Annotated in this window: 105 protein-coding genes and 1 tRNA gene (2 of these 106 running past the window's edge); 16 read left to right on the top strand and 90 right to left on the bottom strand. The window is 36.5% G+C overall.

Annotated features, from left to right (window positions below; genetic code table 11):
* The 6 genes from fabF to AB3I12_RS06550 all read right to left on the bottom strand — a co-directional run.
* On the bottom strand, positions 1–212 hold the 5' end (the start) of the coding sequence (fabF, locus tag AB3I12_RS06575) for a beta-ketoacyl-ACP synthase II (protein ID WP_010719674.1). 1,024 nt of this gene lie to the left of the window's left edge; only the first 212 of its 1,236 coding nucleotides appear in the window; it begins with the start codon at positions 210–212; its stop codon lies off the left edge, out of view.
* A 17-nt stretch (positions 213–229) separates the two neighbouring features.
* On the bottom strand, positions 230–967 hold the full coding sequence (gene fabG, locus AB3I12_RS06570; protein WP_010719675.1) for a 3-oxoacyl-[acyl-carrier-protein] reductase: 738 nt from the start codon (positions 965–967) through the stop codon (positions 230–232).
* The gene (gene fabD / locus AB3I12_RS06565) at positions 958–1,893 is read right to left on the bottom strand and encodes an ACP S-malonyltransferase (protein ID WP_063626828.1); all 936 of its coding nucleotides are present in this window, start codon (positions 1,891–1,893) and stop codon (positions 958–960) included. Before fabD ends, fabG begins: the two co-directional genes overlap by 10 nt.
* Positions 1,894–2,003: 110 nt before the next feature.
* Positions 2,004–2,228 (bottom strand): acyl carrier protein, encoded by a 225-nt coding sequence (locus AB3I12_RS06560; protein WP_005876288.1) that lies wholly within the window; start codon positions 2,226–2,228, stop codon positions 2,004–2,006.
* 46 nt (positions 2,229–2,274) lie between these two features.
* Complete coding sequence (locus AB3I12_RS06555; RefSeq protein WP_063626826.1) at positions 2,275–3,237, bottom strand: beta-ketoacyl-ACP synthase III; 963 nt, start codon at positions 3,235–3,237, stop codon at positions 2,275–2,277.
* Positions 3,238–3,246: 9 nt separating this feature from the next.
* Positions 3,247–3,687: a MarR family winged helix-turn-helix transcriptional regulator gene (locus tag AB3I12_RS06550; RefSeq protein ID WP_010719678.1), complete on the bottom strand. Its 441-nt coding sequence runs from the start codon at positions 3,685–3,687 to the stop codon at positions 3,247–3,249.
* A gap of 345 nt (positions 3,688–4,032) precedes the next feature.
* Between AB3I12_RS06550 and AB3I12_RS06545 the strand changes: the two genes are divergently transcribed.
* Positions 4,033–4,905, top strand: coding sequence for a GIY-YIG nuclease family protein (locus tag AB3I12_RS06545; RefSeq protein ID WP_088766128.1), 873 nt, complete (start codon positions 4,033–4,035; stop codon positions 4,903–4,905).
* A gap of 343 nt (positions 4,906–5,248) precedes the next feature.
* Here the strand turns inward: AB3I12_RS06545 and AB3I12_RS06540 are convergent, their stop codons facing one another.
* The 6 genes from AB3I12_RS06540 to AB3I12_RS06515 form a co-directional block, all read right to left on the bottom strand.
* On the bottom strand, positions 5,249–5,479 hold the full coding sequence (locus AB3I12_RS06540; RefSeq protein ID WP_010719680.1) for a YkuJ family protein: 231 nt from the start codon (positions 5,477–5,479) through the stop codon (positions 5,249–5,251).
* A gap of 86 nt (positions 5,480–5,565) precedes the next feature.
* Entirely contained in the window at positions 5,566–6,453 is an 888-nt protein-coding gene (locus AB3I12_RS06535; RefSeq protein WP_063626824.1) for an NAD(P)-dependent oxidoreductase, read from the bottom strand.
* A gap of 89 nt (positions 6,454–6,542) precedes the next feature.
* Positions 6,543–7,766, bottom strand: a complete 1,224-nt coding sequence (locus tag AB3I12_RS06530; RefSeq protein WP_010719682.1) for a glycosyltransferase family 4 protein — start codon at positions 7,764–7,766, stop codon at positions 6,543–6,545.
* A 17-nt stretch (positions 7,767–7,783) separates the two neighbouring features.
* A complete protein-coding gene (locus tag AB3I12_RS06525; RefSeq protein ID WP_063626823.1) occupies positions 7,784–8,827 on the bottom strand; it encodes a glycosyltransferase in 1,044 nt (347 codons plus the stop codon).
* A gap of 173 nt (positions 8,828–9,000) precedes the next feature.
* The gene (gene ptsP, locus AB3I12_RS06520; RefSeq protein WP_010719684.1) at positions 9,001–10,728 is read right to left on the bottom strand and encodes a phosphoenolpyruvate--protein phosphotransferase; all 1,728 of its coding nucleotides are present in this window, start codon (positions 10,726–10,728) and stop codon (positions 9,001–9,003) included.
* The gene (locus AB3I12_RS06515; protein ID WP_010719685.1) at positions 10,728–10,994 is read right to left on the bottom strand and encodes a phosphocarrier protein HPr; all 267 of its coding nucleotides are present in this window, start codon (positions 10,992–10,994) and stop codon (positions 10,728–10,730) included. The genes ptsP and AB3I12_RS06515 overlap by 1 nt, the downstream gene beginning before the upstream one ends.
* Before the next feature lie 553 nt (positions 10,995–11,547).
* Between AB3I12_RS06515 and AB3I12_RS06510 the strand changes: the two genes are divergently transcribed.
* Together AB3I12_RS06510 and AB3I12_RS06505 are read left to right on the top strand one after the other, a co-directional pair.
* The gene (locus tag AB3I12_RS06510; protein ID WP_063626821.1) at positions 11,548–13,785 is read left to right on the top strand and encodes an ATP-dependent Clp protease ATP-binding subunit; all 2,238 of its coding nucleotides are present in this window, start codon (positions 11,548–11,550) and stop codon (positions 13,783–13,785) included.
* 203 nt (positions 13,786–13,988) lie between these two features.
* A complete protein-coding gene (locus AB3I12_RS06505; RefSeq protein WP_010719687.1) occupies positions 13,989–14,309 on the top strand; it encodes a DUF1827 family protein in 321 nt (106 codons plus the stop codon).
* Between the two features lie 99 nt (positions 14,310–14,408).
* On the opposite strand, the gene AB3I12_RS06500 is transcribed toward AB3I12_RS06505, so the two are convergent.
* From AB3I12_RS06500 to AB3I12_RS06475, 6 genes are all read right to left on the bottom strand, one after another.
* A complete protein-coding gene (locus tag AB3I12_RS06500) occupies positions 14,409–14,582 on the bottom strand; it encodes a hypothetical protein (protein ID WP_010719688.1) in 174 nt (57 codons plus the stop codon).
* A 147-nt stretch (positions 14,583–14,729) separates the two neighbouring features.
* A complete protein-coding gene (wecB, locus tag AB3I12_RS06495; RefSeq protein ID WP_063626819.1) occupies positions 14,730–15,830 on the bottom strand; it encodes a non-hydrolyzing UDP-N-acetylglucosamine 2-epimerase in 1,101 nt (366 codons plus the stop codon).
* A gap of 80 nt (positions 15,831–15,910) precedes the next feature.
* Complete coding sequence (locus AB3I12_RS06490; protein ID WP_010738143.1) at positions 15,911–17,491, bottom strand: peptide chain release factor 3; 1,581 nt, start codon at positions 17,489–17,491, stop codon at positions 15,911–15,913.
* A 331-nt stretch (positions 17,492–17,822) separates the two neighbouring features.
* The gene (locus AB3I12_RS06485; protein WP_063626817.1) at positions 17,823–21,959 is read right to left on the bottom strand and encodes a polysaccharide lyase family 8 super-sandwich domain-containing protein; all 4,137 of its coding nucleotides are present in this window, start codon (positions 21,957–21,959) and stop codon (positions 17,823–17,825) included.
* A 634-nt stretch (positions 21,960–22,593) separates the two neighbouring features.
* Complete coding sequence (locus tag AB3I12_RS06480; RefSeq protein ID WP_063626815.1) at positions 22,594–23,970, bottom strand: hemolysin family protein; 1,377 nt, start codon at positions 23,968–23,970, stop codon at positions 22,594–22,596.
* Between the two features lie 151 nt (positions 23,971–24,121).
* The gene (locus AB3I12_RS06475) at positions 24,122–25,213 is read right to left on the bottom strand and encodes an AI-2E family transporter (RefSeq protein WP_231105545.1); all 1,092 of its coding nucleotides are present in this window, start codon (positions 25,211–25,213) and stop codon (positions 24,122–24,124) included.
* Between the two features lie 172 nt (positions 25,214–25,385).
* Between AB3I12_RS06475 and AB3I12_RS06470 the strand changes: the two genes are divergently transcribed.
* On the top strand, positions 25,386–25,820 hold the full coding sequence (locus AB3I12_RS06470) for a GNAT family N-acetyltransferase (RefSeq protein WP_010719695.1): 435 nt from the start codon (positions 25,386–25,388) through the stop codon (positions 25,818–25,820).
* Positions 25,821–25,948: 128 nt separating this feature from the next.
* On the opposite strand, the gene AB3I12_RS06465 is transcribed toward AB3I12_RS06470, so the two are convergent.
* From AB3I12_RS06465 to recX, 3 genes are all read right to left on the bottom strand, one after another.
* Entirely contained in the window at positions 25,949–26,482 is a 534-nt protein-coding gene (locus AB3I12_RS06465) for a DUF402 domain-containing protein (protein WP_010719696.1), read from the bottom strand.
* A 93-nt stretch (positions 26,483–26,575) separates the two neighbouring features.
* Positions 26,576–27,757, bottom strand: coding sequence for an A/G-specific adenine glycosylase (mutY, locus tag AB3I12_RS06460; protein ID WP_063626812.1), 1,182 nt, complete (start codon positions 27,755–27,757; stop codon positions 26,576–26,578).
* The gene (recX, locus tag AB3I12_RS06455; protein WP_010738148.1) at positions 27,750–28,547 is read right to left on the bottom strand and encodes a recombination regulator RecX; all 798 of its coding nucleotides are present in this window, start codon (positions 28,545–28,547) and stop codon (positions 27,750–27,752) included. Before recX ends, mutY begins: the two co-directional genes overlap by 8 nt.
* 107 nt (positions 28,548–28,654) lie before the next feature.
* Between recX and rlmD the strand changes: the two genes are divergently transcribed.
* Positions 28,655–30,052 (top strand): 23S rRNA (uracil(1939)-C(5))-methyltransferase RlmD, encoded by a 1,398-nt coding sequence (gene rlmD, locus AB3I12_RS06450; protein WP_010719699.1) that lies wholly within the window; start codon positions 28,655–28,657, stop codon positions 30,050–30,052.
* A 163-nt stretch (positions 30,053–30,215) separates the two neighbouring features.
* Here the strand turns inward: rlmD and AB3I12_RS06445 are convergent, their stop codons facing one another.
* The 3 genes from AB3I12_RS06445 to AB3I12_RS06435 form a co-directional block, all read right to left on the bottom strand.
* Positions 30,216–30,896 carry a YcjF family protein gene (locus tag AB3I12_RS06445; RefSeq protein ID WP_034698910.1) on the bottom strand — a complete coding sequence of 227 codons (681 nt, stop codon included), beginning with the start codon at positions 30,894–30,896 and terminating at the stop codon, positions 30,216–30,218.
* A 386-nt stretch (positions 30,897–31,282) separates the two neighbouring features.
* The gene (locus AB3I12_RS06440; protein ID WP_010719701.1) at positions 31,283–31,861 is read right to left on the bottom strand and encodes a lytic polysaccharide monooxygenase; all 579 of its coding nucleotides are present in this window, start codon (positions 31,859–31,861) and stop codon (positions 31,283–31,285) included.
* A gap of 77 nt (positions 31,862–31,938) precedes the next feature.
* Positions 31,939–33,492: a carbohydrate-binding protein gene (locus AB3I12_RS06435; RefSeq protein WP_063626810.1), complete on the bottom strand. Its 1,554-nt coding sequence runs from the start codon at positions 33,490–33,492 to the stop codon at positions 31,939–31,941.
* Between the two features lie 329 nt (positions 33,493–33,821).
* Here AB3I12_RS06435 and AB3I12_RS06430 point away from each other — a divergent pair, with 329 nt between their 5' ends.
* Positions 33,822–34,292, top strand: a complete 471-nt coding sequence (locus AB3I12_RS06430; protein WP_053765637.1) for a TspO/MBR family protein — start codon at positions 33,822–33,824, stop codon at positions 34,290–34,292.
* A gap of 51 nt (positions 34,293–34,343) precedes the next feature.
* Here AB3I12_RS06430 and AB3I12_RS06425 read toward each other — a convergent pair whose 3' ends face one another.
* The 5 genes from AB3I12_RS06425 to AB3I12_RS06405 form a co-directional block, all read right to left on the bottom strand.
* The gene (locus AB3I12_RS06425; RefSeq protein WP_010719704.1) at positions 34,344–35,567 is read right to left on the bottom strand and encodes an LCP family protein; all 1,224 of its coding nucleotides are present in this window, start codon (positions 35,565–35,567) and stop codon (positions 34,344–34,346) included.
* A 324-nt stretch (positions 35,568–35,891) separates the two neighbouring features.
* Complete coding sequence (locus tag AB3I12_RS06420; RefSeq protein ID WP_063626808.1) at positions 35,892–37,397, bottom strand: Mur ligase family protein; 1,506 nt, start codon at positions 37,395–37,397, stop codon at positions 35,892–35,894.
* A gap of 31 nt (positions 37,398–37,428) precedes the next feature.
* Complete coding sequence (locus AB3I12_RS06415) at positions 37,429–37,668, bottom strand: hypothetical protein (RefSeq protein WP_034698894.1); 240 nt, start codon at positions 37,666–37,668, stop codon at positions 37,429–37,431.
* A 22-nt stretch (positions 37,669–37,690) separates the two neighbouring features.
* Positions 37,691–39,355: a hypothetical protein gene (locus AB3I12_RS06410; protein WP_063626806.1), complete on the bottom strand. Its 1,665-nt coding sequence runs from the start codon at positions 39,353–39,355 to the stop codon at positions 37,691–37,693.
* A gap of 91 nt (positions 39,356–39,446) precedes the next feature.
* Entirely contained in the window at positions 39,447–42,125 is a 2,679-nt protein-coding gene (locus AB3I12_RS06405; RefSeq protein ID WP_063626804.1) for an adhesive domain-containing protein, read from the bottom strand.
* 510 nt (positions 42,126–42,635) lie between these two features.
* On the opposite strand from AB3I12_RS06405, the gene AB3I12_RS06400 reads away from it, so the two are divergent.
* Complete coding sequence (locus AB3I12_RS06400; protein WP_063626802.1) at positions 42,636–44,084, top strand: helix-turn-helix domain-containing protein; 1,449 nt, start codon at positions 42,636–42,638, stop codon at positions 44,082–44,084.
* A gap of 98 nt (positions 44,085–44,182) precedes the next feature.
* Here the strand turns inward: AB3I12_RS06400 and AB3I12_RS06395 are convergent, their stop codons facing one another.
* The 3 genes from AB3I12_RS06395 to AB3I12_RS06385 form a co-directional block, all read right to left on the bottom strand.
* Complete coding sequence (locus AB3I12_RS06395; protein ID WP_010719711.1) at positions 44,183–44,383, bottom strand: cold-shock protein; 201 nt, start codon at positions 44,381–44,383, stop codon at positions 44,183–44,185.
* A 123-nt stretch (positions 44,384–44,506) separates the two neighbouring features.
* Complete coding sequence (locus AB3I12_RS06390) at positions 44,507–45,115, bottom strand: superoxide dismutase (protein WP_034867853.1); 609 nt, start codon at positions 45,113–45,115, stop codon at positions 44,507–44,509.
* Positions 45,116–45,212: 97 nt separating this feature from the next.
* Complete coding sequence (locus AB3I12_RS06385; protein WP_010719713.1) at positions 45,213–45,677, bottom strand: GtrA family protein; 465 nt, start codon at positions 45,675–45,677, stop codon at positions 45,213–45,215.
* A 240-nt stretch (positions 45,678–45,917) separates the two neighbouring features.
* Between AB3I12_RS06385 and AB3I12_RS06380 the strand changes: the two genes are divergently transcribed.
* On the top strand, positions 45,918–46,715 hold the full coding sequence (locus tag AB3I12_RS06380) for a DUF1189 domain-containing protein (RefSeq protein WP_025480226.1): 798 nt from the start codon (positions 45,918–45,920) through the stop codon (positions 46,713–46,715).
* A 100-nt stretch (positions 46,716–46,815) separates the two neighbouring features.
* Here the strand turns inward: AB3I12_RS06380 and AB3I12_RS06375 are convergent, their stop codons facing one another.
* The 8 genes from AB3I12_RS06375 to mltG form a co-directional block, all read right to left on the bottom strand.
* Complete coding sequence (locus AB3I12_RS06375; protein ID WP_053766087.1) at positions 46,816–47,763, bottom strand: phosphoglycerate dehydrogenase; 948 nt, start codon at positions 47,761–47,763, stop codon at positions 46,816–46,818.
* 128 nt (positions 47,764–47,891) lie between these two features.
* Positions 47,892–48,185: a HesB/YadR/YfhF family protein gene (locus AB3I12_RS06370; RefSeq protein ID WP_010719716.1), complete on the bottom strand. Its 294-nt coding sequence runs from the start codon at positions 48,183–48,185 to the stop codon at positions 47,892–47,894.
* A gap of 12 nt (positions 48,186–48,197) precedes the next feature.
* The gene (locus AB3I12_RS06365) at positions 48,198–48,863 is read right to left on the bottom strand and encodes a TrkA family potassium uptake protein (protein ID WP_010719717.1); all 666 of its coding nucleotides are present in this window, start codon (positions 48,861–48,863) and stop codon (positions 48,198–48,200) included.
* Positions 48,864–48,948: 85 nt separating this feature from the next.
* Entirely contained in the window at positions 48,949–49,581 is a 633-nt protein-coding gene (locus AB3I12_RS06360; RefSeq protein ID WP_010719718.1) for a response regulator transcription factor, read from the bottom strand.
* Positions 49,582–49,587: 6 nt separating this feature from the next.
* Positions 49,588–50,655, bottom strand: coding sequence for a two-component system sensor histidine kinase LiaS (liaS, locus tag AB3I12_RS06355; protein WP_010719719.1), 1,068 nt, complete (start codon positions 50,653–50,655; stop codon positions 49,588–49,590).
* Positions 50,652–51,383, bottom strand: coding sequence for a cell wall-active antibiotics response protein LiaF (gene liaF / locus AB3I12_RS06350; RefSeq protein WP_010719720.1), 732 nt, complete (start codon positions 51,381–51,383; stop codon positions 50,652–50,654). The genes liaS and liaF overlap by 4 nt, the downstream gene beginning before the upstream one ends.
* 230 nt (positions 51,384–51,613) lie before the next feature.
* Positions 51,614–52,093, bottom strand: coding sequence for a transcription elongation factor GreA (greA, locus tag AB3I12_RS06345; protein WP_010719721.1), 480 nt, complete (start codon positions 52,091–52,093; stop codon positions 51,614–51,616).
* Positions 52,094–52,235: 142 nt separating this feature from the next.
* The gene (gene mltG / locus AB3I12_RS06340; RefSeq protein ID WP_010719722.1) at positions 52,236–53,414 is read right to left on the bottom strand and encodes an endolytic transglycosylase MltG; all 1,179 of its coding nucleotides are present in this window, start codon (positions 53,412–53,414) and stop codon (positions 52,236–52,238) included.
* Positions 53,415–53,607: 193 nt separating this feature from the next.
* On the opposite strand from mltG, the gene AB3I12_RS06335 reads away from it, so the two are divergent.
* Entirely contained in the window at positions 53,608–54,780 is a 1,173-nt protein-coding gene (locus tag AB3I12_RS06335; RefSeq protein ID WP_196763505.1) for a serine hydrolase, read from the top strand.
* Positions 54,781–55,000: 220 nt separating this feature from the next.
* On the opposite strand, the gene AB3I12_RS06330 is transcribed toward AB3I12_RS06335, so the two are convergent.
* From AB3I12_RS06330 to map, 28 genes are all read right to left on the bottom strand, one after another.
* Positions 55,001–55,945 carry an NAD-dependent epimerase/dehydratase family protein gene (locus tag AB3I12_RS06330; RefSeq protein WP_010719724.1) on the bottom strand — a complete coding sequence of 315 codons (945 nt, stop codon included), beginning with the start codon at positions 55,943–55,945 and terminating at the stop codon, positions 55,001–55,003.
* Positions 55,946–56,268: 323 nt separating this feature from the next.
* A complete protein-coding gene (locus AB3I12_RS06325; RefSeq protein ID WP_010738167.1) occupies positions 56,269–57,693 on the bottom strand; it encodes a lipopolysaccharide biosynthesis protein in 1,425 nt (474 codons plus the stop codon).
* A 9-nt stretch (positions 57,694–57,702) separates the two neighbouring features.
* A complete protein-coding gene (locus AB3I12_RS06320) occupies positions 57,703–58,674 on the bottom strand; it encodes a glycosyltransferase (protein ID WP_010719726.1) in 972 nt (323 codons plus the stop codon).
* 80 nt (positions 58,675–58,754) lie between these two features.
* Positions 58,755–59,579 carry a phosphorylcholine transferase LicD gene (locus AB3I12_RS06315; protein WP_034698873.1) on the bottom strand — a complete coding sequence of 275 codons (825 nt, stop codon included), beginning with the start codon at positions 59,577–59,579 and terminating at the stop codon, positions 58,755–58,757.
* 138 nt (positions 59,580–59,717) lie between these two features.
* Positions 59,718–61,154 (bottom strand): O-antigen ligase, encoded by a 1,437-nt coding sequence (locus AB3I12_RS06310; RefSeq protein ID WP_010738170.1) that lies wholly within the window; start codon positions 61,152–61,154, stop codon positions 59,718–59,720.
* A gap of 40 nt (positions 61,155–61,194) precedes the next feature.
* Positions 61,195–62,169: a glycosyltransferase family 2 protein gene (locus AB3I12_RS06305; RefSeq protein WP_010719729.1), complete on the bottom strand. Its 975-nt coding sequence runs from the start codon at positions 62,167–62,169 to the stop codon at positions 61,195–61,197.
* On the bottom strand, positions 62,162–63,223 hold the full coding sequence (locus AB3I12_RS06300; protein WP_010719730.1) for an NAD-dependent epimerase/dehydratase family protein: 1,062 nt from the start codon (positions 63,221–63,223) through the stop codon (positions 62,162–62,164). Before AB3I12_RS06300 ends, AB3I12_RS06305 begins: the two co-directional genes overlap by 8 nt.
* A gap of 9 nt (positions 63,224–63,232) precedes the next feature.
* Positions 63,233–63,934, bottom strand: coding sequence for a 2-C-methyl-D-erythritol 4-phosphate cytidylyltransferase (locus AB3I12_RS06295; RefSeq protein ID WP_063626797.1), 702 nt, complete (start codon positions 63,932–63,934; stop codon positions 63,233–63,235).
* 234 nt (positions 63,935–64,168) lie between these two features.
* Positions 64,169–66,886: a DUF5776 domain-containing protein gene (locus AB3I12_RS06290; protein ID WP_063626794.1), complete on the bottom strand. Its 2,718-nt coding sequence runs from the start codon at positions 66,884–66,886 to the stop codon at positions 64,169–64,171.
* Between the two features lie 12 nt (positions 66,887–66,898).
* Positions 66,899–67,744, bottom strand: a complete 846-nt coding sequence (locus AB3I12_RS06285) for a phosphorylcholine transferase LicD (protein WP_010719733.1) — start codon at positions 67,742–67,744, stop codon at positions 66,899–66,901.
* 252 nt (positions 67,745–67,996) lie between these two features.
* Positions 67,997–69,037 (bottom strand): glycosyltransferase family 2 protein, encoded by a 1,041-nt coding sequence (locus AB3I12_RS06280; RefSeq protein ID WP_063626792.1) that lies wholly within the window; start codon positions 69,035–69,037, stop codon positions 67,997–67,999.
* Between the two features lie 17 nt (positions 69,038–69,054).
* Positions 69,055–70,446 (bottom strand): sugar transferase, encoded by a 1,392-nt coding sequence (locus tag AB3I12_RS06275; RefSeq protein WP_010738174.1) that lies wholly within the window; start codon positions 70,444–70,446, stop codon positions 69,055–69,057.
* Positions 70,447–70,651: 205 nt separating this feature from the next.
* Positions 70,652–72,790: a glycosyltransferase family 2 protein gene (locus AB3I12_RS06270; RefSeq protein ID WP_063626791.1), complete on the bottom strand. Its 2,139-nt coding sequence runs from the start codon at positions 72,788–72,790 to the stop codon at positions 70,652–70,654.
* 37 nt (positions 72,791–72,827) lie between these two features.
* Complete coding sequence (locus tag AB3I12_RS06265) at positions 72,828–74,414, bottom strand: bifunctional 2-polyprenyl-6-hydroxyphenol methylase/3-demethylubiquinol 3-O-methyltransferase UbiG (RefSeq protein WP_063626789.1); 1,587 nt, start codon at positions 74,412–74,414, stop codon at positions 72,828–72,830.
* On the bottom strand, positions 74,404–75,624 hold the full coding sequence (locus AB3I12_RS06260; protein WP_010719738.1) for an ABC transporter ATP-binding protein: 1,221 nt from the start codon (positions 75,622–75,624) through the stop codon (positions 74,404–74,406). The genes AB3I12_RS06265 and AB3I12_RS06260 overlap by 11 nt, the downstream gene beginning before the upstream one ends.
* Before the next feature lie 11 nt (positions 75,625–75,635).
* Positions 75,636–76,442 carry an ABC transporter permease gene (locus tag AB3I12_RS06255; protein ID WP_063626787.1) on the bottom strand — a complete coding sequence of 269 codons (807 nt, stop codon included), beginning with the start codon at positions 76,440–76,442 and terminating at the stop codon, positions 75,636–75,638.
* 213 nt (positions 76,443–76,655) lie between these two features.
* Complete coding sequence (locus AB3I12_RS06250) at positions 76,656–77,909, bottom strand: EpaQ family protein (RefSeq protein ID WP_063626785.1); 1,254 nt, start codon at positions 77,907–77,909, stop codon at positions 76,656–76,658.
* 222 nt (positions 77,910–78,131) lie between these two features.
* Positions 78,132–80,183, bottom strand: coding sequence for a hypothetical protein (locus AB3I12_RS06245; protein WP_063626782.1), 2,052 nt, complete (start codon positions 80,181–80,183; stop codon positions 78,132–78,134).
* Between the two features lie 50 nt (positions 80,184–80,233).
* A complete protein-coding gene (rfbD, locus tag AB3I12_RS06240; RefSeq protein ID WP_053766096.1) occupies positions 80,234–81,082 on the bottom strand; it encodes a dTDP-4-dehydrorhamnose reductase in 849 nt (282 codons plus the stop codon).
* 181 nt (positions 81,083–81,263) lie between these two features.
* Positions 81,264–82,292 (bottom strand): dTDP-glucose 4,6-dehydratase, encoded by a 1,029-nt coding sequence (gene rfbB, locus AB3I12_RS06235; protein ID WP_010719743.1) that lies wholly within the window; start codon positions 82,290–82,292, stop codon positions 81,264–81,266.
* A gap of 21 nt (positions 82,293–82,313) precedes the next feature.
* Positions 82,314–82,886: a dTDP-4-dehydrorhamnose 3,5-epimerase gene (gene rfbC / locus AB3I12_RS06230; RefSeq protein ID WP_063626780.1), complete on the bottom strand. Its 573-nt coding sequence runs from the start codon at positions 82,884–82,886 to the stop codon at positions 82,314–82,316.
* A 14-nt stretch (positions 82,887–82,900) separates the two neighbouring features.
* Positions 82,901–83,767, bottom strand: coding sequence for a glucose-1-phosphate thymidylyltransferase RfbA (gene rfbA, locus AB3I12_RS06225; RefSeq protein WP_053766099.1), 867 nt, complete (start codon positions 83,765–83,767; stop codon positions 82,901–82,903).
* Positions 83,768–83,855: 88 nt separating this feature from the next.
* Entirely contained in the window at positions 83,856–84,572 is a 717-nt protein-coding gene (locus AB3I12_RS06220) for a glycosyltransferase family 2 protein (RefSeq protein WP_010719746.1), read from the bottom strand.
* 13 nt (positions 84,573–84,585) lie between these two features.
* Positions 84,586–85,410, bottom strand: coding sequence for a glycosyltransferase (locus AB3I12_RS06215; RefSeq protein WP_034698849.1), 825 nt, complete (start codon positions 85,408–85,410; stop codon positions 84,586–84,588).
* A complete protein-coding gene (locus tag AB3I12_RS06210; protein WP_010719748.1) occupies positions 85,407–86,207 on the bottom strand; it encodes a glycosyltransferase in 801 nt (266 codons plus the stop codon). The genes AB3I12_RS06215 and AB3I12_RS06210 overlap by 4 nt, the downstream gene beginning before the upstream one ends.
* Positions 86,207–87,337 carry a glycosyltransferase family 4 protein gene (locus AB3I12_RS06205; protein ID WP_010719749.1) on the bottom strand — a complete coding sequence of 377 codons (1,131 nt, stop codon included), beginning with the start codon at positions 87,335–87,337 and terminating at the stop codon, positions 86,207–86,209. Before AB3I12_RS06205 ends, AB3I12_RS06210 begins: the two co-directional genes overlap by 1 nt.
* Before the next feature lie 68 nt (positions 87,338–87,405).
* Positions 87,406–88,329, bottom strand: a complete 924-nt coding sequence (locus tag AB3I12_RS06200) for a YihY/virulence factor BrkB family protein (RefSeq protein WP_010719750.1) — start codon at positions 88,327–88,329, stop codon at positions 87,406–87,408.
* Between the two features lie 26 nt (positions 88,330–88,355).
* Positions 88,356–89,120 (bottom strand): type I methionyl aminopeptidase, encoded by a 765-nt coding sequence (map, locus tag AB3I12_RS06195; protein ID WP_010719751.1) that lies wholly within the window; start codon positions 89,118–89,120, stop codon positions 88,356–88,358.
* 158 nt (positions 89,121–89,278) lie between these two features.
* Between map and AB3I12_RS06190 the strand changes: the two genes are divergently transcribed.
* Positions 89,279–89,719, top strand: a complete 441-nt coding sequence (locus AB3I12_RS06190; RefSeq protein ID WP_063626779.1) for a flavodoxin — start codon at positions 89,279–89,281, stop codon at positions 89,717–89,719.
* A gap of 189 nt (positions 89,720–89,908) precedes the next feature.
* On the opposite strand, the gene AB3I12_RS06185 is transcribed toward AB3I12_RS06190, so the two are convergent.
* On the bottom strand, positions 89,909–90,478 hold the full coding sequence (locus tag AB3I12_RS06185; protein WP_010738183.1) for a TetR/AcrR family transcriptional regulator: 570 nt from the start codon (positions 90,476–90,478) through the stop codon (positions 89,909–89,911).
* Positions 90,479–90,736: 258 nt separating this feature from the next.
* Between AB3I12_RS06185 and AB3I12_RS06180 the strand changes: the two genes are divergently transcribed.
* Positions 90,737–91,969 (top strand): aminopeptidase, encoded by a 1,233-nt coding sequence (locus tag AB3I12_RS06180; protein ID WP_063626777.1) that lies wholly within the window; start codon positions 90,737–90,739, stop codon positions 91,967–91,969.
* Positions 91,970–92,286: 317 nt separating this feature from the next.
* Positions 92,287–92,682 carry a hypothetical protein gene (locus tag AB3I12_RS06175; RefSeq protein WP_034867835.1) on the top strand — a complete coding sequence of 132 codons (396 nt, stop codon included), beginning with the start codon at positions 92,287–92,289 and terminating at the stop codon, positions 92,680–92,682.
* A gap of 61 nt (positions 92,683–92,743) precedes the next feature.
* On the opposite strand, the gene AB3I12_RS06170 is transcribed toward AB3I12_RS06175, so the two are convergent.
* A tRNA-Arg gene (locus AB3I12_RS06170) sits at positions 92,744–92,817 on the bottom strand.
* A 152-nt stretch (positions 92,818–92,969) separates the two neighbouring features.
* Here AB3I12_RS06170 and AB3I12_RS06165 point away from each other — a divergent pair.
* A complete protein-coding gene (locus AB3I12_RS06165) occupies positions 92,970–93,134 on the top strand; it encodes a hypothetical protein (RefSeq protein ID WP_010719756.1) in 165 nt (54 codons plus the stop codon).
* 156 nt (positions 93,135–93,290) lie between these two features.
* Here the strand turns inward: AB3I12_RS06165 and AB3I12_RS06160 are convergent, their stop codons facing one another.
* The 11 genes from AB3I12_RS06160 to sfsA all read right to left on the bottom strand — a co-directional run bounded on the left by AB3I12_RS06160 (position 93,291) and on the right by sfsA (position 103,742).
* Positions 93,291–94,472, bottom strand: coding sequence for an enhanced intracellular survival protein Eis (locus tag AB3I12_RS06160; protein WP_063626776.1), 1,182 nt, complete (start codon positions 94,470–94,472; stop codon positions 93,291–93,293).
* Positions 94,473–94,617: 145 nt separating this feature from the next.
* Positions 94,618–95,031 (bottom strand): DUF3284 domain-containing protein, encoded by a 414-nt coding sequence (locus tag AB3I12_RS06155; protein WP_010719758.1) that lies wholly within the window; start codon positions 95,029–95,031, stop codon positions 94,618–94,620.
* Positions 95,031–95,213, bottom strand: a complete 183-nt coding sequence (locus tag AB3I12_RS06150) for a DUF3188 domain-containing protein (RefSeq protein ID WP_010719759.1) — start codon at positions 95,211–95,213, stop codon at positions 95,031–95,033. Before AB3I12_RS06150 ends, AB3I12_RS06155 begins: the two co-directional genes overlap by 1 nt.
* A gap of 27 nt (positions 95,214–95,240) precedes the next feature.
* Entirely contained in the window at positions 95,241–95,462 is a 222-nt protein-coding gene (locus AB3I12_RS06145) for a hypothetical protein (RefSeq protein ID WP_010719760.1), read from the bottom strand.
* A gap of 63 nt (positions 95,463–95,525) precedes the next feature.
* Complete coding sequence (locus tag AB3I12_RS06140; protein ID WP_034698839.1) at positions 95,526–96,983, bottom strand: PTS sugar transporter subunit IIC; 1,458 nt, start codon at positions 96,981–96,983, stop codon at positions 95,526–95,528.
* Positions 96,984–97,107: 124 nt separating this feature from the next.
* Positions 97,108–97,428, bottom strand: a complete 321-nt coding sequence (locus tag AB3I12_RS06135; protein WP_010719762.1) for a PTS lactose/cellobiose transporter subunit IIA — start codon at positions 97,426–97,428, stop codon at positions 97,108–97,110.
* A gap of 25 nt (positions 97,429–97,453) precedes the next feature.
* Positions 97,454–97,771, bottom strand: coding sequence for a PTS sugar transporter subunit IIB (locus tag AB3I12_RS06130; RefSeq protein ID WP_010719763.1), 318 nt, complete (start codon positions 97,769–97,771; stop codon positions 97,454–97,456).
* A gap of 154 nt (positions 97,772–97,925) precedes the next feature.
* Complete coding sequence (locus AB3I12_RS06125; RefSeq protein ID WP_063626774.1) at positions 97,926–100,628, bottom strand: sigma 54-interacting transcriptional regulator; 2,703 nt, start codon at positions 100,626–100,628, stop codon at positions 97,926–97,928.
* 64 nt (positions 100,629–100,692) lie between these two features.
* A complete protein-coding gene (locus AB3I12_RS06120; RefSeq protein WP_063626772.1) occupies positions 100,693–101,982 on the bottom strand; it encodes a DEAD/DEAH box helicase in 1,290 nt (429 codons plus the stop codon).
* A 1-nt stretch (position 101,983) separates the two neighbouring features.
* Positions 101,984–102,997, bottom strand: coding sequence for a Gfo/Idh/MocA family protein (locus AB3I12_RS06115; RefSeq protein WP_063626770.1), 1,014 nt, complete (start codon positions 102,995–102,997; stop codon positions 101,984–101,986).
* A 16-nt stretch (positions 102,998–103,013) separates the two neighbouring features.
* A complete protein-coding gene (sfsA, locus tag AB3I12_RS06110) occupies positions 103,014–103,742 on the bottom strand; it encodes a DNA/RNA nuclease SfsA (protein ID WP_063626768.1) in 729 nt (242 codons plus the stop codon).
* A 161-nt stretch (positions 103,743–103,903) separates the two neighbouring features.
* Here sfsA and AB3I12_RS06105 point away from each other — a divergent pair, with 161 nt between their 5' ends.
* The 3 genes from AB3I12_RS06105 to zwf all read left to right on the top strand — a co-directional run bounded on the left by AB3I12_RS06105 (position 103,904) and on the right by zwf (position 106,735).
* On the top strand, positions 103,904–104,296 hold the full coding sequence (locus AB3I12_RS06105) for a DUF4828 domain-containing protein (RefSeq protein WP_010738194.1): 393 nt from the start codon (positions 103,904–103,906) through the stop codon (positions 104,294–104,296).
* 247 nt (positions 104,297–104,543) lie between these two features.
* Positions 104,544–105,191 (top strand): metal-dependent transcriptional regulator, encoded by a 648-nt coding sequence (locus AB3I12_RS06100; protein ID WP_010719768.1) that lies wholly within the window; start codon positions 104,544–104,546, stop codon positions 105,189–105,191.
* Positions 105,192–105,205: 14 nt separating this feature from the next.
* Positions 105,206–106,735: a glucose-6-phosphate dehydrogenase gene (gene zwf / locus AB3I12_RS06095; RefSeq protein WP_063626766.1), complete on the top strand. Its 1,530-nt coding sequence runs from the start codon at positions 105,206–105,208 to the stop codon at positions 106,733–106,735.
* 548 nt (positions 106,736–107,283) lie between these two features.
* Here the strand turns inward: zwf and AB3I12_RS06090 are convergent.
* The 9 genes from AB3I12_RS06090 to ftsZ form a co-directional block, all read right to left on the bottom strand.
* Positions 107,284–107,808 carry a hypothetical protein gene (locus AB3I12_RS06090; protein WP_063626764.1) on the bottom strand — a complete coding sequence of 175 codons (525 nt, stop codon included), beginning with the start codon at positions 107,806–107,808 and terminating at the stop codon, positions 107,284–107,286.
* 360 nt (positions 107,809–108,168) lie between these two features.
* Positions 108,169–108,564, bottom strand: a complete 396-nt coding sequence (locus tag AB3I12_RS06085; protein ID WP_053766110.1) for a hypothetical protein — start codon at positions 108,562–108,564, stop codon at positions 108,169–108,171.
* A gap of 245 nt (positions 108,565–108,809) precedes the next feature.
* Entirely contained in the window at positions 108,810–111,602 is a 2,793-nt protein-coding gene (ileS, locus tag AB3I12_RS06080; RefSeq protein ID WP_063626760.1) for an isoleucine--tRNA ligase, read from the bottom strand.
* A gap of 258 nt (positions 111,603–111,860) precedes the next feature.
* A complete protein-coding gene (locus AB3I12_RS06075; protein ID WP_010719771.1) occupies positions 111,861–112,565 on the bottom strand; it encodes a DivIVA domain-containing protein in 705 nt (234 codons plus the stop codon).
* A 20-nt stretch (positions 112,566–112,585) separates the two neighbouring features.
* Positions 112,586–113,368, bottom strand: coding sequence for an RNA-binding protein (locus AB3I12_RS06070; RefSeq protein ID WP_010738197.1), 783 nt, complete (start codon positions 113,366–113,368; stop codon positions 112,586–112,588).
* A gap of 35 nt (positions 113,369–113,403) precedes the next feature.
* Positions 113,404–113,673 carry a YggT family protein gene (locus tag AB3I12_RS06065; protein ID WP_034686156.1) on the bottom strand — a complete coding sequence of 90 codons (270 nt, stop codon included), beginning with the start codon at positions 113,671–113,673 and terminating at the stop codon, positions 113,404–113,406.
* 29 nt (positions 113,674–113,702) lie between these two features.
* Positions 113,703–114,299: a cell division protein SepF gene (locus tag AB3I12_RS06060; protein WP_063626758.1), complete on the bottom strand. Its 597-nt coding sequence runs from the start codon at positions 114,297–114,299 to the stop codon at positions 113,703–113,705.
* On the bottom strand, positions 114,299–114,985 hold the full coding sequence (locus AB3I12_RS06055) for a YggS family pyridoxal phosphate-dependent enzyme (protein WP_010719774.1): 687 nt from the start codon (positions 114,983–114,985) through the stop codon (positions 114,299–114,301). The genes AB3I12_RS06060 and AB3I12_RS06055 overlap by 1 nt, the downstream gene beginning before the upstream one ends.
* Positions 114,986–114,999: 14 nt before the next feature.
* Positions 115,000–115,343 carry the final stretch of a cell division protein FtsZ gene (gene ftsZ / locus AB3I12_RS06050; RefSeq protein WP_010719775.1) on the bottom strand. The gene runs 901 nt beyond the window's last position, so the window shows 344 of its 1,245 coding nt (coding positions 902–1,245); the start codon falls outside the window, past its right edge — the gene reads right to left on this strand; the stop codon is at positions 115,000–115,002.

Raw genomic sequence — 115,343 nt, 5'->3', positions numbered from 1 at the left:
ATGTCCATCCGTTTGCTGTCTTTTTTTACAAAATATTTATCGTATGGGAAATCTTTGACTTCACCTGCTAGTGTGATTCCAGTTTCTGTGGCGTCAAATTTAGTAATGGGAGCAATCCCATTCGTTCCTTTTTGCAAACTATCTAAAAAGCTTTCAGCATCATTACCGATTGGTGAAGTGACACCATAGCCTGTAATTACTACTCGATTCATTATTGTTTTCCTCCTTTTTATCCGTGCATCACGAGACCGCCATCAACATTGATGACCTGTCCTGTGATATAAGGACTCTCTGCTAAGAAAATCGCAGCATTCGCAACATCTTCCACGCTGCCAAAACGTTGCATTGGAATTTGTTTTACTACTTGCTCTTTGACTTTATCAGATAACACTTCGGTCATATCCGTAGCGATAAAACCAGGAGCAATGGCATTACATGTAACACCGCGTGCAGCCGCCTCACGAGCAACAGATTTTGTAAAACCAACGACACCTGCTTTGCTTGCTGCGTAATTTGCTTGTCCGACATTACCAATCAAGCCTGAAACACTTGACAAGTTGATAATTGCACCTTCACGTTTTTTCATCATTTTCTTTAAAACGTGTTGTGTCATATTGAATGTTCCTGTTAGGTTGATATCTAAACAAGCTTTAAAATCTTCTGCTGACATGCGCATCAATAATTTATCGTTCGTAATCCCTGCATTATTGATTAGAATATCGATTGATCCTAATTGTTTTTCTGCTTCTTCTACCATCAAACCAGCTTTTTCATAATCTGAGATATCGCCAGAAACACCGATGCAGTTCACACCTTGAGCTTTGATCTCATTGATTTTTTCTTCTGGAATTGCTTTTCGTCCATTTAAAACGATGTTTGCGCCTGCTTTTGCAAAAGCTAGCGCCACAGCAGCACCAATTCCTCTTGTGCTACCTGTTATAAATACGTTTTTTCCTGTTAGCTCCATAACATGCCTCCGATACTTGTCATTGTTTCTTCTAAAGTTTGTTGATTTTCTACTCTTAAAACCGGAATCGTTTTATCGATTTTCTTCATAAAGCCACTTAATACTTTACCTGGTCCAACTTCGATCACACGTTCCACACCAAGTTCTTTTAATTGATGGATGCTTTCATAAAAATGTACCGGCTTCATCACTTGTTGTTCAAGCAGAGTCGGTATCCGATCTTTGTTCATGATTTCAGTTGTCGTATTACTGATGACAGGAATTGTTGGCTCATTAAAAGTGATCGTTTTTAGCTCAACGGCTAATTTTTTTGCTGCTGGCGCTAAGATTACTGTATGAAACGGACCACTCACATTAAGTGGAATCATTCGTTTGATGCCTTTTTCTTGCATGATTCTTACTGCTTCATCCACTGCTTGTTCTTCACCGCCAATTACGATTTGTTGGGGTGTATTATAATTTGCAGGCGAAACAATTCCTAATCGTTGAGCTTCCAAACAGCTTTCTTCAATCACTTCTACAGGTGCATTCATAACAGCTACCATTTTCCCACTACCAAGTGGTGCAGCCTCAGTCATAAAAGCCCCTCGTTTTGCCACTAAAGCGACTGCTTCACTAAACGACAAAGCTCCACTAGCTACTAAAGCGGAATATTCGCCTAAACTTAATCCTAGAGCAGCTTGAGGTGTAATCCCTCTTTCTTTCAACAAACGATAAAAAGCAATGCTGACCGTTAAGATTGCTGGTTGCGTATAAGCGGTTTGATTGAGTCGTTCATTTTCTGAAAAACACAATTCCGCCATATCATAGCCTAGAATATCACTTGCTTCATTAAACGTTTCTTTGACGATAGTTTCTTGATAGAGATCTTGTCCCATGCCTGGATACTGAGCGCCTTGTCCGCTAAATAAAAATGCTGTCTTCATGTATTTTCTCCAATATTTTTAGGATATATGCTCATGTCTTGATTTATTAAAAAGGACCAAGACACTCCTATTTAAGGAAAATGTCCCAGCCCCCAACCTAATCTTAATGATTATGCAGTTTGTTTTTCAACATAAGTTACTAAATCTTGAACTGTTTTGATGCCGTCTTCTGTTTCGATTTTCACGTCAAATTCGTCTTCGATTTCATTAATGATTTGGAATAAATCCAAGCTATCAGCTTCTAAGTCTTCTTGGATGTTTGTTGTTAATTTGATTTCTTCTGTTTCTTTTCCTAACTCTTCTGCAATAATTTCTTGAATTTTTTCGAATACCATACTATATATTCCTCCGATATTGTTTACAATTTTATGTTTTATCAGCTTACAGTTCCATGAGGATACTTCCCCATGTTAAACCTCCACCGTAACCTGTAAATACTACTTTTTGTTTTTTTCCTAAAGTGATTTGCCCACTAGCTACCGCTTCATCTAATAGGATTGGAATACTTGCAGCAGAGGTATTTCCGTATTTATCCATATTGGTTAAGAATTTTTCTTGCGGTATTTTTACCTTGCGTGCAATTTTCTCAATGATTCTAAGATTTGCTTGATGTAAAAGCAGATAATCAACTGACACATTTTGAGTGATGTCTTTAATGTTTTTTGCAACGTCTCTTACAGCAAAATCAAAGATATCTCTTCCTATCATTGATAAATAAAAAGAGCCTCTTGCATCCTTTACATACACCGGTGATCCGTTCGAATGATAGCCAGCTGTGAGTGACGATCCTCGAGTGCCATCTGCTTCCAGATGTTCTGCAATTATTTTCTGCTCTGTACCAGCTTCAAGTAACACACCACCAGCACCATCACCAAACAGGACAGCCGTTGAACGATCAGACCAATCGATTAATTTGGATAATGTCTCGCCACCAATCACTAATCCTTTATTTGAACCGCACCGAATCATTTTCTCTGCCATGCTTAAAGCATAAACAAAGCCTGAACATGCTGCACTAAGATCAAATGCAATTGCATTTGTTGCACCAAGTTTACCTTGAACCTGGACAGCCACAGAGGGTGTCGTAAAATCAGGAGACATGGTTGCTACAAGAATGAAGTCAAGTTCTGTCGGATCGATGTTCTTTTTTTTGATGAGCTTTTCTGCTACTAAATAGCAAAGATCAGAAGTTTCTTGATCTGTGACGCAACGCCTTTGTTTGATACCTGTTCGCGATGAAATCCATTCATCTGAAGTGTCCATCATTTTGGAAAGATCATCATTGGTAATGATTTTTTCGGGAAGGACACTAGCTGTTGCTGTGATCGTTCCAAATTGTTCCATTAAAAATCCTCACTTGTAATCTCGCAAAAAATCATGCAAGTTTTTCAATGCAGCCAGTAAAGCTTGCTGTTCGTCGGTAGCCATGCCATCCAAGATATTTTTGACCATTTCACGATGAAAGTGCTGATGGACACGATATAAAAGTTTGCCTTTTTTTGTCAGTCCTAATTTCACCACTCGTCGATCATCTTCACTTCGAATGCGTTCAACATAGTCTTTCTTTACTAACTTATTGATAGCAGTGGTCAAGGTCCCAACAGTAATCGACAGTTCTTTGGCTACTTCTGAAGTCGTTTTTTTCTTGTACATACCGATTGCCTCGATCGTATGCATCTCTGTAATTGACAAATCTTTGAACTGAGATTTTTTTAATTCAGATTCTTCGATTGTCAAAATATCATTGAAGACACTAACAAGATAATCATTTACTGTTTTCAAATCTGGTTCCATGTTCCACCATCCACTAATTAGTTTGATTATCAAATCATTTGATGTTCAAACTATATCTTAACTTTTTTCAAAATGCAACCTAAAAAGCTCATTTTTTTCGATTATGAACTTTTTCTAAGAAAAAATTCATTTTAAAATCCTATTAAATCAACAATCACCCATTTAAACATTAAAAATATTTCTCAAATAAATATTTTGATTATCAAACTATTTTTACTTAAGACTCAGCAAACGAAAAGGTTGTTCCTTTGCCGTAAATTTGATATAGTATTTTTTGATAAAAAAGGAGAAAGAACGTTGAAAGAAAAAGTAAAAAAACTCCCCTTGCTTCCTGGGGTATACTTGATGAAAGATCATACCGGAACTGTGATTTACGTTGGAAAAGCGAAACAATTAAAAAATCGTGTAAGTAGTTATTTTCGTCATAGTAAACAACATTCAAAAAAAGTTCGCCGATTGATTCATCATATCGCTGACTTTGATTTTGTCGTCGTGGATACTGAATTAGATGCACTATTGTTAGAATGTCAATTAATCCAGTACTACCGCCCTTTTTACAACCGTCAAATGAACTATTTTAGTAACTATAATTATTTACATATTACAAATAATGGTTTTTCCCTTTCGGATATGCCACTTGCCCGTACTTACGGTCCCTTTCGACTTTACAAAAAAATGCCGGCTATTTTACGCATCATTGAAGAAACCTATCAGATGCCGTGGCTGTCTGAAATCAGCCTTTTAGCTTTAAATACACAATTACCGGAAATGAATCAGTTGTCATTTGAACAAAAGAAAAAAGAGATTCAAAACCTGCTGCAAGGGCGCAATAAAAAACTAATCACTTACTTAAAGAAAAGGCAAAATCATTTTATCGAACAATTGAATTTTGAAAAAGCTGCCCAAATCCAACAAGATATTGAGTTATCCACAGCTTTCATTAAAAGAATACAGGCGCAAAAACTATTTCTAAGGACGCCTAAAATCACTTTCCATTTACCTCTGGCAGCGGACGAAACGAAACAAAAACATTATTTGATTTGTTACGGTCAACTGGCTGAAACGGCCATTACGTCTAATGATGAATCTCCTTATTTTTATTATGAAAATGCAAAAGCTGGTTTGTCCTTGAAGCGACAGTTGCAAAAAGAAGAAATTGACCCCGTCCTTATACTAATGAGTTACCATAAGAAAATTCTCGCCCAAAATGAATTGTAAAATAAAAAGAAACCTTGAACTACCAAACATTGGTCTACAGTTCACGGTTTCTTTTCGTTGTTTTATCCATTTAACCAATTATTCCCCCTAATCTTCTCACTAGCCGAAAAAAATCTAAGGAAAAATAGGCGTCACACTTTTTCTTCTGTTCATCGGAGCAATCTCTTGCTGATACGAACGCTTGTGGATAGAACACGCCCATCCTGGTCACTTCAAGAAGACTTCTTACGAACGAAGCCTGATCCATTAAGCCATAAAAAAAGCAGCTCTAAAGCACCAAGAGAAAATTTTCTAAAAAATCCTCTCTTGGTTGCTCAGAGCTGAACGCTTCTTTCATGATCTTTTATTGGATCAAGTCATAAATTTCCATTGCAACGATATCGATATTGTCAAATTCATATTGTTGATGTGAATCTGTTTCAGTTAATTCAAATGTTTCAGTTGCTTTGTCATAAGTAACTGTACATTTTTCAACGCCCTCTTTTTCAAAACGACGGACTTGCAGTTCATTATCTGCTGATTCGACCATTGCCTCCAGTCGTTTAATGATTGCAACTAATTGTGAATGTGCCATCGGAGGTCCTCCTTTTCTTATTTCTGTTATATTGTAACAAAAGCACAGACGACTTGCATTGATTTTCTCCAAAAAAAGCGAGTTTTTTAAGATTTTTTTTCTGGGTTCTTTCCTTCAGGCCACCAAAGCTTAATCAATGCTTGAGTACCGTCATTTTCAAATCCCTGATCTGCTAATTGTTCATATAATTTTAAAGCTTGCGTTGTCGCTGGTAACTTCAATGCCATTTTATCTGCTTCATCTAACGCAATTTTCAAATCTTTAATAAAATGTTTAACAAAAAATCCTGGCGTATAATCCTCTTTTAAAATACGAGGAGCATAATTACTTAATGACCAGTTTGCGGCACTGCCTCCTGAGACTGTTTCAATGACTTTTTCAAAGTCAAGTCCTGCTTTTGAAGCATATGCAAGTAACTCGGTCATACCTGTCATAGTCCCTGCGATCATGATTTGATTTGCCATTTTCGCATGTTGTCCTTTTCCTGCTGTCCCATGTAAAGTAAAAGTAGATCCCATCACTTGAAACAAAGGTAAAACTTTTTCATAGACACTTCTTTCACCACCAACCATGATTGTCAAAGTGGCATTCTTCGCACCCAGATCTCCACCTGAAACTGGAGCATCTAAAGCAGCTGCACCTTTTTCTGTGGCTGTTTTTGCAATTTTTTCTGCAAGCGTTGGGGTACTAGTTGTTAGATCAACCAAAATTCGATCTTGGACATCCGTTGCAAAGATCCCATTTTCGCCATAGTAAATTTCTTCTACATCTTGGGGATAACCAACCATCGAAAAGATGATCTCACTATTTTTAGTGACATCTTTAGGTGTTTCAGCCCAAATGGCTCCCTTTTTGACTAGCTCATCCGTTTTTGCTTTTGTTCGATTATAGACAGTTACTTCATGTCCTGCGTTCATAAGATGCTCAGTGATTGCGCGTCCCATGACTCCTGTCCCGATAAAACCTAATTTCATATTCGTGACCTCCTAAAAATCAAAAAATCTTTGTCTCTATGCTAAGTATACGCCAGAAACAAAGATTTTTTTAGGATAAATACCTAAATTTATCGTTTAAATGAATTTAATTTGATTTTTATTCTTTCGATGGATGCCTCTTCTTCTTTTCGTTGCATTTCTTTTTCATGATAGATAATCATATCTTCATAAAATTCAATCATCGCTTCGCCAAAGTGCGTAGAGGAAATATCATATAATTTTGATTCCAATACTTTTTGGTCACGAGGGACTTCACTTTTTATATAATCAATAAGTGCTGGTGCGAAATCCTCATCGGTTTCAAATGTTTTCCCAAGGGAGGGATGATCAAACAAACGATTAAGATAAGCATTTCCCTCAATTACACAAGGTGTCCCTGAAGCCATTGCTTCCGTATAAGTTAAACCTTGTGTTTCTGAAGTTGAGGCACTAACAAAGTAATCAGCTGCTTTATAATACAATGCCACATCTTCGTTATCGACTTCTCCAGTAAATTGGACAAATTCATCCAATGCTAGTTCGTTGATTAGCTCTTGCAACTCTTCAAGGTAAGGCCCTTTGCCAACGATCACCATTCGTGCATTGGGATATGCTTTTAGAACTTGGGGAAACCCCTGGACCAATGCTTGAATATTTTTTTCATAAGAGATACGACTTAAAGATAAGATCATTAACTCATCATCTTTGATATTCAGCGATCCTCTGATTTCTTTGATAGCTTTTTGCGTGATTCCTTCCCTTTTAAATTTCTCAATATCGATCCCTGTAGGAATCACTCGAAGTGGTGCGACAACACCATAACTTCTTAATGTATCAATTACTCGTTCACTGGGACAGACAACTCCTGTTGTATGGTTAACAAATAAGCGGGAGAGATATCTGACATGAGATTGACGTATCACTTTGCCTTTAGCAATATAGTGTAGATAATCTTCATACATCGTATGATACGTATGGATCAATGGTATTTTCAGCTTTTTAGCAACCATTTTACCTAAAATCCCTGCACCAAATTCTGTATGAGTATGAATCAGTTCTAATTCAAGTTCCTTCGCTACTAAATAAGCGTACCACATACCTCGTACCACTATTCGCCGATCTTTAAAGGAAACGAATGGAACACTCGGCATACGAATGACGTCTTTTTCTATTTTATCAGCATTTGGATCGGTTGTCGTAAAAATATAGACTTCATGTCCATGTTTTTCTAGTTCATTTTTTAAGGTTTTGATCGATGTAGCAACTCCGCTTACCTGCGGAAAATAGGTATCGGTAAAAAAGCCAATTTTCATGATTTTTTGCCTCCAAACTACCCTTTATTATTTTGTCTTTCATTTATGGAAGAATCTGCTTCTTCTAACACTTGTGTATACACCAGTTTCAGTTGCTCACCAATTTTCTCAATACTTCGTGCTTGGGCAGTCTGATATCCAGCTGCCACTAGACTAGGAACTTCTTCTTCCACGATCTTTTTGATCAATACGGTAAATTCTTCATTAGAGCGACCCATGTAACAATTTTTTTTATCTTCTAACCAGCCATCATAGACTGGAATGTCTCGTACAAGAACATTTTGCTTACTTGCTAGTGCCTCTAATACTACAATTCCTTCTGTTTCTTCATAAGATGGGAAGAAAAAAAGGTCAGCGCCTGAGTATGCACCCTCAATAATTTCTCCCCGAATATATCCTGGAAAGATCACATTATCTGGGTGTTCTTCTTTCACAATCTGTCGGATATTTTTTGGGATCGAATACATAGGTACATGTCCAAACCAAATAAATGTATATTCTGGGAGTTTTTTTGCAATTTCTACAAAATCAATGATCCCTTTACGAGCAAAAAAAAGGCCAACACAGATAATCACTTTCTGATCTGGTAATAATTTGAAATAGTCGCGAAATTTTTGTTCTTTGATTGGATCTGGTTGATATTTTTTTAGATCAATCCCATTTGATATCGATTGGATCGGTAAATCTATGCCGTAACTTTCCAGTAATCTTTTAGAATATGGCGTAGGTGTGATGAGATAATCCGCCTTTTGATATAATCCCACTAAATATTTTTTTACTAATGGCGATAATTGATTAGAGCCGATAAATGAGTTACGAAAATCTTCCTCTGTTGAGTGAGCATGATAGACGATCTTCTTGCCGTCTTTTCTTGCTTTATTGACCATATTGTGACTATTGATACCATATGTATTGATGTGTAAGATATCATAGTCATCTTTACTATCTAGCGTGTAGGGAATCCCCATTTCTTTTAGAGCACGTTTTTGGTGGTCAAGCGCTCGTCCAATACCAGATTTCGCAAGTATTTTTTCACTTTCAAAATATAATAATACCTTCACCTTACGTCCTCCTTCATTTATATAGTATAACATAGCGCTGAACCTGTCACTCAAACTTAAGCCCTATTTTAAAATAACTCTATTTTTCATTCCTTATTTTTACCTATATGTAAAAATCCCATTGTAAAAAGCTGATACAGCTACTATCGCTGTACCAGCTTTTACTCGTAATATTATTTTACGTATTCATTTACAAGTTCAACGACTTCTTCCATCGTGTCACATTCTTTCAAAGCACGATCAGCAAGTTCAGCCATCTTTGTTGTATCTAAACGTTTCATTAAACTACGTGTTTTCAAGATTGATGTTGCACTCATTGAGAATTCATCTAATCCCATACCTACAAGTAGCGGAACTGCGGTTTGATCCCCAGCCATTTCGCCACACATACCAGCCCATTTACCTTCAGCATGCGCTGCATCGATCACGTTTTTAATCAAACGTAGGATTGATGGGTTGTAAGGTTGATACAAGTATGAAACACGTTCGTTCATACGGTCAGCTGCCATAGTGTATTGGATCAAGTCATTCGTTCCTACTGAGAAGAAGTCAACTTCCTTAGCAAACTTGTCAGCTAAGACAGCTGCTGCTGGAATTTCGATCATGATGCCGACTTGGATCGTATCAGATACTTCCACGCCTTCATTCAATAATTTTTGTTTTTCGTCTTCAAAGATTGCTTTTGCAGCACGGAATTCTTTAAGAGTCGCTACCATTGGGAACATGATACGTAAGTTTCCATGAACAGATGCACGTAATAATGCGCGCATTTGCGTACGGAACATTTCGTCACCTTGTTCTGACAAGCTGATTCGTAATGCACGATAGCCTAAGAATGGGTTCATTTCATGAGGTAATTGTAAGTAAGGTAATTCTTTATCGCCACCGATATCCATCGTACGCACGACAACCGGTTTACCTTCCATACCTTCAAGAACTGCTTTATATGCTTCATATTGGTCATCTTCAGTTGGGAAATCAGGAGAATCCATGTACAAGAATTCTGTACGGTAAAGACCAACCGCTTCCCCGCCGTTATTATGAACACCAACTAAATCTTTTGGTGTACCAATATTTGCTGCTAATTCAAAATGTTTGCCATCAGCAGTAACAGTTTCAGCATTTTTTAATTTTTCCCACTCTGCTTTTTGTGCAGCGTATTCAGCACCGATTTTTTCAAATTCAGCTTTTTGTTCAGCTGTAGGATCAACGATTACATCGCCTTCAATCCCGTTAACAGCTAACATGTCGCCTTCTTTGACTTTAGCAGTGATTTCTTTTGTACCTACGATCGCTGGGATTTCTAAAGAACGTGCCATGATCGCTGAGTGTGAAGTACGTCCGCCGATGTCAGTTACAAACGCTTTAACAAAATTGCGATCTAATTGAGCAGTATCACTTGGTGTCAAATCATGAGCAACAACAACTACTTCTTCGTTAATCATTGATGGATTTGGTAATGTCACACCTAGTAAATGCGCTAAAATACGTTTCGCAACGTCGCGGATATCAGCCGCACGTTCTTGCATATAAGCGTTGTCTTCCATAGCTTCGAACATACTGATATACATATCAGTTACTTCTTTTAATGCTGATTCAGCGTTTACACTGTTATCATTAATGTTTTGTTTAATTTGACCAACCATTTCTGGATCAGACAGAACCATCAAGTGTGCGTCAAATACTTGCGCTTCTGCTTCACCTAAGCTTTGCGCTGCTTTTTCACGAATTTGTTGCAATTCTTCAGTAGATTTTGCTAAAGCATCATCTAAACGAGATGCTTCAGCTGCTGTATCTTCTACTGTTGTCTTACTGAATGTTAAATCCGGTTGAACTAGCAGGTAAGCTTTTGCAACGGCAACGCCGTCACTAGCGGCAATCCCTTTTAGCATTTCAACCATTATTCAGATAATCCTTCTTTCTTCATTGTATCAACGATAGCTGCCATTGCGTCTGCTTCGTCAGCACCTTCAGCTGTGATTGTAACGTCAGAACCTTGACCCACACCTAAAGACATAACGCCCATGATAGATTTCAAGTTTACTGATTTACCTTTATACTCTAAGTTTACATCAGAGTTAAATTTGCTTGCTGTTTGTACTAATAATGTAGCTGGACGTGCGTGGATTCCAGTTTCTGCTACTACGTGAAATTCTTTCTTTTCCATATTAATCGGTCTCCTTTAAGTGAGTGTTGTTTTTATGTGAGGGTTTTCTTTTTTAGCAGTTTACTAAGAACACTAATAAGTAGTACCCTTTCATTTGTAAAGATTACCATTTTTTCCCGATAGATACAACAGTTTTCATTTAAATTCAACTAAAAGTGTGGAAAATAATTAGCACTACTTTTAAAAATATGAATACATAGGATAACAACCGTATTCATTCTACCTCACTTCTTTTTTTAGTAGCTTTGATTCTCTTTACTGATCTCTCAGTAAACAAGCAAACAAAAATAGACTCTGCCAAGTGAAATATCTCCTTCTATTTATCATTTTTATCGAAGAACGACTTATTCATTTCTTCATTTATTTTGAAAAACTAAATACTTGCACGCGTCCTAAAATTTAGTATAATTATAGCCAAAGGTCAATAATGGTCAATAACATTTTTTGCCTTTTCAACTTTTGAGTAAATGAGGGTTATTCTTTTACCTTCGTAGTCACGCGTTGTAAAATAGAATGGAAACATGTGAATCATGTGAAAGGACGTGAATCATTTATGCTTTGTCAAAATTGTGGGAAAAATGAAGCAACGATCCACTTATATGCAACAGTAAACGGACAGAGAACGCAACTTGATTACTGCCAAAGTTGCTATCAAAAAATTAAAAATCAACAAAATGGAGGTCTGACTAGTATGGCTCAAAATGATCCTTTTGGTTTTGGCAGCTTGGACGACTTATTCCGCTCCATGTCCCGCCAAATGCAACAGCAAGGAAACTATGAACAAACTCCTCCAACCCAATTCGGTGGTAACAACAACTTTAACGGCGGTCAACCACCGCAACAAGGAAATTCCGAAGGTCTTTTAGGAGAATACGGAATCAACATCACCGAACAAGCTCGTCAAGGTGACATTGATCCTGTGATCGGCCGTGATGATGAAATCAAACGTGTGATCGAGATTTTAAACCGTCGAACAAAAAACAATCCGGTATTAATCGGTGAGCCTGGTGTTGGTAAAACTGCCGTAGTTGAAGGACTTGCACAAAAAATCGTAGATGGCGATGTGCCGCAAAAATTAATGGATAAAGAAGTGATTCGTTTAGATGTGGTTTCTTTGGTTCAAGGAACTGGTATCCGTGGACAATTTGAAGAACGGATGCAAAAATTGATCGAAGAAATTAAGCAGGCTGAAAATGTCATATTATTCATTGATGAAGTCCATGAAATTGTCGGTGCTGGTTCTGCCGGTGATGGGAACATGGATGCGGGAAATATTTTAAAACCAGCTCTAGCTCGTGGCGAACTACAAATGGTTGGTGCCACTACATTAAATGAATACCGCATCATCGAGAAAGATGCAGCTTTAGAAAGACGGATGCAACCGGTTCGGGTCGTTGAACCTTCTGTTGAGGAAACAATCAGTATCTTAAAAGGATTGCAAAAACGCTACGAAGACTACCATCACGTCAAATATACCGATGAAGCAATCGAAGCTGCAGCTATTCTCTCAAATCGTTATGTTCAAGATCGTTTCTTACCAGATAAAGCGATTGACTTGCTTGATGAAACTGGCTCAAAGAAAAACTTAACGATTCAAATCGTTGATCCTAAAACCATTGATAAAAAACTTGAAGAAGCACAGGAACAAAAAATCCAAGCTTCTAAAGAAGAAGACTTTGAGAAAGCCGCTTATTATCGTGACCAAATCAGTAAATTAGAAAAGATGAAAGAACGTCAATTAACAGATGAAGAAACGCCTGTTATCACAGAAAAAGATATGGAAAAAATTGTGGAAGAACGTACGAGAATCCCCGTTGGCGATCTAAAAGAAAAAGAGCAAACACAATTGAAGAATCTTGCGACTGATCTAAAAGCACATGTGATTGGACAAGACGATGCCGTAGATCGTGTGGCAAAAGCTATTCGTCGTAATCGGGTTGGCTTGAGCAAGAAAAACCGCCCTATCGGATCATTTTTATTCGTAGGTCCAACTGGTGTCGGCAAAACTGAATTAGCCAAGCAACTGGCATTTGAATTATTCGGTTCCGAAGATTCAATGATTCGTTTTGATATGTCTGAATACATGGAAAAACACAGTGTATCTAAATTGATTGGTTCTCCTCCTGGCTATGTGGGCTATGAAGAGGCAGGTCAACTTACTGAAAAAGTACGTCGTAATCCTTATAGCTTGATTTTATTGGATGAAGTGGAAAAAGCACATCCTGATGTGTTACACATGTTCCTCCAAATTTTGGATGATGGCCGTTTGACTGACGCACAAGGTCGGACAGTAAGCTTTAAAGATACGATCATCATTATGACAAGTAATGCTGGTACAGGTAAAGTCGAAGCAAATGTCGGTTTTGGAGCAGCTCGTGAAGGGGTTACTCGTTCTGTTTTAAACCAACTAAACAATTACTTCACACCTGAATTCTTGAACCGTTTCGATGGAATCATCGAATTTAGCGCGCTATCAAAAGAAAACTTAATGACCATCGTTACCTTGATGCTAGATGAAGTCAATGAAATGTTAGCAGCACAACAACTGCATATCGAAGTGCCGACAAATGTCAAAGAAAAACTTGTTGACTTAGGCTATGACCCAGCAATGGGCGCACGCCCTCTTCGTCGAACGATCCAAGAACAAATCGAAGATGGAATTGCTGAATTTTATTTAGACCATCCTTCAATCCATGAACTAAAAGCAAAATTGGATAAAGAAGAAAAAATTGTGATCACTTCTAAACCAGAACGTTTAGTCAAAGAAACGACAAACGAGCCAACAAACTAAACATCTGACAAAAACTTCGCTTTGCGACTGATAAAAAATGAAGCACCCATGAAAAAGCGACAGCTTTTCTCACGGGTGCTTCATTGCTCAAAGCGGATTTTTGATTGTTTTTTGACAAAAAGCAAAATACTGTTCTTTTCATTAGAAAAAAATTATAATGAAATTAAGTTGTATCTAAAATCTACATAAAAGAGGTGAGCGCCATGAAATTTGTCAATGTAACGAATAGTCATTCACGTTTGGTTTTAAACCAATTGGAAAATACAGATGCTCATATGGTGAAGGTTTACACTGCAGGCAATACAATGATTGTTTACACTGAAGCACCGGAACATAACGAGATTTTACTGATTAATGAAAAACGAAAAATACAACCCAAAGAAATTGAAGAAGTCAAAACGTACTTCCTCAATAAAATCCATGACGCCCTATATCAAGAAAACGAAATCCAAGTAATTGAATTAGATGACTTAGTTGAAATCTCGATTCCGAAACATCATCCCCACACTGAGGTTGCAATGTGATGATTACAAATAAACAAAAAAAAGAAACCTTTTTTAGAAGGATCGAAGGATAATGTTTGATTTTATCCTTGATCCAGCTCATTTATAGAGCTGGATCTTCTAAGATTGATTGGTTTCTTTTTTTGGTGTTTTTCCTAGTCGAACGATTGCTCTTACTTCGTTAACGATCGATTCATTATGCTCCCAACCTTCAACATCTAACAGCCTGCATAAACGCTGCATTTCTAACTTTTTTCTTGCTTTACGTTGTTTTCGTTGCTCCAGTGTTTCCATCCAACTCCCCCTTTTTTCTTTTTATATGTACACATCTTTATTTTAATTCATTTTATTTCAAAGAATTTACCAATTTTTTCTTTAAAATAAAAAAAACTTTCCACCAAAATTGTTGGAAAGTTTTTTTGCTTTTTTGGTAACCTGTAATCAATGAAATGAGGCTGCGATAGCCTCTAAGATTCGTTGACTTGCGTAACCATCTCCATAAGGATTTTTTGCTTGTGCCATCTTTTCATAAGCCTTTACATCAGTTAACAATTGTTTTGTCTCGTCATAAACTGTCTCTTCGTCTGTACCAACGAGTTTTAAAGTTCCGGCTTTTACACCTTCCGGTCGTTCAGTGGTATCACGTAAGACAAGAACCGGAACACCTAAAGAAGGTGCCTCTTCTTGAACTCCGCCTGAATCAGTTAATATAAGATAACTTTTGGCTGCACAATTGTGAAAATCAATGACATCTAATGGTTCGATCAGCTGAACATTCTCATATTGTCCTAAAATAGTATCAGCTAATTCTCGTACTTTAGGATTTTTATGCATCGGAAAAATAATGGATACATCAGAAAATTCTTCAGCAATCCTTCCTAATGCTTGAAAAACGTTCGCCATTGGCTCGCCTAGGTTCTCACGTCGATGCATTGTTACTAATAATTGTTTAGTGGAGCTGCTCGAAAGATGATCGCTTTTTTGATCCGCCACGATCGTGTACCTCATCGCATCGATCGCCGTATTGCCAGTAACGAAGATGTTTGCTTCATCGTGGTGCTCTCTTCTAAGATTATCAGCACTTTCATTGGTTGGCGCAAAGTAGAGATCCGCTAAAACATCTGTGGATTGCCGATTGATTTCTTCAGGAAACGGTGACCATTTGTTCCAAGTTCGTAATCCTGCTTCGACATGTCCGACTTTAATTTGTTGATAAAATGCTGCGGTCGCTGCAGCAAATGTTGTGGTCGTATCTCCATGAACTAAGACGATATCAGGCTGTTCTTCTTGTAAGATTGGTTCTAATGATAAAAGAACTTTCGTTGTAATAGCGGTGAGTGTTTGATTGACACTCATCACATCTAGATCGTGATCAGGAGTAATTTCAAACACTTCTAACACTTGGTCTAACATTTCACGGTGCTGGCCTGTAACCGTCACGATTGATTCAAAGCGCTCATCTTTTTCCAGCGCTTTGATCAAAGGTGCCATTTTTATTGCTTCTGGACGTGTTCCAAAGATCGACATTACTTTAATCATCATTATATTCCTCCGGATTATTTAGTTATTCTCTCCCGGCTATTTTCATAGTACTCCCAAAGCACCACCATGTGATGAGCGCTTTACATTAAACTTTTTAATTTGACATTTGGGTACTTGTCAGCAAACCAACGTTCAGCAAATTGGTTTTCGAACAAGAATAATGGCTGATCAAAACGGTCACGTGCCAAGATATTACGACTAGAACTCATCTTCTCATCTAAATCTTCGGGCTCGATCCAACGGGCAATTTTATGACCCATAGGTGACATAATCACTTCTGCATTGTATTCATTTAGCATCCGGTATTGGAATACTTCAAATTGAAGTTGTCCAACTGCGCCAATGATGTATTCTTCCGTCAAATAAGTTTTATAGAGTTGGATCGCACCTTCTTGGACTAACTGATAGATACCTTTATGGAATGATTTTTGTTTCATCACATTTTTAGCAGTGACTTTCATAAATAATTCCGGAGTAAAGGATGGTAACTCTTCATACGCCACCTTCAATTTTCCTTCATAAAGAGTATCGCCAATTTGATAATTTCCTGTATCATAGACCCCGATAATATCCCCTGCTACAGCATTCTCGACATTCTCTCTTGAGTCAGCCATAAACTGCGTCACATTACTTAACTTCAATTTTTTACCTGTTCGTTCTAATTGAACATCCATCCCACGTTCAAAAGTTCCAGAACAGATTCGCACAAAAGCAATCCGATCTCGGTGAGCTGGATTCATATTGGCTTGGATCTTAAAGACAAAACCTGAAAATTCTTCTTCATAAGGACTAACTTCTTGTCCTGATTGTGTTTGATGTCCGTAAGGTGAAGGGGCTAATTCCACGAAGGTTTCTAAAAATGTTTGCACACCAAAATTTGTTAACGCTGAACCAAAGAAGACCGGTGTCTGATCTCCCCGAGCAATTTTTTCTTCATTAAAAGAATCTCCTGCTTCTTTCAACAATTCTACTTCTTCAAGAACTTGTTCATACAATGAATTTTCCGTCAAAGGATGGCCTTCTGGCAACAATCCTTCTTCATCCAAAGCAACAAGGCGCTCATCATTATAATTTTCTGGACGATAAAACTCAATACGATTATGGTGGATATCATAGAGTCCTTCTAAGCCTTTCCCCATACCAATCGGCCAATTCATTGGATAAGACTCGATATCGAGCAACTCTTCCAATTCTTCTAAAAGTTCTAATGGTTCGCGACCATCTCGATCTAATTTATTGATAAAGGTAAAAATAGGGATTCCTCTTTTTTTAACGACTTGGAATAATTTTTTTGTTTGAGCTTCAATCCCTTTGGCACTATCGATGACCATAACCGCACTATCGACAGCCATCAATGTCCGATACGTATCTTCAGAAAAATCTTCATGCCCTGGGGTATCTAAGATATTGACTCTTTTACCATGATAATCAAACTGCATCACAGAACTGGTAACTGAGATTCCACGTTGCTTCTCAATTTCCATCCAGTCAGATTTTGCAAAGTTACCAGTCTTTTTCCCTTTGACAGTTCCTGCCTGACGTATTGCGCCACCAAATAAAAGTAATTGTTCAGTAATCGTTGTTTTACCAGCATCCGGATGGGAAATAATCGCAAACGTGCGTCGGTTATCTACTTGTTGTTTTAAGTTAGGGTTATTCATGTTTTACTCCATTTCTGTTACATCATTATCATCTTATTCGTCATCCTGTTCGAGGAATGATCGAACTAGCTATCTCAACTTACCAAGTATATCATGGAAACTATCAAAAAATAAACACTTGTTATGAGTCTTCTCTCTTTCTCTGTTGAATAACATATAAACGACTTTTTCAATAGGAGAAAATAAAGCTTTTCCTGCTACTAGAACAACTGAAAACAGACTAAACAAAAAAAGTTGAACTTAGAACAAGCTTTTGTTCCAAGTTCAACTGTCTATTTCAATTATTTACAGACAAACGATTATTTATTTTACATCGTGTTTTTTCATCAGATTACTTGCCTACTTTATTTTGACTCCTCTTAGGCTCCTTTCGACCTTTCAATAGGAACAAGCTAATGAATACCCCTAATAAAATTGTATATCCTAATTTTTGAAGAACTTGGTTATTCTTTTCACCTGTTTTTGGTAATAGACCTTCCTTACCAGTCCCTTCACTAATAGAAGATTTACCTATTTCATTGTTGTCCACTTGTGTATTTTTACCTTGCTCCTTTTTATTATTGACGTTTTTATCTTCCTCAGAGGATGATGCAGTTTCTTTATTCTCTAATTGTTCAATTGCCTGCACCAAATCGTTCATCACTTGTTCGACTTCGACTTGCGTCGTATTTGGATCAGCTAACACTGCTTGCGCTGCTTCCAGCGCTTTGCGGAACACTTGCCAACTTTCTGCTGTATAACCACTTGCGATTCGGTTTTGGTTTTCTTCGACCAATTTTTTTAATGCTGTTTTGTCTACTTTAGTTACTTCTTGCAGTTGCTCGATGGCTTTTCTCACTGCTTGAACTGCATCGTCTACTTCGGCTTGCGTTGCTTTTGGATCTGTTAACACCGCTTGGGCTAATTCCATTGCCTTAGTGAAGACTTTCCAACTTTCTTTTGTATAATCGCTTTCGTTTCGGTTTTGATTTTCTTCGACCAATTTTTTTAATGCTGTTTTGTCTACTTTAGTTACTTCTTGCAGTTGCTCGATGGCTTTTCTCACTGCTTGAACTGCTTCATCTACTTCGCCTTGCGTTGCTCTTGGATCTGTTAACACCGCTTGGGCTAATTCCATTGCCTTAGTGAAGACTTTCCAACTTTCTTTTGTATAGTCGCTTTCGTTTCGGTTTTGATTTTCTTCGACCAATTTTTCTAATGCTGTTTTGTCTACTTTAGTTACTTCTTGCAGTTGCTCGATGGCTTTTCTCACTGCTTGGATTGCTTCATCTACTTCGGCTTGCGTTGCTTTTGGATCTGTTAACACCGCTTGGGCTAATTCCATTGCCTTAGTGAAGACTTTCCAACTTTCTTTTGTATAGTCGCTTTCGTTTCGGTTTTGATTTTCTTCGACTATTTTTTCTAATGCCGTTTTATCTACTTCTGAAGGAACTTTGATAGTAATTGATCTCGAACTTCCTTTTAACCCTTTGCTATCAAATAGAAATGCTCCTGAATCCATGGTAATTTCGGACTCTTTTTCGATAACCTCAATGATCTCTTTCTCAATCGAAAATTCAATCACCTTATTATTTTGAACAGGATTCGAAATTGACAGTCGATAAGTATCATTACTCAATTTTTCTGCAATAATGGATGCAGGTTCAGATACGTGAACAAAAGCTGCCTGTTGATTTCCACTCCAAGCATTCAACATGAGATAGTCTTTTGTCTCAATCGCTTGGATTTCTGGTGTGTTTGCTAACACATTATAGCTTTTATGTTGCGCCATTTCTGCCATTTCTTCTGCTGTCTTTCCAGCAACAGTCAAATACTCATAAGTATCATTTTGAGCGTTACTTCCATGATTTTTGATGATTTTTACAAATTCTTTTGTATATGATTGATCATTGACAAAATATTCGTTGATATCCAAATATTTGCCAGATCGAATTTCTTTTTGAACGTCAACGTTCGACATGGTATTTGGAAAAATGTAACCTAAATTATTGAGTGGATTTGTCGAAGTAAGATTGATCCAAGTAGAATCAGCTGTTTTCTTTTGGATAATTTGCATGTTACTTGAATCCATCATTCGATTATCAAGGATCGTCTCAATTGTCGCATTCGTTGTTCCGCTGATTCCACTGCCTAAATTAATCAATTTATCTTCTAACAAAAACCATGATTTCTTTGCTACCAAATCCATATTTTCATTTTTCTTATCTAAAAACATTCCGACTGCAGCTACTTTTCCATTATTCGATCCTCCCACCCAAGACTGAGGACTCTTTTTACCAGTAGAAGCACCTTCTGCTAACACTTTTGTGTCTATAGTGGTACCTGGTAAGCGATAAGAATCAATAGTGACCCAATAACCTTCATCAAATTGAGCGAGGTCACCGTTATAAAGATAAACCATCCCATCAGCCGTATGCCATCCTTTTTTATTTTCAGTATTTCCATATTCATAATTTCCAATACGACTAGAGTACATACTTATTCCGAGACTATAACTCTCGTTTTTTTGAAACACTCGATCCATTGAACCATAAATATTCACGAGATTTTGCTCTTCTTTACTAGTTATCGAAGGCTCATTCATGATTTTCTTAAGATCAATCAACGCTTCAAAGTCTCTTGGGTTTTCAAAAAAATCATAAAAATAACTACTATGCTCAAGCCATGCTTTAATAGACGAATCAATTTTCTTGCGTAAAATTTCTGGCGAAAATTTCGCTACTAATGTAAGATTGGCGATTGTTTCCTTTCCAGATTCAAATTCAGAGGTAAAGGGATTCGTCCCAGGAGCTCTAGAAATACTTCGTCCTGATACCATTGAGGGCATTTTTCCATTTACCATCAATTGTAAATAACCTTTATCGGTTACTTGAAACAAGTTATTTATATTGTCATCTTTGATTTCCCAATGTGTCCCTTGCAAAATCGTTTGAACCCGTCCAAAGCCTTTCAGCAATTCATTTCCATAACTTCCGTTATATGGGAAATGACTATGTTGGATTAATGAGCCGTCTGAATATAAGCCATCTCCTCCTGTCACCATTTTTAAAACGGATGGAACAGCGCTTTGAACTGCCTCTACTCGGGAATCATTTTCTAATAAAATGGCTGTTCCTAAGACGGTAATAGATATATCTGTTAAGTTCGCTCCTGTAGCCGTATAGCTAGGCCATTGAACTTTAGGATCTTGCGCATAGTGGTTTAAAGGTTCAACAAATTTAGTTAAGATTGCATCATCTTTTTCGATTAAATCATCATGTAATAAAATCAGTGTATCTGTTAATGGCTGTGCTGATCCAATTTGCCAATCCCACCAATTTCCACTCCAGTAAGTTCCATTGTAGTTTTTGGTTTCAATCATAAAATCAATTGCTTTCAAAATTTGCGTAAAAACCTCTTGATTCTTATATAATGAACTCGAAGGATCATAATAACCTAATGTCAATTTTTTGATGTTGGTAAATTGAGTGGTATAGTCTGCTGATAGTGTGTCTGAACTTTTTTTCTCCCACAAATAAGTTCTATTTTCTGACTTATTAAGTGTTTGCCATAATTCTAAACTATCTTTGGCTATTCTCGCTCGATATTTTTTTACGTCCGAATCCTGATCAAATTCTTCATGATCTTCTTTAGATCCTAGCAAGCGTGCTTTCCATCTCTCACGCATTTCACGATACTCTGCTTTTTCTTGAATAACCGTAACTGGAATCGTATCACTTAAATCCGTATTTTTGATTCTCACAGTCACCTTTGCTTCTCCGGTTTTGAGTGCTTTCATTCTTCCTTGACTGTCTACATTGACAATACTAGGATCACTACTGCTCCACTCAATTTGTTTTTCAGGAACTTGGACGCCTGTTGGTGTTAATATGTAAGTTAATTGTTTGGATCTTTTCTCGCTGATTTCGGCTGAATCAATCGAAAACTTTATCCCATCAGGTAAACGTGCTTGACGATAAGCTTCCATTGAAATAATGCTCGAACCATAATATTGACCATTCGTGTGCTTCCACATTTTTAGTTGTTGGTATTTAATATATCGAGCTGTTACATTCGCTACTTCAATATATTTTTTTGCTTCTTTCCCGCCACTTCCACGCTCCTCCTTATAGATGGATTGATAATTTTGATTGTCGTTAGAAACTAATACCTCATATTCTGGACTCTCCGCATGAAAGTGTAAAACCACCTGACCAATTGTTTTTTCTTCTCCAATATCAACAGTCAGCCACTGATTATCTGTTTTATCCGCTGACCATCTCGTCGATATATCCCCATCAACCGCTTTTTCACCTACAAATTGCGGATATTTCCAATTATCTCCTTGTTTCCCACCTTCTACTCCTGAGTAGGTAACATTCTTTTTAAACAAAAAATCTTCAGTATCTTCAGCACAAACGATTGGACTGTAAAAAGATGTAACAACAAGCGCCAATCCTGTTAAAGCAAAAATGATTGCCTTCTTCATTAAAAAATTCCTCCTTTAGTTAAATAGAATAGTCGATAAAAAATTTTAAGTCGTGAGGCAAAATGAATGATCATCAATTTTTTATCCATTCTTTGCAACTTTTGTACATACTACTTTTACTTGAGAGAACTACCTAATATTTGTTCTTAGTTTTTTAGTTTCAATTGAGATAAATCATTGGAAGAATCGCTCATATCTGCTTATTCGTAAAATATTTAAAATCTGTCTTTCTACTAAAAACACTACTTTACATTTTCCCCACCTCCTCACTGATTCACTTAAACATATAAAAAAATAGGCATGAAAAAACGACGGAAGACTCCGTACGTGTTTTCCATGCCTAGTATAACCTAGTCACATGAAACTTGTGTTTGCGTTTTCATAATACTCTAGCAAAAATTTATTGTCAACCAACAAAACATTTAAATATACTGGTTATATTATGTATAAGTTAACTGGGAGCATAGGATCTTATTGTATGTTTTAGTAATCTTTACAAAAGGGTAAAGTTCTGCCTCTCTTGTTTCTGACTACCCCTCAACTTAGGGAACCACACTGATTTACGTATCAACTTTGGAAAAAAGAAAAAAACATCCTTGCACAAAATCTCTTCTGTGCAAGGATGAAACATATCTTATCTTCTCGGCTCATTTTCATCAAAATCTTTATAAAATAAACGACGGTCCTCATCTGGTTCCACAATTTCTTCTTTAGGATCATGGAACACCACGCGAATTTTTAAAATTCTAGAACCTTCCATTTCTTCAGAAGTCAAGGTAATGTTGTCTACATCAAACGATAATTTTTCTCCCTCATCAGGGATCATGCCCAAAGCAGTGATTAAATAGCCTGCCATCGTGTCAACATCGCTCATGTGTAAGTTACTGTCAAATACTTCGTTGAACTCATCGATCAACATTCGTCCTTGGATCACGTATTCATGTTCAGCAACCTTTTCATATAATTTTTCGACTTCATCTGATTCATCATCAATTTCACCGACGATTTCTTCTAGTAAATCTTCTAAAGTCGCTAAACCAACGACTCCACCATATTCATCCAGTAAAATAGCCATCTGGTTTTGAGTTTTTTTCATTTCGTACAAGAGATCATCAATGAATATTGTCTCTGGTACAAATAAAGGTTCTTGCATGATTTTTTGAATATTTAAATTTTCAAAGCCAAATTTATGAGCAGCTTTCAATAAGTTTTTCGTATGAAGAATCCCAACAACTTTGTCTTTGTCTTCATTATAGACCGGAATCCTTGAATAATTTTCTGATAAAACTTCATTGACATTCTCTTCAACGGAGTCATTGATATCGATCATAAAAGCATCTGTTCGAGGAACCATTACTTCCCTAGCTACTTTGGTATCTAAAGAAAAAACACCTTGCAGCATTTCTAACTCTTCATTATCAAGTACACCTTCAGTTTCCAACATATACCGCATTTCATCTCTCGTCATTTTTGAATCTTCATCATCAAAAGTCATTGGTGTGACACGAGCTAGTAAACTAGTCGATGCAGATAATAACCAGACGAAAGGTTTGGCAACCACACCGATCAGACGGATGATCCCTGAAGTAAAGTTGGCTACTTCTTCTGATTTGTTCAAGGCGATTCGTTTAGGATACAATTCACCAAAAACAATCGATACGTAGGTCAAAATAGCTAAAACAATAATATTGGCAATATTTCTTGCTGCTACACTACCACCTAATAATGGTGCTAATTTTTCTGATAATGTATTGGCTAACGAAGCACCGGATAGGATATTGACTAACGTGATTCCTACCTGGATCGTTGACAGAAAGTTATTTGGGTTCTGCAATATTTTTAAAAGCTTTTGAGATTTAACATCTCCTTCTTCCGCTTTTTGCTCGACTCGATTTTTGTTGATCGAAACAACAGCAATCTCGGAAGCAGCTAAAAAAGCATTGATCAAAGTTAAAATGATCAGTAATAAAATTTGCGCTAACAGCGACTGACTCTCAGGGTCAGCATTCATAATCGCATTCTCTCCTTATATTTTTTAATTTTTTTGTTTACGATAGAAAAAAAGCGTGACTATAAAGATAGCCACGCTAAAATGTTATCACAAAGAATTTTTCTTTGCAATAAAAACAACTATGAAGCAATTAGTCGGAATTGCTGATACGTTATTCCAATGTCGTTGCAATTTTTTTCTTTTTTTCATTTTGCTGGTCTTCTTTAACAATTTTGATGACATAAGAAATAATCGTCTTACAAATGGCATAAAACGGTACACCTAAGAAAATCCCGATCAAACCAGCAATGTTTCCAGCTACTAATAACACAATAATGATCGTTAGCGGATGGATTTTTAATGATTTTCCGATGACATTTGGATAAATCACATTTCCATCCAATTGTTGAACGATCAAGACAACGACACAACAAAGCAATGCTTTAACAGGATCATTGAATACTGTCACTAAAAATGCTGGAGCTAAGCCTAGGTAAGGACCTAGATAAGGAATCAAATTAGTCAAACCAGCGATGACGCCAAATAAAAAGGCATAATTGACCCCTATAATCAGATACCCCAAAAAAGTAAATGTTCCGACAAAAAGACATTCAATCGCTTGACCACTAATGTAGTTAGCTAATGTTTTGTTCAATTGACCAAGTAATTCAACAATTTGATCTCTTCTCTTTTCAGGAAAGAATTTCTTGACTGTCGGAACCATTTTTTCTCCATCTTTCAACATATAAAACAAAATAAATGGAGCTGTAATGATCACGATTGTAGCAGAAGCGATCGTACCGACAAGCGATCCTAAGCTGTTTGAAATCCCGCTGAGGAACTGTTGGATAATCTTAGCATAAGAAATATCTAATTGATTCAAATAATGATTGATATCTACTTCTTTGAAGATCGGTAGTTGGGCCATATTATTTAACCAAGTCTCTACACGACTAATAAAGTCAGGAATATTCGATGCGATGGATGAAATTTGTTGGATCAAGCTAGGAATCACGCTGAGCAAAATCCAGATGATCGCTGCGACAAGCAAAAGTAATACGATTGCTACCGCCCAAATGCGTTTGATTTTGATCTTCATCAATAGTTTGACAATAGGATTCAACAAATAATACAAAAATCCAGCAATCAAGACTGGTGCGAATAATGTTGAGAAAAACGTTCCAATTGGTTGAAAGATAAAATTGATTTTTGAAGAAACCAAGATCAACGTGGCGATAATGAGTAATTCGCAAGACCAAAACATCAATTTTGATTGTTTCAATTTTTCAAACAATATACTTCCTCCTTTCGTCTTTTTTACTAGTATATATTATTTGTGTGAAAATTTCTTTTATTCTTACTGCTATTTGTTTTTTTATCCACTTTTCATTTTATTTTCTTTACAGTATACTAAACGAATGAAAGGTGGGTTTCGGATGAAAGTCGTTCAAACAAAAGATACATTAAGTGATATTTACCTTGATGCCGTTCGTATTAGAAACCAAGTTTTTGTCAAAGAACAAGGCGTTCCTATAACTAGAGAAATTGATCAAAATGAAGCACATTGCATCCACTTTGTTCTTTATTCAGACCAAAATCTACCTTGTGGGACCGTTCGGCTATTACCATTAGAAAATGGAAAAATGAAGTTACAACGAATGGCGATTCTTGCAGATTATCGTCATCAAGGATTAGGTCAAATTTTAGTAGCTGAAGCTGAAGCTTTCGCCAAAAGTCAAGGATATAATACGATTTTGCTAGGCGCCCAAGCAACAGCTGAGAATTTCTATAAAAAATTAGGATTCACTGCTTATGGAGAACCATTTGAAGATGCTGGTATTGCTCATATCGCAATGAAAAAAGTCTTTTAATTATTGACAGGCTATCAAAGCAAGGATCATCCCTTGTCCTTTTTCTTCCATCATCAGTGTCTATGTTGAAGAACCCATAGCAAAAAAGCAGTAAGCGCAAAACTTTTGCGCTTACTGCTTTTTTTTGTTTACTTGCGCGACAATTGCTTGTAACGGTTATACCAAATATCAATATAGCCTTCGGAGAAAGGGCCCTCACCATTATTGATCCAGTCAACCAAGATCTTCACGTTTTCTTTTAGGATGAAGTCGATATCATTCGGATAATTCATCATTTGGCTATGCATCTCATATTCATCGACATCTAGTAATCGTTTCTCTCCATCAGGAAAAACTTTGATATCTAAATCATAATCAATATACTTCAATGCCTCATCGTCCAGCAAAAAAGGTGAAGCTAGATTACAATAATAGGAAACCCCCTTTTCTCGAATCATTGCTATTACATTGAACCAGTATTTTTTGTGAAAATACACAATTGCTGGTTCTCGAGTCACCCAACGACGTCCATCAGACTCTGTAACTAGAGTATGATCATTGACACCGATCATCGAATGCTCACTTGTTTTTAATACCATGGTATCACGCCACGTTCGATGCAATTTGCCGTCATGTTTGTAACTTTGGATCGTTACAAACTCACCTTCTTTTGGGACTCCCATAGCAACCCTTCCTTACGCAGCATCTCATGCTTTGTGTTTGGGTGTTCATTACACCGACATCGTAATTATTATATCAATAAAAAAGAGCTTTGCCTAGAAAGGATTACTATTGTTTCGATTTTTCTCTAATTGTTCGTTTAATTTTACCTGTACTTTTGGAAAAGCCACGTTATCGAAGTCTTCTGGTAATAACCATTGTGTTATTTCAGTTTTAGGAAATTTGTCATTTGATTGAGAAGGTATTCGACCGTAAAATAGTAATACGTGCCATTTCAAATGGCTAAAGATATGCGTTATCTCTCCCAAATGCCGCTTTTGCCAAATCAATTGTTCTTTAAAATGAAAGGGTAGCTCCGTTTCTTCTTCTGCAACTTTGTCTTGATCGAATAAGCTTGGTTCATGAGATTGAGCCCATTCAGCTTGCAACCATTCGTATTTCTCTTTTGTGACTTCGACCATCGGGAACGTCCACATGTTTGCTAATAACCTTTGCGTATGTCGTTCCTCAAAATAATAGGCTCCCGCCTCATTTTGAATCGCTGCACACACATAATAGACATCTTTTGGTTTGGCTTTCTTTGTTTTTACTGGAAACGAGGTTTGCTCATTTTTTTTGTAAGCTAAGCAAAATGATTGGATCGGACATGATTCACAATTAGGTGAAGTAGGTGTACAAATGGCCGATCCTAGATCCATCATTGCTTGGTTAAACTCACCAGGATGCTTTTCATCAATGATCTTACGCATCGCCTCATCAAAAATTTTCCGACTAGAAGCTTTGGCGATGTCAGCTTCAATACAAAATAAGCGACTCACGACTCTCATGACATTCCCGTCGATTGCTGGTTCTGGCAAACCAAAAGCAATACTTGAAATAGCGCCTGTAGTATAAGGACCAATCCCTTTCAATGAACTGATTTCTTCTGGTGTTTGCGGCATACGTCCATCAAATTCTGTCATAATCTGTTGGGCAGCAGCTTGGATATTTCGAACGCGAGAATAATACCCCAATCCTTCCCAAGCCTTTAAAAGTTTTTCTTCTGGTGCCGCAGCTAACGCTTCAATCGTCGGAAACCATTCCATAAAGCGATAAAAATAAGCAATTACCGTATCTACACGGGTTTGTTGAAGCATGATTTCAGAAATCCAGATACGATAAGGATCACGATCATAGCGCCAAGGTAGATTGCGTTTTTCTTTTTCGTACCAGCCAACAAATTGCGTTTGAAACTGTGCGATTTCCTCTTCCGTCCATTTTTCCCATTCTTTATTCACTTGCTTCTTCCTTTTCTACGATAAATCGTTGGATCATTTCTAAATCAAATCCTTTTTGATATAAGCTTTGTTTGATTTTTAAATTACGTTTTTTCGGTTCAAATCTCTCGTTTTTACGCCATAACTTGTCCCCTTGTGAAACTAATGCTTCATATTCAGCGTCTTCATCCGTTTCTTGTGGTAAATGGGCGATGGCTTGTTGGATCGCCTCTTGGGTGAATCCCTTTGTCATCAAGTTTTGTTGAATTTTTCTAAAAAGTTCTTTATGACTTTTCCCATGATTTTTATTGAATAATTTTTCTGCCGTTTGCGATGCTATCGCTATTTGTTCTTCTTCTGGATATTGCAACAGCGCTTGCTCTATGATTTCCGGTTTCAAACCTTTTTGTTGTAATTGCTGAGCTATTTTTTTTGGTCCTTTGTCACTTAGTCGTACATTTGTCCGCACGTAGCTTTCACCATAGACGAGGTCATTGATCAAATCTAATTCCTTTAAACGATCCACGATCTTATTACGGTCAGCTAGTTCAATCTCTTTTTCTTTCAAATAAGTTCTAATTTCTTTTTCCGAACGCAATTGATAACTTAGATAATTGAGCGCTTGTTGGAGACCAAAGTCAAACCCACTACTTTTCTTGATTTCCTCAATTGTTTCTTCTGTTAATTCTTGTCCCTTTAACAAGCGGTAACGCACCAAGATATCTTCTGAAACCTTCAAAGAATCCCCTTCAGATAATTCGACTTGATAAAATGGACCTTTGCCTTTACTGATCCTAGTAACTGTTATCATTGAGTTACCTCCTCGAACGTATATTCTTATCATAACATAGAAAATCCCCATCGCTATTAATAATATGTTAGAATAAAACCACACTATTAGAAAAAAGGAAGATACTTATGACAGAAACCATTGTCAAAAACGGCCAAACCATCCCTTTAAAAATCAAACGACTGGGTATCAACGGTGAAGGGATCGGTTATTTCAAACGTTTGATCATCTTTGTCCCTTATGCACTGCCCAAAGAAGAAGTTCTTGTCAAGATCACGAAAGCAACACCTCGCTATGCGGAAGCTCAGTTAATCAAAGTCAAAAAGCAAAGCAAGGATCGAGTGGTGGCGCCTTGTCCAGTGTATTATGAATGTGGTGGCTGTCAGCTTCAACATTTAGCATATCAGGCGCAACTTGATTTCAAAAAAGATTTGCTTATGCAAGCGCTAGAAAAATTCAAACCGGCTGGCTTTCGTTCTTACGAATTACGTCCAACGATTGGCATGGAAGAACCATGGCATTACCGAAACAAAGCACAATTCCAATTAAGAAAAAATAAGAAAACACAACAAATCGAAGCTGGGCTATATCAAGCAAATTCCCATGAACTTGTGCCATTAATCGATTGCTTAGTTCAAGAACCACAGACACAGAAAGTGATGAATACGGTCGTCGAGTTATTGAATAAGTATGACCTTCCTATCTATGATGAACGGAGCAACAGCGGCATTTTTCGGACGATCATGGTACGTGTTGGAATAAAAACGGGTGAATTACAAGTTGTCTTTATTACTCGCAGTCAAAAATTTCCACAAAAAAATGCAATCATCCGTGACATTAACCAACAATTGCCAGAGGTTGTTTCAATCATGCAAAATGTTCAACCTGCTAAAACTTCTCTCGTAATGGGCGATGAAACAATCCACCTTTGGGGAAAAGATGCTATTGAAGAACATCTCAATGAAGTTACTTTTGATCTCTCACCACGAGCTTTCTTCCAGCTGAATCCGCAACAAACAGAAGTCCTTTATAATGAAGGAATCAAAGCACTCGCGATCCAACCAAATGAAACGATCGTAGATGCTTACTGTGGTGTGGGAACGATTGGTTTAAGTGTAGCAAAACAAGCGAAAGAAATCCGTGGAATGGATGTGATTCCTCAGGCTATTGATGATGCACGTAAAAACGCTCAACGTTTAGGGTATACTAATACCCATTATGAAGTTGGAACTGCTGAAGAATTATTACCAAAATGGCTTGAAGAAGGATTTGAACCAGATGGGATCATTGTCGATCCCCCTCGTACAGGGCTTGATCCCCAGTTGATTCAATCGATCCTCAACTATCCGCCAACGAAATTAGTATATATTTCCTGCAACGTCTCAACCTTAGCACGAGATCTGGGACAATTAAGTAAGAAATTCAAAGTGGAATATTTGCAGTCAGTGGATATGTTTCCCCAAACGGCTCGATGTGAAGTCGTTGTAAAATTGACTAGAAGATCAAGTGTTACCAGCAAAAATTAGTTGAACTTTTTTCGGTACTTTTTCTGCTCGTCTGACTTAACCCAACCTAAGTAAATAAAAAACATCCAAAACACAGCTCTGTGTTTTGGATGTTTTTGTTATGCAATAGTTCATGATTGTCCACTTTTTTAATTCTTACTAATTCAATTTATCCACTAAATATTTACTTTTTGATACTTTTTAATGCACGAAACAATGTCTGGGATTGTCCTTTGAATGACATGACTTGTTCAAATATATCTTCCCCATCATTCAGCATCTTTACGGTGGTCCACCCTAGTGATTCGGTGATGGCACTTGCAACAGTGGCATTGATCGCTGCCCCTGTAACAGTTCCAACTGCTGGTACAAATTTGACAATATTTCCGACAGTACTTCTTCCTAAACTGACTACTACAAGTTCTTTAGAAACACTTTTCCCTAAACTTTCTGACCAAGGTTGTCCAAAAAGTTTATGTAGCCGAGCCATCATAGTCAATTGAACTGGAACTAATAAAAACGCATCTGAAAAAGGGATCGGAGAGCAACCGATGATTGCAGCTGTTAACGAAGCCGCGTGAATGATCCTATGACTTTTTTTGCGTGTCGTTTCATCGACTCCTTTTAAAAAATCTTTAAATACATGATCAAATTTTGCTTGATTTTTTGCAAGGATTTTTTCTGCTACGATTTTCGATTGGTCATAAGCATTAAGGATCACTCTAGCTGATTTTTGTGGCATTTTTTTTAACACTTCAGCAAAGAAAGAGTCGAACTCTTGCTGGTCAAGTGTTTCTTTAGCAAGTGGTGCAACATGATTAGTTTCATCGCTTGTATCTTGCGTATTCTTCTTAAAAAATCTCATCATACTTTTCCCCCTACTAAAAACTACCAATACTCCATTTAATGAAGCATTGTTGTAGCTCTATCATACATTAAACCTTTCCTTAACCAAAATCATTCACTCATGAACAAAAGAAGGTTGAAACAACAATGTTTAGCATCAAGAATTTAGAACGAATTTCCGAAAACTGCTTCTCAAATTTAAAGATGAAAATCTCGAAACAGCTTCTCATGTTTTGAAAAATTCAGGCTTATTTCGAGGAGCTGATGATTGAACACCATTTACACATTTTTAGAAATAAAGAGACTGAAGCAAGTTTTGCCTCAGTCTCCTACACTTTTCTTTGAATAATTGGTATTTCTAGCACATATTCGCTGAAATTGAACCCAAAAGATTCTTATGTTTTATTATTGAATATTCGCATCAATTACTTGATAAAAAGCATTGGTTGTATCACTAATATTCCATACAGCCAAGATCACGTGATAGCCTTTGCGATCTTTTGGAATATTGATTGTTTGTTTGACAGTTTGTGGCGGTCTTGCACCTTTGTCATCAATTTTTGATATCAATTCAAAATCACTGATTTTCAATGGTGCATTAGGATTCCAACCAGTTTTAGTGATATAGTAATCCCAAGTACTTGTACTATGCTGCGCAGTTAAAAACCAAGTAATATTCAAGTTGCCAGTATTGATGATATTTTTATGCCATCTAGTTGCTGTTTGCTCATCTAGTGGCTCAAATCCAGTAACCCCAGCACTTGCTATTTTCCCATCAATAAAGGTATTTTTTGGTGCTTCAATACTTTGTGGCTCCCACTCTGCTCGTCCAACATTTTGGTTCAAATTACCAGCTGCTGCAGTTCCGAAATAAGCACGACTTCCAGGTGAGGTAATATAGCCATGAGCATAGCCAGATGCACCGAATCCAAACAAACCTAACATAACAACGCCAACAAACATTAAGATATTAACCTTTTTCATGATGAACCTCCCATTCATTGATAGGTTCATTGTAAGCGCTTTTAAGAAAAGAATCAAACATTATGCTTTTATAACTTTTAATAGATTCTTACCCATAAAGCTTCTGTAATATCTGGTTCCCATCCCTCAGTAGCTGGATGTGGTTGAATACAACGATAACGATGTCCCTTATAGGTAACGATGTCGCCTATTTTATATGATTTTCCGATAACCCAAGTATCACCTTGCGTACTTTCACTTGTGGTTTTCACTGAGATTGCTTGGCTAAAGTCAGAGGTTCCTGCAGCGTTAACTGCTTTAACTTTATAGCTGTAGGTTGTATTTGCTTGTAAATTTTGATCTTTAAATGTATTCGTTGCACTTGTAGCGATGCGAATATTGTTTCGATAAACTTCATAATGAGTGACTTTTTCTTTTGAAGCATTATTAGTCCAGTTTAAAGTCACTGAATTTTGCGTAACATTACTACTAGTTAAATTTACCGGAATGGATGGTTTAGTTAGCGTTTCTACTGGGTCATTTTCTCCACCAGTCGTTCCATCAGTGAATTGTTGGGCAACAGTTAAGAACTCATATTGATTTTTGACTTGACCTTGACCACCATCGACCATGGCATCACGGTTCATTGACCAATAAGAAACCATCCCGAGTTTTCTTGATTTTGCATGTTGGACGATTTTATTGAACATATCAGTTGTAAAGTATGGATGTGTGTCTCCTTCAAATCCAACGGAAGGGGTTGTTCCTAATTTAGCATAAGCTTGAGCATCAGTTAACGTTTTGTTCGCATAACGTTTGTAGTAATCTTGTAATTGTTTTTTCGTATTGTCCACTGCATCTAGTGAACCTTGCGCATAATCGGGAACAACGCTACCGTAACACATCGTCATGATATTAACGGTAGTTAGATCAACACCTGCCTCAAGATAGGCTTGCAAGACAGATAAACCTGTAGATACCAATCCAAAGTCCATCACTGGTAATGTAAGGGTCACACTAACACCTGTTTCATCTTGGACTTTTTTAATCGCTTTAGCATTAGCTAAATTATGCGCATAATTCATTGCCCCAGCTTCTACGTCGAAATCAACACGAGTTAATCCATAACCATCAATAATTTCTTTATAAGCATTTGCTAAAATGGTTGAATCTTGTGTTGTTTCCCAAAATGCGCCAGAATTTAGACCACCAAATGATACAGCAACATCGCCACCAACTTCTCTTAATTCACGAATGGATTTTTTGATTCCTTCATATTGCCATTGATCGCTATCACTTTCGCTTAAGCCTCCAAATCCACCCCAGGCCCAGTCGATCTTACCATTTTTAATACCTCTTGATTGCATGAATCCTAAATTGAAGAATTTTTGTCCAGTGCTTTTTGCCACTGCAGCTAAATTAAGCGCTCCGTTATTTGATAGATTGCTGCCTGAAACATATGCCGTCATATCGACAAATGGTGCTACTACTTGATCCGCCCATTTGATCCCTTGACCAACGCCAAAACCAGCTTGCTTGTTCGTACTTTGTTCTGTCGCAAACGCCTCTTCCATATTCAATAATAATGGCGCAATCATCAGACTACAAAGAGCTGCTCCCGCTAACATTTTTTTGATTCTTTTATTTCCCATATCTTCTTCTCCTCTCGTGATCAGTGCTATTATCATCTGTTTTGTAATCGATTACATATATTATCTTATCAGATAAATAACATCAAAAATAACAATAAATTTAACAATTAACGTTATTTAATCTAATTGACTATTTTCTTTAATAATGTTCGGAGTTACAACATTACAATGGCAATGATTTTCATTATCCAATAAGAGATAGAGGTTAATATTCTAATATAATAACTGATTTAAAATAACTAAACCAAAAGTATAACCTTCCAAATCAAATTCAAGTATGTTTAAAACGTTCATGGTAAACTAGAATTATAGAAAGGAGTTAAAACAATATGGCTATACTGAAAGATTATCGTTTTTGGGTTTGTACTGTTGGCATAGTGATTTTAGGTTTCTTATCGGGGATACTAAGTGGTAATCCAGGTAGTTATTATTATTCACTTGAGCTACCTCCTTTTGCACCACCTAGTTGGATCTTTGGTCCTATGTGGACAGTGCTATATATTTTAATGGGAATTTCGTTATATTTACTATTGGTAATGAAAAACAAAAGGGTCAAACAAAAATTAATTACATTATTTGTTATTCAATTTGTATGTAATTTTATCTGGTCTGCTTTGTTTTTCAACTTGCAAAACACCTTAATTGCTGCACTAGATATTACTTTATTAGTGGTCCTTCTTTCCATACTGCTTTATCAACTATGGAACCACTATCGCTTAGTGATGTGGTTACTGGTACCATATTATCTCTGGGTATTATTTGCTACGCTTCTCAACTATTCTATTTTATTTTTAAACTAGTAAAAAAGCATCCGCACAGTCGGTTATGACTGTTGCGAATGCTTTTTTTACTTAATACCCATTTCCATAATTATATCCTTGTTCATTGTTTTCTTGTTGGTAAGTTTGTTCATTGTTTTGGTTTTGGTTGTAGTTTTGGTTGTAGTTCTGATTGCCGTACTGATCATAATTTTGATCGGCGCTTTGATTGTATTCTTGATTATACTCGTTGTACTGATTTGTTGTTTGCGAATTTCCTGAATAAGTTGAATTATTCTCACTTGTCGCAGTCTCGTTCGAATCTTCAGCGGATTGCGAGTCATTGTAGAACATGATAGAAGCATTGTCATTTTTTAAATTAGGTAATGTCTTACTTGGTTTGATGTTTAATTGTTTTTTCAATTCGTTTTGGATACTTAATAAATCATTTTCACCTAAAATTTGATAGTAAATACTATCAATGGTTGCATCTTTACCTTGCAATTGGTCTTGTTTGATCGTTTCAAATGCTGGTGTGTAATTAGTTGCTACATCTAGCATATCATCCCAATCTAGGTCAGTTGTGACATTTTTTTCGACCGCTTTTAAAATTTTCCGATAATTGCTGACACCATCTAAACTCAATACTTTATTAACAATTTTGGTAACGACTTCACGCTGTCGTGCTTGACGTCCGATATCCCCCTTAGGATCTTCGTGACGCATCCGTGAATAAGCAAGGCCTTTCTTACCATCTAATACTTGTTTACCTACAGGAACATGAACACCATCTAATGTAAAATCAATTTTATTATTGACTTCCACACCTCCGACAGCATTGATCAAATCTTCCATTCCATCTAAATTAATGGTTACATAATGGTCAATGGGGATATCGAGTAACTGTTCGATTGAGTCCATGGCCATTTCAACGCCTCCAAAAGCATAGGCGTGATTCAACTTATCAACAGTACCATGACCAACGATATTGGTATAGATATCACGGTCTAAGCTGACGATCGTTGATTTTTTTTGTTGGGGATTCACCGTTACCACCATCATTGTATCCGATCTTCCTTGTTCGGTTCTACCTAATCCGCCAGTATCCAGTCCTAACAACAGGACAGAAAAAGGTTCTTTGTCGTCAATACTCACTTTATCTTTACGCTTTGTTGACTGACGATTCGATCCCTTGGATATTTGATTGACTGTTTGGTTTGCTTCACCCATGAGTTTAATTCCATAAGCTGAGACTCCGCCAATAAAAACAACGAGAATTCCCAGTAAAGCTATTACGACTTTTTGCCACCGCTTCATAATGCACCTCTATCTCACATTTTCTTAAAATATTTTCTCATACAACTAATAAATCAGCAAACTACCTATTTAATCATAATAAAACTTTAAAAAAATAGTCGTGAATAAAAAACTAATTAATATGTAATTTTTTGAATTCTTAATTATCATACCATAGCATCATTACAGAGAAAAGCTTGAATCTAAGTATTTCAAAACGCTTTTATTTTGAAGCACTGAAATGCCTCTTACTCGTTCTCTTTCTTAATTACAATGGTCATCTTGGATCTGTCGTTTTATTTGCAAAAAAAGAAACGATGCCATTCAGCAGACATTGTCTCTTTTTTACAAATTGATATCACCTATTTTATACACTTTTAACTGTTTTTTATTAGCGATTTTACGGATGTAACGATCTATATCATGAAAATCACTCCCTGTTACAGACCCCTTCGCTAAAATTAGACTGTCTTCGATTAGTAATTCCTCTAGATAATCACTTAACTCTTGTAAAGTAGCGAACCATTTGAATCGTTGATCTTGTATTTGTTCTTCCTCAAAAATCTTTTTAAAATGCTCACCATAACCTAAGATATGATCTGCTCCACAATGTTCCATCGAATCTTTCAGTGATTCATGGATCACTTGTGCAGTACTTCCTAAGTCAGCAATCTGTCCAAGTACCAAAATACTTTTTCCTTGATAAAAGGTTCGAACTTCATCAAAATAATCGATAGCATTTTCCATCGCAGGCAAAGAAGCATTATGGGTGTCGTCAATAAATGTGAAATTCGTTCCATTCAAGGAAGCATAATTCGTTTTATCGAGAATCTTAGACAATGGCTTAAATGTAGTAAATGCTGGCAGATACGATCGAATGTCGCCTTTTATTTTCCAGACTGTCAATAAAGCAGCAAAAGCATTAGAAATCATACCTGCAGAAGCAACTGACAAGTTCATCGAAAATTCTTGTCCTAAAAAAGAAAATAAAATTTCACAATACTCTCTTTCTTGTCTCGTTTCAATTAAGAAGACATCCTTTGTTTGATCATACAAAGAGTACGTGAGAATCTCTGCTGTTCTTTTTTTGGCTGCTGTCATTAGAATCGCTAGTTCTTCCTCACCAATATCTGTATTGATGATTGCAGTGCCATCTTGCTTCAGTCCTTCAAAAATTTTTGCCTTATGTCGTGCCACTCCGATAGTATCTTTTAATGAACTAAGGTGTGCTTCTCCAATTGAGGTTACAATCGCAATCTCTGGTTGCACTAAATTAGACATTGATCCAGTGTCATAAGAGTTCAACGCATTGACAGAGACTTCTAAGTTCAACATATCTGGCTCACTTACTAGCTTGCTTAGGTATAGAGGAATCGCAAAACGAACATTGTGGTTCCCACGATTTTCTAACACTTTTTCATTTTGGAATAAATGTGAGATCATCATTCGTGTGGATGTTTTTCCTGCCGAACCAGTGATTGCTACAATTGGTTGTACATAATTGCTTCGGATTTTCTCTGAAATTTGTAGTAAAAATTCCCAACTATTTTTAACAATAAATTGAGGCGTTCTAACAGCTGGGTCATCAATGGGGATTTCAGTAATGATTAAACCAAACTCATTTTCCCTTCCTTTGATTTGCTCGTTCCCATCTCGCCAAGCCACTGTCTTTCGATTGATGTAACTTCTTCTTTCTGGTGTCAAACAAACAAATGCTGTGGTATTATAATTGGTTCTTTTGTTTAAATGTCCAGAAAAGTACTCAAAGTTGTCAATTATTTGATCAAGATGGTCGTACTTTTGTAAATACGCACCATCGATATCAGCCAATAATTCTTGGATCTTCCACATTCTTTTACACCTACTTTGTTCTAGATTCTCTCTACCATTTTCCTCGTCTTGGTCTTGCTTGATTCACATACCTTGTTGCTGTTTTTTCAATTCTCTGTGGCGAGTCATCTTGGTCTTCTTCCCAAGGATACAACCCCTCTTCATTTTTTTGATACTGACTCCAATCATTTTCTAAAGTTTCTGATTGATGGTCTTTTTTCTTTTTCAGCCGAAACCCTAAATAGGAAAGACCAATCAATGCTAAAGCAGCAAATCGAATATAACCAACCATTATCTTCACTCCTCTTCTCTTTTTAAAGGCATAAGTAATTGATCAAACCAGATAGAAAATGCTCTGCATCATCTATTCTCATACGGAAACGATCATGACGCGCAAAAAAACCATATTTGATCACTTGCGGTTGTTTGAAAAACTGTGCAAACTCTGGAAACATGACTCCTGTTGTGATTTCATGTAACACTCTTTTTTTCATTACCGTATTGATTCGTGCTTTCGTTTCAAAAAATTCTTTCTCTATCGGAAAAAGCTTATCTTTTAAAGGACTTCTTTCTAATTTGCTGATCATTTTTGAGGCTGCTACTAGTAACTCAAGCATGGTTGGATAAGCTGTATCTCGTTGATCGATAAAGTTGATGTTGACCATTGCATTCTTAATACCAAATTCATAGTAAGTATCTTTTTCTTGATATTTAAGCATCTCATTCGTTGCATAACTTAACCAATGGTCATGGTATTTTTGATAATTATTTGCGACAAATTGTTCCATCAATCCTTCACAAATCTCAAAAATCTCAATTTGTTTTAAAATCGCATGTGCTCTTAAGAGGGAAAACAGAATTTCACCATCATAATAAATAATTCTAAAACGCTCTTTTGTCATTAATTCGGCATTCAACACATGGATCGTCTGATCATCTGGAGTGATAAATTTTTCTGAAACAGTCGTGATTAAACGACTAAGGAAACTATGAAAGATGGTCTCTTTAGTCACTTCTGAATATTTTGCTAAAGCCAAGATTGCTGTCGCCTGGGCTCCTAACTTATACTCTACTTCTTTATTCAAGTAATCTTTAATCAACAGCTGACCATTGACTTCAGAAGTAAGATTTTTCAATCCCCATAGTAATCCTTCTTTGACTCGTTGCATCAATTCCTGGTCGGATAAATATTCTGCCGATTCAGCTAATGCGTACAAAGATGAAAAATGGCGAACCGAATTATAACCTTTTAGTAACTGATCATAGCAAGGATAATAGCCATAAATGAATTTACCAGTAGGAGTCAACTGTTTGGTTAAATAATTCGTTCCTTGTTCAATCACTAGTTCCGTAATATCATCAAGATTTTCTGTAGTCACTTCTCTGACTTGATTGCCATTGCCATAATCTTTCAAAGGGAATACTTCACCATTTTCAAAATAGAAGGAGACTGTTTCAAAAAAATAACACTTTGAACGCTCTAAGTAGCTTAAATCACTTTCTTCACGTCCATATTTACGCTTGACATAGCCACGGTAATTTTGGGAATCAATGTGTAACTCAGGATGATTTTTTCCAACTATATGTGCTTTACTTGGTTTAATGATTGCATTTGCTACTAATTCTTCTTTTAAAAAACTTCTTTTTCTGATTCCATCTATTCGCAAATTAAAATCGATGTAATTATTCCTTTTTATTTTGTTTAACCGTTCTTTGACTTGTTGAAAATCAACTTGCTCTTCTTTCGTCACTACATCCAACCTCAGATACGTTTCTGTCTCAAAATGATAGGTTCGATAAGCTGTTAGAAAATTATTCCAAATTGTTTTTAGATTGTTTCCGTAAAATTCATAAGTCTTACCACGCTTACTAAAATCTCCTACGGATACGATTAATAATTTTTTCTCCGTATGAATGACTACTTTTTCAAGTACTTCTTGGATGGTTGCTAAATCATTTTTATCTGTTTGAACTGGCATAGACTCACCCCTATCAAGAATAAAGAGGTTATAACTACATCCATTATGATTTTTAAATCTATTTCTATAGTTATAACCTCTCCGTTAATTATTAGTTATTCTTTTTATTTCTTTTCATTTTCCAAATACCCATTCCCGAAATCAACGATACTATGCCACCTAACCAAGAAACAGATGAACTTACCGTATCAGAGGTTTTAGGATACATTTTTAGTGTTGAGCCGTCATGGTAATTCAATGGTTTTGTATGACTTGTCCCACCATAGTGCAAAGGTAATTGTGGTGGATTTGAACCTGATCCACCAGAAGTGTTGATCGGCACCATTCCTGGGTCGCCGTTCTGATCCGTATCTGTACCATTTCCTGTACTTCCCATGCCGGCATCCGCATCGGCATCAGCGTCGGCATCGGCATCGGCGTCAGCGTCAGCATCCGCATCAGCGTCGGCGTCAGCATCCGCATCCGCATCGGCATCGGCGTCAGCATCCGCGTCGGCATCCGCGTCGGCATCCGCGTCGGCATCGGCATCAGCGTCGGCATCGGCATCCGCATCGGCGTCGGCATCCGCATCGGCGTCAGCATCCGCATCGGCATCAGCGTCAGCGTCGGCATCCGCGTCAGCGTCGGCATCGGCATCAGCGTCGGCATCAGCATCAGCATCGGCGTCGGCATCGGCGTCAGCATCAGCATCGGCATCGGCATCAGCATCGGCATCAGCATCGGCGTCGGCATCAGCATCGGCGTCAGCATCAGCATCAGCATCCGCATCGGCATCAGCATCAGCATCGGCATCAGCATCAGCATCCGCGTCAGCATCAGCATCCGCGTCAGCATCGGCATCAGCATCGGCGTCGGCATCGGCGTCAGCATCAGCATCCGCATCAGCATCCGCATCCGCGTCAGCGTCGGCATCGGCATCGGCATCAGCGTCGGCATCAGCATCGGCGTCAGCATCAGCATCGGCATCCGCATCAGCATCGGCGTCAGCATCAGCATCAGCATCAGCGTCGGCGTCAGCATCAGCATCAGCATCAGCGTCAGCATCGGCATCGGCGTCAGCGTCGGCATCAGCATCCGCATCGGCGTCAGCATCAGCATCAGCGTCAGCATCAGCATCGGCGTCAGCATCCGCATCCGCATCAGCGTCAGCGTCAGCATCAGCATCGGCATCGGCGTCAGCATCGGCGTCGGCATCCGCATCAGCATCGGCATCGGCATCGGCATCGGCGTCAGCATCAGCATCAGCGTCGGCGTCAGCATCAGCATCGGCGTCAGCATCAGCATCAGCATCAGCGTCAGCATCCGCATCAGCATCGGCATCGGCATCGGCGTCAGCATCGGCGTCGGCATCCGCATCAGCATCAGCATCGGCATCGGCATCGGCGTCAGCATCAGCATCCGCATCGGCATCCGCATCGGCGTCGGCTTCTTCATCGTCTGGGATCACAGCAGCAGCTGGTAAACTTGGATTGTCATTTTCATCATACGCGATTAATTGGATGTCTTCTAAAGGTGACACATCTGTGGCTGCAATTGGAATCGTAAAGTTTCCATTTTCATCAGCCTGTCCTTCTGCAATCAAATTATTCTCTTGATCATAAATACGAACTGTTGCATTAGGATCTGCCATCCCAGTTACTTCATAACCATCAGTTGAGTTCCCTGTAACTACAACATTATATGGTGGTGTTACTTCAGCAGCTTGATAAAAAACTGGCGAATAGCCATCAGAGCTAGAGGCGATATCGATAGATAAAACATCTGCTTTTACAATATTTCCAACGAAGCCAGCTTCATAAGGAACAGACATATCTACTCCGGCTGCCGCTAAATCACTATAATTAGGATCCTGAATCAATGTCGGAATCGTAACCGTCGTTTCACCTAATACGCTCGCATCAGCTAATGTTCCAATCAATGATGACCCCACACCAACTAAACCTGTTGCAGTAGCAAAAGTAAGATTAAATGCTGGTTTAATCGTTGCGGACAACGCTGTATTGATCGTACCTGCTGCTATCGTACCAAGAGCACCGCTTCCTGCATTCGGTGTCGCTTGGATTGCTTGGACAGCATCATTGATTCCATCTAAAATTTCAGTCAGCCCTTCTCGAATAACTGTTTCTAATGAGCCATCTAATTCACCATAGATATATTCGTCCCCTTGCATTTGAAGATTCAATGCTACTTCAGCTGACGTCAATGTACTAAGGTTCTCTAATAATGCTAGTTGAGCATACACTTCATCTAAATTGACTGATGCCAACGGGTTAAGGTTAACAATGTTTTCAACAGCAGACACTAGGGTAGTTACCGCCCCATCTACAATCGACAATAGTGGTTGTAGTTCTTCTCCTGGTAACAAAATATCTGTTTGGAAAGTACCCGTCCCATTTGGATTAACTAAACCTTGCATTTCAGTTGGGATTGCTAAAACTGCTCGTCTCGAGCCATTTAGAACACTTAGATCAATCCCATTATTAGCTGAAATAACGAAATCAACATTACGAGTCGTTCCAGCCAATGGAAAAGGTGCACTTGCTGTTGTTCCACTGGTATTAGACGTCGTTAGATTATTGAACAACTGGCCACTAATCAAGTCAGCATATACTTGTTGTGAACCCACAGTAAACAACGGTGTAGCAATTGAAATAGGTGCTGTCCCCAACAGCATCCCTGCAGCAATAGACGTTCCTACTAATAAGTATTTTTTGGATCGACGTTTAGCTCTAGCTTTTTGATCCATACTTTTTTTATAATCCTTTTTCATTTTTTCCCCCTTAGATGCTTCCATTATTTACTTATGCTTTATCCCCCACTTAATCAATCACTAACAACAATTATTTCCGCTAGGAACTGGCCTCCTTTCTTTTTGTCAAAAAGATATCTTTCTGAAAAAACTTCAGTTAACTTAAGTTACAAAGATTTTAGCAATCGTTAAATTAAAAATCTATTATTAAGTTTTAATCTTTTTAAAATAACTTTATTATTTTAAAAATAAAAAGGAACTGTAGCAAATATGTAAAAATATTGCATAACATTTCGTTTTTATGCTTGGATAAATTATAATATCATTAAGGAATTTCTCTATATATCCATTCATGAAAAAAACTAACAGCCCAAATTAAAATAACGTATTTTTCACTTATTTTTTTGGCTAATTTTTATAAAAAATGATTATAATAAATTTTTTTCTCATTTTTCGTAAAAAAAAATGACAAAATTTAATAATTTGTCATTCGGAAAATTTCGAGTATAAAAATATAGGAGGGAAAAATAAATGAATTTCTCTGTCATGTTAGAAAGGAATATCCAAGTCCAATTAACGATCTTGGACAACTTATATCGCTCACAAGTTACTTGTACGTTAGAGGAATTATCGAAAACAGCTCATTGTGACAAACGTTCTGTGCTTCATCAATGTGACTATCTTAAGGTTTTATCTGACGATCACATCACAAAAAGTACAAAAGGCTTCACTTTTTCTGGAACGATCAGTGAGTATCAACTATTACTACTAAAAATCTTGGAACATTCCGCCATCTTTCAATTGTTAAAAGACCTTTGTCTTCAACCTAGAGTTGATCTGGTTTCCTTTGCCACAGAGCAAAAGATTAGTATTCCTTCCTTAAGAAGACATCTTACTCGAATCAATCAGTTACTTACTACCTATCAATTACAATTAAAGACTTCAAAAGGCTTCGTGTATCTCAAAGGTAGCGAACCACAAGTCCGTTATCTTATTTATTTATTTTTGTGGCAATACTATCAAGGGGTCGTTTGGCCCTTTCCAACCGTTGATTTTCATGAAACCTTTGCAGGGATTGAGTATGCTTTTCAGCTGACAAAACAAAAACCAAATAAACTGAAAATGATTGAATGGTGCTTTATTATTGCTATCACTTTCGTCCGATCAGCACAAGGAAATCAGATGAATCAGAGAGAACTTCCTGATTTTACAGAAGAGATTTGGGATAGCTTTGAAGAGATTACCCATTTCCTTAAACGAATGAGCGTGAAAGCCAAGCTCGATCTTTTGGAAGTCCAATTTTTATTTCTTTGGTTACAAGCACGCCCAGCTTTTTATTTAAAAGACGATCACTTAGAACGAGCCATGAAATTCCATCTAAAAAAAGCCACAGCGATCAAACAATTTCAAAATAGTTTCTATAGCTATATTTATGCAAATGGGTTTAAATCTTCACAAATCAACCTAAAGAAAAAATTACTAAATAGTACGATCTTTGCCAACGGGATGAGTGGGCTGCTGTTCCACCGATTTTCCACCATTAAATATGACTTATCAGTCTTTGTAGAAGAAAATTACCCAGCATTCAATCGAGAAATCAATCAATTAGCTTCCCAATTCCAAAAACAGCAACAAGAGCTGTATTGGGTACAATCCTGTCATTTGATCGAAGCATTTATGATCATTACTTCTCCAACATACTTTGATAAAGAAATAAAGATAAAGTACGAAAGTGACTTGCCATTAAGTATTGAACTGAGTTATATGAGTATGTTACAAGAACAATTACGAGTTTACTTAAATGTGGTTTTTACAAATGATCTTTTGTTTGAGCCAGACTTAATCATTCGAACAACCGATATGCCGTTAAAGATCCTGACCTATGAAGAAACAATCCCGTGTTTAGTCGCTCCGACTGATATGTCTAGTGAGCAGATTTATCTATTAAGCCAAAAAATCAAGAAACTAGTCAACGAATAACTAACTTGGGTTTTTATAAAATAAAAAAAAGATGGCAGACGCCATCTTCTTTTTATTATTTGAATAGACCGCTAAGCGGGCTTTTCTTCAACAAGTTATTATAATTTAGTCACTTCAGCAGCTTGAGGGCCACGTGCGCCTTCAACAATTGCAAATTCAACTTCTTGACCTTCTTCTAAGCTCTTGAAGCCGTCTCCTTGAATTGCTGAAAAATGTACGAACACATCGTCTCCGCCGTCTACTGTAATAAACCCAAATCCTTTTTCATTGTTGAACCATTTAACTGTTCCATGTTCCATAAATGTATAGCCTCCAAAAAAGTTCTTGCAAGAAACCTTGCATAAATATTATACCGAATTTAGAAAACGCTCGCAAGACTTGCTCAATTTATTTTTCATTCTTTTTTTTAGGCTTGAAAATGATTATTTGGCAGATGATAATCGATTGTTTACTTCTTCCCAGTTCACAACGTTCCAGAAAGCTTCAATGTAATCAGGTCGTACATTCTTATATTTCAAATAATACGCATGTTCCCAAACATCTAAACCTAAAATAGGTGTTTTGCCTTCCATTAATGGTGAATCTTGATTGGCTGTTGAAGTGATCGCTAATTTACCATTTTCCATCACTAACCAAGCCCAACCTGAACCAAAACGGCCAGCTGCAGCTTTTTTAAATTCTTCCTTAAATGTTGCAAAATCACCAAAGGCTTCATCAATCGCTTCTTTAATTGCACCAGTTGGTTCGCCACCAGCATTTGGTGCCATGATTTTCCAGAAGAAAGAATGGTTTGCATGTCCGCCACCATTATTACGTACAGCAGTCTTGATATCTGTAGGGACAGCATCCATATCAGAAAGTAGTTCTTCGATTGTTTTTTCACCTAGTTCTGGATGTTTTTCAATCGCTGCATTTAAATTTGTTACATAAGTATTATGGTGTTTGTCATGATGCAAGTGCATCGTTTCTTCATCGATATAAGGTTCTAACGCATCGAATGCATATGGTAAATCTGGTAATGTGTAAGTCATAAAAAAATTCCTCCTCAATGTGTTTGTTCATAGTGTCTACACTACAAAGAGTAACAAAGAGCAAGGAATTCTTCAAAAATTATGCCTACTGTGGATTTTACTTCTCTTTTTCAGGAAGTTCTTCCTCAATAATGGTTGTCCCTTTAAAAATAAACAATTTACTAAAGACATAATTGGCGACTACCACGATGACTTGTGTAATAATCTTAGCCACATAATCATTTGTGTGCATCACCTGAATCAGCAGCAACATGGAACCCATATCCATACCATAAGAAAGAATCCGATAGAACAAAAATTTACTAAATTCAATAACTAAATGGAAAAAATTAGGTGACTTGGAATGAAATACCCATAATTTGTTCGTTACAAAAGCAAATAAAACAGAACAAATCCAAGAAATAGTATTTGCTATCGGCATACTTAGATGGAGCATCTGTAATGCAATTGCAAAAGTAACGATATTCACGACTGTTGCTAAACCACCAAAAAATAGGTAAATAAATATTTCCCAGTAACCTTTTTCTTCTAAAAATTGTCTCACTCGATAATAAAAATTCATCGTTCATCCTACCTTACTAATCAATTCTTATTCATCATACCTTATTTGTCTCTGGTTTTCATCTTTATTCCTTAAATTCATCTTTGTAACTAGCAAATTTTAACATTCTCGTTATTTTTTATAAAAGCAGGTTCTCACATGAACCTTAAAGGAAGATTGCCAATTGGTATTTCCCCTTGTATTTCTTCTAAGACTTCGCTAGAATTGCTAATGATGACATTATGTATAGAAGGAGTAACTATGACAACAAAACAATTAATTATCAGCTCATTCACGCAATTTAAAGAGCTCAAAAATGCTAGAAAAACCCCGTTTGCTAAATCGGTTCTTTATCTTTTGGTCCTTAGCATCATCATGGCTTTGCCTATTTCCTATCAAGTGTTTCAAGTGCTAGAAAACATCAAACAAGATGGTCAGAAAATTGCCACCAAGATTCCAGATTTTTCCATAAAAAACGGGAAAATTGATGCAGCAGATCATGAAGGTTTCATCTATCAAACAAATTCTATCATCTTTACTTTTGATCCGGAAGGCAAACGATCTGAAAAAGATATTACTTCTGACTTAGTCGGAAATTTTCTTAGTGTTGGACTACTAAAAAATAAACTCGTCGTAGCTTTGCCTAATACCGGTACTACTTTTCTAAACAATAACTCACTTGAACTTGACTATAAAAATGATGCCTTAAAAAATCTAACAGGAAAACAATTGCGTACAACCTTAAGTGAAGCAACAATTCCATTTTGGATCAAGATAGTGACTTTCTTAATTTCTATTTATCCAAGCTTTTTGAATTTGATCGTTACTTTACTTTTAGCTAATTTTGCAGCTTATATTTATGCGCGTTTACGTTTGACTGGCGCTTCTTTTCTTGATTGTTTAAAAACGATGATCTATTCAATCACCCTACCAACAGTCTTAGCCACGATCTTAATGATTTTCTTACCGGCTTTTGACACAAGTGCTTTTATCGCAATAGCAGGACTTTTTATTTTTGCACAGGCGGTAAAAGGCTGGCCAAAAAGCCAAATGATGTAGTTCACGAATGTCAAACATAAGAAACGACTTTCTTCGATTAGGCGGCAACGCTAGTCAAAGAAAGTCGTTTTTTAATGTCAACTATTTTTCTAAGTAAGGATCAATATCCTTTTTTTAACGCCACTTCATTTATCTTAAGCTCTTGATTTGTGACATAGCTTTTAAGATTGGCTAGAAAGATTGTCATTAACTTATTTTGAAAATCTGAGGTTAAGCCAGCGATATGCGGCGTAATCAATACTTGATCCATTTCCCACAATGGGCTTTTTTCAGGTAATGGTTCTTCTTCAAAAACATCCAATGCTGCAAAGGCGAGTTGTTCTTCATTTAATGCCTGAACTAAATCAGCTGTTTTTAAAGAAGCCCCACGTCCAACGTTGATGAATAACGCATGGGAAGCGAATTTTTTGAATAATTCATAATTAAAGAAGCCCTTAGTCTGCTCTGTCAGAGGCAAAATATTTACAATGATATCCATATCAGCTACTACTTTTTCCACTTCGTTTAAGGAATACGTTTGACTGAATCCTTCTACTGGATGCCCGGTAGTATTTATCCCATAACTGACCATAGAAAAGCTGTCTGCTTTCTCAGCAACCATCTTGCCGATTTGCCCCGTTCCGATGATCAATAATTTTTGTTTTTCTAATGGCTGATAATGGACATGAGTTCCTAACCATTCTTTCTTTGCTTGTGCTTTTTGTGCTTGGAACAGCCCTCGAGAATAGCCTAAAATCACTCCCATGATGTGTTCAGCTATTGATTCACTATGAATACCACTACCATTTGAAAGTAAGATCCCTTTTTCAGAAAATGCCGTTAGTGGTAAAGTGTCTACCCCTGCCGAGATCGAATGTACCCATTTTAACCCTGGAGATGCTAATAGCTCTTTTTCGTATTGGCGATTCCACCCTAAACTAATTTCAACATTCATCAAATCTGTAGGTTCAAGCTCAGTTTTTATGACATAATTAGGCGCTAATTCAGTCATTTTATCAATAAATTCTTGTCTAAATCCTCGATCTAAATAAATAATTTTTTCTGCCATCTTAGTTACGCATCCCTTCTATTACTAATTGTAATCAAGTGTTTCGTGACTCAGTCTTATGAAAAAAGAGGTAAATATAAAAAAGGAGTTTTCCAAGCTAATGGTAGCTAAAGAAACGCTCCTTTGTTTTATTGTTCTTTGAAATGATAAGTTGGCTCATTTAAAGATGCATCATAATCAACAACAAGATCATACCCCTTGAAAAACCAGTCATCTGCTTCTTCAATAAAAAACAGCATCCCGTCAATGGTTTCTTCTTTGATTGGTCGTTCAGGCTGTTCGACAGACATTCCGATAGAAAAACCATCATGTACTTCTGTCTTGCCGTAGACTTTCCCAAAAAAACGAATCCCATAATTTTCAGGGATGGTTACTTCCTCTTCGAACCATTTACGTGCATTATCTGTTACTGATAATTTCATTCCTGCATCTCCTTATTGATTCATTTTATCGTCTAATATATCTACATCTTCGGTTTCCCCAATTACTAATAAATTATCATTTTCTCTGACATATTCATCTGCTGAAGGTGAAACAACGACCGAACGATCAAAGCGTCGAATTGCTACAACTGTTAGATCATAACGTTGCCTAAAATTCAGCTCCGCTAATGTTTTATTAAAAAATTTGGGATTAGAAACTCGAATTTCTGCAAGAGAAAATTGATCCGATAGTTCTAAGTAATCCAATATATTTTTTGAAACAAGATTATGAGCAATACGAATCCCCATATCTCTTTCCGGGTGAACCACACGATCTGCTCCGATTTTTTCTAACACTCTTGCATGATATTCATTTTGAGCTTTAGCTAAGATGTTGGGAACTCCCATCTCTTTGACCATTAATGTAACGAGGATACTTGCTTGGATATCTTCACCGATTGCAATGATCACATGATCAAAATTTCTGATTCCTAGTGAACGCAATGTCATTTCATCTTGTGCATTTGCTACAACTGCATGAGTAGCGATATTCATATATTCATTGACTCGATCTTCATTGCTATCAATAGCTAATACTTCTTGTCCTGCTTCAACTAAGGTTCGGCAAATACTGCCACCAAATCGTCCAAGCCCGACAATTGCAAAATTTTGTTTCACTTGCTTCCTCCCTTACCTATTTTATTTAAGTATAGCAAAGGCTTTCTAAAAACGAAAGTAAGCTTTCTTTTGTAGAATAAACAATTTATTTAACTAATCCATGTTTGAAAGCATAAATAGCTGCTTGCGTTCGATCTTCTACTTCTAATTTTGCTAATATATTTGAGACATGGGTTTTGACTGTTTTTAAAGTAATAAATAATTCATCTGCGATCTCTTGGTTGCTTTTTCCTTCTGCTATCAGCATCAGGATTTCATTTTCGCGTTTTGTCAATTCTTCATGAAGAATTGGCTCGTTTCTCTTACTTATTTTTTCCATCATTTTTGTTGTTACTTCAGGTTCTAACACTCGTTCCCCTCTTTGAGTTGCTCTGATCGCATCTGCAATTTCATGAGCGGTAGAAGTTTTTAATAGATATCCCGCTGCACCAGCTTCAATGGCTGGATAAACTTTTTCATCATCGATAAAGCTGGTCACAATAATTATTTTTGCTTCAGGCCAGTCTTTTAAAATAGCTTTAGTTGATTCAATCCCATCCATTTCTTCCATAACAAGATCCATCAAAATCACATCAGGTCGTAATTCCATTGCTTTTTCATAGCCTTCTCGACCATTTTCTGCTTCACCGATCACTTGAATGTCTTCTTGAATCGATAAATAAGAGGATACTCCTAAGCGAACCATTTCATGATCATCTACGAGTAATACTTGTATCATTTTCAATTATGCCTCCTTGATCAAAGGAACTTTGATCTCAATACTGGTGCCTTGTCCTTTAAAACTAATAATTTTAACTGTTCCACCAATACCTGCTACTCGTTCCCTAATATTATTTAATCCATAACTACCTGTTTTCGTTTCGTTCATATTAAACCCGGTACCATCATCAATCACTCGTAACAATAAGTTATTATTGATTTTGTGTAAATAAACTTCTAATTCATTTGCTTTAGCGTGACGTAAGGTATTGGATAATAATTCTTGCACGATACGAAAAAGATGATCTTCAATCGAATTGGACAATTTTACGTCTTCGATCTCCCATTTCAATGAAATTTGAATTTTATTTTGTAGTTCTTTTAATAATTGCTCAATTCCTTGTTTCAAACTCTTCTCCTCCAGATTCACTGGGCGAAGATGAAGTAGGAGCGCGCGCATTTCAGATTGAGAAGCATTGATGATATCAGCAACCATACGTAATTGTTTGCGAAATATTTCTGAACTATCTGTTTTTTCGGCTTGTTCTGTTAAAGCAGACATCATCATCATCGCTGCAAATAATTGTTGTGAGACAGAATCATGGAGTTCCCGGGCTAAACGATGCCTTTCTAGTTCTAAGATTTCCTCTCTTGTCTGTCCATCCACATACTGGGGTCTGCTAGTGATAATTTGTAGTTCACTGGAAACTTCAATCATTTTTTCTTTTATTTTGGTTATTTCTTTATCAATATCTTGTACATAAATATCATCATTTGCACTGGGAATGGGTTCATTCAAATGACTAGACTCATAATTACCAGAAGATAATGCTCTTAATTTTTCTTCAATTTTACCATACTTTGCTTTTTGGATAAGTGATACTATCAAAAAAACCACTAATCCGACACCTAAGGCAATAGCAAACAAATGAAAAATCAGCGGCACATACAATAGTCTTGCACTTAAAATGGCACGCCACCAATTCGTTTGGTTACTTGCATAAAAATAAGTGAACAACGAAAACAAGATGATTAAAAAAGAAGCCGCTGAGGCATAGATTGCCATCATTAATTTTGATAATCTGCTCATCATACACGTATCACCTCAACGTCACCAAGTAATGTATTCGTGATGATTTTTAACCGTCTTGGGTTTTCATCATAATCGTTACTATAAATTTTGATGGATTCATTTTTTAATGAAAATTGTTCCTCTTCAAATAAAACATTTCCAACAAGTGTCGCATGCTCTAAACTGATGGCAATCCCTAAAGGTACCAAAATTCTCGTTCTGCCAATTCCTTTTCGCACAATAACGATATTATCATCCTTTGGTAACAATGTATTGCCAAGATCAATGATCGTATCCCCTGAAATTAAAGCAATATTGATGTCATCCCATTCATAAACATCATTACCAATACGTTGATTTCCAAATAATTGTTGTTTTTTTCGTTCATTATTATGTGTTTTTAATTGATCGGTTTGTACCATGATCATCTGTTTCTTTCGCCAAAAGGTATTTTTTGTTAGATCAATCCCAGAAATCTCAACCCCTTTTAGTCCGATAAACAAGATCGCAAATACTGCCATCAACCATAGTGCAGGGCTATTGACTAAACTAAAGAAAACGATCAAACTCCCTATAATCAATTGAAAATTTCGAAATCCAGATCGTGGATATTTTCTTAATGCTAAATATATGTTCAATGCACCAAACAATACGAGAAGAAGTAATTCTACGTTGTTCACAATTTGCCAAACTGCAAATAGTAATAATAAAGCCTCGACTACGATAAAAAAACGCCAAGAACTATTCATCTTTATTCTCCTTTCATGCACATTCTCATTCTATCATAGCTATTTTTTTAAAAATATACTATAGGACTTGAGATGTAAAGTTTGTCCTAAGTCAAATGGTTCTGGACACTCATTCCTTAGAAAAATAAATAAGCCGAAGAATCCCAAAAATCGGAGAAACGATTTTCTGATTCTTCGGCTTATTGCTCAAAGTTGTAGATGCCACAACTTCATTTTTGTTCAAGTATTTCTTATGCTTGCTCTACTTTAACGATTTTAACTAACATATCGCCACCAGGGGTAGCAATCGTTACTTCATCATTGACTAATTTACCAATCAAAGCTTGAGCAATTGGTGAATCATTAGAAATTTTACCAGAAAATGGATCAGCTTCTGCACTTCCTACGATTGTGTATTCTTCTTCTTCACCATCCGGTAATTCAATAAATGTCACTGTCTTACCAATTGATACTTCATCTGCATCAACACCGTCATTGTCAATGATTTGAGCAAAACGAATCATATTTTCGATTGTTGTGATTCGACCTTCAACAAACGCTTGTTCATCTTTAGCAGATTCATACTCTGAGTTTTCAGATAGATCACCAAATCCACGAGCGATTTTAATGCGTTCAATGATTTCTCCGCGTTTAACTGTTTTTAATTGTTCTAATTCTTCTTCTAGTTTGGCTTTGCCTTCTAGAGTCATCGGGTAAACTTTCTCAACCATGTATAACGTCTCCTTCTTGATCTATGGAATACCGCAAAAAGTAATCTTTTGAGGAATATAATCCAAAAAAGATTACCACGCTTTTCCTAAAATGTAAATGTTTTTCTATTTTAAATAAATAGTCGATGATACAAATACTATTCTACGAATTATTGACATATTTATCAACTAATTCCAAATGTTCTTCGTAAGTTTTTGCAAAATAAACATCGCCTTTTTTGATATCTGCCACAAAATAGTAGTAATCATTTTGAGTCGGCTCTAATACGGCTTCGATAGCTGCTTCACTAGGGTTATCAAATGGTCCAGGACCATAACCTGTGTTCGTATATAGATTATATGGAGAGTCGACAGCCGTATCTTTATAAGATACCGTTTCTTTGTGTTCTCCCAAGGCATATAAAACAGAGATATCTGATTGTAAAGGCATATCTGCCTTGATACGGTTGAAAAATACTTGGGCGATGTTTTTACGATCGTTTTCTTTAATCCCTTCTTTTTCAACTAATGAAGCCAACGTCAGGACTTCTTGAACCGTCATATTTTTTTGTTTGATGGTTGTAAAATAAGGCTGTAACACGCTATTTGTCTTGTTTACCATCTGAACGACTAAATCTTTCAACGACATTTTTTTGTAGTAATCATAAGTAGCCGGGAACAAATAACCTTCTAAGCGATATTTGACATTTTGAGCTTTGCTCGCACTGTCCAATAAATCTGGGAATTTTTTATAAAGCTCATTGAAAAACGTTTCATCTTTCATCAAATCTAAAAATTCTTGTTTATCTTTTCCAGTGACTTTCGCTACTCTAGCAGCAATTTGTTCAATGTCGTATCCTTCCGGTATCACGATTTTGCCATCTGCTACTTTAGTTGGCTCTGAGGTGCCACCTTCTTGCAATTGTTTTCCGATCTCATCCAAAGTCATATTTGGTGCCATTTGATAATATCCAGCTTGAAAGCCAGTCATATTTTTAAATTTAGTATAGTAATTGAACACGATGCCGCTTTTAATCACTTGATCTTGTTCGAGTATCTCACCTATTTGTTTATTTGATGAACCGCTAGGTATTTCAATTTGAACAAGTTGATCATTTTTAGGATCCAATGGTTTCAACCCGCTATCCACATAGCGGTAAATGGTGAATCCAAGGACGCCTCCTACGATTAGCAACGTCAAAACGATCACTAAAATGATTTTACCAACGATTTTTTCTTCTTTTTTTCGCAAATTTTTTCTCTGATTAATGACTGCATTCTTTTCAGCAGATTGGTCTGATCTGTTTTTTTTCTCTTCTGGACGTTGTTTGTTTTCTGACAAAACAACTCCTCCTTACTATCAACTTCGTAACTTCATCTATTATACATGATATTTTGATTGACGTGAATTAATTTATTTAAATATTCTATCAAAATTGTAAGTAGTAAATCAAATGAAAACAGATTAAAATTAATATCAATAAATACAATAGTTATTTTAACTATTAGCGAAAATGAAAGGACCTTATGACACAATGATAAAAAAAGGCAAACATGCAAAAAAAGGGTCATTTCCTTTTTTCTCTATCATTCTAGTATTGCTCAGTATCAGCGTACTTTCCACCGGTATGATTATAGGATGGAGTATTTATACGAAAGAACAAGCTAGAAATGATTTCGATTCACTAAAACCTAAACAGACATTATCGCTTACACCTGAAGAAAAAAAATTATCAGAAAAAATCAACCACCTGTTAATTAAACATGATTACATTGGCTCAATTTATGTAAAGAAAAATAATCATGTGATTTTTGAGCGTGGCTATGGTTATGCAAACAAAGAAAATGATCAGTTAAACAGCCCTTATCTTTACTATCAAATTGGCTCGATTCAAAAAGCGATGACAGCTCTGTTAATTCTCAAACAAGTAGAATTAGGACACCTTTCTTTGAATACGAAATTGGCTAAGTTTTATCCTCAAATTCCGAATAGTCAAAAGATTTCCATTGAAGATCTACTTTATATGAGATCTGGGTTGAAACCTACAGCTAAACCTACTACCCCATTATCAGATACAGAAGTCGTTCAATTTGCGGTTCAACATCTAAAATTAGTTGACTACCATACTTATCGTTATGAACCATTAAACTTTACAATTTTAGCGGGTATTTTAATCAACTTAACTCACCAACCTTATGAAAAATTAGTAGAGAATGAGATTATCAAACCTTTGGATTTGAAACAGACCGCTTTTTATGATCAAGTCAAAAACTCTCCGCATCATGCCATTTCCTATCAGATGTCTGCTAGTGATGATTACTGGAAGCCATTAACTGAATCGCAAACAGCGATCCATAATGAATTAGGGACTGGAAATATCAGTATGTCGGTGCTTGATTTAAATACGTTTTTCACTAAAGTTTTATCAGGTAAAATGATCCCACAGAAATTACTTTTTACATTATGGAAACCCAGTCCTACTGGCCACCCATATCGTGGTGGTGTCTATTGTGGTAATGATTATGTTTTGGCACAAGGAAACATCAATCGTTTCCATTCAGTCGCTGTTTTCAAACGTGATTTGAAAGATGCGGTTGTCATGGAAAGCAACGACCAATCAGATAAAAAAATAAAATTAACTGCTCTAGACTTGCGAAATCGAATTTATAATTTAATTGAAGGGTCCAAGATATTAGAAGAAAATTAATCCTGAAAACGAAAAAGATTATCGTCCCAAAAATTAAGTACGTCATAGTTCAAAAATTTTTTTATTGAAAAAAATCGCCATGCAAAAGTTAGAATGTTATCTGACTTTTGCATGGCGACTGTATTTAGCCGACTATCATAGTTCTATTTTTCAAAGTTTAAGATTTCGTTCCATCCACTTTTTAAGTGTACGAATAAGAACTGTCGACTCTTATTATTCACTATATTTCAGTTTTTAAATAGCTTTTCATACCACTTAATACATCATATTTTGGTAGATAACCAATAGACTGAATCTTAGAAATATCTGCTAATGAATCGTGAATATCTCCTGAACGTTCTGGCTGATATTCTAAAGCTAATTCCGTCTCTAAAATTTGATCAATCGTCTGGATCAATGTTAATAATGTAGTTGCTTTTCCCGTTCCGACATTAAATTGTTGGCCTAAAGCCGATTCTTTGTTAGCTACCAGAAGTAAAGCTTGGATCACATCATCGATATAGACAAAGTCTCTTGATTGGCTACCGTCTCCATATAAAGTAAATGACGTTTTTTCTCCAGCTAATTGTTTTTTATAACGATCAACTAAGATTGAAATCACACCACTGTAAGGTGAATTTGGGTTTTGGTTTGGTCCGTAAACATTGAAGAAACGAACTGCACTTCCTGGAACATCATATAAATGACAGTAATCCAAAACATATTGTTCAGCTGCAAACTTATCGATTGCATAAGGGGTTAATGGACGAATAATGGATTCCTCTTTTTTTGGTAAAGTTGGTTCATCCCCATAAACTGCTGCTGAAGAACTAAATACAATTCGTTTTAAGTTTGGTTGATATTTCCGGATCAATTCTAACAGCATCAGCACACTTTCAAAATTAACTCGATGTGTTTCTACTGGTCGGGCAACCGAATCTGCCACACTAGCAACTGCCGCTAAATGGAAAATGTAGTCAAATTGATTGGCACGGATGATTTCTTCCATCAATACTGAATCCGCTACATCACCTTCGATGAACGTGATGTTTCTATCCATCTCAAGATTTTCTACTTTTCCCATTGATAAATCATCAACAACAATCACTACATTTTCTTTACCTAAGTGATTGGCTAAGGTAGAACCGATAAAACCAGCCCCACCGGTAATCAATATTTTTTCCACTATTTTCACTCCAATTATTGATTTACATAAAAGATAAGTTTAGTGTAACACGTTTATTCTGAGAATACTATCTTATATATATGCCCTAAATAGAGCGATCATAGACTAATTGTTCCCTTTCCAATAGTTATCTCCTCTCTAACAAGAAAACCATACCATGCATAAAATATTCTAATAGTAGATAATATTTTTCTTATTTAAACGCTGCTTCTTTGTTATTGCCTTGGCAGAAGTTGGTCAAGGATGTATTTCTCTATCACCTTTTGCAAGAATAAGGGACTGTGACAAGTCTTTTGTCACAGTCCCTCACTGTCTTCTTTATATTAATGATCTTTGACTAAGTATCGCAAATCTTTTAAGTCGCTCAAAAAACCACGATGGACAATCACTAAATAAATGATATATATCACAATATAGGCAACCATACTCATATAAGTGCCATCAAACCAAAGATTACTAAAAATGAATAATAAAGTTAGACAGGTTTCTAAAAACATTTTAGCACCAATTTTAATATTCATATCTCTACACAAGAAAAATTCAGCTAAATTACAACGGAATGCTAAACTAGCAAGTATTAATCCGACAGTTAAGTTTAAATTCCCTATGATGAAAATGACGAATAGAGAAAGAAGTAAGGATAAGGTCAACGTCAAGACATTTACCATTAGAATCGTTTTTTCTTTACGCAATGTCTTCAAATAGGTATTGATTAATAAGGACATTCTTCCTTCATAGATAACGATTGGAAATAAGATCCCCATGAATCTTAAACTAACTTCATATTCAGGTAGCCACATGCCTAAAACGATTTTTGCTGGAATATAAAAAATCAAAATAGCATACGTCAAAGGAACAAATACACCTCTTAGTGTTTGAAATAAAGAAGAAAGACGATCTCGATTTGTTCTTCTTAAAAGCGGGAACATGACGATTCCCACCGCATTGATAAAGGTCAAAAACATATTAGAGATACTTAAAGTAAAAGATAATTTACCAAAAGTCTGGATTGACCATTGTTGTTGAACAAAGAAACGGATCGTACCCATAATTAACATACTGGCAATACTACTCAACATTAATTTGCTACCAATATTAATGTTATCTAAGATTTCAGGTACTAGTTCTTTTAGACCAATCATTTTAACTTGTAGCATATCTTTTATTCGGGTCATTCCCCAAATTGTAATCACTAATTTTGAAATGATATCCATAATGATCAACCAGTAAAATTCCCGCCCACCTGTGGCAAAATATATACCGATTAAGACAACATATAAATAGCGATCATTTCTTGATAACTGTGCATACTCTTTAATCCTATTTGTTGATTGGAAAATATAGAGAATAAATGTTTTAACGATGGTCACTACAGAAACAACAGCTGTCAAAATCAAGATCAGTGCTTGGTATTCTCCAGGCATAAAGAAGTAAGCCCATAAAATAACGAAAATCGAAACAAAAAATTCAAATATCGCTAAATACCAAAACTGTGATCCTAAAGAACGTTTATCAATGTCTTTATACTCTTCTCCACCGATTTTCAAGTAAATACCATCAATCCAACCAAAATGTAAGAATCCTACATAAGAAGAATAAAAGACATAGAGTTGCCAATAACTATATTCAGTCACTCCTAATAATTTTGGAACAAATAAATTTAAAAGGACAGAAATACCTAATGTAGCAAAGTTAGCTGCTACGGTATAATATAGATTTTTTGCGACAGCTTTTGCTTTATGGTTCATGCTGATACCTCACTTTCCTGACTTATATTTTATAAGATGATAGATATCAGTACCAAAATAAAATTTACGCTTATAGCGGAAGAAAGAAGCAAGAATTGTTGATAACTGTTCCTTTTCTAATATAGCAATACGCATTTCTAGTTCATCAATCATTGACAAGAGCATTTTTTGTTTCTTCTCAAAATCATCTATATCAGTTAAATTAGCTAAATAGTTATTGGCTGCATGTACACGTTGCAACCTTCGTCGTAACGTATTTAGTCTTTTTTGGTAGGCTGTTACTTTGTTTGCTTGGTCAATTTCTTTTTTAAAAGAGCTTTGACCATGTTTACGCCATTCAATCAACGGTTTTCTTAAGAGAAATAACCCATTGCTTAAAACAGCACTTCCCCACATGGACATATCATGGACTGCATTCTCCATTCTTGAAGCATAAAGCATCACATTCGCAATAAAGCTTTGTCGAATAGCATAGACACAGCCTGGACGTCTTAGGAATAAGTTGTTTTCATTAAAAACCACTCGTTCTTCTGATTGTCCCTCTATTTTTTCTGTATCAACCCGTTTTAACTCTTCGGCTAAACCACCTGGCTCTACTAATTCATGATAATCTGATACTAAAACTTGAACTTGTTGATTCGCAAAAGTACGACTCATTTCTTCAATCTTTTTTTCATGCCAAATATCATCTTGGTCACAAGTAAACACAACATCTTTACTTGCTAAATCCAGCAGTTTAAAAAAGTTTTTTCGCCATCCAACGTTTTCTTCATTAACAATCAATTGCCAGGTAGCCTGTAACTGATTTTCTTCAATGAATTTTCGTACAATATTGACTGTCTGATCAGTTGAGCAATCATCTTTTATGATAACTTCATCAATTTTTTGAGATTGATTTTTCAAAGAATTGAGCTGTTCTATAATATTTTTTTCGCCATTATATGTAGCCATTACAACAGTTGTTTGCAGTTTTTCACGCATTTACTTCACTCCTTCTAAGATATAGTATTAAAGATACTACTTTGTTGTTTCGTCTTACTTTTTGTAACCATTTCGAGAGGCTATTTTTCGTAAAAGTTATACGGATGGTGTGTCACGCGTTCATTTTCCGGTGGCATTGTCATGTAATCTCCGTAACGCAATGTAAGAAAATCTCCTCTATTTTTGATAGCCATTACTTTGTGTCCTTCAAATTCGACGTCTTCATATTCAGTAAACCATTGCGTTGGAAAAACACCCCAATCAATATGAATCCATTCTAAATAACCACATGTGTCCGTATCTCCAAATCGTATTTTTTTAGCAGCTTCTTGATATTTTTTTTGCCAATAGACATTATCTCCGATTTTCAATAATTTTTTATGATGAGGATAACGCACTACTAATTTTACGACTGCTTTCAAAAAATCAAAGCTTCGAGCATAAGCTAATCCCAAAGTGTCCATTAAGTTTAGACGATAATTCTCTGTTGTCTCTCTTAAAGCTTGACGTTCTGTAGCAGAATCTGGAATGCCGTCAATAGGAAAAATATCAACAAAAACGCCTAAATCAGGTTCTTCCCCACTAAAAAACTGCTTTGTTTTAGCTACAGTTTTTGGGTCAATCACTTTTGCAAATGGATATCTAAAATTTTCTCTTGTTTCAAAGGACAACAACTTGTAATTTGTATCATTTTTTAAGATCAAAAGCAATTCTTCATAATCTGGTCGGGGCATCACGATATCAATATCATCATCCCAAGGGATAAAACCTTGATGGCGTTCAACACCAATCAGACTTCCATAAAATATGGTATATTTTAGGTTGTTTTCACGACAGATTTTATCAATATAAACTAAAATATCAACTGCTTTTTTTTGTACCTCTGCCATTGTTAATTCTCTCATAAGAAGTCTCCTATATCCATTTAAATTTTTTACTAACGAACGGGAATATTTATTTGCCTTTGATCATCAAATTGACCAATAATAGAAAATATCCTTGCATCCTTTGTTTCTCTGCAAGGATTTTTCCTATTACCTTAATTATTTTTCCAGTCTGTTCAATTGTTTTTGTTGATCGAAATCATATTGAAGTTTTCCTAAATACAACCAGAAAATAAATGTTGCAGAACGTCTAGTTAGTATAATTTCAGTAATCAATAAACTAGAGACTAAGATGATCAACACAATTTGATTATCTATCAGAAATTCCAGATAATTTTTTTGCTTTGTAGCAAATAGAATCCGCAAAGACTGCCACATTTTTGATAGTAAAAACAGGACAAAAACAATTGTTCCAGAGATACCAGTTGCTGCTAATAGATAGAAAAAGGCACTGTGAGGTGTTTGCCCAGTTTTAGCAATATGAGTCTCTGGGATTTTAGCTTTGGCAATTGCCACAAAACCTTTTGGTGTTGTTCCGAAAATGGGTTCAAGTCGCATCAATTCAGTTGCACTTTTCCATAAAGCAAAACGACTGTTAGAAATATCTTTATTTTCAACAACATCCGGTCTTTCGGTAGTGACCAATTTTTCGTCAGGAATTTTTTTTTCTGAATCTTTTTCAAAAAAGTCAACGACCTTAGGACTTGTGATTTCCACACGGTTTGCTACATTGACGTAACCTGTTTTCATCAATGATACGCCACCAAAAACAACGGCTGAACTAATCGCAGCTAGGACTGTTGCTCCTACTACTTTCAATACTAACGATTGATTTTTTTTCGACTGATAAAATAAGTAAAAGAAGAAAACACCAAAAAAGGCCGCAACTACCAATTGGATCATACCAGATCTTGAACCTGAGAGAGAAATATAGCTAAATTGAACAAACATAACAAAAATAGAAAGAACTTTCACCCATAGCTTTTGATTAAAAATAGCTTTTCTAAGGGCAAAAATAATACAAACCAATGAAATAGTTGTCGCATAGTTTGGATCAACAAAAATCCCATAAAGACGATTTTCAAAAAAACCGATTCGCATGCCATAATACAATGATTTAACTGGCGTAGAAAAACTTACACGAGCAAAAAACAAATAAAGAGAAAATAGGACAAGTGCAGACCAAACAACTAAAAGAATCGTTTCAAACACAGTAAATAGTTTTTTGTTATTTTCTCTTCCCACTTCAAATACACAAAAGAAAAAGATACATTGCCAAATAATCAGTTTGATGTTTTCCGTGAAAGCATATTCTCGATTCAACAATGTACTGATTGCTAAAATCACTATAAAAACAATTAACCAATATTCAATTTTTATTTTCTTTTTTTCGAGAATCATTGGTAAAAAGTGGCTAAGGAAAATGACTCCTGATAATAACATGATAATCATCGAAAAGATGGAATCGATTTTTGGTGGTAGTGTGGAATAAACACTAACCATCCGACAGATTAAGACAAGCTCAAAAAAAACAATATAGGGCAATGCTATTTTTTGTCCTATACTATGGAATTGCTTTGAAAATTTAGTAAACATTTTATCCTCCATTAGTATAAAAGATCAATCACCGTAACGGTTAATCTTTAGTTTTAGTTATATGTTTCCTTCTAAATTCTACTGGAAACTTATATAAATGTAAGCTAATCATTAAGAGTAATGTAGAAAACTTACGACTCTTGGTAAAAATCTCATTCTCCATAATGAATCGAAAGTTATGTCTTAAATAACTTACGATTTCTTTTGTTTCCGGACGATCCGTTACGTTTGCTACTATAATCTTATCGAGAACTAAAAAGTTAGCAAAACAAACACGTTGATGTGCTGCTTTTTTGATTTCTTGACTTCGGTCTTTGAGCTTTATTTCATTGTTTTCCCAAGCTTCAATAAATTCAAATTGTTTTTCTGAAAAACTCTCTGTATTGATACTTCCAAGACGATGATAATAATAGTACTTTTGTTCAGAATCAATGGCTACTTTGTGGCATTGATTCAATAAATCTACAATAATAAAAGAATCTTCATGATATTTCCCCTCTGGATAGCGGATAGTTGAAAAAAGTTCTCGCTTATAGAGTTTGTTCACTGCATGAACAGAGATGATATTTCCTTGTAAAATTAATAATAACGCTTCTTCAGCGGTTACTGTTTTTTTGATTGTGGGTTTGATTATCGGATCTTTTCCCTCGTAGACATCATAAATACCACAGATCGATAAGTCTGCCTCTTCTTTGATGATTGCTTTATATAAAAGTTCATACATATCTTCTGCGATATAGTCGTCACTGTCAACAAAGCCCAAATATTTTCCTTTGGCTACTTCGATTCCCGCGTTTCTTGCGCTACTCAATCCACCATTTTGTTTGTGGACGACCCGTACACGAGCATCCTTCTTTGCATAGTCATCACAAATACGTCCACTATTATCAGGTGAACCGTCATCCACTAAAATCAGTTCAAAATCGGAAAAAGTCTGAGCGAGAATGGAATCTACACATTTTTTTAAATATTTTTCAACTTTATAAACAGGTACGATGATACTAATTTCACACATGTATTTCATCCTTAACTAACTGTACTGTATGCTTCAGTGATTCTTCTAGACTAAAGATCGGGAACCAGCCAGTATCTTTAATTTTTTCATTATTTAAAATAGCCGTATTTGCTTTAGAAAAGCCTTGTTGTTCAATTGCATCAGGTAATTCAAAAATGACTTGCTTCCCACTAATTTCAGCAAGTTTTTGAGCAAGCTCTTTTAGATGCAAATCAAAACTGTCATTAGAGATATTATAAGCTTCTCCAATCTGACCGTGAATAAGGAGATGAAGCATCGCTGAAACAGCATCACCTACATAAATATAGGAAAAATACTGGTTTCCTTCACTCTTTAATACAATATCTTCTTCATGCACTGCATTCAAGATAAATTGAGAAGAAGCCTTAGAGTCAGATAACAACATCGTTGGGCCAAATGTACGGCATAATCTTGGGATCACAATATCTAATTGATGCTTCGCAATATATGCCTGACAAAGGGACTCACTGACTCTCTTACCTTCCGGATAGCCGGCACGTAAAGTATTGCAATCAATATAACCACAATAATCTTCCGAAAACTTTTCAACGTCTCCACGATTTTCGCCATAGATCTCTACAGTTGAAAGGAAAAGCACTCTTTTCGGTTCTGTTGCTACAGCATGTTTCAATACTTGTTCTGTACCAGCAAGATTCGTCATAATCGTGCCAATTGGATCGGTTGCATAAGCTTTTGGATGGGTATTGCTTGCACCGTGGATGATATAGTCAGCCTTAATAGAAAAAGGCAACGGATCTGTCACGTCTCCTTCGATGATCTCAAAATTTTGATCAGAGATATACGGAGAGAATCGTTCTTCCAATCTTTGACGATTTCTTCCCATTGCATATACTTTAATATTAACCCCTAAATACTGGTTTGCTAACATTAACGTATCGACTAAAAAAGAACCAATCATACCTGAGGCACCAATCATGAGTAATGATTGACCATCCAAACTTTTTAAATCAGGAGTATGTTCGACTACCTTCAGCAAATCATCTTTATATAGTGGATTATTTATTAAAGACATCCTCTTCACCTAATCTTTCATTTTTAAATATGCTTTGAAAAGCTCTAAATCATCGGTTGTGGTCAATTTGATATTTTTATCAGAACCAGCCGCAAAATACAAGGTTTCACCTAAGTCCACCATCATCGTATTGGTATAAGATGAGTCTGTCATTCCAATATTTTCTTTGACCGCCCGATTATAAGCAGAAAGTAATTTACCATATTGGTATGCTTGTGGAGTTGAAACACGTCGTAACGTATTACGATCCACATATTGTTGTGTCGTTTCTTCGGTTTTCTTAATAAAAATCTGTTCATTATACGGTAATGAAGTCACACCATTTCCATATTCCTTACATTTCACAATCACATCTGATAGGACGAGTTCATCCACCAATGGACGAATACCGTCATGAATGATAATTGTGTCATCATCCTCTGAATAATCTTTTAAAAATTGTACACCGTTATTGATTGATTCTTGTCCTTTAGGTCCGCCAGTAATCACCCATTGGACTTTACTGATATTGAACTCTTTGATATAAGCCCACATGGTTTCTTCCCAACCTGATTTACATACAACAAGAATTCGATCAATCTGTGGATGGTGTTGGAATGACTCCAATGTATAAATAATGATGGGCTTCCCCTCGATATTAATAAATTGTTTTGGTATATCCTGCCCCATTCGTTTGCCAACGCCACCGGCAATAATTATAGCTGTAATCATATGAGATAAATTCCTTTCTTTTATGTGTATTTATACTAAATAGGTATTGAAAACTTGCCTATTATTTCACTATCCGTTCAATAAAAACCATATTTAACCTTTTACATTTTCTCACAACTGCCAATAACTTTCAATGTTTTCCACTGAGCCTCGGTGAAATATAAGTATTATACAAAAAAACAACACATCAAAAGAATGATAGAACATTCGATTGATGTGTTGATTTATTTATTTTTAGTTTACTTTTTGAACATACTTTTTATTTGCAGTCACATAACCATCAGCTGTTTTTAATCGTGGAAGTCCTGATGGAGTATATTCGATTGATTGGATCTCTACGATCGTTCCTTTGCTAATTGCTGCTCCTTTTTGCGTAAAACTGAGATCTTTATAGTAGTAATCATTCATCAACAGTTGAACTCTTTTAGGATTCGTCACAAAATAATTATCATTTGCATTCGCAGCAGCTGTAACATACCCTTTATTAGCTGTAACATATCCCTTATTGGTTTTTAATCGTGGGATTCCGCCAGCTGTATACTCGATACCTAAGACATCGATCACCGTACCTTTCGCAATTGCGGTACTTGGTTGTTTAAAGTCTATGTCAGAATAATAGCGATCATCCCTCAACATAACAATTTTTCTTGGATTTTCGATAAAGTAATTATCACTGTCACTCACTAATTGTGTTACATAACCTCTATTAGCTGTCAAATAGCCTTTTGCCGTTTTTAACCGTGGGATTCCACCACTTGTAAATACCACATTTTGCACTTCAATCAATTCATTTTTAGAGACTGCATCCCCTTTTTGACTGAAATTGACATCATGATAATACGTATCATTTGTCTTCATGACCACATATCCTGGATTACTATAATAATAGTTTGAGATATTATCTGGCACTTCTTGCACATACTCTTTATTAGCCGTCAAATAGCCATCGGGCGTAAGCAATCGTGGTACTTGACCTTCACGGTATACGACACCTGTAACAGATACAAGCGACCCTTTCGTCACTGCTTTTCCTTTATGGAGAAAGTCTGTGTCTCGATAGTAAGTATCATTGGCTTTCATGACGATTCGAACAGGGTTTTTCGTATAGTAATTATCAATTGATGCTACAGTTGCGATCACGTAGTCTCTATTTGCTGTATAAAAGCCTTTATTTGTTTTTAATCGAGGTATCCCACTCTTTGTTTTTTCAATTCCCGTTACTTTGATGACCGTACCAGCTGAGACTGATTCTCCTGGTTTTGTAAACTCGACATCTTGGTAAAAACGATCATTTGTCTGAGCAATGACTTGTCCTGGATTTGTCATATAGTACATATCAGAGATATCACGATACTGTTCGACCAAATTTTTATTCGCAGTCAAATAGCCATTTTTTGTTTTTAATCGGAAAATACCAGAGTCCGTGTAAGCTAAGCTTTCTACTTCCACCACTGTACCTTTCGTGACTTTATTCAAACGCTGGGTAAAAGCTGTATCTGCATAAAAATAATCATCTGTCTTCAAACGGACTTTTTTAGGATTCGTTGTAAAATAAGAATCAATATTGCTTTGAGCCGCTACAACATATGATTTATTTGCTGTTAAATAACCGTGATCTGTAAATAAGCGTGGAATCCCACTAGCGGTTGTTTGAATACTTTTCACAGTAACTAAAGTATTTTCCTTAACAGTCATTCCAGGACTGGTAAAATTCACATCATTGTAAAAACAATCATCCTTCTTGACGATGACTCTTCCAGGATTTGTCGTATAATATTTATTTAGGTCAGGTCCGTTTCCTGTATTTGGTGTTCCAAAAAAAGAACTGTAAATCATCGACATGTCAAAAGGACGAGATTGATAATTTGCCAAACCTGGGAAAAACATTTGAGACGACCACTGCCAAGCACCATAATCATTGTTCCACTGCATCGATTGTGTTGGTGTATAAGGATATTGTGCGACCCATATACGTTCTTTATTAAAGGGAGCAGGATTGATGTACCCACTATCTAGCCAACCTCTACTAAGATATAGTGCAGCATTAGAATACCCAAGATTTTTTAGTTGTTGATTGAAAGCCAAAGCATTTTTTTGTGTATCACGTCCTTCGGAAATCAAGTTGGGATCTTCTGCATCATCAAACATGATCGTATTTTTGGGCAAACCTAATTTTGACGCTGCTTGTGCAAAATATTTTGCCTCTGCCTGAGCTGTTTGAACAGATGTATACACGCTGTAATGATAAGCAGACACACTGAGCCCCGCAGCTTTAGCATTGTTGATTTGGCTTTGCGCATACGGGTTAGTATATGATGTTCCTTCGGTGAGCTTGACGGTTACTCCCGTTACCCCGTAACTTTTGATTTTTTGATACTCAGCAACAGAGATTGTCCCATTCCAACTAGCGACATCAATGAAGTCTTTTCTTGGTAAATTGGGATTATCTGCATATACATTATCAGGATACATCATTCTCGACATAATCCCATACTGATTTCCAGACGGTTGCATGGCATAAGTACCTTTTTTATGATTTGTCCCTCTTTTCCCGAGTTCAGCATCTTCTCTTGGATCAACTTGATTGGCATCTGTCTGATCCTGGGTAGAATCACTCGTAGAATTGGCGGTCTCGGAACCCGAAGTGCTGGTACTTTCTTGAGTGGGGATTGTCGAGCTGCTGGTCATACTGGATTCTGTCGAAGAAGTCTCAGCCGTAGATGTTTCCGTAGTTGTCGAACTACCCGATTGTTTTGTATCGTTAGTTGTGGTAAGTGTTGCTGAATCAGACGAGTCGTTCATTTGTTTTTCTTCAGTTCCCACTTCATTCATAGCCTTCTGTTCTTGACTAGATTGAGAAGTTTTAGCTATATTTTCAATTGCATAAGTATTGGAAATAGAGCTATTTAATAATAATGTACATAAAAGTACACCAGAAAAAATCCGTTTCATCTCTTTTCTCCTTCATACTGTATCGTTTACTTTGTAAGCTTTTTTAGTATCAACAAGAACAGCTTCATGATGAGGCTGTTGTTCTTCTTCAGGGGGCAATTGCATGTAGTCACCAAAGACCTGTTTCAAATAGCGGTCATACCCAACAGGAATTGGCATTTTTGTCTCTTCAAAGGGAACAACAATCGCTGATTTAAAATCTTCCAAATGGTAAATATTTCCCATATATTTAGGTCCGACACATAATTCTGTGACATAAGGTGTCGATCCGAATGAGTACTTACTCATTTGTTTTTCTGCAAAACGCCAAATCTTATAGCGGATTTTGGGCGAAGAGAACGTACTTAAAAGCACCTTGCTACCTGTTGCCATCATTCCCCCATGTTTTTCGGGCACAACCTGAGAACAAAACAATGCATAAACGAGCGCCCACATTTTTTGGATTTTCCGTTGCGCACTTTTTTCAGGCGCACCGTCCAAAGGAAAAATATCAATCGGTATACCATGAGGAATAGCCATTCCTTCTTGATACGTTTTGACAAATGTGGTATTTGCATCTCGAATGGTCATAAATGAATTATGATCATTGTAATTCTCAGAAGCAACCAATAGCGGATAGCGTTCAACATCAGCATATTTTGGCCATAGTTCTTTTATTTTTTCATAATCTTGTCTAGGCATAAAAAAATCCAAGTCATCATCCCAAGGAATAAAACCTTGATGACGGATAGAGCCAATACAGCCACCGCCACAAAAATAACAAAGTAGGTCGTGTTTATTACAAAAATCGACAAAATATTGAGCGATTTCTAACACTACCTGCTGGACATTTCTTAATTCAGGATCATTACTATACATACTTACAGCTCCCTCTATTTTTATTTTATCATAACTATTTTTTTATCCGAAATAGAATCTGTCTAAATTTGCAAAAAAAGAGTGTGGGTCAAAAGGAAAACCTAAAGACCCAAACTCGAATAAATAGTGTGTTAGAAGAAACTGTTATCCTAACACTTTTATAAATGTGAGAATAAAGCCATGACAGCTGTCACTGCTTTTTTATTTCGATTGAAAAGCAAATGATATCACCCTGCTATTCCGGTCGCTTATTTAATACACTCGTTTTAGTGTTGCCATCAATCCTGGCATCTTTATTTCAACAAAACTTCCGATGCGTACAGCAGTTAAAAAGAATGAACAAGGCAGGTTATACAATTGCTTCGTTACTTTTTTTACTGTAGAGTCGGTGCAAGCAATTTTTTTCGCCTCAACAATAGTTGGATCCGTTAATATTTGCTTTGCTTCAGCTTTTTTTTCTTTTGCTGTCCGTGTCGAAGTGCCATAGATAGAAAAGATGACCGACGTCGTTCCTTTTAAATGGAGAGCTGCCATTCCTGGCTTATCGACTTCATTCGTCACTTCATTTGCTAATTGGTAGAACTCTTTGAAGGTACTAAATTTATTGGGACGGTACTGATTCGTGATTCCTTTGCCACCTTCAAATTCATAGATATAAGAAATTTTCGGGTTCATCAGGACATTTTGACAATATTTATAATAATGCAAATTAAAAATACGGTCTTCACAGCTATTGTATCCTTTAAAAAGAAGCTGATTCTGTTTTAAAATATCCCTTCGATAACATTTATTCCAAACTACATACATCAACTGATCGTTCATTAATCGATACATGTCTTTTATAAAACTATCATGACTTTGATAATGATGCTCCGTCACTAAATTTTCTTTTTCTGAAATAATCTGTTCTCCGTCCATCGTTCGAAAGATAAACGAACTAACGATCAAATCGGTGTCTGGATGTTTAGCTAAAAGCTTGTCATAATCAGATAAAACTTCTTTTTTCGGCGTATCATCCGCATCAAAAAATAAGATGTAAGTTCCTTGGGCTTGCATAATCCCTTCATTTCTTGCTAAACCAGGTCCTTGATTAGCCGTTGTGATCAGTCGAAATTTAGGGTCGTTCTCAATAAGTCTCGTAATGATTGCTTCCGTTTGATCTGTCGAACCATCATTGATTAACAAAACTTCATAATCAGTAAAATCAAATTCTTTTAAAGATGCGATCGTACGAGCAATCGTGCTTTCAGCATTATAAATGGGTATGATGATACTAAATTTTGGGTTACTCATTTTTCACTACCTCTCAACTAGCGAAAGATTTTCTCTTTTGGAAAAGCAATCTCTGCCAATGAATGAACATTCTCATCTTCTTCCAAGCCTTGAGAAGACATCTTATCAAAAAGAATTTTAATGGTTTGTAATAATATTTTTAAATCGAGCAATAAAGAATATTTCTTGATGTAAAGTAAATCAAACCGTAATTTACTGTTGTAATCTGATACGTATTTCCCATAAACTTGCGCATAACCCGTTATCCCAGCACGTACATTGTGTCTCAAATAGTAATAAGGATTTTCCGCATTGAATTGATCAACAAAGAAAGGACGTTCTGGTCGAGGACCAACGATCGACATGTCTCCCTTTAATACATTAAAGATTTGTGGTAATTCATCAAAACGAACTGCTCGGATAAATTTACCCACTGGAGTGACACGAGCATCGTTGCTCTTAGCCAAAACAGGTCCTGATTTGGCTTCTGCAGTCGCAGTCATCGAGCGAAATTTATAGATTGAAAATTCTTTTTGATTTTTAGTGATCCGAATTTGTTTATAAATAACCGGACCCGGTGAAGTAACTTTTACTAAAATAGCAGTTAATAACATGAAAGGTGAGGCTATGATCAGTAAAATCAACGAAACGATAATATCAAACAACCGCTTGAATAATTCATATTCTGGTGGAATTCTGAATCCTGAAGCTTCAATAATACTTTCATCTTCAAAGTTCATGATGTTTGGATTGATCATCGTTAAGTTTTCAAATGTCGTATTGAGAAATAATTTCTTCTCATTTTTTGTCACTAGTTGATAGATTTTTACTTTTTCTGCTTCTTCAATATGTGAAGCCAGATAGACGATATCCATTTGATCAATCATTTTTTTCACATTTTCATAGTAGTGATCGATGACAACCGCTTCTACTTTATGCTTATTATTTTTTTTAGAACTGAAATTTTGTATGGCCGGTGCCACATCTTTTTCTGATCCAACGATCACGACTTTCTTATCACGACTGACTTTCAAGTACAACTTATAAATTAATATTCTGTAAAGACTCAATAAAATGGTCGCTAGCACAAATGACAATAAAATTACGCCTCGTGGGAAAGCAAACCAGCGTCCAGCAAAGGTGACGACCATGATCCCCAATGTCATTAAGACTTGACCAATAACCGTGACAAACACGATATCGCTGACCGTTCGATTATAAAAAACATATACGCCCAATAAGATATTCAAGGCAATAAATATAACAGAAATAAAGATTGCTGAATGTTGAAAAGTTTCAAAATTCCGCATGGGTATTTCCCCATGAAATTTCAGTAAGAAACTGCTATATATGGCTACATTGTACATCAAAACATCCATTAAAATAATGAATATTCGTCTTGCAGCACTCCATTCCCCATTTTTATTCATATATACACTCCTAATCACAAAATAATGCACCTATTATCTTACCATAGCAGGGTTTAAAAGCCTAGTGAATAAACAAATTGTAACAGAATTACAAAAAACTACTGCTCTACAATTATAACGCTTGCTTTTAATATCTCATTTTACGAAAAAAAACTACCATGCTTTCTTAACTGATTGCATGATAGTTTCTATTTTCATTTCTTAATTAATCTGGTCTTAATGAAAAATCTCCAATTCCTTCTTTTGTCAGATTATCGTTATAAAAAGGATCATGGTTGATATACCCTGGCCATTTCACTTGCATTTTCTTTATCTCACCTGCAAAACGTTTTTGCTTCTCAGGCGTATCTTCATAGCCTCTTGATTTTGATTCAAAATGATAAAGTTCAACTTGATGGGCATAAACGTTATATCGACCTAGCTCATAAATTTTCAGGCATAAATCCACATCATTGAAAGCGACTGCTAATGTTTCATCAAAGCCATGGACCGCATGAAAATCACTGGCTTTGACCATCATACAGGCAGCTGTTACCGCTAAGTAATTGACATCGATGACTAACCGACCAAAGTAACCACAGTGTGTTTGGTCATAGTTGTTCAACGCATGACCAGCAACGCCACCAATACCAACTAACACACCAGCATGTTGTGTCGTATCATCTGGGTAGTAAAGTTTGGCACCGACACAGCCAATTCGATCAAATTGCGCATAGGCAACCATATTGGTCATCCACTCAGGCTCAATAACTTCCGTATCATTGTTTAAGAACAATAAATATTTGCCACTTGCTTTTTCTGCCGCTAGATTGTTGATCCTAGAATAATTGAAAGGTATATCGATCAATTCCACTATAAAACGTTCGTTTAGTCGTTGCTGGTATTCCTTAAATAGTTCCTGCATCTTAGGATCGGTACTACCGTTATCAGCAACAATGATCTCATAGTTGGAATAGGTTGTTTTGTCAATAATTGAGTCGATACATAGTTTTAAGTCATCATATCCGTTTTTAGTGGGAATAATGACACTAACTAAGTCTTCTTGCAGCACTTCATAATTGACCTCGTAGAAACCAGAGATTCGTCCAGGACGAACTTTTCCTTTAATTCCTCTACGATCGAGTGCATCAGTCAATGCCTTGACTCCAGAATCATAAATATAGCTCTTCGCTTCACCATTGCTGGCAGTAGATCCCGGAATCGTGCGCCAGTGATACAGTACTTTATCAATGTGATAAATGTGATCAGCTGGGATCTGCTCAGTTATTCGTAGTACCAAGTCATAATCTTGAGAACCTTCATATCCTTTTCTAAATCCACCGATTTCTTTAACTAAGCTGGTACGATAAACCCCTAAATGTGAAATATAATTATTGCCCATTAAAGTGTCTGGTGACCAATCCGCTTTAAAATGAGGATCAAAACGCTGACCTTCTGCATCGATCTTATCTTCATCGCTATAAATGACATCAAGTTCAGGACGCTGATTCAAGACGCTTGCGACTTCAAACAACGCATAAGGCGGTAGTTCATCATCATTATCTAACAACGCCATGAACTCCCCTGTTGCCATTTCCAAAGCAGAATTGGTCGCTAGACTGATATGCCCATTTTTTTCTCTAAAAACGACTTTGATTCGTTGATCTTTAGCTTGATACTTTTCTAAACATTTTCTGATTTTAGGATCAGTTGATGCATCATCACTGATACATAATTCCCAGTGATCATACGTTTGTTTTAAAACAGAATCAATACATTTTTCCAGCCATTTGATTTCGACATTGTAGACTGGCATAAGTACTGAGATTAAGGGACGATATTCAAATCCTTTAGCATCTTGACGTTGCTTTTGGAGATCAAACTGTTCATGACGTTTGATCCATTCGGTATAATCAACAGAAGCTGGTTTCATTTCAAACTTGACACGTCGGATCGCTTTTTTCACTCCGTGTGTCCGTGCATAATTGAATCCTTTTTGAAGCAATCTTTTTTTCTTTTCCCAGTTTGTTTCAAGGCCATCGTCATACGGATAACGACCATTCAATTTCACCGCAATCCCATTTTGATGGGATTTTGTTTGGAAATCTAAAATCGCTTTACCTTTCATTCTTCCAGATAATCGAATGTTGAAACCACTCGGTGTTTTCACATCCAGATTGTATAAATGATTGATATCCAAACGAACAACATTGGTGACTTCGGCAGATACTTTGTCCTTATCGACTTTAATGATCGGAATTTCTTTCGTCACCTCATCGACCGCCCAGCCAACAATCAATAAATCCCCAGTTGCTCTTTCACGAGTAATTCGGTCTATAAATACAGCAATCTCTTTTTTTTGCACGAGCTTTTGTTCTCCTTTATTAAAAATAAGTTCGTTCTTATATCTCGATAAACCAGGATTCGCCATTTTCAGCAACAGCTTCAATTAAAAAAGATTTTTCTCGTTCACATCTTATTTGCAATTCAAATCCAGCTTTTGTTCCCGCTGGCAATTGTTCCGCCTCATTTACTTCTGGCCGTTCAAACTGCAAGGCTTGAAAAAATGGTGCTTGGTTCACAGATAACTTATAGGATAACGGCTGACGTTGTGCGTTAGAAATTCCCCAACCATTGATTGTCAAAATTTTCGTTTCTGGGTCCCAATGCTTGCTATCCACGCATAGAGAAATCGCCTTTGCTTGAATTTTCTTTGCTGTTTCTTTCGATCGAAGCTTGCGGTTTCTTGGTTTAATCGCGAATTCTTCCTCAGTTATCAGTTTACAATAACGGTCAGTCGTCATCTGTAATTCGTTAGCTAATTTTTCATTTGTCAATCGCACTTGTTCATTTTCTTTTTTCAGCGAAGTGATTTGTGCCATTAGACGTTGCTCGATCTGCGCTAAAGGTTTGACTGCCTCAAGTAGTTCTTTCATCGTTTGAGTCAATTCTCCGATAAACCGATAATGACAATGGATCGTCAATTCTTGACCTGCGACATCAAATAGAGTAAATTGTGGCGTTACTTCACCATCAAATAAATAGCAATCATTTTGTGTTTTGATTACTGCATTAGATTGGATGAAATCAATTTTGTTTCCCGCCAACTCCCCGCTAAATTCGATAAAACTTGGTTGATCAGCAAATTTAAAAATGACCGATTCGACATCCCCGGCAATTGGAAAAGTCAATGTTTGGTTTTCTCCCGTATAATTGTTGAAAGGATATTTTTGGGAGACTTCTTTGTTTGCAGTCTTTTGGATCACTTCCACCATTCGAACAAAATTCGAATTTTGTGGTTGTGAGATGTGACTATTCTCAGTGTGTTTTTTCAAAGAAAAGAAGTATTGATAAACTTCTCCGAAAGGTCGCATTTTGAACTCATAGCGAACTGCTTCGGGTAATTCTTCATAAGTTGAATTTAATTCTGTGTCTCCGACAGCTAAGTAAAGGTAATCCTCAATATTAATAGATAAACCAGCTTTTTCAAACACTTTTTTAAAACCTTCGTGTGTGTAAAAAGAATTATGTGTTTCATCTAATAAGCCATAAGAAGCCCATGGCAACTCATTGTTGAATAAATGGATCAGCACAGAATTATGGACTAAATTCGGAAATGTGATTAAAATTTCTCCGTCTTCATTGAGAAATTCTCTCACTTTTTTTAATGTTTCAGCTGGGTTCACTAAATGTTCTAAAACATCTGCAAAAAGGATATAATCAAAGGTTTGCCCTGCATAATAGTTTGCCCACTCAAAACTTTCAATATCTCCATAAAAACCATCTTGTGAAAATTCACTGACAAAATCGAATAATTCTTTATCTAATTCGACGATACTTACTTGACAATTTTTGGCTCCGATTAAATGTTTGGTCAATCGGCCGTTTCCCGGTCCAAATTCCAAGACTTTGCTGCCTGGTTTAATTTGGGCAGCAATTTTCCCTACACTACTTTGTTCATCTAAGTCCATTTCAAAATCATACTTCATCGGCTAGATAACCTTCTTCCCATTTATGGTCTAAGACCACGATTCCTTCCCCAATATATGAGCCATTAACAAATAAGTTCATATATTTTGTTTTGTAAACTAAAGGTACGGTGGCATTTTCTTCAAAAATTGCCACATCAAAATAATATTCACCAGCTAGCAGGCCTAGTTTTTCATATTCTAAATAGAAAACATTTTTGCCTTTTTTCCAAGGGATTTTGATGCCGTCCAACAGTGTATTTAAACCACAAACGTAAAAATTATCGACAGTTCGTAAGGCGATCCCTAAAACAGGATTCTTGATCGAATCATCTTTTACTTCATAGGTTACTTTGACATACAGTGTTTCGCCTTGATCAAGCACGTCAACAGGATTTTTTTCTTTATCCAATAATTCCGCACTCAGTACATCAACGATGTCAGGCGCTGCAAAACGTTCCATTTGATTTTTATTTCGATCAACTGTTTTGACTGATTTTTTCTTTAAAAAGTTTTCATAGTTCGTTGTGACATCCATGGTATCCCCATATTCAACCACTTCACCATTTTTTAGCCAATAGGATCGATCACAAAAACGGCGGATCGAACTGATGTCATGGGAAACGAATAAGATCGTTTTACCTGAGTTCTTGATTTCAGTAAATTTCTCCATACATTTTAACTGGAACTCAAGGTCCCCTACAGCTAAAGCCTCATCGACAATCAAGATATCTGGATTGACATTGATAGCTACCGCAAAGGCTAAACGAACAAACATCCCACTGGAATATGTTTTTACTGGTTGGTAAATATGTTCGCCGATATCAGCAAATTCAATGATGTCTCCGACCATTCCATCGATTTCTTCACGAGAAAAACCTAACACCATGCCATTCAAATAAATATTGTCATAGCCAGAATATTCGGGGTTGAACCCAGAACCTAGTTCTAATAGTGCAGATATTTTCCCTTCAATCTCCATTGTTCCAGATGTGGGCGTCAAAACGCCAGTAATGATTTTGAGCATGGTGGATTTTCCTGAACCATTTTCTCCGACAAAGCCGATCATTTCCCCTTTTTTAATTTCCACATTGATATTTTTCAATGCATAAAAAACGTCATGGTAAGATTTTTTGAAGGGATTCAAAGCTTCACGAAAACGGTCAGATGGTTTTGCGTACATATTATAAGATTTTGTAATGTTTTTTAATTTAATCGCATATTCAGTCATATTCATACTCCTTACAGCACATCTGAAAAATGTGGTTTCAATCTACGGAACACAGCAGATCCAATAACGAAGATAGCTAGCGTAAATACCCAGAAATAGAGAGTATACATTCCGTGTTCCCAGAACCAAGCTTGTCCTAAGAAAGACTCACGATATCCTTGTACAACATAATAAAGTGGGTTTAGTTTTAAGATTTGGACGATCACTGGATTGAACTGACTTGGACTCCACAGGATCGGCAATGTCCACATAATCAATTGTAGAGAAATCGTAATCAATTGCACGATATCTGGTAGAAATGGTTGAATCGATGCTGTCAACCATGTTAAGCCGGTTAAAAAAGCACACATACAGAATAAATAATAAATCAGTTGGAGCGTCATCCAGGTTGGATAGATTCCATGTCCAATAACCACCACTAAACCAACGAAAATAAAGAAAAGATGTGCATATAGATTCGATAAAATTTTTGTAGTTGGTAAAATGCGGATATTAAATACAACTTTTTTTACTAAATAAGTGTATTCTCTGAAAACTAACGTCGTTGATGTAAACGCGTCAGAAAAAAAGAACCATGGGATCATTCCCGTAATCAAATAAACAATAAAAGGATATTTTCCATCTGTCATCGCTGCCTTTAATCCAAAACCAAAGACCAACCAATAAATCAATACGGTAAAGACAGGATTAATGAATGCCCATAAAATTCCCAAAAAAGAGCCCGCATAGCGAGACTTAAAGTCATTCACTGAAAACTGAAGCAAGAGCTTTCTATTCTGGTAGATATCCTTCATAAATAAAAACAGATCTTTAAACATTTGTGTTCCTCCAAGCAAATTCTGTTAATTACAGTCATGTGCCATTTTACCACACTTTTACTCACGGACTGTGATATTCTTAGTTTCTTAATTTTCTATTAAGCAACTTTACGCTAACATTTTTATTTTACATAAGAAATAATTTAATTGCAATGAAGCAAAAAGCTAGCTGACCCAAGAATAACTTGTTTCAACTAGCTCTTATCTAAATATTTAATGTCGGCGTGCCACTCTTGATAGAGAGCCGTCTGTCGTTTCCCTCGTTTGTTGATTCGCTATTTTCCGCTTGTTTGCAACGTTTTTTAAATCATCATATCGGTGACTTGCCATTCCCAATAACAGATAGATGATAGGTACCCACGGAAAAGAAGTTAAAGTGTCTTCCATAAAGGATTGGATCATCACTGCAAAGAATGCCCATAAAAAGGTTACTTGTCCATTCGATAAATCTGCTTTTAAGGTCAATCGACCTACATAGATTAAGACTAGTACTCCTGCGATGATGACACCCAGCAATCCATATAGATTTAAAAATGAATTATAACTATTGTGATTTCCTAAAAATTGATTTCCACGTTGAAAAATGAACGGTTTCATTCCAACCCAGACTTGTTCGCTTTTTTCTGAAATAGTCTCATAGAATTTCAACCAAATTTCTTCACGACCAGTAAAGAGATTTAGATGCTCGGAATGAGCTGCTAAGTAAGAAACTGGCAACGCAAAAATCGTGACAATCATGTAGGCTAAAAATGGCGCTCGTATTATTTTGAACAATTGTTTTGGCCAAATATCCAGTAAAACAAATACGATCATCGCAACTAAAGCACCTTTTGATTGACAGACCCAGATACCAATAATCCCAGCAATCACACTCGGAAATCCAACGAATACCCGAACATACCAGCGCTCAAATGAACTGGCAAACCCACTGATCAGTAAGGAGAGGGTCATTAAAGTACTACCAATCGTATTCGTGTTGATCCAAATATCGGAAACTTTATTATCAGGCAACCAAATACTTTCACCATCAGGAATTTTTATTTCAGTAAAAATGCGGTATAACGTAATGCCAAGAAAGACATAACATACTAAAATAAAAATCGAACGATCTAACTTATCAAACTGAATCCATTTAACCGTCAAACAAAAGACTATGATTAGCGGGATCAAAAGATCTACATTCATAGAACTTGCTCTTACTTCACGGAAATGATCAAACAGAAAATAAATAAGCATTGCCGCTGCTAAAAAAATAAAGTCAGCTCTTCGTCCTTTATATACGTTTAAAATAAATAAAATGACAATGCCAAACGTAACAAATTGCGCACTGTTGTCATATAAAAAAAGCGCTTGAGCATTGCCTAGGCCTGCTGTCCATACAAAATAAATAGCAGAAAGAAATAGAATCAGTAATCCAACACTCATTTTATTTATTAATTTTCCAATAACCGTCTGAATAATCTCCATCCTCCTTTCATACTGTTTTATTATACTGTTTTTTAAAAACAAACGGCAATGCTATTTTTAGATTAATTGATAAAAAACTCACTTTTAGTGCTTCATCCAGTCTTTTTAAAAGAAAAAACATGGAACCTAAAAATAGGTACTGAGCAATTTCAGAAGAAGCAGTAAAGAAATTTACTTCCTTACACTCCCATATCAATTACTCAATACCTAATAATTACTTTCTCAACCGCCTGTATACGACCATTCATCTACTTGGTTATCCGTATTATTCACAGCATTATTGGCTGTAGATGGATCGTTTTCAGGATAGGTTACTTCAAAAATCATATAACCATCTTTATCAGGACCGTATAGTTGAGTGAATTGTGCTTGGTACAATTGATTATAATCAGTTAACGGGCGTTTGCTGACCACATATTTGATTCCAAGCTTTTCAGCATCTTTAAAGTTGAGGGTCACAGAAAACATATCTGGACGATCTAAAACAAATGAAGTTTTTTCTTTAGCAATAAAGGCACGTGTGTGGGCATATCGATTATAATATTTTTCATATTTTTTATCTGGATCAATTTTAGCCCATGCCTTCATGTCTGGATAAAAGCGTACCGAATTAAAAGCTTTTACGCCTAATGTTGGTGTAAAGTTATACAGCTCATCTTCTGTTAACCATACTTGTTGTGGATCTGCCTGATCAATTGCTTTTATCTCTTTTGCCAGAGTCTTTTCAAAGATCGCACCAGTTCCTTCTACAACTGGGTTCACAAAGAAACCTGAAGCTACAATCAAAGCGATAAACGAAAGATAGAACAATCGACAACGTCGGAACAGAATAAATGCCAGGATTAACGTACCAACAATCACAATCATGGTGATCTCTAATTCGGTAAAGTATTTTGTCATTTTGGAATTGACCAAAGCATACGCAAAGATTCCCGCGTTCGCCAACAATAGGAAAAATTTATACCATGTTGGGATCACATCTTCTTGCCAAATATAGGCAATAAACCATATGGTTAAGAGGCAAGCTGCAAAACTAAAGGTTAAGATTGCTCTAAAAGGTGGCACGTAAGATAATAAAGTGAGTTCAGCGAGCCATTTTGGTAATCCTAAAGTAATCCAATAAATTGAAAACAGACAAAAGAGCATTAAAATCCGTCCAAACAGTTTTTGTTCACTATTTTTTTTACCAAATAAAACAAATGGGCTTGCTAAAAAGACGGTCGGGAAGAAATGATAAAACAGAGCAACTTCAGAATTATTAGAAAAATTGATATCTTTAAACGAAATTTTCCAGTTTGTCAGAAAATAAAAGAACTCTCCTAAATGCCATTTTCCTCCTGTACTTACTCGTTTTCCTGGATATAAGGTATTTAAAGAAGCCAGTAACGCATCTTTAGAGGTTAACCAAAAGTGGATCAGTACGCCACCTATAAATAATATTGCCCCAATGATCAGTACTGCATCAAACCAATCCCAAGTGATTCGCTTCCCATAATAGAGCAATAACCCAACAAAATAAAAGACAAGTAAATAAGCAAGCATAACTTGATGGGCTGGATAAATCACCAGGATAAAACCTAGACCAAATATGACGATCAAACTCATCATCATTGCTCGTACCCATTTTTTTTGATGTTGGTAAAAATAATGATAAAAAGCAACCATTAGTCCTAATGTGAAGAAAATCAGATCTCCCACGTGTTGCATGAACCACCACTGGACTGCTGGTGAGAAAGTTAAGGCAAAGGCGCCTACGAGTGATAAAGCTTTTTTTCTTTTTGTCAAAATCATTAAAACTTCATACCCCAATAAAACCATGACCACTAATTTCATTGCCCAATAAAACGAAAGCCCACGATCTCTTCCCAAGAAAAAGAATCCCCAATTGAATGGTTTACCAATAACTGTGATATCTTTAACAGGAGAATTATAAGCAATGATCATATTTTGTCCATTTAAGGAATAATCGGGATTTACTAAAGGATAGTCATTTTCAGCTTGTGAAAGATAAAAAGGTGTTTGCACGAGCCATTCATCTGAACGAACTTCCCTATTTTGCCCGAAGATGACATCAGTTTTCTTTCCGTCATCTCGTTGCGATACATATTTATCCCATACACCCAATGAACTACCATTCAAATTAAACGTCACAATAACTACAATGACTAGCAATCCGATGAGGTAACGAAGTTTTAGAAAGACATCAAGAACAGAATGATCTGTGCGCTCAGGCTTCACGGCTGTTCGTTGCGCGCGTCTTGTTTGTTTTTCCATGCGATTCTCCAATTTCTAGTTTGTTCTTTTTTTACGGAAAAACAAGTTTGCTATTTCAAACTTTCAGCTGCTTCCAACATTTTTGCTAATGCTTCTTGCCATGTCGGAATGACAAAGCCTAGATCTTCTGCTTTCTTTAGACTCATCACAGAATATTGTGGGCGAACTGCTTTTTGTGGATACTCTGCTGAAGTGACTGGTGCTACTTCGACATCCGTATCTTTTAAGATTTCTTTGGCAAATTCATACCATGAACAGCTATTATCATTGGATAACTGATATACGCCATAAGGTGCTTGTTTTTCAATCACATATACCATAAATTCAGCAAGTGTTCGAGTCCAAGTTGGGCGACCATATTGATCATTAACAATAGTTAAACGATCATGCGTTTCGGCTAAACGTTGCATTGTAAAGACAAAATTATGTCCATAAACACCAAATACCCATGAAGTACGGATAATATAATAGTCTTCTAAAATTTCTTGAACTGCTTGTTCCCCTAGTAATTTTGTGCGACCATACTCATTCAATGGGTTAGTTGGATCGTCTTCGCGGTATTCTTGGTCTTTCTTTTTGCCATCAAAGACATAATCCGTACTGATATATACTAATTTAGCATTCACTGCTTTTGCAGCCAATGCCACATTTTTAGTTCCATCAACGTTAATCTTCTCATCTAATTCTTTGCCTTCTTCTTCTGCTTTATCAACGGCTGTATACGCTGCACAATGAAAAATAATTTCTGGCTTTAAGTTTGTAATATACTCCATTGTTTTTTCTGCATCAGTAATATCCAGCTCAGCAGCATCAGTTGACACATAAGCCATTCCTTTTTCATCTAATAAATGGCGTAATTCCGTTCCAAGTTGACCATTTCCTCCGGTTAATAAGAACATTCTGATCTCTCCTCTTTTTTGTTTTAAAAAGGGGTCTGCAACATCTGTCACAGCTCCCCTTACAATTGCCAATAAACAATTCCTATTTTTATACTAATTTTTTTCTGCACGTTTTACAACTTCATGCGTGTCTTTTTTACCCGAATTTTTTGAGAGTTCATTAAATCCGGCTTATCATCATTTATTGACCATTTTTGGCGTAGGCTGCTTCCACAGCTTCTTTTTCTTTCTTCCACCAATCTTGGTGTTCTTCATACCATTTGATTGTATCAGCTAAACCATCACGGAAGTTGGTAAATTCAGGTTGCCAACCTAGCTCCTCACGTAACCTTGTCGAATCAATTGCATAACGTAAATCATGTCCTGCACGATCGTTGACATGGTCGTAAGCATCTTTGGGTTGTCCCATAAGTTCCAAAATCAATTCCATGACTGTTTTGTTATCTTCTTCCCCATCGGCACCGATCAAATAAGTTTCACCGATTTTTCCTTTAGTCAAAATCAACCAAACCGCAGATGAATGATCATTCGTATGGATCCAATCGCGAACGTTTTTTCCTTCACCATATAGTTTTGGACGTATACCACTTAAGATATTAGTAACTTGACGAGGAATAAATTTTTCAATATGTTGATATGGTCCATAGTTGTTTGAACAATTTGAGATCGTTGCTTGCAACCCAAATGAACGAACCCAAGCTTTCACTAATAGATCAGAGCCCGCTTTAGTTGAAGAATATGGACTTGATGGATTATAAGGTGTTTCAGCTGTAAATTTTTCCCCTTCGCCTTCTCCATGACCTGGTAAATCTTCACGTAAAGGTAAATCCCCATACACTTCATCGGTGGATACATGATGGTAACGAACATTGTATTTACGACAAGCTTCTAACAGGGTGTACGTACCAATAATATTGGTTTGGACAAAAGGAAATGGATCTTTTAGCGAATTATCGTTATGCGATTCTGCTGCATAGTGGACTACGGCGTCTGCTTCTTTGACTAAACGATCCACTAATTCTGCATCCGCAACATCACCAACGACCAATTCTACACGGTCACTAGGTAGCCCTGCTAAGTTCTCTTTATTCCCAGCATAAGTCAATTTATCTAACACCGTAACATGAACCTCTGGATGATGATTGACCACATAGTGGACGAAATTTGAGCCGATAAATCCGGCACCACCAGTAACAATGATATTTTTCATATAAAAATTCTCCTTGCAATCCTAAATTTCACCATAAACAAATGGATTTTCTGCTTCAAACTCTTTTAAAGTTGGATGATGCTGATCCTTTTCAGACATAATCGCTTTGGAAAGATCGATAGGCCAATCAATCGCTAATTCTGGATCATCAAAGGCAATCCCACCATCAGCTTGTGCATTGTAGTAATTATCACATTTGTAAAGAAAATTGACATTTGGTGTCAATGTCACAAATCCATGAGCATAACCTTTAGGCACCAAAAGTTGTCGATGGTTGTGTTCAGATAAGATAAAGCCTTCCCATTTACCATAGGTTGGACTTCCTTTACGAATATCGACAATCACATCTAAAACAGCACCAGAAGTTACCCGAATCAATTTCGTTTGTGCTGCTTCTCCTTTTTGGAAATGCAGTCCGCGGATAACACCAGCTTCTGCCGATAATGAATGATTATCTTGAACAAAATCAAAATCTAAACCATGTTCAACAAATTTTGCTTTGGAATAACTTTCGGTAAAAAAGCCACGATGATCACCAAAAACATCCATTTCAATGATCTTCACATCTGTTAAATTAGTATCAGTTACTTTCATTACTTCAGACTCCCTTAATTGTTGGCCAACTGTAAAAGATATTGACCATATTGATTTTTTTTCAACGGTTGAGCTAATGCAAGTAATTGCTCTTTAGTGATATATCCCATTCGGTAGGCGATTTCTTCTAAACAAGCTACCTTGAGATTTTGACGTTTTTCAATCGTTTCAATAAATGTGGATGCCTCTAGAAGAGATTCATGCGTGCCAGTGTCTAACCAAGCAAAACCTCTACCCATCAATTCAACAGATAGTTTTCCTTTTTCTAGATAGACTTTGTTTACATCAGTGATCTCTAATTCACCACGTTCAGAAGGTTTGATGTTTTTCGCAATCGAAATAACATCATTATCATAAAAATATAACCCTGTTACTGCATAATTTGATTTTGGTAGCGCAGGTTTTTCTTCGATTGACAGAGCCCGCATCTTTTCATCAAATTCTACAACACCAAAACGTTCTGGATCATTAACGTGGTAACCAAACACTGTTGCTCCAGTATCTTTAGAAGCAGCGCGTTGAAGCATTTTAGATAAGCCACCACCGTAATAGATGTTATCTCCTAAAACTAAGCACACACTATCATCACCGATAAATTCTTCACCGATAATAAAAGCCTGTGCTAGCCCATCTGGACTTTCTTGCACTGCATACTCAATTTGTAATCCTAACTCTGCCCCATTACCAAACAGTTCTTTAAATCTTGGTGTATCTTGAGGAGTAGAGATGATCAGGATTTCTTTGATACCCGCTAGCATTAGTGTAGACATTGGATAGTAGATCATTGGTTTATCGTAGACTGGCATCAACTGTTTTGAAGTTGCCTTAGTTAGAGGGTATAAGCGTGTACCACTTCCCCCAGCAAGAATGATTCCCTTCATGAGTATAAATTCTCCTTTTCAATTTAAAATTCACCTTGTTATTATCTCATCAAACTTGTTATTTGTCATGGAATTATTAACGATTTAACTATCTTTTATTAATTCCAAACCATTTTCTCTTCACAAGCGCCTTGATCAGATTCAACCGCCAGGTAATTTTTTGGGTTAGTTTAGTGTTTGTTTTGATTTCACTCACATTAAAATCATGTCTACGATAAAGTGTCAATGTTTCTCTAATAAACCCAACACGAGTTCCACCTAACATTCCAATCCACATATCATGCATTGGTACTTCAGAAGGAATTGGTACTATTTCTTTCTTTAATGAAGATCGAAAAGCCATACCGGCACCGATATAATTACTCCGAATCAAATTATTGAGCCAGCCTGTTCGGGAATGCCGATAGGAAAAATACGACGCGTGTATCTCATTGAGTTGACCATCCACAATCACTAGATCACTCACTACTACTAATTGTTGCGGATTTTCTTCAAAATATGCGGTAATCTTAGCCACCTTATTAGGTAGCCATACATCATCTTGGTCTGCTAAAAAAATGATGTCACCTTTAGATTGTTGAATGGCATGGTTGAAGTTGGCAATGACACCTTTCCTTGGTCCTTCAACAAATTTGATTCGATTGTCTAGTTGCGTGTATTCCTTTATAATTTGACAAGTTTCATCTGTCGATCCATCATCTGAAATAATCAATTCATCCTCAAGTGTCAGTTGGTTTAAAATACTATCCAATTGTTCTCTTAAATATCTGCCACCATTAAAGGTAGCCATACAAACTGATCGCACAAATTCACACCCTTCAGTTTTCAGTAAATGATTGTAATGTCAAACGCCATATTTTACGATTTCTGACTGTTAAAAATTGTTTTACTGTACGTAACAATAATTGTTTTCGATGACGCGGTAACATTTCTTTATCATAATTTTGATAAAAAGTTTTTTCAGCTTTCAGTATCGACTGATACCTTGTAACAGAAACTTTCTGATAATCAAGAACTGAAAGATCATGTTCCATTTTTTCAGGTAAGATAAAAACCGTCTTTTTGAACTGATAGATCGTCCAAAAAAGCCAATGATCCAAGAAATCAAGGGGGAAATCTAAATTAAAACCGCCAATCTCCTTTAAAAATTTGATAGAAAAAACAGCGCCTGAATTAATCGCCATGATTCGTCTTTGACTGAGCTGTGATCGCTCAACCTTTTCAACTTGACGATTGATATAGCGATCCGCAAAAACAGGCGATATTTGGTTGCTTCCAGCATAAACCAACGGAACTGCTGCAACCAATTCATCTGTCCAATCAATCGTTAATAGCGTATCAAAATACGTTGCAGTCAATTGACTATCATGATCAAGTGTAACGAAATAGCGAATATTCTGCTGTGCATGATTCAACGCATAATTATAAGCCGTAGCCAGACCAGGATTTGATGGATCATGATAGTAGCTTATATCTTCGTTTTGTTCTAATAATGGCTCCAATTGCTTAACGGGACTATTATCATAAACAACCAATTGAATCTTCTTCTCTTTGACAGCTTTCATGAGCAGATCAAAAGAAGGCGATTGACTAAAACGCTGCTGGTATAATACGATAACGACTACTATTTTGGGTATGGTCAAAAGAAAGTCCACCCCCACTTATTGAAAAATTTCACCATTGACTGTAAAAAGATACGAAAAAGTTTAAAATTGCGATGAGCGCCTTTTCCATATAAATGAACAATCGTATATAACGGCGTATAAAGGAGTTTTTCTCCTGCTTTTTCAAAAGTTAAGCAAAGATCATTATCTTCAAAATACATAAAATAGCGATTATCAAACCCGTTGACTTTTTTAAATTTATTGACATCAACGACCATAAAACTACCAGAGATCATACGCACGTAGCTATTGGTTGTTTCTGACAAATCATGGCATTCGAATTTTGCTAAACGTTGAGCAAACAACTGCTTGACAAAACGAGCCGGAATAAACCGCAATACATAATCGAATACATCTAATTTTTGGCGAATCAAATGTTGTGTCGTTCCATCTTCATTCAATATTTTAGGTGCTAACATGGCACATTCTGGATGTTCCTGCAAAAGTTTGACCAAGTCAACGACTGTCTGCTGATCCACCAGAATATCTGGGTTAAAGATCACAGCATAAGAAAAGTCACTCGTTAATAAGTTATGGTTATGTCCATAACCAAATCCTTTATTTTCCTGATTAAAATAGATTTTGACAAACGGATACTTTAGATATTCTTTCAATCGTTCTTGGTAGTCAATCGACGAAGCATTATCGAAAATCAAGATCTCAACCATGGCTTGGTCATTTATGCTGGCTAGAAGCGTATCTAACGTTTGAAAAATCTTTTGACTATTAGCCGTTACGATGCTAATTAAAATCGGTTGTTTTTGATTTATTTTCATTAGTGTCTAGTCCATTTCCTTTTATATTTCTGTATGACTTGTGTTCGATATTCTTTATTGCCTAAAAAACGTAAAGTTTTAAGAATGTACTGATGCTTCTCGTTGATCAATCCAATCAACTCAAACAATAAAATAGCCGCAAATAGCATCGAAACGATCAAAACAATCGAACCGAGACGCCCAGTATAGTTCATGATCATGGCAGTGAATGAAAACATCAATGCCATAGCATAAATGGTCAAAACTGCTCCTTTATGCGTAAAACCTAGACTCAATAATCGATGATGTAGGTGTTTTTTATCTGCTGTAGAAAAAGAGACACGGTTCGCTTTTCTGCGAATAATCGCAAAAAATGTATCTGTTACTGGAACGCCCATCACAATCAATAATGAGATAGAAGAAACAAATGTTACATTCTTCAGACCTTGTAGAGAAAGAACAGCCATCATAAATCCTAAGAACAATGCCCCAGTGTCTCCTAAGTAAATTTTGGCAGGATAAAAATTATAAGGAAAAAAGCCAATAATGCTTGCCACTAAACAGAATATGACGATTGGTATGTATACTGTAGAAGCATGTAGGAAAAAATATCCGATAATACCAATTGTAATCAACCCGATCAACGAGATTCCGGTTGCCAAGCCGTCTAATCCATCAATCAAATTAATTGCATTAGTGATACCGAAAATCCAAAAAATGGTCACAGGAAAACTCAGCCAACCCAATTCGATATAACCAAAAAAGGGCAATGTTACTGAATCAATGTGAATATCTGCCACAAAATAGACGATCAACGCTGCTAATAAGATCCCGACGGACTTTTGTTTAGGCGTCAACTCGTATTTATCATCCAGTACTCCCGTTAGAATGATCACTAAGGAAGCTAGTAAAATAGGAATGATATAAAATTTGGGAATGATGTCACGAAAAAACAATAAGGTGGATACGACAAATGAAATAAAAATGGGTAGTCCCCCAGCTGAAGGCATAGGTATTTCATTAATACGTCGCGCATTCGGTTTATCCACCATTCCGGTTTGGACAGAAATAATTTTAAATATGGGCGTTAGTACTAAAGATAACAAGATTGTTAAAAAAAATTTGACAACCATACTAAATGAAACAAGCATATTGGCACCTACTTTAATTAAGAGTCTAGAATTATTATAAAACACTCAAGCAATAAAAACTCGCAGTTCTATTTTTTTTTATGAGAAAATTTATTTTTGAAACGAATCCACCATTTATTTGTAGAAACTCGTCTTTTCTTGATTTCGTTACCTGTTATGTATTCTTGCACAACAGCATTGATGATTCCGCCAAATATAATGATTGTAGCAGCAAAATTGAGCCATAGCATTAAGACGATGAAACTCCCGATGATTTGGTATCCACTGACTCTTGTTGCAAAGTATTTTGCGTAGATTCCAAACACCTGAGATAGCAACATCCAGCCGACAGTAGCAAAAATCGTTCCCGGAATCACTGCTTTTAGTTTTAATTGCGCATTCGGTACTATCACATAAATCAAAAACATAATGATAAATAAGACAACTAAGGTAATCGGCCATTTCAAAGTTTGGAACTGGATAATCACATTGCCAGAAAAATTAAAAATCGGTTGGAGCGCTTCAAGTATCATTTGACCCAGTCCTAAAAAAATCGTTACTCCACTAATCGCAATCATGAAAAGTAAAATCACTACTAATGAAAAGAAACGGACGATCAAAAAATTCTTTCTATTTTCTACACCATAAGCCTTATTCATGGCAATTTGTAAAGCGTTGATACTTTGACTGGCAGACCACAAAGCAGCTAAAGCAGATAACGACAACAAGCCACCGGAACTTTGCGTTAACAAATTTCGAATTGCAGGACCGATAAACTGATAGACCGTCTCAGGGATGATTTGCCGCACATAAGTCAATACTGTCTCTTGATCGATTTTTAGAAATGGCAAAATATTACCAAACGCAATAATTAGGGGAAATAAAGACAATAATAAATAATACGCCACAACAACTGACGTGGTACCCATTTCTGAATCAGTGATCCGTTTTTTTGTTGTTGCAATAAAACGCATTAAATTTTCGTTTTGCTTTATTTTCCCTAATAATTTCATCAAATTCTCCTTATTGATCTAGCTTCTCAATACGTACCTTCTTCACCTTGAGAAGTTAAGATTCTTGGTCCATCTTTCGTAATTGCCAGTGTATGTTCATATTGGCAAGACAAGCCACCATCTCTTGTATAAGCAGTCCAGCCATTTGGATCCATTTTCATTTTCCAAGTTCCAGTATTAACCATTGGCTCAATGGTAATAACCATCCCTTCTTTTAACCGTAGACCTTTTCCTGCTTCACCATAATGAGGGACAGCAGGTTCTTCATGGATCGTTGGACCCACACCATGCCCAATAAAGTCACGGACAACCGCTAAGTTTTCACTTTCAACATAAGTTTGGATAGCATGACCAATGTCGCCAATTCGGTTCCCAACTTGCGCTTGTTCGATTCCCAGATACAAAGCTTTTTTTGTCACTTCCATCAAGCGGTCAATTTCCGGTGTTGACTCTCCCACTACATAAGCCCAACAAGAATCAGATATGCCGCCTTTTAAATCGATACACATATCCACTTTCACTAAATCGCCATTTTTCAGCGGTTTTTTACGTGGAAATCCATGACAAATTTCGTCATTGATGCTAATACAAGTCGCATACTCATAGCCTTCAAATCCAATTTGAGCCGCAATCCCACCATGGCTTTCAATATAGTTACGAACAAAAACTTCAATATCCCAACTCGTCACGCCTGGTTTGATAAAATCTCGCAGATTTTTATGTACATCCGCTAACAACGCGCCAGACTCAGCCATTGTTTCAATTTCTCGTGCTGATTTCAATGTAATCATATTTTCGTCTCCTTTTTACAAATCTTCCTCATTTTACCATAGTGTCCGGTCGTTCGCCAAATCAGATTCTCTTCACATGACTTGTTTTCTTTTAGTAAAGGTTTTGGTATAATCTGTAAATGTTAGAGGATCATATATCAATAAGTAGGAGGCAACCCATGGCTTTAGCAAAAATCGTTTACGCAAGTATGACTGGCAATACAGAAGAAATTGCTGATATCGTAGCAGAAGCTTTTGAAAATTTAGATATTGATGTTGAAATCAATGAGTGTACTCAAGTGGATGCAGATGAATTTGAGGATGCAGATATTTGTGTCATCGCAACTTATACATACGATGATGGTGACTTACCAGATGAGATCGTAGACTTATATGAAGATTTACAAGAACTTGACTTGTCTGGAAAAATCTATGGCGTTTGTGGTTCTGGAGACACTTTTTATGATGAATTTTGTAAGTCCGTAGATGACTTCGATGCTGCCTTTGCGAAAACAGGAGCAGTCAAAGGAACAGAAAATGTTAAAGTTGATTTAAACGCTGAAGAAGAAGACATCGAAAAACTCGAAGCATTTGCTAAGGCGCTTGTTTCAAAATTATAGGCCAAAGCAGTCAGCTCACAGCTGAGAACTTTTGGCAAAACTCCAATTATTTGATAAAAAGAACGTGTGATGCTGGAGAGAGTTAGCATCACACGTTCTTTTTATCATGTTTTTAGAAGCTTTTTTAATTTCAAAAAATCAATGTGTATGTTTGAGAAAGACTTTCGAGAAATACTTCAAGTAGTTTGCTTAATTCACTTGGATCGTTTCTTTCGTATTTAGCGTCGCATTGATGCTATCTTGGATCATTTTTTCAATTTGTTCCTTGGTCGGATGAATGATACTTGAAGACATCAGTGCCGCTAATCCTGTAGCGATGATCCAAATTGTGTTATGCAAAGACTCAATTTGTTCCGCAGATAGATCAGCATACTCTGGATCTTTCTTGACCGTCTCGACAAAATAATTATAAGAGAAGTTTTGCATCTCCCTTCCCCCACCATATTCTTCTAAGTACAGAGAACTGTATAATTTTTTCTCTCGATTGGCAAAATCAATATAGTTTACAGCTAAATCGATAATGGTATTTCCTGTATGTACAACTGGGAACACTTCATGCTTCAAGTACTCGTAAATCTGAGCAAATAAGGCTTGCTTCAGATCATCCATGTTTTTGAACTCAAGATAAATCGGTTGAGTCGAACAATTCATTTTATTTGCAATATTCCTTGCCGTAAATTTTGAAAATCCTTCTGTGGTAGCCACTTCAAAAGCGGCTGCCAAAATCTGATCTTTTGTGATCGTCTTTTTTCTTGCCATAATTTTTTAATCTCCTTGAAATTATTTATAACGCTTCCACCATTGATTAATTTAATTGTAACATGATTATTTTGTTATGCACAACTTGTTTTTTTATTTTTAAAAAATTACTTTAAAAACAATCAATTTTATAAATTTTAGACATCATTTAGAAGAACACCCATTTTTTTATTTTACGATTCTGGCAGATTGTCTCTAAAAGAATTAAATGTTATCATACAAATAGCTATTGGATGAAACATTAGGAGGAAATGGATTATGTTAGAAAATTTTAATGAGAACCTCGAAAAATATGCACGATTAATTGTTGAAACCGGCGTAAACGTCGAAAAAGACCATACAGTTGTTTTACAAATCAACGTCGATCAAGCCCCATTAGCTCGCTTGATCACCAAAGAAGCCTATCGTTTAGGTGCAGCTGAAGTGATCGTACAATGGACGGACGACGTGATCCAAAAAGAATTTCTTTCTTACGCTGCACAAGACCGTCTTGAAACTGTTCCACAATATAAAATTGATCAGACTGATGATTGGATCGCTAAAGGTGCTAGCCGAATCAGTGTTGTATCTGCCGATCCAGATGCTTTTGGTGGCGTAGATGGAAACCGAATCGCTACGTATCAAACTGCCGCTGGCAAAGCAATGATGAATCTAAGAAAAGCGACCCAAGCAAATAAAGTAAGCTGGACTGTAGTCGCTGCGGCTGGTAAACAATGGGCAGCTAAAGTTTTCCCAGATTTACCAGAAGAAGAACAACTGGATGCGTTATGGGATCAAATTTTTAAAACAACTCGTATTTACGAAGAAGATCCTGTACAGGCTTGGAAAGAACATGATGAAAAATTAGCAAAAAAAGCCGATGAATTAAATCAAGAACAGTTTACTGCCCTACACTATACTGCCCCTGGCACAGATATCGTCATTGGCCTACCAAAAAATCATCTTTGGGAAGGCGCAGGAAGTTACAACTCCCGTGGAGAAAAATTCATGGCAAATATGCCTACTGAAGAAGTGTTTACTGCACCTGATTACCGACGGATCGATGGTTATATCTCTAGTACAAAACCATTGAGCTATGCAGGTACGATCATCTCAGGGATGAAGTTTACTTTTGAAGCTGGAAAAGTCATTGATTTTTCTGCTGAACAAGGTCAAGAAGTATTGGAAACCTTGCTCAACACTGATGAAGGCGCACGCTCATTAGGAGAAGTAGCACTCGTTCCCGATCCTTCGCCAATTTCTCAATCGGGTATTATCTTTTACAATACTCTATTTGACGAAAACGCGTCGAATCACTTAGCTCTAGGATCTGCGTATGCCTTTAGTGTCGAAGGTGGTACTGAAATGACCGATGAAGAACTTGTACAAGCTGGTCTTAACCGTAGTCAAACCCATGTTGATTTTATGGTTGGTTCTGACCAAATGAATATTGACGGTATCCGTGAAGACGGTTCTACTGTTCCAGTATTTAGAAATGGTGACTGGGCTTAGTCTGATAAAACGATATAAAAAAAGAGGAGAAATCTTAAACGACCTCCAAAAGTTAGATTTTTGGTCTAACTTTTTGGGGTACTACAGACTTCTTCTCTTTTTTGTGATGATTATTTCTATTACAGACAACACTTTTCCCTGCTGCTCACTGAAAGATGGTCGAATAAGCGATTTTTTGATCCTGTTGTTCAAGTTTTTTATAAAAATTATTTATACTATTTATCACGAAATTCTATTAATACATTTTCTATTTTTTGATAAGATTGACAAAAACAACATTTATTATTAAAAATTAGAAAAAATGATGGAGAGATAGTATGCCTTTTATTGTTTATTTTTTTGTCTTACTATTAACGCTTTATATCCCTCTGCCAACTGCGTTATTGTTTTTTCATCGTTTAGCTAATCAACATGACCTGCTCACAACAATCCACAAATTCATTTTGCTATTTTTGGTTTGTTTAGATTATCGGTTCAGTTTCTACTGTATTTATCAATGTAAAATAAAGAAACAATACTACTTGTACCTTATCTTGATTAATATTATCGAATTAGGCATCCATTTTTATTTACTGGTCAAATACCAAACAGTTTGCTTAACTATCATCACTTTGAGCCAGTTATTATTGCTTATTTGTATGTTTACTTTTCCTTTATCAAAAAAATTTAGAAAAGCTGTCTTTCATTCACCAGAAAAATCGAATGTAGCGTAGAAAACTATCTTGGTCCCACACAAACAAAAAAACCTGAACCACAACGGTTACAGGTTTTTAACGTTCCTGACTGGAATTGAACCAGCGACCTATCGCTTAGGAGGCGATTGCTCTATCCTACTGAGCTACAGGAACAAGTTCTCAATAGTATTATTTTAGCTTGTTTAGGAATCACATGCAAGCTTCTCTTAGAAAAATCATTTTTCTTCCTAAGCAAAACGTTTCCACTAGCTTTTGACGAGTGATAAAATAGAATTATCCAACAAGTGATGAGGGAGGTTTTATTTATGAAAGACAAACCAAAAGAAGAAGTATATGCTGAACGCTTTGATGCTTCTAAACAAGAACGAGAACAACTATCAAAAGAAGCCATTAAACAGCATGAAGATGAAAAACCTCAGAAAAAAGAAAGTCGCAAATTCAAGTTTACTAAAAAAGAAGATTTGCTGTAGAGAAACGAGATAAATCAGTGGCAAAAAGGCTAGCAGTTTTTCAGCATGACACCGAAAAATTCAAAATAGCTTTTTATACGATAACGCCCTCCAAGAATTCGTCGAAAATCTTGGAGGGCGTTATATGCGTTGAGCAACAAACATTTTACGTTCATTTTAAAAATAATCATTTAGAATAGGTTGTTGACTTGGAAAGCATGGCGCCATTTCTAATAGAGCTTCAGTTGACAATTGGATGTGATTGTAAAAAACAAGTTCTTCCATCTGACGATACCCCATTAATAATTGAGTCATGCGTTGAATGGTGCCACTGATGGTTGGTAATTTTGTTTCTGTTACTTTTTCAATTTTCACCTCTGCATTTGATACAGTGATCTCAAAGATCCCTTCATTCCACTGTGCGTAAGGATCTTCTGTTACTTCTAAAGCAAAAGTGAGCGCTTGTTTTTTGAAAGGATAGTCTTTCAGAAACAACTCAAGATCAACAATTCTGCCCATCATATATGGCGTGATCGTCATTTGTGCAAAAGGATTTTTAAGCAAATAATTTTGATCACTACCTGAATAACCACAAGCATAGTCAAAAGAAGCAAACGCCCCACTATGGGAACTAACAAACCTCACTAATCCTTGAAAGGCTTCATGACTCAAATAGCCCCATTCCACTACTACAAATGTTGGTGCCGTTAACTGGTAAACCACATATCCTGTTGCTTGACCAGATTCATCGTAATACAGCGCATAATGATTATCTGTCTTTTGCTTAAACTTATAAGTATACCACCAGTCTTCTCTACTTAATCCACCACGTTGATTTGCTGGCATTTGTTTATAAATCATTTCTATGACTTCTTTTGCTTGTTCAAAAGTCACTCGTTTCATTTTGCCAGCCGTCTTTTTCACGTTCGGTACATCTCGACTATCCAATTGATAATTGATTTTATCAAACAATTGCTCATAACCGTAGCGACGATAAAATGGGTAAGAAAATGGAGCAAGATAAGAAAGACTTACTTTTCTTTCACGGCAATCTTTTAAGATTTTTTCCATGATTTGATTGATCCCACCTTGTCCCCTAGCTTCAGGATAAGATGCTACATAACCGATTCCTGCCATTAAATACTGCTGCCCATAAAATTCAACAGAAAAAGGCGTCGCCATTACTTGGCTAGTGAGTTGCTCTTCCTCGTCAAAAAAACCATAATTCCATGAATTTTCAACGATCAGTTTGAATCGTTCACGTCTTGCAGGTGTATCCTGCGCATTAAATGCATAGGTTGCTAGTTCAAACATCGCTTCTTGATAAGCAACACCAAGTTCTTTTACTTCATTTGCCATTTTTGTTACCCCTTCCATCAAAAACAATAAAAAATTGTGTCAAGTTCAGTGATCCAACCATAGTCACTTTATCAAAATAAAAATGTTATTTCAATAAATCACTATTTAGCTGAATCAACTGCTTCTTGCCACAATCAGTTTTTTACTAGTAAGTTTCTTCGATCATTACTAACATTTTTTTGAAGCGACGTTTTTTAAAATACATCAACATCGTTCCTAAAATCATATCATTTAATTTTTGTAGCATCCCATATGATTGCATTTGTTCCGTATAACGTACTTCGCAGGTTTTATCATCTAACGCTTTAATTTGATAATGGACGACATAATCATTTTTTGTGGTAGATGTTCGAAATTTATACGACTGATTTTCAATAACTTCCTCGATCTTGATGCGAGCGCGGCTATTTTGTGAGAATTGTTTGACGTATTCAAGGTTTTTAAGTTGTTTACGAGTAACCGATTTTCCAGTCGCTTTACGTACATCAAAAAGGACAGAGTCCATCACTTTATCATAGAAAAAGGATGCTGGAATATTTAAAGTTTTAACGATTTCCATTAGCTATTTTTCCCCTTTGCTTCTTCTCTTTTTTTCCCTTTTAAAAAGAAATGTATACCTAAACCTGCCAGAAATAGTCCTGTAGCCATACTATACAAATCATAGTTTTGCGAACTAGGATTTAAACAATACAATACGATCAGTGAACCAATACTACATAAAAATAAGCCGTTTTTCATCATTTTGAACCCTTCCTATCTTACAACCAGTTAAACTGCTGTTGCTTGAAAATATAAAACAGTGCCCCATGGTTGTGCTTTGATTAATGCTTTTGCTTTTTGTGCTGCTGCTTCTTTATCTTGTGCGCTCGTCTCAAAAAACAATTTGATTCCTTGTTTTTCTTTAAATGTATATGAAAAGCCATCTTCATTGTAACCTTCTAGTAACTCTTTGATAGCATCTTGTTGCATGGCACTTGCGATTGAAATCATTTTAGCTCCTCCTAGATTATTGTTTAGAGAGCAGAAGCAAAAAATGCTTCTGCTCATTGATTTTTATTGTTCGCCTGCTGCTGGATCCATCTTATTCGCTGAGATAACGAACGGTGCCCAGATCAAGAAAGTCACGATCATACATACTAATGTCACGATTGGCGCACGCCAGTCTGCTCCGGTAGCTAGGAACGAGAGTAAGAATGGTGGAACAACCCACACGACTGACTGCGATACTGGGGCGACCAAACCAAAGTAAGTTGCTCCCCAACCTATAGCTGTTGCAACAACAGGTGCTAATAAGAATGGGATGAACATGATAGCGTTCAATACAATCGGTAAACCAAACATAACTGGTTCATTGATATTGAAAATACCAGGTCCGATCGACAATTTAGCAACTGTCAAATAATCGGCACGTTTAGAAAGGAGTAAAATAGCAATCAATAGAACGATCGTACCACCAGAACCCCCGAACCAAGCGAAGGCATCAAAGGATCCACGAACCCACATATAAGCCTTACCATCTTCAATTGCATCTAAGACTGCAGGTGTTCCTGTTTTGCCATTGTAACCTTTTTGGAAAATATCGATATTGATCAATTGTGCTTGACCCCAAATTCCTTCTAAAACTGGAGCTAACACGTTTGGTCCATGAATACCAAAGAACCAGAAGATCTGAACAAAGACCGTAACGATCAAAACAGCACCGATCCCTTGAGATAATCCCAAGAAAGGTTCAGCGATATATTTTTGAACTAAATCAATGATCAATTGTCCGTCAGCGATACGACCAACGATATAATTAATAATAGCAATGACATATAAAGCGATCGTTGCTGGCAGAATTGCGGCAAAAGCCTTCGATACTGCTGGTGGTACAGAATCTGGCATTTTGATCGTAATGTTGGCTAACATTAATTTACAGAAAATAATGACAGAAATAGCACCCATGATCATGACTGTGAAATAAGAGTTTCCATTTAAATGATCAAGTTTTAGCCAACCCCAAAGACCAACGGATAAATTTCCATCCGCGATCGTTGCCCCTAATTCTGTTCCATTGATGGCATCAACGATATTTTGAGGAACATTGACGTTCAAAGCGGCTGACAATGAAGGTCCAAAAGAAATTCCTTGGATCAAAGTCGCCAGACCAACGATCCCTCCGGCTAGGTCATTGACCCCATAAGCTCTCGCAAGATTGTATCCCCAAGAAAAGGCAAAAATCAAGCCGGCAATTGCTAAAGTTCCATTCCATACAAATCCATTAATTCCAATAATAACATTTAATACTGCAAAAATTCCTTTGTCCGCTGCTAAACTATCTGCATACGTACTATTAAATTGCTGTGGTAAATCTCGAATAATTGCATTGATCATTACAGCGACTGATCCCGCCATTGTTGCAGGTAAAGTACCGATAAAAGCGTCACGCAAAGCAACTAAATGTTTCTGCGCGCCAATTTTTGCGGCAACCGGAAGGATGTATTTCTCCATCCAACTTGTTAATCCGTTCATTTTTATATCCTCCTATAAGTTGTTTATATAAAGAATTGCTTCCTCATACCAAATTAAAAAAATCCGTTCAAAATTTTTTCTTCTTCCGTTCAAAAAAGAAGGTTCTATTTTCGTTCATCTGTCTTTATTCGACATTGATTCTTCGGTAAAGTTCAATAAGTTCTTCTGCTAAATCAGTAAAAGCAATCGACGTCATTAAATGGTCTTGACTGTGTACGGTCAATAACGTGACCTGAACATGGTTTCCTTGTGCTTCTTGTGTCAACATTTGCGTCTGTGAATGATGGGCTTGGACTAATGATTCCTTTGCATCCATTATTTTTTGATCCGCTAACTCGAAATTACCTTTTTTAGCCGCAGAAATCGCTTCCATTGCATCGCTCTTGGCATTACCACCAAACATGATGAGTCCCATGATGGCTTCGAGATTTTGTTGATCTTCCACATTTTTTCCTCCATTTCCTATAGATTTATTGCATCAAATTTTCGGCTTGTTCTAGTACTTTTGCACCATTCATCATGCCGTAATCTTGCATATTGATTACATCTAGCGGAATCCCTTTCGGTGCTAATTTTTGCTCAAATTGAGCTTTCATAAACCGGACTTGAGGTCCTAAAAGTAAGACATCGACATTTTTTGCTTCAAGATTATTATCAGCATCTGAAGCTGAAACAGCAAAAATATCTGCCTCCATTCCTTTTTCTTCTGCAGCTTTTTGCATTTTCGTAACTAGCAAACTTGTACTCATCCCCGCAGAGCATACTAACATAATCGTTTTTTTCGCCATTTTCTCCACTCCTTTTAATTTGTTTTACACATTTTTATAATGCAAGAAGCATGCCAAACAAAAAAAGAACCAAAATAGCGTTTTCATAGCCTTTGGTCCTTCTTTTCTGTGCGCACACTGATGTTATCTGTGTAAAAAAATAGATTAGTGTGTTTTATTTTTTAATTTTATTTTCAATAAACATTTGCGTTAAGAAGGCAATCTCATTTTCTGGGATATTCACCTGATATTTCCGTTCCAATCCAATAAGATTCGTTCGAACGATGTCCATTTCTAAACGATAAATTTTTGAGAAAGTAGACAGATTCTCAAATTCTCGTGTCTTCTCATGCTTGATCAGTCCATCCAGTAAAAAGGCTAAATGAATCACGATCCCAATGTCTACTCCTGGCTCTACTATAATTGAGAGATCCGTTTGGATTTGCTGGATGTTTTTTTGTAAAGAATGGATCAAAAGCTCTACCGAAGAAATCGAATTTAAAGAATCTTTTAATGAATCAACGATTTTGGCAGTTGGAACTTCATCATCAGCGATCCGCTTGAGCATATTCAATTTCTCATCGTTGAAGACATCATACGCTGAGAAAAACGGAATATTTTGGTAATCCACATCTACCGTGCCCGCAATGGCTTTGATCTCATATTCTTCTAATAATGCATCAATGTGTCGCTTAAATGATTCTCGTTCTAAAAACTGCATTTGGATCACTTCGACCTTTTTCTGGTCGATTACAGGAACAATCCGCTGGTATAATTTAGCTGCTACACCTTCCCCAGTAAAACAAGTAACGATCACCGCTTTTTTACGTTCATAGGTCTCAGTTTGTTCTTCTTTGAATTGGTCCTTGACGATCGTTTCAAAGGAAATCTGGATACTTTGATAGATATCTTCCAAGCTCCGCCCAACATTCGCCATCCGTAATGCCTCAATCACGATCATCGTACTACTCATTGTAATTGCTTTCGTTTTGATTCCAGTCTCTTCAAAAATCAAGTCACCAAAGGTATTTAAAGAACCCATATCCGTCAGTAAGATCAATCCATTCGTCAGACTTGCCTGACGATTTTGAACATAAGCCAGCACTTCTTCATACATCGTTTGGACTTCCATGGCTAACGGCATATTAAATGCTGTACCTAATTTCGTTCCTAATAATTCTTGCGCCATTTCCAACATACTTGAGGCGGTTTGTCTGCCGTGCATCAAAACTAAGACCTCAACTTTATTTTCTTTTACTGGTTCACTTTCGCCAAGATTAATGGAAAGAAACATACTGATAAAACCAATTTCGTCAAACGGAATTTCAATTTGTTGTTCTTCTTCAATGATCGTAGATAAATCAATGGCTACTTGAAATTCCTTTTTAAAATTTTTGCGTACGTTGTTGAGATCAGGATGAACAATCATGTGTCCTTCTTTGACCCGATCCAATGTACTTTGCAAATGAAGGGCAAAGGCAAATCGAGCTTTTTCATTGTAGATTCGATCCAACCTAGCTTCTGCAACATCGTATAACTCGTTGGTTAACCGCCAAATGTCATCTGGCAACAGATCTTTTGGAATCGTACTCTTTGTCAACTCTTTGACATAAGTTTGGAAATAAGCATCCACATCTTTCGAGATCAAAGTTTCTAAATCAATACTTTCGACACCCGTTTCTGATAAAGAAAGCATTTTTTCTTCGATATCATTATAGACCTGCATGTTTCGTTCTGGATCTTGTGACCAAACAACATCAGCAAAACCAGGCTCAAAAGTCAGGTATTGACTCTTACTATCCATAAAGCGATCCAAACGTTCAGGTACTTCTTTGATTTTCAACAACCCTTTTTGTACTTGGAGAGACAGTTCTTCTTTACGAATGATCAGTTTTTCTTCATTATGTGTCCGATAATGTAAAAATGACTTCGCACATACTAATTTCAAATCACGCTTGACTTGTCCGATATTTCCTTCTGCATCATAAAGCATAAATGCCAAAATGGCTTCTTTTTCGATATCTATACGTTGATTCAAACGATTGGCTTCTTGTTTGATAAATAAAGAAATGATTTCATAACGTTCATCTAATGAACGAGAAGCCAGATTTGGTAATGTGATTGCCATAGGAATTCGGCGATTAAAGGTTGTCAAAAAACTTTCGGATGACTCGGTGGTTGCTCCAATGATCTGAACAGATGCTTCATGGACGTGGGCGCTTTCTCCCAACGGACGATAGACCCCTTTATCAATAAAAGTAAACAACATTTCTTGTCCTTCTGGTGGTAAACGATGAATTTCATCAAGAAACAAGATCCCACCATTCGCTTTCGCAATCAACCCTTGACTATCTTGCGATGCCCCAGTATAAGCTCCTTTTTTGATTCCAAAAATATGTCCAAACAGTAACTGTGGATTCTGCGCATAATCCGCACAATTAAAGGAAACAAAAGGTGCATCTTCTGAGAGCATTTCAGAATCAATCGCAAAATGATACATACATTCTGCAAACATCGATTTACCCGTTCCTGTCTCACCAAAAATGATTGTATGCAATCCTCGAGGAGGATATAATATGGCTGCCTTAGCTTGCTGGATGCTTACTTTCAAAGAATCATTTTCACCAACTAGTGTATCAAACGTCACTTGGGTCGATGCATCAACGTGAACTTTGTCAGAGGCTGTTTTTTGCGGAGGCAATGAATAGACGACTGGTCTGCCGGAACTTTTGATAATATAGCGGTCTTTATAGAGATCGCTGAGATATCGACTTGCATTACTTCGATCGATTTTTAGATGTTTTGCCACATCACTTGCCGTCAATCCTTGCTGGTTCTCATGCAATAGATCCAATATTTCTTCTTGTCTTTCGTTCATACAATCCCCCACTATCCTCAAATAACGCTGATTGCGTTTTCAATATAATAACACAAAAAGGCGCTTATTTGCGCCTTGCTCCTTTATTTTTCTGCTTTTTTTGTTTGTTTTTAAGCTTTTTCTTTGGCGTACTATTTTTTTCAACTTGTTCTTTTTTCGAAGGACCAAATGGAGCAGTTTTTTTTGTGTTTTTGTCATTGGCTTCTTCTTTTTGTGATAGTTCTTTTTGTGGCAATTCTTTGACTAATTGTCCACCATGAAGAAAAATCTCTTCCATATCAATCGCCATATGACGTGTTAATTTTTTCAACTCTTTAACTGTATGATCTTGCACAAACGTGATCACGGTTCCGTCTTTCCCCATCCGTCCGGTTCGCCCTGAACGATGCAGATAAGCTTCTTCCGTTAAGGGAATTTCGGCATTCACAACATAAGGTAATTGTTCGATATCTAATCCTCTGGCTGCTACGTCAGTCGTGAACAACATCGTGATTTTTTTATTTTTGAATTGATCAAGTGCTGCTTTACGTAACAATTTATTTTGATCGGAAGCTAAGCTGCCAACTGAAACACCACGAAATTGTAATTTTTCTTCCATTGTCCCTAATTCATTGAGTTGGTTGAAAAAGACTAGTCCATGAAAATCTGTGACATAAGCAAGCCGTCTCAAATACTCTTCTTTTTTACGAGGTGGTATCCTTAAATAGTAATGTTGCTGACCTTTTCTAGAGTCATCGTCTTTTGTGACATCAACAACTGGGATGGAAGCCTTTGTGATTTCTTCAATTTTACTGATTGAGCGATCAGCTGTTGCTGAGAAGAATACTAATTGATAGTCCACAGGGGCTTGTCGCAAAATTTGTTCCACTAATGAACGATTCCCCTCATCAAACAATTGATCTGCTTCATCAAAAACAATCGTTTGCAACTGATGAGCTTTTAATTTTTTGGTCTTCATCAATTCCAGCACACGTCCAGGAGTCCCTACTAAGACTTCTGGTCGTTTTTTCAAACCTTCGATCTGCCTTTTGACGTTAGCTCCGCCCACAAGTGATTGGACTTTTAATGCCAATCCTTTTGACCACTCACGAGCCACTTCTGCGACTTGAATTGCTAATTCTTGCGAAGAAACAAGGATTAGTAAAGTACTTCCCCCCTCTTTAGGGACATTCAGCAGCAAAGGTAAAAGATAAGCTAATGTTTTGCCTGAGCCGGTTGGTGAAATACCAATAATTGATTCTTTTTCTTTAAGCGGTTGAAAAACAGCCTGCTGGATCAGAGAGGGTGTTTGAAATCCCTTTTCCTGCCATTTTTCTTGCCAAGCTTGTGGAAAGTTTTTTACAAATTCATTCATTTTAAAAATCGCCCTCATTATCGGCATCAAATTTGATGCCACCATTTATTCTAAGATCGTAAACTACTTGGTTCACATTGCGAGCAAGTTCGATCCATTCTTCATATCGTAATCCCCAAGCTGGATCGTTTGGATGATTGATCACATTGGCAAAATCAGCTGCCTCTTCTGCCATGGGATTTTCAGCTGCGGTAATTGCTAATGCATCAATTTCCTGATGTTCTCGATCATGGAACTCTGCTTTTTCAATCGCATTGACCCCGTTCATGACTAATGTTCCTGAATTAAAGTAGATTTCTGAAGGTAAGTAAGAATCACCGATTTTACCAGGTTGAATCGTGACATCAAATGTCTCATAACGCAAGATCCCCCAACCCAGTCCATCAACACCAGTTGAGATTTTCCGTGGAAAATAATGAACTTCTGAAGGCATCCCAAACCATCCTATCGTAGCATAAACGAGATAAACGCCCAGATCCATCAGCGCACCACCAGAAAAACGGGTAGAGAAAATATTTGGTACTTCTCCTGCTAGTACTTGATCGTAACGAGAAGAATATTTCATATAACTAAAGTTGGCACCGAGGATCTCATCTTTCAATGGAAGATAGTCAGCAATTTTTTTGAATCCTGCTTCATGGATGTTTCGTGCAGCTTCAAAAAAATAAACATTTTTCTCATTCGCTAGATGAATGATCTCATCCATTTCTTTAGGCGTACTAAATGCCGGTTTTTCAACAATGACATTTTTTCCTGCTAAAATGCCTTGTTTTGCTTGTTGAAAATGTAGGCTGTTAGGCGAAGCAATGTATACCGTATCAAGATGTTCCAGACCAAAAAAAGTTTCTAAATCTGTCGCATAGGCAATATCTCCCTCATACTTGGCGCCAAATTCTTGTGCTTTTTCTAAATGTCTCGAATAAACTGCTGTTAATTCATATTGTTTCGTGCTTAATGCTGCTTGCACAAATTGATGGGTGATCCAGTTGGTACCAATAATTCCTAAATTGATCATTTCATTTACCTTCTTTCTATTTATTCGGGTCTTCAAACGATGCCTCTACATCAAATGGTATGGCTTGTTTCAAATTGACACAATCCGCTGTTACCTGACAATTATAGGCTAAAACATTCACGCCGTTTAACTGTCCGTAGCGTATGATATTGGCTAACTCCGGTTGCATTGCTTCGTTGATTGTTGCCAGATGAAGGTGTTCAAACTGTGCGATAAACAACACGTAAGTTTCATAGCCTTCCTGTCGCGCTTCCACTAATTCTTTCACATGTTTTAAACCTCGTAACGTTGGCGCATCAGGAAACGCCCCAATTCCTTTATTTTCTAAAGTCATTCCCTTTACTTCGACGAACACTTTTTGTCCTGAATCTGTTTCTAAATAAATATCAAATATGGACTGTCGATAGCGGACTTCACGCTTGTACTTAACGATTTTTCCGATCAACGATGGCAACTGGATTGTTCCAGATAAAATTCCTTCTAATGCCAAACGGTTGGGAAGTTGATTATCGATATTGAACCAGTTATCCCCTTTTTTCACAGCAATTAAATCATAATCTGTTTTCCGTTTTAAACTAGGTGTATATGCAACCGCTACTTTCGCTCCTGGTAGAAGGACTTCTTTACCTCTTCCAGTGTTTTTCACATGGGCTACGATCACTTCTCCTTGTTGGTTCAAGCAATGAGCGATGAAACGATTCGGTCGTTCAATAAAAAAAGCGATTTCTACTTGCTGGTACTTCAAAAACGGTCACCTTTCTTCCTACTATGTATCCTACCATAATTTCACAAAAAACTCTTGAAAAACCAGTCGAAAGTCCTAGAGAAATCTTTATTTTTTTTAGGTACAATGAAACTGACAGAAAATGATCGTTGGAATTAAAAGAGGTTAGGAGTGACAATCGTATGATACGTAAAAAAACACTTTATGGAATCCTTGCATTTTTTGCTATTTTATTTGGAAAATTCTTTCTGAAAAAGAAACAGCCAACCACCAAAGACTTTGATCCAACGCAATATCATGGAACCTGGACCTTTATAGATAAAAATCAACAAAAACAACAACTACTGGTCACAGAAACGTTTGATTTATCTATCAACGGTCACTCCTTAGTAACGGAATTGGTCGAACTAACTCCACAGCAACTCGTCTTGCGAGATCAATATGGTTTTTATTTGATCCTATCATACAGTGATACGACCTTTTATGATGAATCATCCGATACTTCTTATACGTTGACAAAACAAAATAGTTCCTCAAAAGAGGGTGTGACAAGAGCGGCTAACTCTGAGAAATAAGTCGAAGAATTTCCAAAAATCTCCTCCTGTTTTTGGAATTCTTCGACTTATTTTTGATAGAGCCACTTCTTGAACGACTTTTAGAGCAAGTCCTATATCCCAAACTCTTTTCATTCCCTTCATCATTGATTTACCTTTCTGTATTTCTTCGTTTATTTTACGTTTTTTGTCTAGAAAAATAGTCATTTGATGTTTTTTTTGATAAACTTACTAATGATGGTTTCATACCATGAAAGGATGATTAAACATGACACCAAATCGAGAAGATTACTTGAAAATCATTTTGGAATTAGGCGGAGACACGACAAAAGTAAATAATAAACAAATCGTTTCCAGTCTTGCTGTGTCCCCAGCTTCTGTTAGCGAAATGATTTCCAAACTTGTGAAAGAACAACTCGTTGAGCATTCTCCTTATCAAGGAGTTCAACTTACGGAGACTGGCTTACAAAAGGCAAGTAGTTTGATTCGCAAACATCGTTTATGGGAAGTTTTTTTAGTCGAACATTTAGATTATAGCTGGAACGAAGTCCATGATGATGCTGAGGTGTTGGAACATGTGACTTCAGAACAACTTGCTGACCATTTAGAAGACTATTTGAATCATCCTATGCACTGTCCACATGGTGGAATTATTCCTAAAAAAGAACAAGTGGTTCATGAAGAACGTAGACAAACATTAGAGTCTTATCCAGTTGGTTCTAAAGTTCGCATCGCTCGAGTGTTGGATGAAAAAGAACTATTGGACTATCTTGTGACGATTGACTTAAACATTGATGAAGAATATGAGATTGTAGATGTTGCCGCTTATGAAGGACCGATCACAATCCAAAATCAACAAAAGAAAATCCCTGTCAGCTTTAAAGCAGCCAGTACGATTTTTGTCGACAAATTATAAAGGAGTACACCCATATGGCTAATGAAAAAAATGTCTTATTTACAATCTTTGGTGGTACAGGTGATTTAGCACAACGCAAATTGTATCCTTCCTTGTTCCGCCTTTATAAAAAAGGAAATCTAGGAAAACATTTTGCAGTAATCGGTACTGCTCGTAGACCTTGGAGCGATGAACATTATCGTGAAGTGGTCGCTTCGACGATCCAGTCCTTGAATCCGACTGAAGAAGAAGCAAAAGAATTTGCTAGTCATTTCTACTATCAATCACATGATGTAAATGATTCTACCCACTACAATACTTTAAAAGACCTAGCTGACCGCTTAGATGAAACCTACCAATTAGCTGGTAACCGCATCTATTATTTAGCCATGTCTCCAGAATTTTTCGGTACGATCGTTTCTCATCTTAAATCGCAACATATCGTTACTGAAAATGGTTATAATCGCTTGATCATCGAAAAACCATTTGGTTCAGATTATCAATCTGCATTCGAGCTGAATGAAAAGATCCGTCAAGTCTTCCCTGAACAAGATATTTTTAGGATTGATCATTATTTAGGTAAAGAAATGATCCAAAATATCTCAGCAATTCGTTTTGCTAATAACATTTTTGAATCACAATGGAACAATCGCTATATCGATAATATTCAGATTACATTCGGTGAAGCTTTAGGTGTTGAAGATCGTGGTGGCTACTATGATCACAGTGGTGCTTTAAAAGATATGGTCCAAAACCACATTCTACAAGTACTAGCACTTTTAGCGATGGAACCTCCTGTCGCCTTTTCTGAAAAAGAAATTCGTGCAGAAAAAATCAAGGCACTGAAAGCTGTGCGAATCTATGAAAAATCTGAAGCATTAAAAAACTTTATCCGTGGGCAATATGCACCTGGTGAGTTAGATGGTAATACATTTAAAGGCTATCGTGAAGAAGATAAAGTAGATCCTGAATCTACTACCGAAACTTTTGTAGCTGGGAAGTTTGTCATTGACAATTTCCGCTGGTCAGGTGTTCCCTTTTATGTGCGCACTGGGAAACGTTTGACAGAAAAAGGAACTCGGATCAATATCGTCTTTAAACAAGTCCCAGTCAATGTTTTTAAAACTTCGGTCGAAGATGAACCTTGTGAAGATAGGACATTACCACCAAATGTTTTAACGATTTATATCCAACCAACGGAAGGTTTCTCTTTAACATTAAATGGAAAAGAGGTTGGACAAGGGTTTAACACTGAATTTAGAAGATTAGAGTACCGCAATAGCGCTGAAATGGTTGAAAACAGTCCTGAAGCTTATGAGAAGCTGCTTTTAGATGCTTTAAAAGGTGATGGTACAAACTTTTCACATTGGGAAGAAGTTGCTCAATCTTGGCATATCGTCGATGTCATTCGTAGAGCTTGGGATCAAGTGGAACCTGACTTCCCTAATTATAAAGCTGGAACAATGGGACCAGAAGCTGCATTTGAATTGCTGGAAAAAGATGGGTTTGAATGGATCTGGCAACCAGATGGCTGGTACCGTGATCGTGGGAAGCTAGAAGACTAGCTGTGTGTAACGTTTAAAAGTAAAAATTTACTAATATTAGAGGGGGAAATCAATAATCATTGATTTCCCCCTCTTTCCTATATGTATTCGTTTAAATTTTTATTTTTACGTAGGAATAACTTACGGTGCAGCAAACGCTAAACACTTCCGATGTATTTCTTGAAAACTGTTATATCTTTTAAAAGAACGTTTGAACCTGAGCACTTCCAACTTTTTTATAGGAACATTCACAATAAAATTTCAAGGAAGCTCTCTATGTTTGAAACAATTATTACTTATTACCTTGGATTTCGTGCTTTGAATATAGAGTTTGATTAAGTCAAACTATAGCTAATATGAAAAATTAAATAAGGAAAGATTCTGAGTCAAAATAGATTATCTATATTTTAAGGATAATAAATAAACAATTAATCAGGCGTTTAGAATCGTTTTTTCATTTAAATAGTATGCATTTTTCTAGTCTTCTAGCACATACTTGGGCAATAAAAATTATTAAAAAATTTCGAACAGAACATGTTCCGTTCGAATTATGTATACGGTCAATGAAGTTACTGATTATACCAATATTGATATCGATAATTTTGGTAAACAAACACTCTGCCATGTTTAAAGTTACTATCAGCAGAAATAATAGTGAATAATCCCGATAATAACCAACCTGCTCCTCCAGGTATTATTTTTCCTAATGCACCAATACCAAATGTTTTGATAGCATTTAATGTATTTTTAGTAAGATATACTTTAAAATTTCCTGAACTTATTTTACCTTCTATCGTATTTACGCCATTAGATCTAGGTACTTTCAATACTGGAATAGCTTGAGATTCTTTTACAGAGTTGTAAACATCAGCATCAGTAAATGTAATTGAGAAATCGTCACCAATCACTTCTACATCAACATTAGGATTTTGTTGGGCTTGTTTTAATAGTTCTGCTATTTTGTTTGAGTTTTTTCCATCTTTTATCTCCAATACATTCTCTGAAGCATCTACATTGAGTAGAGTTATAAAACAAGGAATTAATAATACTATCGAACAAAAATATACCCAGATTTTTCTTACTGCCTTTTTCATAAAAATTCCTCCTAAGTTAAATAAAGATAAGTAATGATAATAAACAAAAGCAAAAAGAAAATTACAATAAGTGGTTCCATCCAAACTTTATCTGATTTTATAAATATATTTTTTTTACTTTTCTTTATTCCCCAACCATATTCATTTGGAATAAATAGTTCTAAAGAAAAGCCAATTGCTAATAACACTATTGATAAATAAGTATGATTTTTAATTAATGAGTAAATAAATGTAAAATAAAGTAATAGCTGTATTACCTTAACAACCCTAACAGAATTAATTGTTCTCAACCTCAATATATTGGCACCTTTCTCAAGCTTAATAGCTATATTTATTTAATTATACTTATTTTTGTTGCTACTATGCTCTAAACAATAAACCAGTATATTGATAGTATGCACCAATGTGAGTACCATTTTTATACCGACCTGTCCAGTTTACATATCCTTGATATTTTTTCCCATTTTTGTATTTCACTTGCCAAATCTTTGTCATACTTGGAATCCAGCGACTTGTACCATGTGGCTTATTTTGCATATAGACATAATCGTTAAAATTCATCGTATCAACACCACGTTGTAGACTAATCTCTGTAATATTACTATGTAAATCAGTACTAGAATTATCGAAATAATTATTGCCAGTAAAGTAATTATTGTTTTCACTAGCAAAAATAGTTTCACCTAAAATACCCATTGAACAAGAAGCAAATACTAACAATGACACGAGTAAGTATTTTACTAAATTTTTTGACATAATTTTCACCTCCTTCTATAAATTTGTGAAATAGTCTACTAACCTAGTTTAACATTTAATTTTTTGTTAATTGCTTTTTTTCATAAAATGTTGTTTTGAACTCAAAACTGTTTAAAATTTAATTAGCTCCTTTTTCAATAGAATAAATGTTATTAGAGAATAAAAAAACATCAAAGCTAGTAACTCTTACTAACTTTGATGTTTTTTAGATAACTTTCCTTTAGTCACCAAACATGACCAAATTTTTATTCAAATCCTTCTGCCACTGCTTCTGGATAGTTTTCTTCAACGATGTGCGCACAGCGTCCACATAAGTGTGGTAATTTTTCATCAACGCCCACGTCTTTGCGGATTTGACGACAACGATCGCATGTTTGTCCGTCAGCTTTTTCTACTAAAATGGCTACGTCATCAAATTTCACCGCAGCTTCTGGTACTTCTGCGTTAGCTGACATCACTTCATAGTAATCTGGTGACACGATCAACAATTGTGGAATATCCGCATCCACAGCTGTCAGCAATCCACGAACTTGTTCATTTGGATAGATCGTCAACTTCGCTTCCAAAGATTTACCGATCAATTTATTGTTTCGTGCTTCTTCTAAAGCTTTTAACACTTTATCACGGAAGTCCATAAATGCTGCCCAAGTATCCATCAATTCTTCTTGATTTGGATACTCTTGGTAACCTGGAAGTTCACTTAATTGAACAAACTCTTCTTCTTCTTTTAAGAAAGACCAAATTTCTTCTGCAGTATGTGGAATAATCGGTGTTAATAATTTTGTTAAAGCTACTGCTGTTTGATAAAACACAGTTTGCATGCAACGGCGTTGGTAATCATTTTCTGATTCGATATAAACAACATCTTTAGCAAAATCCAGATAGAACGCAGATAGATCTACTGTTAAAAAGTTCATTACGGTACGATAGATGTGCATGAAGTTATATTTCTCATATCCTTCTTCACGAATTTCTTTAATCACTTCGTTCAATCGGATAGTCATATATTTATCTACAGAACGTAATTCTTCAAATGAAATCGTATCTTTTTGTGGATCGAAGTCTTCAGTATTTGCAATCAAGAAGCGCATCGTATTTCTGATTTTGCGGTAAACTTCTGCTACTTGACTTAAAATGTCCATGGATACACGTACATCTGCTTCATAATCCACACTAGCTACCCACAAACGTAAGATATCCGCACCAAATTGTTTGATCACTTTATCTGGCAAGATCGTGTTACCTAACGACTTACTCATCTTACGCCCTTCGCCATCCAGAGTGAAGCCTTGAGAAAGGACAGATTTATACGGTGCAACCCCATTGATTGCCACACTTGTAGTAATACTTGAATTGAACCAGCCACGGTATTGATCAGAACCTTCTAGATACATATCAGCTGGAAATGATAGTTCTGGACGTTGACGCAAGACTGCTTCGTGAGAAGAACCTGAATCAAACCAAACATCCATGATATCTGTCTCTTTCGTAAACTGTCCATTCGGTGATCCTGGATGCGTAAAGCCTTCTGGAAGAAGATCTTTCGCTTCTTTCTCAAACCAAATGATTGAACCATGTTCAGCAAATAGTTGTGCTACGTGTTCAATCGTTTCAGGCGTAATGATTGCTTCTCCATTTTCAGCATAAAAGATTGGTAATGGCACACCCCATGCTCGTTGACGTGAAATAACCCAGTCGCCACGATCACGGATCATATTGTAAAGACGTGTTTTACCCCAAGGAATGATCCAATCTACTTTCTCTACTTCCTCTAAAATATTTTGTCGGAAATCGTCGATTGAGGCAAACCATTGTGGTGTAGCACGATAAATCACAGGTTTTTTCGTACGCCAGTCATGAGGATAACTATGTGTAAAGAAGTCAAGTTTTAATAAAGCACCTTTTTCTTCTAACAAATCAGTAATCATTGGATTTGCTTTATCGTAAAAGACACCTTCGAACCCTGGTGCTTCTTCTGTATAAACCCCTTTTGAATCTACTGGAGAAACTACTGGCAATTTATATCTGTTTCCTGCAATATAGTCATCCTCCCCGTGACCTGGTGCTGTATGGACTAATCCAGTACCAGCGTCTAAAGTTACATGGTCGCCTAAGATGACTAATGATTCCCGCTCATAAAACGGATGCCAAGCAGTCATGTATTCCATTTCCTGACCAGCAATCTCTTTCAACACCTGAACATCAGACCAACCGATTTCAGTTTGAACTTTTTCTAATAAATCTTTTGCAACGACAAATTTACGTCCATCTGCTTCGATTAAAACGTACGTATAAGTTGGATTTACTGCAATCCCTTGGTTTGCTGGTAATGTCCATGGCGTAGTTGTCCAAATAACGAAAGCTGTATCTTCATCTAACAACCCTTTGCCATCTTTCACATTGAAAGCCACAAAGATAGAAGGAGACTTCACATCTTTATATTCGATTTCTGCTTCAGCAAGTGAAGATTCACTTGACGGAGACCAATAGATTGGTTTCAATCCTTTATAGATATAGCCTTTTTCAGCCATTTTACCGAAAACACGGATTTGTGCCGCTTCGTAAGAAGGATCCAATGTGACATATGGATGCTCCCAATCGCCTGCCACTCCTAGTCGTTTGAAATCTTCTCGTTGTTTGTCGACTTGTGAAAGGGCATATTCACGACATTTTTCTAAGTACTCTGACATTGTCATTTCTTTTCGTTTGATCCCTTTATTGGCTAATACTTGTTCAATCGGTAAACCGTGAGTATCCCAACCTGGAACATAAGGTGCACGAAATCCTGACATTGATTTTGAACGGATAATGATATCTTTACTGATTTTATTTAATGAATGTCCTAAATGGATATTTCCATTTGCATAAGGAGGTCCATCATGTAAGATGAAACTTGGCTTTCCTTCATTTAATTCTTGTCTTTTTTGATAAATTTTATTTTCTTCCCATTCTTTTTGCCAATCCGCTTCACGATTAGGCAAATTACCACGCATTGGGAATTTTGTTTTACCTAGTTGTAAGGTTTCTTTCATTTTCATAAACCAGTTACGCTCCTTCTTTCATCATTTTAAAGAACACAAAAAAGCATGTTCATCCAAAGGGACGAACATGCCGTGGTACCACCCAAATTCAGTTACATGATCATGTAACTCTTAAAAACCAATAACGAGGTCAACCGTTGTTTCTTACTCCTATTTCAGAAACAATTTTCGTAGAGGATCTTTCACTTTGCAGGGTCTTGCCGAACTTCCACTATCATCGGCTCGCTGAAAAGAATGACAAAATGCTTTTCTGTTCTACTCTTCGTCATCACCAGGAATGATCGAAATATCGATCGCCTGTGTATCAAATGCAGTCATTGGTGCTTCCATGATGCCTGTGTCTGAGTTTACATCAGTTTGATTTTCATTGTCAAGTTGTTTTGCTAAAACTTCTTTGATCACTTCATGACTATCTGACACATAGCTTGAGAAAGGTTGTAAAATTTCATCCCATTCTGGACTTTTTACTTGTTCTAATTGAGATTCTAACATCAAGCTGATTCGTTGGTGGAAAACTCGTGTTTTTTTCTTTAAGTCTTCTGTTTCAACTGCTAGCTGTTTTGCTTTTTCAGTTGCATCTGTTAGGATTTGTCTTGCTTTTTCTTCCGCATCTGTCGTTAATTGGTGCGCACGTTTTTCAGCCGTAGCCACTAATTCATCCGCTTTGTTTTGAGCAGATGTCACGATTACTTCGGACTCTTTACTTGCACTTGTTTTAACTTTATCCGCTGTGTCTTGAGCAACGATGATTGACTGATTCAATGCATCTTTTAGTTCATTGAAATATTCTAATTTTTCTTCTGAATGTTTCACTGCTTTTTCAAGTTCACGGTTTCGTTGCGTGATTTCTTCATAGTCACGAACAACTAAATCTAAGAAATCATCTACTTCGTCTTGATTGTATCCCCGCATTTTTGTGGGGAATGTTTTGTTTTGGATATCTAATGGAGTTAAAGCCATGTGTAAACCACCTTTTTGTTTTATTTACGTAATACACCAAATAATACCCTGTATTTTTCTTTTTTGGTTTTTCCTTCAAGTTCTTGAATTTGGATTCGACCAAATCCTCTGATCGAAACGATATCTAATAACTCAAGTAAAAAATCAGGGCGTGTATTTTCTGTCCAATTTACTTTTACTTTTCCAGACTCAATCAGCTGCTTCGAACGCTGTCTGGAAATATTATAAATCTCCGAGATCACGCTGTCTAGTCTCAATGAAGTCACTGTACCTCTTTCTTGTGTCCAACCATCTTTTGGCACAAGTAATTCCGTATACTTGATTGGCTCCATCCGAACAGAGACTTTGCCGATTTTTGTTACTTGCGTTGCTACAAACTGTTCAACTTCTCTTGCAATGAACACTTGCCAGCGATCACCATCAGAAATGATATCACCAAAGTAAGCTCGTTTGATACCTGTACCAACCAATGTACCTAATACTTTTCCATGAGTCAAACTAGCAAACTTACTCGGATAATGGATTTCATAAAGTGACACCTCAAAATCTTCGTCAGTAGGCTCATAATAGTCAGGAAAAATCAAACATCGCTTCCGTTCTGCTTGCTCATAACCGCCATAAAATGAAAAGTGTAATTCACTATCTTGACGGATCAGCGTCTCTAGTATATAGGATTGTCTTGGATCAAGAAAGTCAGTAAGATAAGGTGCATATTGCCCTTGTACCTGTTCGATCCAATCACCTACTGAATCGATGAAAGAACGTTCATCTGCACGGAAATGCTGATAAACATTAGCATCCATATTTTCCCCTCCTATCAGCTACTCCTTTGATCGTTTTAATAAATTGCCATGACTATCCATAAAACGATATGTTGAAGACCTTGTACTGCTAAGTTTAAAATCAAGATCGCAGCTAGAATCGTAAAATCAATTCCACCAAATCGAAGTGGAAGCCGATCAAATAACTGGATATACGGTTCACAGATTTTTGCTAAAAAGCGACCAATCCCTGATTGATATCCTCCTGGAAACCAGGATAAAAGTGCATAAACCATTAACAAAAGACTGTAAAAGTAGGCTGCTCGTCCCAGCAGATTAAGTAATATAAAAATAATATAAATTGTCGTTCCTCCTCTTATAGGTCAAATAGGTTCACGTCTGCAAAAGATTGTGCTGTTGAACTATCGATTTCCATTCCAGTTGGCGTGCATAGAAAAATCTCGTCACCTACTCGCTTAATGTCACCATCTAATGCATAGACAGTGCCAGTTAAAAAATCAACGATTCTTCTCGCTTGTTTTTCTTCTACTAAATGGAAATTTACTAATGTTGCTTCACCAGCAATGATTCGTTTAGCAATAGCCATTGCTTCAGAATAAGCTCGTGGTTCCATGACCGTAATTTTTCCAGCTAAATTTGTTTTAGGTGCAAAAGAAGTTTTTGCTGTTTCTTCTTTACGTGTTTTTTTAGCTGGTGTTTGATGTAATTCAATCACTTTTTTTGTTTCATTTGCCGCTACACTTTCACGAGCAACAGGACGTGTTGTTTGTTGCGCACGTGGCTTTGAGACAGCTCTTGGCTGGCTCATTTGAGATTGTGTTGGCTGTATTGGTTTCTTTTTTGTTGTAGGCTGTGCTACAGCCGGCTTAGATGTTTCAGGATACTCCTCGTACTCTTCCTCATCAGCTAATCCGAAAAAATTAGCAATCGCACCTCTATTTAAAAGTGGCATTATTGTTCCTCCTCGTCTTTGAATAGCGCTGTTCCTACACGGATGAATGTGGCACCTTCTTCGATTGCCAGTTGAAAGTCCTGACTCATTCCCATGCTTAATTCCGTACATGGTGCATGCGAAAAACCTTTCGAATGAACAAGATCACGCAATTCTTTCAGCGTTCCAAATACTTTGCGAATTTGTTTAGCAGAAGCCTCTTTAGGTGCCATCGTCATTAAACCAACAACCTTTATTTTAGACAAAGCAACTAAAGATTCGATAAAAGGAACCAGCTCTTCTGGCGAAAAACCATGTTTGGATGCTTCACCAGATACATTCACTTCCACAAAACAATCGAGGGGTTTTGTTGCCCTTTTTTGTATTTCTTCTGCTAATTTCAAACTGTCTAATGCGTGAAAGCAATCAATTTCATTTATAATCAATTTTACCTTTCTACGCTGCAAATTACCAATTAAATGCCACTTTACATCAGGATAATTAACTAAATCTTGTTTTTTTTGTAACAATTTATCTACGCGGTTTTCTGCGCAGTTTTTTACACCCTGTTCAATCAATTTTTCTGCCGTAGCAGAATCCACTGATTTGGTGACAGCGACTAGTGTGACTTCTTTCGGATCACGATGAACAAGAGCACACGAGTCCTGAATCTCTTGCTCGATTTTTAGCAAGTTGTCAGCAATCATGTGCTCTTCCTCCTTTATTTTTTACGACGGAAAAATGGTGGTGTACTTAATTCATCGTCACCTTTTGCTTTTGTTTCTTCACGATTGAATGTATCAAATTCTTTTTTTTCGATAGGTTCAAAATTCGTTTCTTCAACTCTAGGACGGACATTTTGTTCACGTCTGATGTCCCAATCACCAAAACTGCTATTTTCTTCTTCAGCAGAGATTGGTTTTGCTTGATCCATATCTAAAACTGTTTTTTGAGTAGATGATTGCATTTGTGTTTGTCTAGCCGGACGACTAGACTTGCGTTCCTTTTTTGATTCGTCGATACCCGTTGCAATAACCGTTACACGGATTTCATCGCCCATTTCTT

The sequence above is a fragment of the Enterococcus sp. C65 genome (genome assembly GCF_040887165.1).
Taxonomy (GTDB): Bacteria; Bacillota; Bacilli; order Lactobacillales; family Enterococcaceae; genus Enterococcus_B; species Enterococcus_B hirae.
The sequence above is the reverse complement of the archived record's forward strand: the minus strand, read 5'-3'. Positions and strand labels throughout refer to the sequence as shown.

What these genes read in the sequence shown, in the direction of transcription:
- fabG (WP_010719675.1), bottom strand. Translation starts at nt 967, where the DNA reads ATGGAGCTAACAGGAAAAAACGTATTTATAACAGGTAGCACAAGAGGA.
- fabD (WP_063626828.1), bottom strand. Translation starts at nt 1,893, where the DNA reads ATGAAGACAGCATTTTTATTTAGCGGACAAGGCGCTCAGTATCCAGGC.
- AB3I12_RS06560 (WP_005876288.1), bottom strand. Translation starts at nt 2,228, where the DNA reads ATGGTATTCGAAAAAATTCAAGAAATTATTGCAGAAGAGTTAGGAAAA.
- AB3I12_RS06555 (WP_063626826.1), bottom strand. Translation starts at nt 3,237, where the DNA reads ATGGAACAATTTGGAACGATCACAGCAACAGCTAGTGTCCTTCCCGAA.
- AB3I12_RS06550 (WP_010719678.1), bottom strand. Translation starts at nt 3,687, where the DNA reads ATGGAACCAGATTTGAAAACAGTAAATGATTATCTTGTTAGTGTCTTC.
- AB3I12_RS06545 (WP_088766128.1), top strand. Translation starts at nt 4,033, where the DNA reads ATGAAAGATCATACCGGAACTGTGATTTACGTTGGAAAAGCGAAACAA.
- AB3I12_RS06540 (WP_010719680.1), bottom strand. Translation starts at nt 5,479, where the DNA reads ATGGCACATTCACAATTAGTTGCAATCATTAAACGACTGGAGGCAATG.
- AB3I12_RS06535 (WP_063626824.1), bottom strand. Translation starts at nt 6,453, where the DNA reads ATGAAATTAGGTTTTATCGGGACAGGAGTCATGGGACGCGCAATCACT.
- AB3I12_RS06530 (WP_010719682.1), bottom strand. Translation starts at nt 7,766, where the DNA reads ATGAAAATTGGCTTTTTTACCGATACCTATTTTCCGCAGGTAAGCGGA.
- ptsP (WP_010719684.1), bottom strand. Translation starts at nt 10,728, where the DNA reads ATGGTTGAAATGCTAAAAGGGATTGCCGCTAGTGACGGCGTTGCCGTT.
- AB3I12_RS06515 (WP_010719685.1), bottom strand. Translation starts at nt 10,994, where the DNA reads ATGGAAAAGAAAGAATTTCACGTAGTAGCAGAAACTGGAATCCACGCA.
- AB3I12_RS06510 (WP_063626821.1), top strand. Translation starts at nt 11,548, where the DNA reads ATGCTTTGTCAAAATTGTGGGAAAAATGAAGCAACGATCCACTTATAT.
- AB3I12_RS06505 (WP_010719687.1), top strand. Translation starts at nt 13,989, where the DNA reads ATGAAATTTGTCAATGTAACGAATAGTCATTCACGTTTGGTTTTAAAC.
- AB3I12_RS06500 (WP_010719688.1), bottom strand. Translation starts at nt 14,582, where the DNA reads ATGGAAACACTGGAGCAACGAAAACAACGTAAAGCAAGAAAAAAGTTA.
- wecB (WP_063626819.1), bottom strand. Translation starts at nt 15,830, where the DNA reads ATGATGATTAAAGTAATGTCGATCTTTGGAACACGTCCAGAAGCAATA.
- AB3I12_RS06490 (WP_010738143.1), bottom strand. Translation starts at nt 17,491, where the DNA reads ATGAATAACCCTAACTTAAAACAACAAGTAGATAACCGACGCACGTTT.
- AB3I12_RS06485 (WP_063626817.1), bottom strand. Translation starts at nt 21,959, where the DNA reads ATGAAGAAGGCAATCATTTTTGCTTTAACAGGATTGGCGCTTGTTGTT.
- AB3I12_RS06480 (WP_063626815.1), bottom strand. Translation starts at nt 23,970, where the DNA reads ATGAATGCTGACCCTGAGAGTCAGTCGCTGTTAGCGCAAATTTTATTA.
- AB3I12_RS06475 (WP_231105545.1), bottom strand. Translation starts at nt 25,213, where the DNA reads ATGTTTTGGTCTTGCGAATTACTCATTATCGCCACGTTGATCTTGGTT.
- AB3I12_RS06470 (WP_010719695.1), top strand. Translation starts at nt 25,386, where the DNA reads ATGAAAGTCGTTCAAACAAAAGATACATTAAGTGATATTTACCTTGAT.
- AB3I12_RS06465 (WP_010719696.1), bottom strand. Translation starts at nt 26,482, where the DNA reads ATGGGAGTCCCAAAAGAAGGTGAGTTTGTAACGATCCAAAGTTACAAA.
- recX (WP_010738148.1), bottom strand. Translation starts at nt 28,547, where the DNA reads ATGATAACAGTTACTAGGATCAGTAAAGGCAAAGGTCCATTTTATCAA.
- rlmD (WP_010719699.1), top strand. Translation starts at nt 28,655, where the DNA reads ATGACAGAAACCATTGTCAAAAACGGCCAAACCATCCCTTTAAAAATC.
- AB3I12_RS06445 (WP_034698910.1), bottom strand. Translation starts at nt 30,896, where the DNA reads ATGAGATTTTTTAAGAAGAATACGCAAGATACAAGCGATGAAACTAAT.
- AB3I12_RS06440 (WP_010719701.1), bottom strand. Translation starts at nt 31,861, where the DNA reads ATGAAAAAGGTTAATATCTTAATGTTTGTTGGCGTTGTTATGTTAGGT.
- AB3I12_RS06435 (WP_063626810.1), bottom strand. Translation starts at nt 33,492, where the DNA reads ATGGGAAATAAAAGAATCAAAAAAATGTTAGCGGGAGCAGCTCTTTGT.
- AB3I12_RS06430 (WP_053765637.1), top strand. Translation starts at nt 33,822, where the DNA reads ATGGCTATACTGAAAGATTATCGTTTTTGGGTTTGTACTGTTGGCATA.
- AB3I12_RS06425 (WP_010719704.1), bottom strand. Translation starts at nt 35,567, where the DNA reads ATGAAGCGGTGGCAAAAAGTCGTAATAGCTTTACTGGGAATTCTCGTT.
- AB3I12_RS06420 (WP_063626808.1), bottom strand. Translation starts at nt 37,397, where the DNA reads ATGTGGAAGATCCAAGAATTATTGGCTGATATCGATGGTGCGTATTTA.
- AB3I12_RS06415 (WP_034698894.1), bottom strand. Translation starts at nt 37,668, where the DNA reads ATGGTTGGTTATATTCGATTTGCTGCTTTAGCATTGATTGGTCTTTCC.
- AB3I12_RS06410 (WP_063626806.1), bottom strand. Translation starts at nt 39,355, where the DNA reads ATGCCAGTTCAAACAGATAAAAATGATTTAGCAACCATCCAAGAAGTA.
- AB3I12_RS06405 (WP_063626804.1), bottom strand. Translation starts at nt 42,125, where the DNA reads ATGAAAAAGGATTATAAAAAAAGTATGGATCAAAAAGCTAGAGCTAAA.
- AB3I12_RS06400 (WP_063626802.1), top strand. Translation starts at nt 42,636, where the DNA reads ATGAATTTCTCTGTCATGTTAGAAAGGAATATCCAAGTCCAATTAACG.
- AB3I12_RS06395 (WP_010719711.1), bottom strand. Translation starts at nt 44,383, where the DNA reads ATGGAACATGGAACAGTTAAATGGTTCAACAATGAAAAAGGATTTGGG.
- AB3I12_RS06390 (WP_034867853.1), bottom strand. Translation starts at nt 45,115, where the DNA reads ATGACTTACACATTACCAGATTTACCATATGCATTCGATGCGTTAGAA.
- AB3I12_RS06385 (WP_010719713.1), bottom strand. Translation starts at nt 45,677, where the DNA reads ATGAATTTTTATTATCGAGTGAGACAATTTTTAGAAGAAAAAGGTTAC.
- AB3I12_RS06380 (WP_025480226.1), top strand. Translation starts at nt 45,918, where the DNA reads ATGACAACAAAACAATTAATTATCAGCTCATTCACGCAATTTAAAGAG.
- AB3I12_RS06375 (WP_053766087.1), bottom strand. Translation starts at nt 47,763, where the DNA reads ATGGCAGAAAAAATTATTTATTTAGATCGAGGATTTAGACAAGAATTT.
- AB3I12_RS06370 (WP_010719716.1), bottom strand. Translation starts at nt 48,185, where the DNA reads ATGAAATTATCAGTAACAGATAATGCACGTAAATGGTTCGAAGAGGAA.
- AB3I12_RS06360 (WP_010719718.1), bottom strand. Translation starts at nt 49,581, where the DNA reads ATGATACAAGTATTACTCGTAGATGATCATGAAATGGTTCGCTTAGGA.
- liaS (WP_010719719.1), bottom strand. Translation starts at nt 50,655, where the DNA reads ATGATGAGCAGATTATCAAAATTAATGATGGCAATCTATGCCTCAGCG.
- liaF (WP_010719720.1), bottom strand. Translation starts at nt 51,383, where the DNA reads ATGAATAGTTCTTGGCGTTTTTTTATCGTAGTCGAGGCTTTATTATTA.
- greA (WP_010719721.1), bottom strand. Translation starts at nt 52,093, where the DNA reads ATGGTTGAGAAAGTTTACCCGATGACTCTAGAAGGCAAAGCCAAACTA.
- AB3I12_RS06335 (WP_196763505.1), top strand. Translation starts at nt 53,608, where the DNA reads ATGATAAAAAAAGGCAAACATGCAAAAAAAGGGTCATTTCCTTTTTTC.
- AB3I12_RS06325 (WP_010738167.1), bottom strand. Translation starts at nt 57,693, where the DNA reads ATGAACCATAAAGCAAAAGCTGTCGCAAAAAATCTATATTATACCGTA.
- AB3I12_RS06320 (WP_010719726.1), bottom strand. Translation starts at nt 58,674, where the DNA reads ATGCGTGAAAAACTGCAAACAACTGTTGTAATGGCTACATATAATGGC.
- AB3I12_RS06315 (WP_034698873.1), bottom strand. Translation starts at nt 59,579, where the DNA reads ATGAGAGAATTAACAATGGCAGAGGTACAAAAAAAAGCAGTTGATATT.
- AB3I12_RS06310 (WP_010738170.1), bottom strand. Translation starts at nt 61,154, where the DNA reads ATGTTTACTAAATTTTCAAAGCAATTCCATAGTATAGGACAAAAAATA.
- AB3I12_RS06305 (WP_010719729.1), bottom strand. Translation starts at nt 62,169, where the DNA reads ATGTGTGAAATTAGTATCATCGTACCTGTTTATAAAGTTGAAAAATAT.
- AB3I12_RS06300 (WP_010719730.1), bottom strand. Translation starts at nt 63,223, where the DNA reads ATGTCTTTAATAAATAATCCACTATATAAAGATGATTTGCTGAAGGTA.
- AB3I12_RS06295 (WP_063626797.1), bottom strand. Translation starts at nt 63,934, where the DNA reads ATGATTACAGCTATAATTATTGCCGGTGGCGTTGGCAAACGAATGGGG.
- AB3I12_RS06290 (WP_063626794.1), bottom strand. Translation starts at nt 66,886, where the DNA reads ATGAAACGGATTTTTTCTGGTGTACTTTTATGTACATTATTATTAAAT.
- AB3I12_RS06285 (WP_010719733.1), bottom strand. Translation starts at nt 67,744, where the DNA reads ATGTATAGTAATGATCCTGAATTAAGAAATGTCCAGCAGGTAGTGTTA.
- AB3I12_RS06280 (WP_063626792.1), bottom strand. Translation starts at nt 69,037, where the DNA reads ATGAGTAACCCAAAATTTAGTATCATCATACCCATTTATAATGCTGAA.
- AB3I12_RS06275 (WP_010738174.1), bottom strand. Translation starts at nt 70,446, where the DNA reads ATGAATAAAAATGGGGAATGGAGTGCTGCAAGACGAATATTCATTATT.
- AB3I12_RS06265 (WP_063626789.1), bottom strand. Translation starts at nt 74,414, where the DNA reads ATGAAGTATGATTTTGAAATGGACTTAGATGAACAAAGTAGTGTAGGG.
- AB3I12_RS06260 (WP_010719738.1), bottom strand. Translation starts at nt 75,624, where the DNA reads ATGACTGAATATGCGATTAAATTAAAAAACATTACAAAATCTTATAAT.
- AB3I12_RS06255 (WP_063626787.1), bottom strand. Translation starts at nt 76,442, where the DNA reads ATGTTTAAAGATCTGTTTTTATTTATGAAGGATATCTACCAGAATAGA.
- AB3I12_RS06250 (WP_063626785.1), bottom strand. Translation starts at nt 77,909, where the DNA reads ATGGAGATTATTCAGACGGTTATTGGAAAATTAATAAATAAAATGAGT.
- AB3I12_RS06245 (WP_063626782.1), bottom strand. Translation starts at nt 80,183, where the DNA reads ATGGAAAAACAAACAAGACGCGCGCAACGAACAGCCGTGAAGCCTGAG.
- rfbD (WP_053766096.1), bottom strand. Translation starts at nt 81,082, where the DNA reads ATGTTCTTATTAACCGGAGGAAATGGTCAACTTGGAACGGAATTACGC.
- rfbB (WP_010719743.1), bottom strand. Translation starts at nt 82,292, where the DNA reads ATGAAAAATATCATTGTTACTGGTGGTGCCGGATTTATCGGCTCAAAT.
- rfbC (WP_063626780.1), bottom strand. Translation starts at nt 82,886, where the DNA reads ATGAAAGTAACTGATACTAATTTAACAGATGTGAAGATCATTGAAATG.
- rfbA (WP_053766099.1), bottom strand. Translation starts at nt 83,767, where the DNA reads ATGAAGGGAATCATTCTTGCTGGGGGAAGTGGTACACGCTTATACCCT.
- AB3I12_RS06210 (WP_010719748.1), bottom strand. Translation starts at nt 86,207, where the DNA reads ATGAAAATAAATCAAAAACAACCGATTTTAATTAGCATCGTAACGGCT.
- AB3I12_RS06205 (WP_010719749.1), bottom strand. Translation starts at nt 87,337, where the DNA reads ATGCTTGTTTCATTTAGTATGGTTGTCAAATTTTTTTTAACAATCTTG.
- AB3I12_RS06200 (WP_010719750.1), bottom strand. Translation starts at nt 88,329, where the DNA reads ATGAAATTATTAGGGAAAATAAAGCAAAACGAAAATTTAATGCGTTTT.
- map (WP_010719751.1), bottom strand. Translation starts at nt 89,120, where the DNA reads ATGATTACATTGAAATCAGCACGAGAAATTGAAACAATGGCTGAGTCT.
- AB3I12_RS06190 (WP_063626779.1), top strand. Translation starts at nt 89,279, where the DNA reads ATGGCTTTAGCAAAAATCGTTTACGCAAGTATGACTGGCAATACAGAA.
- AB3I12_RS06185 (WP_010738183.1), bottom strand. Translation starts at nt 90,478, where the DNA reads ATGGCAAGAAAAAAGACGATCACAAAAGATCAGATTTTGGCAGCCGCT.
- AB3I12_RS06180 (WP_063626777.1), top strand. Translation starts at nt 90,737, where the DNA reads ATGTTAGAAAATTTTAATGAGAACCTCGAAAAATATGCACGATTAATT.
- AB3I12_RS06175 (WP_034867835.1), top strand. Translation starts at nt 92,287, where the DNA reads ATGCCTTTTATTGTTTATTTTTTTGTCTTACTATTAACGCTTTATATC.
- AB3I12_RS06165 (WP_010719756.1), top strand. Translation starts at nt 92,970, where the DNA reads ATGAAAGACAAACCAAAAGAAGAAGTATATGCTGAACGCTTTGATGCT.
- AB3I12_RS06160 (WP_063626776.1), bottom strand. Translation starts at nt 94,472, where the DNA reads ATGGCAAATGAAGTAAAAGAACTTGGTGTTGCTTATCAAGAAGCGATG.
- AB3I12_RS06155 (WP_010719758.1), bottom strand. Translation starts at nt 95,031, where the DNA reads ATGGAAATCGTTAAAACTTTAAATATTCCAGCATCCTTTTTCTATGAT.
- AB3I12_RS06150 (WP_010719759.1), bottom strand. Translation starts at nt 95,213, where the DNA reads ATGATGAAAAACGGCTTATTTTTATGTAGTATTGGTTCACTGATCGTA.
- AB3I12_RS06145 (WP_010719760.1), bottom strand. Translation starts at nt 95,462, where the DNA reads ATGATTTCAATCGCAAGTGCCATGCAACAAGATGCTATCAAAGAGTTA.
- AB3I12_RS06140 (WP_034698839.1), bottom strand. Translation starts at nt 96,983, where the DNA reads ATGAACGGATTAACAAGTTGGATGGAGAAATACATCCTTCCGGTTGCC.
- AB3I12_RS06130 (WP_010719763.1), bottom strand. Translation starts at nt 97,771, where the DNA reads ATGGCGAAAAAAACGATTATGTTAGTATGCTCTGCGGGGATGAGTACA.
- AB3I12_RS06125 (WP_063626774.1), bottom strand. Translation starts at nt 100,628, where the DNA reads ATGAACGAAAGACAAGAAGAAATATTGGATCTATTGCATGAGAACCAG.
- AB3I12_RS06120 (WP_063626772.1), bottom strand. Translation starts at nt 101,982, where the DNA reads ATGAATGAATTTGTAAAAAACTTTCCACAAGCTTGGCAAGAAAAATGG.
- AB3I12_RS06115 (WP_063626770.1), bottom strand. Translation starts at nt 102,997, where the DNA reads ATGATCAATTTAGGAATTATTGGTACCAACTGGATCACCCATCAATTT.
- AB3I12_RS06105 (WP_010738194.1), top strand. Translation starts at nt 103,904, where the DNA reads ATGATACGTAAAAAAACACTTTATGGAATCCTTGCATTTTTTGCTATT.
- AB3I12_RS06100 (WP_010719768.1), top strand. Translation starts at nt 104,544, where the DNA reads ATGACACCAAATCGAGAAGATTACTTGAAAATCATTTTGGAATTAGGC.
- zwf (WP_063626766.1), top strand. Translation starts at nt 105,206, where the DNA reads ATGGCTAATGAAAAAAATGTCTTATTTACAATCTTTGGTGGTACAGGT.
- AB3I12_RS06090 (WP_063626764.1), bottom strand. Translation starts at nt 107,808, where the DNA reads ATGAAAAAGGCAGTAAGAAAAATCTGGGTATATTTTTGTTCGATAGTA.
- AB3I12_RS06085 (WP_053766110.1), bottom strand. Translation starts at nt 108,564, where the DNA reads ATGTCAAAAAATTTAGTAAAATACTTACTCGTGTCATTGTTAGTATTT.
- ileS (WP_063626760.1), bottom strand. Translation starts at nt 111,602, where the DNA reads ATGAAAATGAAAGAAACCTTACAACTAGGTAAAACAAAATTCCCAATG.
- AB3I12_RS06075 (WP_010719771.1), bottom strand. Translation starts at nt 112,565, where the DNA reads ATGGCTTTAACTCCATTAGATATCCAAAACAAAACATTCCCCACAAAA.
- AB3I12_RS06070 (WP_010738197.1), bottom strand. Translation starts at nt 113,368, where the DNA reads ATGGATGCTAATGTTTATCAGCATTTCCGTGCAGATGAACGTTCTTTC.
- AB3I12_RS06060 (WP_063626758.1), bottom strand. Translation starts at nt 114,299, where the DNA reads ATGCCACTTTTAAATAGAGGTGCGATTGCTAATTTTTTCGGATTAGCT.
- AB3I12_RS06055 (WP_010719774.1), bottom strand. Translation starts at nt 114,985, where the DNA reads ATGATTGCTGACAACTTGCTAAAAATCGAGCAAGAGATTCAGGACTCG.